Here is a 113823-nt window from a genome sequence, read left to right as displayed (position 1 = left end):
CAGTTGTATCTATGTATAAAGCTATTTGCTTGACATAATATGTCATGAAAAAATAGTTAAGCGATTTCCAAACTTGCTGGTATTTATTAAATTTCTACATTTGGCTATGTTTTCCTCTCCATTCTCTGAAGAAAATGATAACGCTCATGCGGGTTCCATCACTTTAACCGATGACAAAGGGCGATCGCTCGACTGTTATGTAGAGCATCGACTTGAGGTTGATGAGCAAGAATATGTTTTGCTTCTTCCTGTAGACTCACCTGTAGAAATTTTTTCTTGGGAAGGTGACGGTGAGGAAGAAGAAGCGGTTCTGGTAGAAGATGATGCCATTATTGAGCAAATTTTTGCTAATGCCCAAGCTGTGTTATCTGAGCAGAACCTGGTATTGAAAAATACAGCTTATGCTTTGACAGTTGAAGGTGATTTACCGCCAGTTGAAGAATCAGAACTCTTCACCTTAGAAATCGAAGACGAAGGGGAAGATTTAGAGCCAGAACAATTACAACTACTCGCTAGCTTCTATGATGAAGATCAAGAGTATGCAATTTATACACCCCTCGATCCCTTGTTGTTTTTTGCCCGGATAACGAAAACAGGTGAACCTGAATTACTCTCTCCAGAGGAGTTTCGCAAAGTGCAGCCTCTGTTAGAAGAACATCTTTTTAATGAAGTGGAATAAGATTAAAAATTCAAAATGTAACGTTTTCATTTTGAATTTTTTAATTGAAAGTTTTGATTGTAATCAAAATCTAGCTAAACCTTTTACCATGTCCCATTAAATGTGGAAGCAATGAATCATTGACACTAAATTGGGACAATTAGTATTGTTTAAGATTCTGGAAAAAGCAGTTTGGTAGGGATTTTAATTCCATTATCCGTCTTGAAAAGTTTGCCACGGAGGGAAACCCTTCTTACAACTTTCCGCAAAATCCAAAATTGGGATGAGGTGCTGAAAATGGCTTATAGCGACTTTACATTAAGTAAATTTAAAAAGTCATTCAGCATCCACATTGATGAAGAAACTGATTTATGTGCCGACATCGAACCTTTACAGCCAAGCGAGAAACTTATAAATTCTTTAGAAGAAACAGCAGAATTGGCTTTAGCAATTAATACTGAAAAAGCTCGTTCAGAAATGATTATCACTCCGATTTTGTTGGAGGTAAGACGTAGGGCTAGTTATCCAATTAGTTTATTTTCAGGAACAGATTTTAATGTAGATGCTGAAAAAGGTCTAAATGGCTATTGTGATTTTATCATTAGCCGTGCTAAAGAGCAACTAACAATTAATGTACCTGTGGTGGTTATTATTGAAGCAAAAAATGAAAATATTAAAAGTGGATTAGGTCAATGTGCAGCGACAATGTTGGCAGCACAATTGTTTAATCAACAAGAAGGAAATGAAATTAGGAAAATTTATGGCGCGGTAACAACGGGGGATATTTGGAAGTTTTTGAAGTTAGAAGAAAACGATATATTTATTGATTTGAATAATTATTACATTAAAGAGATAGATAAAATTTTAGGGATTTTATCTCAAAGTGTTCAGGGAGATATCCCAGAATCGAGTCCGACTAACTAAACTATATTGGGTTATGCTCATTTGTCTAGAACTACTTAAATTTGACTGTTGACTATGGCCTGGAACAATCTTTTACAGCCTGATTTGATTTTAGAGGGTTCAGTGTTGAACCTAACACCAGATATTATCCAAAAATACGGGCTGAAAGGGCTGGTATTGGATGTAGATGAAACTTTAGTACCTTTTACAGTAGGCATAGCTTCGCTAGAACTACGAGAGTGGGTGGAGCAAATTCGCACGTGTACTGTATTGTGCTTGGTGAGTAACAACCTGAGTGAAGCGCGAATTGGTGGAATTGCGCGATCGCTTAATCTACCTTACTACTTAGGTGCAGCCAAGCCTTCCCGACGCAAAATTAGAGCAGCACTTAGGGGAATGGATCTACCAGTGCATCAAGTGGGGATGGTAGGCGATCGCTTATTTACGGATGTCATCGCAGGTAATCGCCTGGGAATGTTTACCATTCTAGTTGAACCGATTGTCCATGCAGACGAAGCCCTCCGCTCTCATCCCATCCGCAACTTTGAAGTTTGGATATCGGAAATTCTGGGAGCCTCTATTACCCCCAAGAAAAAGAAAATTCACAAAACTTGAGAAAACGTCAGGAAAGTAAATCTAAAGAGATCATTAAGGAATCTGAATGTGATTCAAAAATCGGGGATCATAAGTATTAATAACATGGGGTCAGCCAAAAAAGACCCTAACTCATACTAAGTAAATATACTTCCGTAAAGCGTCAACCTTCACTATAGAGGGATTGGCGCTTTACAATTTGAATTGGGTATTGGGGGCTAGAGATTAGGTATTAGAGACTCAGTACTGCCTATTAGCCATTGGAAATTGGGTATTACCTATTAACTTTAGAAATGCCTCGGCTTATAGTACTGAGTAACCCCATAGTTAACAATTCAAAATTGAAAACATTCTCAGTCCTGGATTTAAACCCCAACACAAACTGAGGCTACGTATAAATATAGGACTATTAAACCCTTTTATTTACGATCAAGCATTGCAATCATTTTATAATGTTATGTAAAAGTGATACTATATTACTTAATTTCACTTAAGTGTTTATTTAAAAATCTTACATGCGACAAAAAAATCCTTTTGTTGTCGGAAAACCAGTACCTCCAGAGCATTTTGTCGGGCGAGCATCAGAAATTGCAGCTGCCTTTGATCAAATTTATAACCACAGCCACTTAGCAATTTGGGGCGGTTCAGGTATGGGCAAAACCTCCTTTTTGCAGAAACTAGAATCACCCCAAGCTTGGGAAGACCACGGAATGGATCCATCCCAAGCGGTAATTGTTCGTTTTAGTTGCGAGAGGATCGCTCCTTTCATACCTGCCAGTTTTTGGGGAGAAATACTGAGCCTTGTCAAAGATAAATTAACAGATGAATCTACATTGCAGGCTGATATTAATACAATTTTGCAAAAAGGAAGTCCGACTAAAGATAGCCTGCGAGAGATATTACGAAAGTTTAAAGCACAAAATAAATATCTTGTGTTGCTAATAGATGACTTCCATGTAGCGCTCGGTACGAACCAAGAATACGGGGAAGATGCGATGCAAAGATTTTTGAGTGAGTGCCGTAATTTGGCTGTTCACTCTGCGGAAGGACAACATCTGTCGATGATTGTTACTTCTCTGAAGCGTCTCAATGAATTAGGCCCAAAGCTCAATCCCAACGCTTCACCGTGGTACAACCATTATCTATTTTTGCGACTCAAGACATTTAATAATAGTGAAATTGACGACATATTTAAGACATTAAGAATACCAGAATTACGGGAAGCAATTAAAGAAATTACAGGCGGACATCCGTCTTTGCTACAAACATCTGGTTTTCTACTTCATGGAGATTTACTCACTGCAAATGCGCCAAGTGTAGATAAATTCGTTAGCGATTTTGAAAGTGTGACACAACAGATTTTTCAACATATTTGGCAAAGGTGTAGTGAAGTAGAACAAACTTTACTGATGCTCATGGCTCTTTCTGCTTTAAAAGGTCGCCTACATAAACAAAAACAATTTGATGTTAGTGGTATTGAATTAATTTTTAGCCAAAGAGAAGCAGAACTAATCAAGCTGGAAGAACAAGGTGTAGTAACTCACACTGTTCAAGAAGAGAAAAACATTTACTCTTTCACTTCATCAACAATGGAGCGTTGGGTAATTCAAGAACTTTGGCAAACTGACGAGAAGTGGTTGCAAGCCCGAGAAAAACTTTTTCTCAATTTGATGAGTCGCCAGCAGAAGGAGAAATTCACTACAGCTATTAAATGGCTATGGAACAATCAAGATAAAATTCCAAAGATTATGGAGTGGTTTGGTAAGTTAGTAGCTGCTTTCCCTAAAGGATTTATATTGCCAGGTAATTAGTACAGACAATTAATATGAATGAAGTAACTAATCGTAGAAATCCTTACATTCTTGGTCGCCCAATACATGAACCCAGCAGCTTTTTTGGTCGTGAAAGTCTATTCAGCTTTATTACAGATAATCTAAGCCAAGGTGTAAAAGTTATCTTGTTGCATGGTCAAAGACGTATTGGTAAATCATCTGTACTTAAACAGATTCCCAATTCCGTTAAGCTTGATAAATTTGTTTTTATCCAATTTGACCTGCAAGATCAAGCTAAGTTAAGTCTAATGGATATTCTGTACAATTTGGCTGACTCAATCACTGAGACACTTAAGGATAAGTCGATACTGCCGCCAAGAGAATCATTCCACCAAGAATCAACATTTGATAAGGATTTTCTCCCAAAAGTTTATCAGAGAATAGACAATAGAAGCTTAGTCTTATTGCTTGATGAGTTCGATGTTGCAAATCATGAAAGTAACGATATTAATACTGTTGAGCAACAACCATTATGTAACTACTTCAAAAAGCTAACGAGAGAGCAAGAGAAAATATTTATCATCCCAGTAATTGGAAGATATCTTAATGATTTACCAAACTTGCTGAGTTTATTTAAGGATGCGCCATCCGAACTAATTGGTTTGCTAGATTATACTAGCGCTAAACGAATGATTGTTAATCCTGCTGAAAGTATTTTGACATATGAATTAGAAGCAATACAGGAAATTATACAACTCTCAGCAGGACATCCATGTTTTACTCAAGTTATTTGCTCGGCTATTTTTGAACAAGCAAGAAAAAATAAGAAATGGAATATTGAACCTACTGATGTGCAATCTATTTTAAAAGAAGCGATTGAAAAAGCTGATTCATTCTTGCACGGTTTATGGGAGGTACTGACCGTCGAAGAAAGAATCATTATGTCAGCTGTATCAGAAGGTCAAGAGATAGCTATTAAGCAACTAAAAAAAGTTCCGGAAGAACCATTAAATTTGCTTAGGAAAAATGACATAAATCAGACAGAACAGCTATCTCAGGCATGGAAAAGACTAATTGAAAGCCGTTATTTATCTGATGACGGACGAAAAGTCACAGTTGAATTAATTCGTTGTTGGTTGCTACAATATCATTCACTAGAAAATGAAATAAAAGGTTTAAGAACAAAGGTTGAAAATACTAATACTGTTAATAACCTGATTGTAGTAGCAAATTTTTGGTCTGAACAAGGAAAACATGAGCTAGCATTACAGCATTACGAGCAGGCCATAAAAATAAATCCTGAAAATTTTAATATTAAAGTGTCTTTGGCTGAACAATATTTACAAGCAAAAGATTTTTCAAAATCTTTAGAACTTTACAAAGAACTTTTTCAAGCGGATTCTCAAGATTATAAGGAAGGATATTTAGATGCGTTGTCAGAATATGGACATAATTTAATAATCACAGAAAAGTTTACCACAGCAAAAGAGCAGTACAAGAAAATTTTAGAAATTGAACCTAATAGAAGATTAGCTAAACAAAAAATTTTAGAAATTGAAACTTTTGAGAAAAATGCCATAAATCCCACATCAAATACAATTAATTCCATAAATAACTCAATAGATAAAAATCACAAAGGTTTAACTTTAAGAAAAATACTTGCAGTAATGACACTTTTAGTTATCGGATCTGTAGGTTTAGCTACTTATCGGTTATCATCTGACTGTCCTCCAGGTAAACAGAAAGAATTTGGTGTTTTATGTATAGAAGATAAGAGTAAAATTAGTAATGGCGATCGCACTTTATTTCCTAATATTAAAAATAGCTTTCGTGACCAAGGAATTAAAGCCTTTAAACAAGAAAAATATGAAGAAGCCATTAAGCTGTTTGGAGAAGCTGTAAAAGCTAACCCTAACGATCCAGAAGTATTAATTTATCATAACAATGCTCGTGCTAAACAAAAAGGAAATTCTTTTACCTTGGCAGTAGCTGTTCCAGCAGATAACAATATTGACGTTGCTAAAGAAATATTACGCGGTGTATCACAAGCACAGGAAGAGTTTAATAAAAACAAAAACAATGGCTTAAATAGTCGATTGCTTGAGATTAAAATTGCCAACGATGCAGGTCAAAAAGAACAAGCCAAGCAAGTAGCTGCGGAGTTGATAAAAGACCCATCAATTTTAGGAATCATTGGTCACTACAGTTCTGACTCTACTAAAGCAGCCTTGGAAGAGTATAACAAAGCAGATATCGCTGTTATCTCTCCAAGTAGCACCAGTACACAATTACTGGGTAGGAAGAATTTCTTTCGGAGTTTGCCTTCTGATGCTGCTGGTGGAAAAAAATTAGCGGAATATGCCTTCAAGACGTTGAAGTTAACAAAAATAGTGATTTTTTCTAATCCTGAGAGTTCATACAGTGACAGCATGAGGGAAGAATTTACAAAGACATTTGAAACTTTGGGAGGTAAGGTGCTTCACAAACCACAAATTAATTTAGCTGATGCCACGCTAGATATGGATTCAAAGGTTAACAAAAGTATTTATAGAGACAAAGCAGAAGCAGCTGTATTAATTCCAGATAGGAAAAATATAAGTATTGCTCTCAAAATTGCTCGGGTAAACCAAGACATAGCTGAGAGATTCAAATCTCAAAATAGAAACAGATCAGCAATGAAGCTTTTAGGTGGAGATACCCTTTACAGCAATGAAATTTTAAGTCAAGGTGGAAATGCAGTAGAAAATTTGATTGTAGTGGTTCCTTGGTTTCGGGAAGCTCCACAAGCAAAAGACTTTGCCGAAAAAGCAAAAAAACAATGGGGAGGAGAAGTGAGTTGGCGAACCGCAACTAGCTATGATGCTACCCAAGCTTTTATTCAAGCTTTATCTTCTAATTCTGAACGGACAACAGTTATCGATAAATTAAAAAATATTAATTTTGTTGTAAATAATAGTAATACTTCTGGAAATATACTTCAATTTAGTCCTGAAGGAGAACGACAAACGGAGCCAATTTTAGTTCAAATACAAGGTGGAAAGTGGATTATGCCAGCACAAAATAATTAACCTAGAAAGTGAGGTAGACTACAGCAATTCGATTTAGATGGTGTAAAATAGAATACATACCTCTAGTAATATACTGTTAATGCTATGGCACACTTGGCATCTCGAAGAAACCCTTATATAATTGGTCGTCCAATAGATGACCCAAAACTACTGTTTGGGCGACAAGATTTGTTTTGTTTTGTTGAAGATAATCTGAGCCAAGATATAAAAGTAACTTTATTGCATGGTCAAAGACGTATCGGCAAGTCGTCTATAATTCGTAATATTCCCAAATCTGTTAAATTAGAAAACTTTGTTTTTATTCCATTCAATTTAGAAGATTATACTGGTGAGAATCTCTCTACAATACTAGCAGAACTAGCTAAAGAAATTATCAAACATCTAGAAATAGATCCAAAAGAAATCAAGCTACCTACTAGTGAAGATTTAGACCAAGATAAATCTATTTTTTACAGTCAATTTTTGACTAAGATTTTTGATGAGTTAGACAGAAAAAAAATAGTTTTTTTGTTAGATGAGTTTGAAGCATTAATTTATAATTCTTCTGCATTAATGCTAAAAAAATTTTTTACTTATTTGAATTCGGTAATTCAAGTAGAAGACAAACTATTTTTGATTATATTTGCAGGTAGACAAGCTGCCAATATGCCGAATTTGCTCAATTATTTTCAGGATGCTTCTACCCGTGAAACCGAAATAGGTTTTTTAAATAAGGATAGTGCTATACAGCTAATTACATATCCGGCTCAAGGAATTTTAGAATATAAGCCAGAAGCGATTCAAGCTATTATTGAACTATCAGCAGGACATCCTTATTTTATTCAAGTCATCTGCTTTGCTATTTTTGTCAGAGCTAGAGAATTAGATGAATGGCATATTAATGTGCAAGATATAGATAATATTGTTGAGAAAGCAATTGAGAATGCAGAAGCGGGATTAGCGTGGTTTTGGGATGGGTTGACTATTCCAGAAAAAGTTGTGTTTTGTGCTGTTGCAGAATCTCAGAAGATAGCTATTGAGAAATCTCAAACGCTTACAGAAAACCCATTTAAACTACTTAACAAATATGGAATAGAGAAAACAGAAGTTCTAAAACAAGCAGTTAAAGAGCTTATTAAGTATAATTTTTTGTATGAGACAGGTAACAAAATCAAAATTGAATTAGTGCGTCGTTGGTTACTGCAACGTCATCCATTACGACAAGAAATTAAGGAGTTAGAAAAATTCAAAGAAGAAGAAAATTATTCCACTTACGAAGTTAAAAAGCAGTTAGCTCCACAGGAAAAGAAACATAATAATCTAGCTACTTATAATACTGCTTTAGCTCCTAATTTTCATAGGTTAAATTTTGATCTAGTTTTAGCTGAAGGATGTTTACATAATCAGGATTACACTACAGTCTTAGAAATTTATAATAGAGCTGATAAAGCAGACCCTTTAGGCAATAAAGAAGGGTTTTTACAAGCGATTGAAAAATATGCAGATGAATTGAAGCAACAACATGATTGGAAACAGGCAAAAGATTTATTTAACAAAATATTAGAAATAGAGCCATTGAAGTTTTATGCAGAAAATAAGAAGCGAGAAATTGAGATTTCTGAAGAAAAAGAAAAGTCTCAGATTATCTTGAACTCTCACCAAAAGAGAGGTTATCCAAAAGGACTCATGTAGTTATAATAGCAGGAGCAATGGCAATTTCTGCTATTTTGGGGATAGGTATTGGTCGTTTTTCCACACCGTGCTTGGCAAGCGAAAATAAAGTATTAGGTATTTTATGTGTAGATGATGCAAGCGTTAATTTTAGTAGCGGCGATCGCACTTTTTTTCCTATTGTAAATAAACCTATCGTGACCAGGTATTGAAAGTTTTAAAAAGGGTGATTATCAAGATGCTGTTAAATTATTTAAACAAAGCAGTAGAAGCCGATCGTACAGATCCAGAAGTATTAGTTTACTATAATAACGCCCTTGCTCGTGACAAGGGAAATTATTTTACCTTGGCAGTAGTTGTCCCCGCAGATAACAATACTAACTTTGCTCAAGAAATATTGCGTGGTGTGGCGCAGGCACAACAAGAGTTTAATAATAAAGATGGCTTAAATGGGAGATTGCTGTCTATTATTATTGCTAATGATGGTAATGGTAAGGAACCAGAAAAAGCAAAACAAGTTGCTGCTGAGTTGGTAAAAACTAACTCTCTATTAGGAGTAATTGGACATAATTATAGTGAGGCAACGAAAGCAGCTTTAACAGAATATGAAAATGTTGGAATATCAGTGATATCTCCTACCAGTAGTAATACTTTATTGCACAAGAGTAATGTTTTCTTCAGGACTGTACCTTCAGATGCAGCAATGGGAGAAAAATTAGCAAAATACGCTATTAATAATTTGAATTTAACAAGAGTAGTAATCTTTAAATCTACGAGTTTCTTTAGTGAAAGTATGACGCAGGAATTTCAAAATAACTTTGAAGAGCTAGGAGGTAAAATTGTTCGTCAAGTTGATTTGACAGAAAGGACATTAAATGCACAAAAGGAAGTTAAGCTAAGTTTAGCTAATCAAGCCCAGGCAGCAATTTTAATTCCAGATAGACAATATACTGATGTTGCTTTAGATATTGCTAAAGCAAATAATAATATAATTAACAGTTCTAAAAATCGAAAAAAACCGGGACTAAAATTATTAGGTGCGAATACTCTTTATAGCGATGAAACCTTAAGTAAAGCTGGTAAGGCAGTAGAAGGTTTAATTGCAGTTGTTCCTTGGTTTAGGGACGCAGCACAAGCAAAACAATACTCTCAAAAAGCTAAAAAATTATGGAAAAGTGACGTCACTTGGCGTACTGCAAGCAGTTATGATGCAACACAAGCTTTGCTTCAAGATTTATCTACTGATTCTAATCGTACAACGATTCTCACAAGTTTAGAAAATGCGAAGTTTTCGGTCAATCAAACTTCAGGATATCCATTCAAATTTAGTTCTGAAGGAGAACGGGAAACTGAGCCAATTTTAGTACAAATAAAAGGTGGGAAGTTTGTTGCAGTACCATAATGAGTTATGATCGCAATTTTGGATTTTGGATTGAAGAAAAAATCTAAAATCTAAAATTAAATGACTCCTAACTCCTAACTTTTTAGATGCCACTCACAATTGTTGTCAAGATCGGTACTTCTAGCCTAACTCAACCAGAAACGGGACAATTAGCACTTTCCACCATCGCTACTTTGGCGGAGACACTTTGCCATTTAAGACACCAAGGACATCGGGTAATTTTGGTTTCTTCTGGTGCTGTGGGGGTGGGTTGTGCGCGATTGGGTTTAACTGAACGTCCCAAAGCGATCGCACTCAAACAGGCAGTAGCAGCAGTTGGACAAGGCAGATTAATTCGGATATACGATGATTTATTTACTACTCTGCAACAAGCGATCGCTCAAGTATTATTGACACGCAGTGATTTAGTACAGCGCAGCCGCTATCTCAACGCCTACAACACCTTTCAAGAACTACTGGGATTGGGAGTGATCCCCATAGTAAATGAAAATGATACCGTAGCCATAGACGAACTAAAATTTGGTGATAATGATACCCTTTCGGCATTAGTTGCCAGCCTAGTAGAAGCAGATTGGCTATTTTTGCTTACTGATGTCGATAAGTTGTACTCAGCCGATCCGCGTTCCGTACCAGATGCGCGACCGATTTCTCTAGTTAGTAGTATTAAAGAATTAGCTCAATTACAAATACAAACAGGTTCCCAAGGTTCCCAGTGGGGTACTGGTGGGATGGTGACAAAAATTTCGGCTGCGAGGATTGCGATCGCTGCGGGAGTCCGTACCGTAATTACCCAAGGGCGATTTCCCCGGAATATCGAAAAAATTATCCAAGGTGAACTGATTGGGACACATTTTGAACCACAACCTGAACCGACTTCGGCGCGTAAACGTTGGATAGCTTACGGACTTGTACCTGCGGGTAAATTGTATTTAGATGAAGGTGCGATCGCGGCAGTTTCTCTAGCGGGTAAATCGTTATTAGCTGCTGGAATTAAGCTAGTAGAAGGAGAGTTTGACACACAAGATGCAGTGCAATTGTGTGACACAAACGGTAACGAAATTGCCAGGGGACTTGTGAATTACAACAGCAATGAACTGCAAAAGATTTGTGGGCGTCATTCACGAGAAATTTCCACAATTTTAGGATATGCCGGTGCAGAAACGGTGATTCATCGGGATAATTTGGTTTTGACTTAGCAAGGTCAAGCTAAGAAACGAAAGCAAAAATTGAGACAAGTAAACCTAGTGACTTCCACAATAGATAATTGTATACTATAATTTTTGTGGAAGCCTGTATACTCTCAGACTAAAAGTTTGGAGCTATACAGCACTTCCCGGTGTTATGAGGTACAATAGCAACAATTAGTAAACCAGTTTTTTAAATGTTGAGGATTCATTAAGTCGAGTGCAACTGAGATTACTGTATCAACCATTTCTGTTGTAGTTGGAGCAAAACTGCGTAAAAAAGATTTGAGTTTTGACCACCATAACTCGATTGGATTAAAATCAGGAGAGTATGAGGATAAACAAATAACTTTCGCACCTACAGCTTCAATCATTGGTACAATTGATGCTAGTTTATGGGCAGGTAAGTTATCCATGACGACTACTGCTCCTGTCCATAAATTAGGCGCTAAAAACTTCTCAATGAATACATCAAATGCTTGGCTATCCATTGAGTTATTCATCGTCATTAACGCCACTACTTTTTTAATACTAATTGCTCCAATTACTGTGACTTTTGCACCTCTATAAAATGGTTTTTGGTCGTAAGCTCTTGTTCCTTGTTGCGAACGCGCATGAGTTCTTGCCAGACCTAATAAAACTCCTGTCTCATCTAGGAATACTAAGTTATCTGGATCTATATCTCTGACCTGTTCCCAATATTCTACTCTTAGTTTTTGAACTCTTTCTGTTGCTGCTTGACTACTCCGCAATGTTTTTTTTTACGATTTAATCCTAATTTTTGTAAGGCACGACACATTGCACTTCGACCTACCCAATTACCAGTTTTGTCTGCAAATAATTCACACAACTCTATCAATGTTGCATCTGGATGTGCTTCAACTAATTCTCTTAACTCTATGTCAGCATTTGTCAGATGACTAAATTGTGGTTTTCCTCGCGGCTTTGGTTGTAAATTTCCTTCAAGTTTTTGTTGTTTTACAAGCTTTTGCACTAAACTCTTTGAGACAGAAAATATGTTAGCTACTTTCCTGATTGAGATATTTTTTTGAATATGTGCTGCAACTATTTTTTCTCGAAGCTCGATAGAGTATGACTTCATTTAAAAGTATTTATATTTTAACCTAGTGTACCTTATAACAGGCGGAAGCGCTGTATATATTTAGCCTATTTGTGTAGGCTAGTAATTTTATACAGTTAATTTAACTAGCTCGATAAATTTATTTAAGCAGCAGATGCAGGAAAATTCTGAAGTTACGTTAAACTGGTTTGAATCTTCTGATGACTCCCAAGACGAGGAATCATACACTATAAATGAGTATGAGATAACAACATCTCCTAATGATTTTAATACTCGAACAATGTATGACTTTATGGAGTCTGGTGCAATTAAGATACCAGCCTTTCAGAGGAACTATGTATGGGATATAAAACGAGCCTCAAAGTTAATTGAAATCGATTATTATTGGTTTACCTATTCCACAAATATTCCTCTATGAAGAGTCAAGAAATAGTTTTCTTGTAATAGATGGACAGCAGAGGCTCATGTCCATTTTTTATTTTATAAAACAAAGATTTCCGAAAAAAGATAAAAGGAATTTTCTAAGGAGAGTTTTTGAAGAAAATGGGAAAATACCTAACAATGTTCTTAATGATGATGAATATTTTACGAGTTTCAATCTACAGTTACCTGTAAATACACCTCAACAACCAAATAAATTAAATAAACTCAATTATTCTACACTTTCTGAATATAAATTTGCATTTGATTTAAGAACTATTAGGAATGTTTTTATTAAACAAAACTTTCCTGAAAATGATGACTCATGTATATACGAAATATTTAATAGGCTTAATTCTGGTGGTATCAATTTGAAGCCTCAAGAAATACGAATGAGCCTTTACTATTCGGACTTTTACACAATGCTATATAAACTAAATACTCTTCCAGAGTGGCGTAAAATCATTGGTGTGAATGAACCAGACTTGAATATGAAAGATATTGAAACCCTGTTGAGAGGATTTGCAATATTAATGGAATGGGAAGGATATCAATCTTCAATGGTTAAGTTTCTTAATGACTTTTCCCGAAAATGTAAGAGAGTAAGTAAAGAACAAATAAATTATCTTGAAACTTTATTTAACTCTTTCTTACTAACCTGTTCAAATTTACCTGAAAAAGCTTTTTATCTAAAGACAACGAAGAAATTTAATATATCTATGTTTGAGGCTGTGTTTTTTGCTCAATGTAGCAGTGCATTTAAAGAACAACGCTTAGTAGAAAGAAAGATAAATCCTGAAAAGCTTGAATCGCTGAAAAATGATGGAGAATTTATAACAGCTATCCAATCTCAAACAACAAGTAAAGAAAATGTCAAAAAAAGGCTAGAAAGGGCAATGAGTATTTTATGTGAGCAAACATTATCTTGAGATCAAATGGGAGAGACTATTGTTGATCGCATATATAAAGATAACTTAGAATTACTAGAATATCTTAACCAACAAAAAGAAATATCTTTTGCTAGTCAATTTGATGCAACTTTTAAAAAATCTCTGTTGTTATCATCAGCAAGCTTTTTTGAGGAAGAGATTTGTAAAATAGTTCAGGCTTTTGTTGAGCGTAAGACTAGCAATGATAAGTGTATAACTTCTTTAGTTAAACGGAAGGTAATTGAAAGACAATATCATACTTACTTTGAATGGGATGGTAAAAACGCAAATAAATTTTTTGCATTGTTTGGGGAGGACTTTAAAAATCAATTAGTACAAAAAATAAAAAAAGAGCCCAAATTGGATATTGCGCTCAAAGCTTTTTTAGAGTTAGGTAATATGAGGAACTGTCTAGTTCATCAGAACTTTGCAAACTATACAATTGATAAGACAGCTAAAGAGGTATATGACTTATATCAAGAGGCTATGATATTTGTGAAATGGCTGTCTGATAATTTCGATAATTCCTAAATTTTAGCAATGTATTTAGTCTTGAGCAGGGGCAAATCTATCATCAGCAGCCGACCGCCTGTTTTTTTCTGCACTTTTCTTTGCATTTATTGTTTTTTGTCAATATGTAAGTTCTATTAATGATGTCATTCACCCATCTTTTCTTATACCATCACACAAGATAGTATCTTTCTCAGGAAAGATGTTTGCGCTCAAGATACATTTAACACTAGAGAAAACCACATTATTCTTTAGAAACTCATGAGTTCCGAGCAACAACACCCAATTATTGATTTGTCTCACGCCAAAGAACCTCCTCGCTCTATCAATCTCGATCAGGATAAAGAAGCAGCTCCCCTTGAGCAGGAAGAAGTTAGCGGACAGATCGAGGATGATCCCATTAAGAATGCTTTTAATCGCCAGGAGGAAAGCCCAGAAAATGTTGGCGATTTTGCTAACGTTCCCGGTGCAAGCAGCTTGCAATTGGATTGATAATTATTGACTTACTTACCTGTTATTGAGTCCAGCACTTCGTCAATAAATTGTTGTAACCGTTCATAGTGTGAACCTTTCCAATAAATGCGATACCTACGGCGGTAAACTACGCAGTCTTGGCAACGCTGGAATTGCTCAATGTGCGTAGCTTGCCGCCGTAGGCATCCCACTTGTTCAATAATGGATTGCTTATCTACTTCGGGATGAGGGACACCTAACGACTCAATCATGTCCTTAATAGAGCAATACGCTTGGGTTAGCGCCAAAAACCTTGAAATGTGTAGGTTGGGGAGCCACTGCGTTGGGCGGCTATGCCGACTTGTAGCACGTGGCGTTTGAGGAACGAAACCCAACATTTTCGGGGCTTTGTTGGGTTGCGCTTTGCTTAACCCAACCTACAATTTTCCTTAACCCAAGCGTATTGCTTAATAAAGGCTTTTTCCTCAAACACATGAGATATTCTTACCTGTTTGTGATGCCGTGGTAAAAAATGATTCAATTCTGCACGGAAGTGAAAATATGCGATCGCCATAGCCACAGATATTTGAATTACCCTACTGGCAACAATTTGTCACAATTGCAAAACTCTATCTATTGTATTGAAAAAATCAATACTTGTAAAAGTGAGGTATATCTACTATAAAATGCCCATTTACCTTAATTGAAACTATAAAGATTATCAAATACTTGCATTTATTATTGAGTTCAGTTACAGTCAAATTAGATGCCTATCATCAAACTCTGACATAAGCTTCAGGAAGTTAAATTAGGTAAGAAGGTAAATAACAAGTTTGTCAATGTTGATTTCAGTGACACTGTTAATAATTGGTCATTAGTTTTCAACATTAACTTATCGTGCATGAAATATGGATCACTAAAGCATTTACCCCTAATTGGGTTGTTTTTATTTTTCCAATTTAATTGAGAATTATTCGCAATATGTATGAATTTATAGATTATTAAAAGCAGATAGGGGAGAAACGTCTTAAACTTATATTGGCTGATTCCGCATCCCTCTTTAGGAATATCTTCTTCAAAAGAAAGACAACAAACTAGATTTTTATATGTAAAAACAGGATTGCTACTAACTAACTATATAAATAACTTTAGCAAAACTTTAAACAAGTATCTTATTGCCAGCTATATTTTTAGTTGTAGTATTGGCTACATTTATATTGTCAGCAAGTTAATCCTTGGTAACTTTCCAAGTAGGTTCGCGTCTATGTAGAAGATTGAATTTATTTGATTTTACTCAAGAAAGCAAGTTCATAAAAACCGAGTTTCAGCAAGTGAAAATTTATAAAATACCAAATAACAATAAAACTAGATACAAAATTAACGTCGCTCATACGGAAAAATCTATCTTGACACTGTTTATCTTTATTGTGGAGAATTTATTAACCGGAAAGACCTCGATCATTAATGATGTTATAAAGTGGCTACCTAGTTTTAATAGGGAAATGAATATTGTTCTTTTTTATCTCCTTTAGCCAAGGATATTGTAGTGAAGAACACAAATGTATTTGGTAATACCTTTTGTCCATAAAATACGCTAATGAGTACAGCGAGATGAATACTTTTTTTTGTTCTGACGATTCACGGCAAGTAGGAGAAGATGTTATTGGTAGCGCCACCAATTATCAAACTTATATTTTAGTTGAATGTCCTTTACCTTGGACATCAGAAGCCCTTAATTCCAAATGGGTGCCTCAGAATTTGAGGATTTTAGTAGAGGAAGTAAAGCGTACTAAACTACCAATTAGATTTCTTTTAATTGCTAATGATTTATCACACAAAGTAAATCAGACCACGCTTCTGATTTATCAAAAACAAGAGGGGCTAAGTAATGGATATCACAAGCAAGAGTTTAAGCTAGAAAATATTGAGCAAGTAGCAGCAGTTGTTGAAAAATGGATATGGGGTATCAGTTCTAATTCTGAGGTAGAAACTAGTACAACTAGAGATATTTTAGTTTGTACCCACGGTAGCCATGATAAGTGTTGCGCGAGATATGGCGCTCCTTTTTACTTCAATGTTACAGCGAAAAAGGCTGATTTGTGCTTGGATAATGTGCGAATTTGGAAATCATCGCATTTTGGCGGACATCGTTTTGCACCAACAATTATAGACTTGCCAGAAGGAAGATATTACGGTCGTATAGATATAGATTCATTTAGATCAATTTTGGCTCGTACTGGTGATATTCAATGCTTAAATAAAGTCTATCGAGGCTGGGGAATTCTGCCTGCTACACTTCAGGTTTTGGAAAGAGAACTAATGCTTTGTAATGGATGGGATTGGTTTAATTACAAAGTTGCAGGCAAAATTTTGGAGCAAAGTTTAGATAATAATACTATTCTGGGTGAGCTAAGTTTTGAACAACCTTCTGGTTCTCTCTATACTTACCAGGCTAAACTTGTGAGAGATGAAACTAAGACTCAACAACTGAAGAGTTCATGCAATGCTACACGAGAGTTGGTAGTTACTAAATATGCTGTAAGTAGTCTTTGGGTTAGTTCTAGCAAGGTGATGAGTTATAGTACTTAAAAGAGGAGAGTTTTTAAACGCAAAGGGGAGGCAGCGCGTTGCGGGGGTTCCCCCCGTTGTAGCGACTGCCGTCACGCAAAGGGAAGCGCAGAGGTACGCGGAGTCTTACTTTATTTAGTATAATGCTGCACAAACTTGTAACAAAATATCTGCGTACCTTTGCGTTTTCCTCTGCGTTTAAATTCCGAATCAAGAAGAAGTCATATTTAAGACTTTTCGTAACAGTACTTGGTCTTCTAATTTGGCTTTTAACCGACCATTTTCAATATCTCGAATCCAGCTTTGGCTTTTACCTGTGAGTTTTGCTAATTCTCTTTGGGAGAGATTCAAATTTTTTCGCGCTTGCAAAATCTGTTCACCTAGTAAATCGTTTGTAGCTTTGGGTTTCCTTTTGGCTTTAGCAGTTCGCCGTTGCTTCTTTTCCGATTCTGAGATTTGTTGTTCCCATTCTGGTGGGAGTTCAAAAGCTAAAATCCGTGCATTCATTAAGAGATTCCACTTACCACGGGGGCCTGTATCTGTGAGGCGAGTTTCAGAACCACCGTCGTTAGTCCAAAATTCTAATGCTTCATCTGGATCTTCGGGAAGATCGATTAATTTCGCCCACAAAGGTTGAATTTCTGGTGGGTAAGTAACTGGATCGAAAAGTGGTTTCATTCCATAGTGATTGAGAATTTCTAAGTCGCTTTCAAAGGTTCGCAACAGACGTTTGCGTTCTTCTCGTTGTCTGGATGCAAGGGCGACTTTTTCTTCACCGTAAGCAATACGCAGCAAGGTAGGAATAGTAATGCGTTGTTCTTTGCCCATTTTGGTTTTAAATAGCAACCACAGCATTAGTCGGACTGCGCCTTCATGTTGCTGCCAAATGCTCATAACTGTGGTTAGTAGTGTTTTAGGGAGACTACCGTATTGATAGAATGCGGTTCGCTCTTTACATGCTTGTTTGTTTAAGAAATATTGCGCCCATACACCTGCTTTGACTTTAAAAGTTAGCCCAATCAGATATTTGCATCCAAGATTGTCTTCTTGAAAGTGGTGCTGAATATCTATTAAGTGCCATAAGCGGCTATTTGTAACAGAGAATCCGTTAATTCGACCTTGTTGCGGCCAATCAATGGAGATAATCAGGGAGCAAGCTTGCTGGACAAGATTTTTCATTAAAGCTAGCTTGGCAGCTTTGCTTAAGTCTTTGCGTTTCTCCATGCCCAAATATTTCTCGATTTGGCGCTCATCGATCGCAAATTCTTGTTCCCAAGGTTGATCTAAGGCTGTAGCGTAAGCTGCAAAATCAGATGTATGCAAGCGGCTCTGATATCAAGCGCCTCAATTGCTGCTATATCTGTGGCTTTGTCGTTAACTTTAAATGGATCTTGGATGTGAAATGCGATCGCACCCTTACCTTGATTTACTTGTCGGCTGTAACTAATGTAGCCGTCTTCGTCGGTTTCCCAATGTAGCGATGTGCGTTGCCCTAGTACATTACACGCTTCCCAAATTGCGATCGCAGAAGCAAATGGATTATTCTTGCCGTTAGAAAATAAGTCTAAACTGCTAGCATCTCTCGGTTCTATTTTGCATCTCCCCTTTTTCGATTGCCAAGGAATCGGAGAATTAGTTGGACAAGCTATTACACATTGCGGTTCTGAATAATAGCCCTCACAATTATTACAAAGACCAGGATCAATCCAGTATTCATTGTCCTCTATTCTGATTGCACCGGTAGGACATTGGGGGCGGCAGTTGTCACATCCAACGCAACTGTTGTTAGGAATTGTATAAGGCATAAGGCTCTTTTCCCACTCTAATCGTTGAGATGTCTGGCTCAGGTCTGCCCTGGATGAGTCCTGTTTATTCATGACTCGCTAACACATTATCTTTCTGGTGAGAATAATCTTTTCTCACCACGCTTACTCCCCACATCCATATTTTTCGCATCCAATTGGAAGCTTTTTAAGGCTTTAAAACCGAACCAAATAAAACTTATTTATTAACTATACATTTCATAAAAATAATGATTAATTTGTTCGTGTCGAGCTTAACAAAAATCTTAAGGTTTATTGAAAGTCTACCTCAATGAACATTTTAACTTTAACCACAAAGTGCTTTTAAAAAACATTTAAGCCTGTTGTAATTGGTTTTCATCTGATTTATTAATGATTTTAATATTTAATGCATGATAATATTCTGCTACCAAGTTTACAGTTCCTTCATAATTAACTTTACTTTCTTTATGTAAAACAATAATCTCTTCTGTCATCATTTATCTAAATATATTAATTAAAGGAAAATCAAAATTTGTTGGCTTTTAAAATACATATTGCATATATAAAAATGTAACTTATAAACATTTATTCTTGTATCAATTACTACTGTTTAGATATATTTATCTAACTAATAGAAAAAATATTTGAAAAAGAATATCATCACTCTTATAGAGATGTTTGTATCTGGTGGAAATAATAATTCTCCATACACAGCAGGAAGTAGCTACTTTAGCCCCCGACAAATAGACAATTATTATCAATAAACTTTATCTATAATTTAAAATCAAAAACAATGTAATTTTGTGTTCAAAGTCATCGAAGTTTGATGACTAAAAAGTAATTTTTGAATATAAACGAATAAAGGATTAGGATAATATGATGATTAATGCACAAACAGATTAAAAGGCAAAATTGCCGAAGGATTATTCATGGCACAGCTAACAGGTTTGACATTTGGCGGTAAAGCTTGGACACCAAAATTCGCTCAAGAAATTGACAAAGATAAATGTATCGGCTGTGGCAGATGTGTTAAAGTCTGCGGGTACAATGTGCTAGGTTTGAAGGCACTCAATGAAGAAGGCGAATTTGTAGAAGACGAAGACGATGAAGAAATTGAACGGAAAGTAATGGCAGTTACTTCTCCAGAAAACTGTATTGGTTGTGAAGCGTGTTCACGGATTTGCCCGAAGAATTGCTACACTCATGTTGAAGTAAGTAATTAGAGCTTTTAGAGTTAGTTCAAATTGTTGTTAATTCAAGGAGGCACTGTTTGTAAAAAGCGAAAATGCGCTAGGCAAGGTAACTTGAGGGGAATACTAAGTATTACTGTAACTAATAAAGAGTTCACAGTAAACAAATCCGTAAATCGTAAGATGTTAGCTATTAACAAAATTAAACTTGCTGCTAATATAGCCTAATCAATATTAGGTCAACAGTGCCCTCTTGGAACAACTAGCTTTTTTGAAAGCGGGGGGCTAACTTTGTGGTATGAGTTGAAATATAATTTGTATTTTTTTGGGGGAAAGATATGGAAAAAATCTGGAATTTTCCCCCATTTTTAATGGCTGCACGTTAGAAAGTTAATAAGTGAAAAGGAAATAGAGAATGGGGAATGGGGAATGGGGAATAGATAAGAATTCCCAATGCCCAATTCCCAATGCCCAATGCCCTATTCCCTATTCCCAGAAAATCACATCTTTAAAGACTGTTTACAAAGCAGGTAGCATGTATGCAACAAGTTCCTGTTTCACTATGGACTCTGGTTGCTGGGATAGTAGTTACAGCAATTAGCATTTGGATCGGTCAAAACCACACTCTCATGCCGATGCAGGCATCGCTACAAGCGCCTTTGGTAGACGGTTTTTTTAACGTCATGTTTACCATTGCGATCGCACTCTTCTTGGTGGTAGAAGGAACTATTCTGATTTTTTTGGTTAAGTTTCGTCGCCGTCGCGGTGATGATACCGATGGTTTACCAATAGAAGGTAACGTTCCCTTAGAAATCTTCTGGACAGCAATTCCAACAGTGATTGTCCTCGGTTTGGGCATCTACAGTGTAGATGTTTTTAACCAAATGGGCGGTTTTGAGCCTGCCGGTCATCCTCATTCAGTCTCTCATGTTGCTAGTATGCCGGGAACTGCTCTTGCAGCTACACTCAGCGATACTGAAACAACAGCTACACCATCAATTGCCCCGACAATTGGGATTGGCGCGTCTCCTCAAACCCTAAACAAACCAGCCGATTTAGTTGTTGATGTCAAAGGCATACAGTATGCCTGGATATTTAATTACCCCGATAGTGGCATTACTTCTGGGGAATTGCACATACCCGTCGGTGCTGATGTCCAACTTAACCTTTCAGCAGAAGATGTAATTCATTCATTTTGGGTTCCAAACTTCCGCTTGAAACAAGATGCACTTCCCGGTATCCCTACCGAACTAAGATTTGTTGCCACCAAGCCAGGTACATATCCCGTAGTTTGTGCTGAGTTGTGCGGTGGTTATCACGGCTCAATGCGGACAGAGGTAATTGTCCACACACCGGAAGCTTATGAGAACTGGCGGACAGAAAACCAGATTGCTCAACAGCAAAACCTCAATCAAGTTGTTGCAATTAATCCAGCCGACTTATCAACATCAGAGTTTCTCGCGCCCCACACCCATGATATGGGAATCAGTGCAGCAACTCTAGAGTCAGTAGTCATGAGTCATTAGTCATTGGTCATTGGTCATTGGTCATTAGTCATTCAAATGACAACGGACAAATGACAAACGACAAAAAGACAAAAGACAAATGACTTATGACAAACGACAAAGGACAAAAATATGACGCAGGTAGAATTTACTCCACCAGAAGGAAAGAAACCGGAAATGGTGGCTGGCCACGCTTCCCATCCGAAGGCGTGGAAATGGCAAGATTATTTTACTTTTAATGTTGACCACAAGGTTATTGGTATTCAATACTTGGTGACGGCGTTTTTCTTCTATCTCATCGGCGGACTGATGGCGATCGCTCTGCGGGTGGAATTAGCAACACCAGATGCAGACGTACTCGACCCCAATCTGTATAACGCTTTCATGACCAATCACGGGACGATTATGATCTTCCTGTGGATTGTCCCTAGCGCTATTGGCGGATTTGGCAACTATTTAGTGCCGTTGATGGTTGGTGCTAGGGATATGGCGTTTCCGAAGCTAAACGCGATCGCCTTTTGGTTAAACCCACCAGCCGGATTACTCATATTAGGTAGTTTCATTTTTGGCGGTTCGCAATCTGGTTGGACAGCTTACCCACCTTTGAGTTTGGTGACAGCGCCAATCGCTCAAACTATGTGGATACTTGCGATCGTCTTGGTGGGAACTTCCTCAATTTTGGGTTCACTGAACTTCGTAATCACCATTTTGATGATGAAGGTTCCGAGCATGAAATGGGATCAAGTACCCCTGTTTTGCTGGGCAATCTTGGCAACCTCTATTCTAGCCTTGCTTTCCACACCTGTATTAGCAGCCGGTTTAGTTCTGCTGTTGTTTGACCTCAACTTTGGTACATCCTTCTTTAAACCAGATGCAGGCGGTAACGTTGTAATTTATCAACACTTATTCTGGTTTTATTCTCACCCAGCAGTATATTTAATGATTCTGCCCATCTTCGGCATCATGTCGGAGGTGATTCCAGTCCACGCCCGCAAGCCAATTTTTGGTTATAAAGCGATCGCTTATTCTAGTGTAGCCATCTGCGTTGTGGGTTTGTTCGTTTGGGTACACCACATGTTCACCAGTGGCACACCCGGCTGGATGCGGATGTTCTTCACCATCTCCACTCTTATAGTTGCAGTTCCCACTGGCGTGAAAATTTTTGCTTGGGTTGCTACCCTCTGGGGTGGTAAGATCCGCTTTACAGGTGCGATGCTTTTCGCCATTGGCTTGTTGTCCATGTTTGTCATGGGCGGCTTAAGTGGTGTGACAATGGGAACAGCACCCTTTGATGTTCACGTCCACGACACATATTATGTTGTCGGACATTTCCATTACGTTCTGTTTGGCGGTTCCGTGTTTGGCATTTACGCGGGTATTTATCACTGGTTCCCCAAAATGACCGGACGAATGTTGAATGAAAGCTTAGGACGGATTCATTTTGCCCTTACTTTCATCGGCACGAATCTCACTTTTTTACCCATGCACGAGTTGGGTTTAAAAGGAATGCCAAGACGAGTGGCAATGTATGACCCTCAATTTATCGACCTCAATCAAATTTGTACCTTCGGTTCAATTGTTTTGGGGATATCGGTAATTCCTTTCGCCATCAACATGATTTACAGTTGGTTGAAAGGGCCTTTGGCTGGTGATAATCCTTGGCAAGCTTTGACTTTAGAATGGACAACTAGCTCACCACCTGCAATTGAAAACTGGGAAGTGTTGCCGGTTGTGACTCATGGCCCTTATGACTACGGGCATGGTCATAGCAATGAAGTACAGCCATCTGCAACGCCGGAAGCTAGTGCTTAGGTAGTAGAGTGAGTATTGCGATCGCACTCAAAGTCACTGAAACTTCTAGTCATTACATTTGAGAACTCGAAACTTCAGCCTCAGAACTCGAAACTTCAAGCTTATAACTCGGAACTTCAGCTTCGGAACTCGAAACTTCAGCCTCAGAACTCGGAACTTCAAGCTTGGAACTCGGAACTTCAAGCTTGGAACTCGAAACTTCAGCCTCAGAACTCGAAACTTCAGCCTCAGAACTCGGAACTTCAGCTTCGGAACTCAAAACTTCAGCTTCAGAACTCGGAACTTCAGCTTCAGAACTCGAAACTCGGAATTTTGAGAATTCTTGAACAAATGAAGAGTTAATACCATTTCACTTTCATGACGATACAAATACGTTGGTAGGGGCATGGCAATGCCATGCCCTTACGAGAAATCTATATGTATCAGTATTTTCGTGAATTGGTATAAGTTAAACAAGGATTTTGGATAAAGAATGGAAATTTTGCTGATTCAGGCTTCATTCTTTATTTAAGCTTCCATCACAGACAAAGTAGATTGTATTGTCAAAAAATCTATGACTATAGCTACAACCACAAGTGAAGATCACAGCGCAGGACACGAAGAACATCCAGATTTAAGAGTTTGGGGACTGTTGACATTCCTCGCCTCTGAATCCCTGATGTTTGGGGGATTTTTTGCAACTTTCTTGTTTTTTCGAGGTATTACACCCGTTTGGCCTCCAGAAGGGAGTGAAGTAGAACTACTTGTACCGACGATTAACACCATTATTCTGGTGTCTAGTAGTTTCGTGATTCACTTCGGTGATAAGGCGATTAAAAAGAATAACCTCAAGGGAATGCAACTGTGGTATGCCATTACTGCAATCATGGGGGCAATTTTCTTGGCTGGTCAAGTTTATGAGTACTCAACATTGGGGTACGGTTTGACTACCAACGTCTTTGCCAACTGCTTTTATATCATGACTGGGTTCCACGGTTTGCACGTTTTTATCGGACTGTTATTGATATTACGTGCATTGTGGCGATCGCGTCTCCCTGGTGAATATTCTGCAACCAATCATACTTTCATCGAAATGACAGAAATTTACTGGCACTTCGTAGACATTATTTGGATTGTTTTATTCACCTTGGTGTACGTTCTTACTTTGTTTTAAATTGGGCATGGGGCATTGGGCATTGGTTATTAATTCTTCCCTCAATTCCCCATTCCCCATTCCCCATTCCCTATTCCCTATTCCCCACTCCCCATTTCCAATTATGCAAGCTAATACAAACAAATTCTCATGGTTCGAGGTTCCAGATGACGTTAAAAATCTCTTAATTTTAGCTGCACAAAATTGGGAGAACACATCAGAATCGGAAAAATATATTCAACAAGCTTTAGCCCAAACTGGTGATAATACAGATGTCTTAGTAGCAGCATATAGATTTTTCTATTATAAGAATAATTATTCTCTTGCATTACAAACAACAGTCAAATTATTAGATAAAATTAAAGAACTAGAAAACTTACCTGATGACTGGGAGCAACTTAAGCCTATATTAGTCAATCGCAAAGAAGACCCACAAATTCGATTGTACTTATATGCTTATGCTGCTTCTGGATTAGTGCTAGCAAATTTGGGAGAAATTGAGCAAGCGAAAGAAATCAGCACCAGAGTCAAACAGATAGACGAAAAGAATGATTTTGGTGCTGGAATTCTCCTGGATATTTTGACACGCCCGGCAGAAGAAGACGATTAATAAGAAAGAGCGGGGAGATAAGGGAGATGAGGGGGATGAGGGAGATGAGGAGGATAACCCAATTCCCAATTCCCAATTCCCAATTCCCAATTCCTAATGCCCAATGCCCAATGCCCTTTTTGTCAAAAATCATGAACAATTGGTTATCTACCAAATCCTATTCCCTATTAGGAGCAAGTACCGATAGTAACTCTATCATCCCTCCTATTAACATACCTACTAAGCTTCCTGTAGGTAATATCCCTAATGTCTCACCGATCATTGTGATCCAATCTTCGCCACTATCAATTTAAAAGTTATGAAAGGTAGGGATTGGCTGCTAACGGGGGACGGTCAGCATCAAGCCTGTAAATCTGTAAGAGCATGGGATTTATTGAGAGAAAATTATCGTCTTTATCGGTTTTTAACCGAGGTCGAAGATGTTCTCAATAATGCAGATGATGAAACTAATTGTCTGCCAGAAATTCGGATGCTCGTAAGGCGCTTGATTGTAAATTCCTACTGGGTGCAAATTCAAAACTTAGAACCTTCACCAAAACGGGAAGCTCTGTTTTACTCCTATATGATGAATTGGGTTTGCCGTTAACAGTGCAAACAGTAACATTTGCACCGGGAACCCGTTCAAACATTCATAATCATGGAACGTGGGGAATAGTGGCGGTGTTAAAAGGCCAGGAAAAAAATACTTTTTGGCGACGCACTAATAGCCCAGAATTTCAGGACAAGATTGAAGAAACGGGAGAGGTAACTCTCTTCCCAGGAGACATTATTAGCTTTACTCCCGATGCAATTCACAGTGTAGAAGCAGTGGGTGATGAACCAACTGTGACTTTTAATATTTATGGCGAAACCGATCCAAATGAGAGGTTTGAGTTTGACTTAGTTAGCCATAAAGCGAGGAATTTTTAATTTCCTCGGTTCGTAGTTGGCGCTTTAGCGCTAAAAAGTAATTAGGAGATAGTTGAATGGCAAAGGTAATTTTCTATAGCAAACCAGGCTGTAAAGGTGGTGTTAAGCAAAAAGTTTTGCTAACAGCTGCCGGTCATGAGGTGATACCACAGAACCTACTAAAAGAAGCTTGGACAGCTGAACGGTTGCGTTCATTTTTTGGCGATCGCCCCGTAGTCGAATGGTTCAATCCTTCCGCTCCCAAGGTAAAATCTGGTGAGGTGGTTCCTGAAAAAGTGGATGAACAAACCGCTTTGGCGCTGATGCTGAAAGAACCACTGCTAATTCGCCGTCCTTTGTTAGAAGTAGGCGAACAACGCGAGGTAGGGTTTGATGTACAAAAGATTGATGCTTGGATTGGCTTACAAGCTGTGGATGAATCCTTGCAAGAAATCAGCGACAAGCTTATGAAGGAGAATTTGCAAGGCTGTTCTCACGGTCACGATCATGGGCATAAACACCATAAAGAAGGTGGCTGTAAGCATTAGTACAGGATTTTTGCATTAAAACCTGAATTCTTGGGTTTGAGATGCAGCAATGCTCTCAAGTCCCAACATACAAAGTTACGCGCTCTAAGGCAGCAGGATTAATTTCATCGGTTCGTAGTTTGCGCTTTAGCGCTAAAGCGCCAACTACGAACAATTAGACTACTACTTAGAACGATATAAATTTGCTTGGGGAATAAAAGAAAAACGTGTCAGCACGTCGTCGATAAATGTAAATCTAGTGGAAGCATCCGTATTTAGGGTAGCGTACACAAAGTCTACAACCTTCTGTTGCTTAAACACTGAAGGTTGTACAAAAGTAGGCTGACCATAAAGCGATATCACCTGTTGCGGGTTCATCCCGATTCGGATACGTTGATAGACAGCCCCACTTTTTGGCATGGCTGGTTCTGCCGGTAATATGATTTGTGTAATTTTGGCTGGAGTTTCCAATCCGACATTCATAGCCTCCACCCGACCATCTGTGAGAATTACATTTACTGGTAGTTGACCATCTTTTACATAAGCGAGTCGCTCAAGCTTGTAAATAGAAATGTCATTGCGTTGCTCAGAGAAAGGCTCGCCCATCGATTTCAGCAACTCTTGACGACTCATCCCAATTTTAATGCCCTGAGCAAAAGGAGGAATATCGTTAGTAGTTATGGTTTTGACTTCGCAAGCAATGCCTGACAGATAACCATCAATCATTGAGACTTTAGTGATAACTGGCTCTTGGCGATAATTCAGAATTTCAATATGCATATCTAAATTGGAAAACACCTTGACATCAGTTGGTTTTCCCATCACCTTTACCACTTCAGCTTGAGTCATACCTTCGTATAACAGACTAGATTTAAGCGATTGACGCTCAATCTTAATATCAGAAAGGATTTTCGGCAAAAAGGACGGTTTATTATTACCTTGAGACTCAGTGTGAACTTGATTGTGTCCAGGGGCGGGAGTTTGAGCCATTAAGGGTGTAGCGGTAGCTGTGAGACTTAATGCCACAACACATAAGTCAAAGCGCAATTTCACTGGGATGATTTCTTGTAATTGCATGATAGTAATTGAATAAAGCTGTAGTTTATTGGGATAAGCACCGCCATATTGTTAATTAACAAGGGGCGTTGACTCAAAGTTTAATTACGCCAAATGAATAAAGCAGATTTAAGCTGTTGTGTATATAAGTTAAATACACAACAGCTAATTTTGAAAGACTTCTAAACCAATGCTTTGGCAAGCTTATTTGTTTGAGGGAGCGGAATCTACCTCATTTAATGGAGCTACAGGGGCAAGATTATTTACATTACCCGTACCAGCGGCTGGGTCTGGATCGGAGAAACTCGCTGGAGCGTTCCTTTCTGTTCCACTAGGATTGATAGTTGTTGGTGCAACGGGGCCAAGTTGTGTTGTACTAGCTGCTGGAATATTGAACAGTGGATCGGGTGGATTCTTCACAACAGGAGCATTTGAAAACTGTCCGTTTTGCCTGATGGGTACTAAGATGATCCTCTGCTTGCCAGGCCTACCTGGATCTGAACTCAGTTGTGGCCCAACAGTAATGGTGGCTTTTGTCTTTAGCGCGATGCTAGTAGTCGGCGTACCGTTAGAATTAAACGACGGTGGACGACTATATACAGAAGCAGCAGTATTGCCACCAAGTGGAGAACCGTCGTCTCTATAACCCCTTACCACTGCACTGCCAACGGTATACCCCAACGCTTCACCAGCTACTGAATCAGAGTAGTAGTGTACACCTCCTTGTCTCCGGGCAAGGGAGGATTCTCTACCCAAGGCAACGAAGTTTTCCACTGGTTCTTCAGGAAAACATGCCGCCCCCACAGCCATAAAGACACCGGCGGAGGTGGAGTGACCAGAGGGGTAAGCTGGATGATAAGGTGTAGGTAGACTTGGATTATCCGCTCGAAAAGCATAATTAGTTACTTGATCCGGGCGGGGACGTAAGTACATGAATTTGTTGTACCACGCCGATAGAAGACCAGCATAGATACCTTCGTTCAGCATGGCGCTACAACGCGCTACCAAGGGTGGACTGTATTTATAAAGTTGAGCTAAATGGTCAAAATAGTCGTTGTAGCTTGAAGCAGGTGGGTCAAAGTTCCAACGACTAATAACTTTAATCGTATTAGGATTGGTACGAGTAGCTGCCAATTGGTTCAATTCCCTTAGTTCATCTGCGGTTTGGGCAGAGGTATTAGAGGGCGGTGGAGGAAGGATAAACCTGTCAAATCTTCTCACGGATTCTGGGGGATCACCCAGTTGGGGGCAGTAGGAGCAACAATCTGCGAATCGTCTAGGATTGTTGGAAACTGGGGATTCGTGAAAGTATCTTTAGGGTTGAAGCGTACATTATCTGGCTGATTGGGAACCTGAGCATGAACTGCTGGAATGGCTGTAAAAACAAGCAGAGACATAGCAGATGCACTCTTAAGAAAGAATGAATTTCTCATTATTGTTAGTAGTATTAAATACTAAATGTGTTCTACAAAATACTGGAGAATAATCTAAAAAGATCGCTCTCAACAAAGATCACTTTGACTACTTGTAAGGTAATTATTAAGCGTATCTAGTCTAGGAAGCCAGGCGGCTAAATGGTTTACCACCATAAAGATGACTTTGACTATCACAAAGCAAAATACAACATTTATTTAACTTTGTTGGATACACTAACCTAAACAGAACTGAAAAATATATATCAGTTGAGCACTTAAGATTTACTTTACAAATGATCTATCAGGAACGATTAATCAGGAACACAAAATGTTGATAGTAACAGCATATTTGTTACCGTGATTTTTTAAAATCTATCTTAAGGTAGATTAAATTATCATCATTTTGTGAAATTTTATTGCGATTTGAATAACGATCGCCCAAAGATAGCGTTAAAGTATATACTTGACTTTACTGTTAAGTTAAGTATCAAAACTTACATAATATGGTAAATATAGTTTAGGAGCCAGAAGTCACAAATCTTCTGGCTCCTAACTTTTTAACGGACGCCAGCAGTTTCTAAAGACAAGTCTTGAAACATGGGTGTGCTGAGGTAACGTTCACCAAAGGAAGGCTGAATCATTACAATTAACCGCCCGGCATTTTCTGGACGTTTACCTACTTGAATAGCAGCGCACAAAGCCGCACCAGAGGATATCCCAGATAATAAGCCTTCTTCTTTTGCCAAACGTCGCCCAAAAGCGATCGCTTGTTCATCGCTGACTCTAATTACTTCATCAACTAATTCTAGGCGGAGAACATCGGGGATAAATCCGGCCCCAATACCTTGAATCTTATGTGGCCCGGCTTCACCACCGGAGAGAACTGGGCTATTGCTGGGTTCAACTGCGATCGCTTTAAAAGTCGGCTTGCGGCTTTTAATGACCTCTGCAATCCCGGTAATCGTCCCACCAGTACCTACGCCAGCAATGACGATATCCACTTCTCCATCTGTATCTGTCCAAATTTCTTCGGCGGTAGTTTCCTGGTGAACTTTAGGATTGGCAGGGTTGCGGAACTGTTGCAGCATAAAAGCATCAGGAGTATTAGCCACAATTTCTTCGGCTTTGCGAATCGCTCCGCGCATTCCTTCCGCGCCTGGTGTCAACTCTAAAGACGCGCCATAAGCTCTCAGCATAGCGCGTCGTTCTTGGCTCATCGTCTCCGGCATTGTCAAAATTAAACGGTAGCCACGCGCTGCTGCTACCATTGCTAGAGCAATTCCTGTATTACCGGAAGTAGGCTCAACTAAAATAGTCTTTCCTGGGGTAATTGACCCAGCTGCTTCTGCTGAAAGTACCATACTTAACCCAATACGGTCTTTCACCGAGGCTGCTGGGTTCATCCCTTCTAATTTGACAACTATCCTTGCTACTACTCCCTCAGCTTGAGGAATCTTGTTTAGTTGAACTAAAGGAGTTCGTCCGATCAGTTCTGTTATATCTTGAGCAATCCGCATTATTTAACTCCTATAAATTCTAAATCTTAGTACAGAGTATTTACTTATAACAAGAAGCTTTTGTGTATTTAATTTGCAGTTTAGTGCCAATGAGTGCATATACTATGTATTCTAACTAAACCACAAAATCTGAAAGTTTAGGAAGAACTTTTATCAGAGGCTCTCATTGATTCTCACTTCAGCAGATGTTTAGCTTGCCATTCTTTTATTTTACCATTTGGAATTGCTGACTATTGTTTCTTAGGCTAAGATCAATTTTTATAATTCTGTATATATGAATAATTTTCATCATAATTTTCTATTTGTTAGGGAGATATAACTTAATTTCAAAATATTTAATGGATTTTCTGAATTTATTAGTTTATCTTTATCAGGAGACATCGATATTTACTTTTGAGTGCAGATTTTGTCCACTAAAAATTGCATTAAAAATAGTTCTAAGCTTTACCTACATTGGTTTTAGGTTGAGTACAAAAACACCAGAACCCCACTTCAAAAACACTAGCACCCCATCTCAAAAACACTAGCACCCATACCCCAATATTTTTTTATAATACTTATCAGACGAGGATTACAGCCGTTGAGTACTATTCTAATGAATTTAATAATCTTAACAGGGCTGGGGTAAACTGTTTTGTGGAGAGGGACTGATATAAATCGTATAGGATTTACGCAGAGATTCCCCTCTACCCCCCAACATTCCTGAGCGAAAGCTGAGTGAACTAGGGGGGACTTCTTAATCTCCCTTTTGAGAGCAAGATGAAACCACATTCCAGAATCTAAGTGTGTTCTTTCTGATTGAATAATCCTACGTTTTGCGAAAATGTTACTAACTTTTCAGTTGTCAGTAGTCAGTGATAATTAGAAAACCAACTGACAGCTAACAATTGTGAAAATTACCGTTTACACATATTTTAATATCAAAACTGTTTGAGATAAACAGCAAAGGATATTTTCTTACTGGGTGCATACTACCTAGCAAGGGAGAGCCAAGATGAAAGCAAAAGTTTTAAATCTCCTTACAGTTTGTGTAATTACTCTAACAATGCTTTCTCCAGGATTAGTAGTATTTGGCATAATTTGGGAGCGACATCTGGACTTAGTAAAATCCCAGAATTTAGCCTACGAAGTTAACAAGACTACTAAAAATGCTCCCACTTTGGCTTCCCAGACAGAGGTTACACATTCCCCTCAGACTAGCATCCAATCCTCTGATCGTAATGTGGTTCATCAAATGCTGACTGTTGCTGAAAAATATAAATTTGCCACGATTTTGCAATGGTTCTTCTTGTTAACCCCTATTTGTGTTGGGTTCGGTATTCTCTTTTATGACAGATATCTTGTACATCGTGCGGCTGTTTTAAAAGAACAAGTTGAAATGTTGGAAAGACTGTGGCAGCAAAGTATAGAACAGTAACCAATTCTCAATTAACTCACTAAAATCAACCAAAACAAAACACCATGTCAGAACAACGCCAGCAATTGTATTTTAACCTGATTGATGAATTGCTCAAATGCCCTAATGGTCAGGAACCAGAAGTTTTAGAATCTAAGCCAGAATTAATTGATTCTGGTTTCGTAGAAACAATGTTACAAGTAGCAACTATGTTTGCCCATGAAGGCAATCAAGATGGCGCTAAATTTTTATTTTTTGTGGCGCGTGAACTAGCTAAAGAATTGGGTTTATACCCAGAAGTTCCGAATACGGAAGTTGAAAATACTGAAGTCGCAAATAAGGAGTAAAAATGTTGTTGACTTCAACAGATGCAGGACAAATTGCTTTAGAACTGCTAATGGCAGATTGGAATATTTCAGAAGAGAATCGAGAGTGGTTCACAATCGCTTAACTCTCGTCTGATTGGTGAGAGTTGGTACACTGTGGAGCTAGGTGTAGAAGGATTTCCCGATAGATGGTTTATCCAAGTATATGACACTGGAGCTTGCGATCCAAACTATACATTTATATCACCAATTCGTGGTTCTGAAGGATTTACAGATTTTGGAAATGTACCGGATATCATAGCAGAGGTATTAGTTTGTGAACGTAATGCTCGATAATGATTAAAAATTTAATATCTATAATTCAAATAAAATGTCATCAACAAAGTACATTTTATTTGAATTCATGATTTTTGATATCAAAGTTTTTGCAGCAAGGCTACTTTGATACTTCATTCAATATAAAGATGCTTTACGCAAACCGGAGGTGATACCAAATAGGTGTACCTCTTTTTTCTGTAATATTTAATATTTTATTTAAACATGATAAGGCGTTTTGTCATCTTTAATTGATAAAATTATGTTATATTAAATAGCGTGATGGACGCTACAGAAATATCAGTTCCAATGATTGCTGAAGATATCTTAGCCAAAGAATTCACCAGAGTCCTCAACCACTACTCACCCAAAAGTTGGGGAATTACTAGATGGGTGTTATGTGAAAGTCATCACCTGTTTTTGGGGACGACCTGCGAGACGCTTGCAATATATAGGAATTTATTGCTCTGCCGAAATGATTTCCTGTGTGCAAGCCCACAAAGAAATTCTCAGAGAAGTTGCAGACAATATGGGTTTAGTCCAAGTAGTCTGCATGAATGCCAAACGATTATTGCGCGATCCGATGTCGAAGGTCAAACATAATAACCCACGTCTATGGTTGGAGTTGCAGTGGGTTGCAAATTAGTTTTTGATCGCATGAATGGAGAGGAGTAAAGGTGTTTGTAGTGAAAACTTTAGTCCTCAAATATTGAAGCACTAAAGTGCTTACTACGAACATATTGACCACTAAAATAGCCAGCACAAAGTATTAACGCAAGTAATGAAAACTGGAATTTTCTGCAATTACGATAATCATCACCAAGATGCTCGTCGTGCCATCTTTGAGCAAGTCGCGCTGATAAAACAGGCAGAAAGTTTAGGTTTTGAGTCAGCCTGGGTGAGTGAGCATCATTTTAGTGAATCCAATCTCAGCCCGTCTATGTTGCTGTTAATGGCACACTTGGCGGGATTGACTTCAACTATCCAATTGGGCACTGCGGCGGTGTTACTGCCATTCCATAACCCAATTCGGGTAGCGGAGGATATCGCCACTCTGGATAACCTGTGCAATGGACGATTATTATTTGGAGTTGCTAAAGGCGGCCCATTCCCGCAACAAAATAAGCATTTTGCGACACTTCCAAGTGAAGCACGTCCTAAGACACTAGAGGCGATCGCACTGATTCACAAGCTGTTATATGAAACTGATGTATCATTTAATGGCAAGTATTATCAATGCGATCGCTTAACCATTTACCCAAAACCATTGCAGAGTCAAGTCCCAGTGTATGTTGCCACTGGTGGCGATGATGGTATCGAGTTTGCTGCTAAACATTCCTTCAGCTTGATGGGTGGGCCGCCATTCTCCCTACACAGATTGAAGGATACTGTTGCTAAATATCGAGCCTTAAATTCTAGCGGTGCAGAAAACTTCGTGCTGGCACGCTTTTTTTATGTTGGCAAAACATTTGATGAAGCAGTGAGTGAGGCATTGCCTTTCATCCGCCAATTTAGCAAGAAAATGACAGCTAATACGGCTGAAGTATTGCAAAATAGTGCGAATCCCAATCAAAAACCATTCGATCGGACAAATATTTGTTTCGACGAAGATTATTTGATTGAGAATTCAATTATCGGTGATGTGGAGACTTGTCGAGACAAAATCAAGAAATTTCAAGACGAATTAAATTTAGGTACGTTAGCACTCAAACCTTCGTCTTCCGATCTGCAAAAAAACCTGGAGAGTTTGACGCGCTACAACCAAGAGGTGCGAAATTATGTCTTCTAAACTTTACCTGCTTCCTCCCGATGATTTACCTCCAAATGAGGTAACTAAAGAGGATGGAATGCTTCAAATGGAGCTAGAACAGTCTACTGGCAGATGCTTTTTTCTAGCTTGCGATCGCATTACGCGAGTACTGTTATCTAATTGTCAGTGGTATATCACAACAAATGCTAGCATTCTAACATTAATTGTTGACTGTCCTGATTTAGTATCTTACTGGCATATAGTCAGCAATATTGCCCAGTTAGGTAATAGATTAGAACGGTTTGCTAGCAACGGTAAAATCCGCGTTTATCCGCCATTTGGCAAGGGGATGCCATTTGAAATCAGCGTAAATGAAATATCAGCTTATCGAGATTGGCTTTGAGGTAAATAGAAACTGGGAATCACACAAAATATAGCTATCTTACACCCTGTACTCCTAAAGTGCAGGGTGTTGCAATTTTTATCAAAGCCAATTCTAAAAATATCAGTGTTACAGAATAAAGCAATTTTTCCTTGTCTTTCTTCTCTTTGTGTCCTCTGCGTCTCTGTGGTTCGTAAAAGAATTAGATATTCGTCAAGCGATAAGAGATTAATGCTGACAAGTTTTTAAGTTTTCAATTAGCCACGCATACCACTTCTCTAACCCAGTACCAGTAGTTGCAGAAACTTGAAAAATCTGAATTTGGGGATTAATTTCTCTAGCATATTCTATGCACTTTTGCACATCAAAATCTACATAAGGCAGCAAATCAATTTTGGTGAGAATCATGATGTTACTAGCACGGAATATATGCGGATATTTTAGTGGCTTATCTTCTCCTTCTGTAACAGAGAGAATTACAACTTTTGCCAGTTCTCCTAAATCAAATAAGGCTGGACAAACCAAATTTCCGACATTTTCAATCATCACAACTGAATTTAGAGGCGGATTCAGTTCTTGTAAACCCCTCTCTATCATTGATGCATCTAAATGACAGCCTGTTCCGGTGTTGATTTGGATGACTTTAGAACCTGTTTCTTTAATTTTTTTGGCATCGTTAGCAGTTTCTTGGTCGCCTTCAATGACACTGATAGATAATTGATTTTTTAAATCATTGATGGTTTGCGTCAAAAGAGTTGTTTTCCCAGCACCGGGAGAACTCATTAAATTTAAGGCGAGAATATTTCGCCCTTTAAACCATCCTCGATTTTGGGCAGCTAGCAGATTATTTTTTGCTAATATATCCTGTTCTAAAGATATTGTTGTGTTGTGTATTTTGGCATGAATTTGAGGCGCTTCTATATGAGTGTCATGACTGTGGGAGTGAGTGATGACAGTTCCATCTGGTAAAGTGTGAGTATGATGATGTTCAGCTTCATCTGTTTCTAAATTTGTGATTTTTATTTCGCCATCATCAGAACAACCGCAGGTTACACACATAATTCCTCTATTTCTATTTCTTTAATTTTCAGTTCTTCACCAGTAATTAAATCTAATTGCACACTACCGCAGTTACAGATACCAAAAGGTTTATCTAAATAAACTTCTGCACCGCATTGGCGACATCTCCCTAAGCCTGGTATTTCTAAAATTTCTAATGTCGCCCCTTCTAAAATAGTGCCTTGAGTGCAAATATCAAAACAAAATCGGATAGCATCGGGCATGATGGCTGAAAGTTTGCCAATTTCTAATAAAACTCGCTGCACTTTTGCACCTTTGGCGTGTTCAGTCACAATTGCCACAATATTTTGCGTAATTCCAAGTTCATGCATACTATAGCAGTCCTAAATCATTCGTGAAAATTACACCTCTTTTTCTTCTTTCCTTTGTGTCCTTTGCGCCCTTTGCGGTTCGTTTCCTAATCTACATTTTTCACAATTGAAATAGGATTGGTATATAAATATATGAAAGATTAACAAATTCGTGGCAATTGGTCGCCTACTAGCATATCAACAATCCTTTCAGCACCAAAAAGTGTTTTTAACAAAACGATACCTGGAGGTGAAGAAAGAACTTCGCCAATAATACAAGCATTTTTACCTGCTGGGTGAGATTTCATAGCAGATAAAACGTTTTCAGCATTCTTTTTTGGAACCACTACAACTAACTTACCTTCATTAGCTAGATACAATGGGTCTAAACCAAGAATTTCGCAAACTCCATTTACTTCTTCACGCACTGGGATAGATTCTTCAAAAAGGCGAATTCCTACATTAGAACTGAGAGCAAATTCATTTAATACTGTGGCTAAACCGCCACGTGTTGCATCTCGCATAGCATGAACTTGTGGACATACATGGAGAATAGTTTCTACTAAACTATGCAACGGCTGACAATCACTTTCAATATTAGTATTTAAAGCTAATTCCCCACGGGCAATTAAAATTGCTGTACCATGATTGCCTATTTCACCATTAATTATTACGGCATCTCCAGGTTTAATATTGTGGGCGGAAATGTTAACTCCTCGTGGGATTATACCAATACCAGCAGTATTAATAAAGAGTTTATCGGCTGCACCACGATGTACAACTTTTGTGTCACCAGTAACAATTTGAATACCCGCTTTTTCTGCGGCTGCTTTCATACTGTTTGCGACACGGCGTAAGGTTTCGACAGGTAATCCTTCTTCTAAAATTACGCTACAAGTTAGATATAAAGGTTTAGCACCACTGACAGCTAAATCATTAACTGTGCCGTTTACGGCTAATTCTCCTATATCACTTCCGGGGAAAAATAACGGGTCTACAACATAAGAATCTGTTGTAAATGCCAGTCTGTCTCCTTGTTGGAGGAGAGGGGTTAGGTTGAAGCTGGCTTGGTCTTCTAGTTGTGAGAGAATTGGGTTATTAAAATTGCTGATAAAAATATCGTCTATTAAATCGCGCATGGCTTTACCACCGCTACCATGTGCGAGAGTGATATGAGTGTCTTGTACTTTAGTTTGGCGGCGGACTTTTTCGATTTTTTGGATTGGGTTTGTGGGGGGGAAATTCATATTAAATTTTTTTTAAACGCAAAGGAACGCAGAGGGAAGCGCGGAGGTACGCTGAGGATTAGTCTGAGGAGAAGCCGCAGGCGGGGAGAGGTTCTTGAGTTATTTTTGGTTTTTGGGTGATTGTTCTTTTGGCTATGGTGGAGAGTCGCCCGTATTTGTAATAGGCTGCACAAGCACCTTCGGAAGATACCATGCAAGTACCGATTGGTGTTTCTGGTGTGCAAGCTGTACCGAATACTTTGCATTCCCAAGGTTTTAAGACTCCTTTGAGAATTTCTCCACATTTACAAGCTTTATGGTCGGCTACTTTGAGATTCGGAATGGTAAATTTAAGTTCGGCATCAAATTGGGCGTATTCAGGTTTAATTTTTAATCCTGAATAGGGGATGTCACCTAAGCCGCGCCAATCAAAACTATCTCGGATGGCGAAAACTTTATTTATGGCTTGCAGGGCTACTGTGTTTCCAGATTTTTGGACAATTCGGTTATATTGATTTTCGACTTCGCAACGATTTTCTATTAGTTGTTGTAATAGCATCCAAATTGATTGGAGAATATCTAAGGGTTCAAATCCTGAGACGACTATCGGCTTATTATATTCTTGGGAAATAAATTGATATGGGTCACTGCCAATTACCATACTGACATGGCCAGGGCCAACAAATCCATCTAGTTGTAAATCGGGATTATCTAATAGTGCTTTGAGGGCGGGAATCACGAGAACGTGATTGCTAAACATACTAAAGTTAGGAATTTTTTCGGCTGCTGCTTGCAAAATGGTAAAGGCAGTGCTGGGGGCTGTGGTTTCAAAGCCTAATGCGAAGAAGACTACTTCTTTGTCGGGGTTATCTTTGGCAATTTGCAGGCTATCTAGGGGAGAGTACACCATACGGATGTCTGCGCCTTGTGCCCTGGCTTGCAGTAAAGTGGTTTTTGAACCGGGAACTCGCATTGCGTCGCCAAAGGTGGCAAAAATGACGTTATGATTTTGGGAGATTGCGATCGCATCATCTAATCTCCCCTTTGGCATCACGCATACTGGACAACCAGGCCCATGAATGAGTTCGATGGTTTGGGGTAATATTTCTTCGATACCGTATTTAAATATGGAATGGGTATGTCCGCCACATACTTCCATGATTTTGATGGGTTTTTCTAGCTGGTGGCTTAATTTAGTGATTTCGCGGAATATGGCTTCTGCTTTTTCAGGTTCGCGGAATTCGTCAACATATTTCATAAGGATTGGGGAATAGTTAATTTCGCTTTTGTGGTAGAGAATTTTTTTTTAACGAACCGCAAAGGACGCAAAGGGCGCGAAGAAAGAAAGATGTTGGAAACTGTTATTTAAGTATTGATTCCTGCTTGTGCTGCTGCTAATTCTTCAAAGAGTTGTAATGTCTCTGCCGCTTCTTGTTCGTTAATTCGATTCATAGCGAAGCCAACATGTACTAATACCCAATCCCCAATACAAGCTTCGGGGGGATGTTGTTCATCTACGATGCAAGCAATATTTACTTCGCGCTTCACACCACCAATGTTAACTAGGGCTAATTTATGGTTAACGTTGGTAATTTCTATAATTTGTCCGGGGATTCCTAAGCACATTTTTTTTAAGATAAACTAACCGCAGAAGCGCGGAGAACACAGAGAGAATTATTTGTGAGTTTTTTCAAAATCAAGACTCATGTATTAATTTTGCGGCTGTAATAACTGCTTGTCCTAGAGATAAACCGCCATCATTAGCTGGAACTAAGCTATGAGTTAGTACTTTTATCCCCAATGTTTCTAATCGTTTGGTAACTTGCTGTAACAATATACAATTTTGAAAGACTCCTCCTGTTAAAGCTACCTGATGAATCGGATTTTCTTGACGAAGGTGCTTAACCATTTCCACAATCGCGTTAGCTAAACCTTTGTGAAATTTAGCAGCTATAACTTGTTTTGGAATCTGCTGCTGTAAGTCATTTAGTAAGGCTTGCCACATGGAAGCGGGTCTATACAGTAAATACTATCTGAAAAGCTAAAACTAAAAGGGTATATTGGCGCTTCTTTATCATTATTTAAGCTGCTAACATCTACTATAGCTTCAAGTGCGATCGCAGCTTGTCCTTCATAGCTACATTCATCTCTATAAATACCGATAGCCGCCGCTACTGCATCAAACAACCGCCCCACTGATGAAGCTGGAGGAGAGTTAATTTTTTTCTCCATAAGTTGATTGAGTAGATTTAGTGGTTTTTTATTTCAGAAATTTTACGATTTCTAAATCAGCGTAATGTTTTCGGCAATCATTCCAAAGGTTAGCAGCTATTAATTGGGCATAAGTATTACGCCAAGGCTGATAAATTGCCTGTTCACCACCAATCATTGCTACTGGTTTAAATGTTGCTAGTCGCTGAAACTTACGATAATCTGCTAAAAGAAATTCTCCGCCCCAAAGTGTACTATCATCACCGTAACCTAAACCATCTAAAGCAATGCCTAATACTGGAGGTGAATCTAAAGGAATCCCATTTTCTGCCATACAAGCGGCAATATGGGCATGATGATGTTGGATTTGATGAATTGGAATTTTATTTGTATCTGCTAGTTCTTTACCAAGTTTGCTTGAGAGATATTCAGGATGTTTATCAATAGCAATTACTTCTGGTTTATGTTCAAATAAATTTAAGTATAAATTCAAAGTCTCTTGATAAGCATTAAAAGCCGCAGCATTTTCTAAATCTCCTAAATTTTGAGATAGAATTGCTTCTTCTTCACGCAATAAGCAAAATGTATTTTTTAACTCACTACCCATTGCTAAAATTTGCGGTACATTATGAAACCCAATCGGTAAACTAATTGGTGCTGGTGCATATCCTCTAGCACGGCGAATTATTTGAATTTTATCACTAATAACTCTCGCAACTGAATCATCTGCCCGATTAATAATTTCTCGATTGTGAAAGAGAAAATAATCTGCAATTGCCCTTAATTTTTCTTTTGCTTCGTCATTATCAATACATTGTGGTTCATCAGCAAGATTACCACTTGTTAAAACAATTGGGCGATTCATCCGCCGCAGAATTAAATGATGTAAAGGCGTATAAGGTAACATAAAACCAAGGGTATTTTGCCCCGATGCTACCGATGGTGCTACTAATTTTTTACCTATTGCTTGTAATAAAACAATTGGTGCAGCAGAACTTGTCAATAATTCTTTTTCTTTGGCGTTGACAGTACAATATTGTTCAATTATTTCAATATCTCGCGCCATTAAAGCAAATGGTTTGTGATAGCGCTTTTTACGCTGACGGAGTTTTTGTACAACGGTTTCCTGAGTTGCATCGCAAGCCAAATGAATACCACCTAACCCTTTAATTGCGACAATCTCGCCTTTTTGCAACAAAGTACAAACGGCATCCACATCATCTAGCATGGAAAACATGGAAGCTGTAACCAATTTACCATCAGCACGTTCTAACCAAGCTGAAGGGCCGCAAACATGACAAGCTACAGGTTGGGCGTGAAAACGGCGGTTTTCAACATCGTGGTATTCCTTTGCACATTCGGGACATATAACAAACGCAGACATACTGGTATTGCATCTGTCGTAAGGAATGGCACGAATAATACTCAAGCGAGGGCCGCAATGAGTACAGTTAGTAAAGGGGTAACGATAAAAGCGGCTAAAAGGGTCAAATATTTCTCGTTGACACTGTGGACAAGTGGCTGCATCAGGGACAATCTCTGTTTTAATGGCATTATTAACGCTACTAGAAATCACAAAATTATCAAATTTAAATTCACCTTTGTAAGGAATTCTAGTTAGCTGATTAATTTTTGCTAGTGGCGGACATTCTGTTTGCAATCTGGCAACAAATTCTGTTAATGCTTCCTCACTACCAGATACCCGAATTAATACACCTTGCCCATCATTACAAACATCTCCATACAAACCGCAAGCTTTAGCAAGACGATATACAGTAGGGCGAAATCCTACTCCCTGAACAGTACCGCGAACTCTAATTTCTTCAGTCGGCATAGAGACTTCCCAATAAAAAACTCTCTTCTCCTCATTCCTCTGTGTTCTCTGTGTCTCTGTGGTTCGTTTATTTCTTGGAAGTCCCACAATTAAACTGCCACAGCAATATTCGGTTATTTCCAGAATCAGCTATTACTGCCGTATTGCCATAAATCTTTATCCCATAACACCAATTTAAACTATCTCGTTTAGGCAATCCAAAATTACGATTTTCACCTTTACTTTGAAAATTTCTTTGTCCCGCCACCCCATCTGCCACTACACTTTGCAGTGATAAAATTGATTCCGGCTTTCTCCATCCTAACAAACGAGAATTAGCTGTATCTGCAACTACTAACCAATCGCCAGCCACCGCCACACCATAAGGCATACTCAAACTACTAGCACTTGGCAAATAAACCCCTTGATTCATTTCCACAAAATCAAAGTTTTTTTGTCCTAAAACCACAGCACAAGGAGTATTATTTTCTGTAGGTATTCCTTGCCAAATCATTACCCGGTGATTACCTGCATCACTGACAACTAGATTTTCTCCCCAAAAGGCGATGTCGTGACACCAACGCATACTCGCTGCGGTTGGAGAATCACCGCCGTTTTCGTTGCGAGATATCATATCTGGTTGTCCCAAAACCAAATCGGCAGGTTGACCATTTTCTGTTGGTAACTGATGCCAAATTAATAGTCTTCGATTACCAGTGTCAGCAATAAATAGCCGTCCTTGATGATAGAAAACACCATAAGGCCAGTGCATTGTACTAGCAGATGCTTGCTGATTACCTCGATTTGGTTCATTATCAATAAAATTAACTTGCCCTAATACCAAATCTGCTGGAACATTATTATCTTCTGGTAAGCTTTTCCAAATCAAAACTCGATGATTCCAAGCATCGGCGACAGCTAACCCTTCGCCGCAAGCACAAATCCCTGTTGGTACGCTTAAGGTTGCCCTTCCCGGTATAGTTTTAGCATTTTGCCCTTCATGATAAAAGTCAGGTTGTCCAATTACCCAATCAGCCGGTTGACTATCTCGCGTGGGTAAATTTTGCCATCCTAATAATCGATGGTGTCCGGTATCTGATACCCATAAAGGGCCAGTTTCTGATAATAAACAAGCACCACGAGGCCCAAACATATTTGTGGCATTAGGCGCTACAGGTATGACTAATTGTTCTGGTTCAATAATGTTACCTAAAATTACCTCTGCACCTTGAGGTGATAGAGGCAAATATTGAGAAATTTCTGTTGCTTCTAGCGGTAATTGTGATATGGGGTTACTTATGATTGGGATATCCATGAACCGCAAATAGACGCTGATATTTATTTAAAAACATTAATCTTGATTAGCGTGTAACAACAGTAACGGTTTTGTATTATGCTTTTTTCAAATTCAGTTAAAATCTCTAATTAACTTCTGTATTAATCAAGCTAAAAAAAATCAAGATAGCCTTTAGAGGATGTTTGAAAAGTCCTATTCTCGGTATTATATAGTTTTAGATCCCCCTAAATCCCCCTTAAAAAGGGAGACTTTGATTCCGGTTCCCCCTTTTTTAAGGCTAGGGGGGATCTAAAAGGGGAGCATCCCAAATGTGTAAAAATATATTTTGTCATTGCGAACGTAATGAAATGAAGCGTTCGCGGAGCGTCTCGTTCGCGTAGCGTTCCGAAGGAAAGAGAAGCAATCGCAGCCGCTAGACTTTGCGATTGCTTCATTCCGCTTTGCTCCATTCGCAATGACTAGTTCTAATTTGGTAAATTTGCAAAATTGGGATGCTCCCTTTAAAAGTGCCTAAATTTACAGCAAAATACTTTTCAAACAACCTTTTAGTAACTTTTAGTACATAGTAAATTTTTGGCATGAGTGCGTGATTTACTGAAAAAAGAAAGCAAACTCGGGTTTGAGAAAGTAAAAGCTTGTTTTACTTGCGGAAAACACTAAAATCAGTAAGTCAAATGACCTTTTGCTTACGGAAAACACCGAAATGAGTAAGCAAACTGGAGTTTGAATAAGTCAAACCTACTTTTGCTTGCGGAAAACACTAAAATGAGTAAGCAAACTGGGGTTTGAATAAGTCAAACCTACTTTTGCTTGCGGAAAACATTAAAATAAGTAAGCAAACTGGGGTTTGAATAAGTCAAATGACCTTTTGAGAAAGTAATATGCCTTTTTACTTTCTCAAAACACTAAAATCAATACTTGAATTATACAAATGAGAAAGCATTCGGGCATTTTGCTTGCACAAAACACTAAAATGAATGCGCGAACTACTTAAATGAAAAAGCAAATTAGCCGTAATTGACTAATCGCCAGGTATATTTGCTGAAATCTTACTTTCGCATGATCATTTTTGTAGTTTCACAAAAACCTTATCGTCTTTAATCTTGACTGGATACGACTGAAGCGAAACATCAGGCACGGTTAAGCATTTACCTGTCTCTAATTTGTACTGGAATCCGTGGGCAGGACAGGTAATAATACCATTTTCAACTTTACCCTTTTCTAAGGGAGATCCTAGATGAGTACAAGCATTACGGTAACATTTAACTGTAACGCCTTGACGATGTAAAATTAGTGAAGTACCAGCAAGTTGTACTGCAACTACACTAAATTCAGGAACTTCATCAAGGGTCGCTACTTTCATCCAAGTACAAGTTATTTTTGCAGAGAATGGACTAATTAAACTAGAATTAGCGTTCTTAACAGCAGGGCTATTATTGACTGCAACAACTTTGGTAATTTCAGGACAATGGTTTTTTATTGCTTGTTCTACTCCCTGAGATAAAGTCAAGGTAGAAGCCGGACAACTGCTGCAAGTCCCGATTAATCTGACTTCTACTGTATCTGGGGGCTTAATTGCCACTAATTCTACATCACCATCATGGCTTTTTAAACCTGGGCGAACTTCTTCAAGGGCTGTCTGAATACGTTGTGAAAGTGGAGGCTTTGGTGGTTTGACTAGTTCGTGATAGAGTAGCACTGCATAAACTAATTCATCTGCAACAGCATGGCGCAAAGCCTGCATTGACTCTTGTTTTAGGCTTTTAATCAAATTAGTCAATGCAGCTTTATGCAAAGCTTCAATTGCTCTTTTTAGACCAACTGCTACACACCGTTGGCTTTCATCCCACTCGGATATTATTGCCTCGAAACGATTAATTTCCTGAATTAATTCTTCAAGATTTGTCATTTATTATTTGTCGTTCGTCATTTGTCATTTGTCATTTGTCATTGGTTGTTTGTCAATGACAATTCACTTCGTTTTAAAATCCTTGAAGAGAAATGGCATAATCATGCCCGTAACTAAGCTAGATAATATGATTGGTAAGTAGAAGGGAATGGGGGCTTGTGCAAGTGACACTAATAGTAAAAAACCTACGGCAATACCAATAGTAGTTTGCTTGAGAAAAAATATTGGATTGCGTATTAGCTTTCCTTTAAAAAATAACTTGGCAGATAACCATCCTAGCTCTAACATATTTTCTCCTAATAATTTGTCAAGAAATTTAAGGCAACAAGCCCTAAAAAGATGGCAGGAATTACACCCGCAGGGGCAAATAATGCACCAAGCATTGCTGAAAGTTGATATCCTATATCTTTTCCAGCTAATATCATTCCACCAATTGCACCACCAACCATAGCTAAGGCGGTTGCTATGATTAACCACACTAATTCTGTTGCTATGTTCAGATCGCCATTTGCTAAACTTGTGAGAAAATTTATCACATTTGGCGTTGTTAAAATGTCTCCCATACTGTTTTTCCTCATTGTTTAAGTAAAGAGTTAAGAGTCAATTTATATCCATAACCAACCAATACGCTTGGGTTTTTGAGACGCGATAAATCGCCGTCTCTACAAGGGTTTTGGTCTATAACTTCTAACCCTTAATTTCTACTTCTACATCTTGTAATGCTTGGACTACTACTTCTGCTTGTGCAACTTGTTGGTATTCCGTAAATATTTCTAAAGCACTTTGATAGTAGATACGGGCTTGCAAAAGATTTTGAGGATTACCAGCTTCTGGTTTTTCAGGGTCGTCTGGTAAGTTGAATAAGGCGTTGGCTTTGTTGGAAATTGTGTTAGCGTACTCTAAAGGTGTATCTTTGATGTTACGCACTTTTAACGCTTCATCATAAGCTGCGATCGCACGTAAGTTATTGTCCACAGGATGGGAACTCACTAAATATTGCAAAGCATTACCTAAATTGTTTTGCAACATCGCATATTCTCTAGGATGGTCAATCAAATTAATATGCTTGAGTGCCACCTCAAATGATTGCACAGCTAACCCTTGACGCAAGTATTCCCGTTCTGATGCTAGGGGCATAGAAAGGTATGCGATCGCAATATTGTTATACAAAATGGCGTATTCTTGGGGGTAATCTTCCCAAGTAAATACCCGCAACGCCTCATGATAAGCCTGGATGCTGTCTGTTATCCGCGCCAAATTGAATGGCACTAACGACTGTAACACCAGCCCAAAATTCATCTGCGTTTCTGCCACTTCCTCTGGAGAAGCTAATTGTTGTAAAATCGGTAATGCTTCTTCATAACCGACTTTCGCTTGCGTCAGCAGTTGGTAATCAGCATCCGGTATTGCTTGTAATGTCCCTGACATACCTACTTGCGCTCTGGCTTTCAGTAGGGGATACTCCTCACCACACATTTCATAAGCCCGGTAATATAAGCCAACTGCATTTCGCAAGTCTTGGGCAGCTTTGGGCTTTTTTTGAAAACCCTGTGCGATCTCAATCAGCATCTGGATTTTTTCTTCTGCTGAAGCTGACTCCGATGCAACAGCTGCTACCGCAGCTTTCACCGCCGAATCTGTAATGCTGGGGGTCATAACTCTGCCGTACTCTAGCCAATTGGGAATTGAGTCCAACACCCATGAATGATCGAAACACGTTTAGGCATTTCATCACGGGCAATACTGATTTACGCAGGCTTCGAGTCCTTTAGGCGGAATTCCCCTTTTTGATTTGAGCTAAGATTAAAGACTAGAAACTAGGGAAAAAACTTAATCCCCTATAGCCAATGTCTTATGCCATGCTCAATACAATACTATAAAACACCCTATTTCTAAAATTCTAGGGGGAAATTGCTAATATTAATGTCAGTTTTAAACACCTAGTTTTTTTTAAATACTTTTTGTATCATCGTCTTATACAATTTCAATATTTTTTATTGAATTGTTGACATACATAATATTTATTGTACTCAAAATAGTCACCACGGGTTAGTCGTTGTGTAAAATATATTCATCAACTATAAAACAAGCTCCTTTGAAAACAGACAGTATCTTTTATCGGATATTCCAGAGTATCCCCAGTACTTTTTTTGAACTGATTAACCAACCACCCCAACTAGCTAGTGCTTACCAATTTTCTTCAGTAGAAGTTAAGCAACTAGCGTTTAGAATCGATGGCGTTTTCCTCCCAAATGCAGCAGAACTACCCATTTATTTTGCCGAAGTGCAATTTCAGCCAGACAAAAAATTATACTCACGTTTATTTACTGAAATCTTTAACTATCTCGACAAAACCGAATTAACTAACAATTGGCGTGGTGTTGTCATCTTCCCCAACCGCAGCGTTGATACTGGAGATACCGAAAGATATACAGAATTACTCAACTCACAACGAGTAACTCGCGTCTATCTCGACGAATTAAGCTCAATTGAGACATCATCAATCGGCATAGAGACAGTTAAACTCATCATCGAACCCGAATCAACGACGACAATAAAAGCTGTAGAGATAGTCAACATTGCCCGACAGCAAATTCTAGATGTCACTACTATTAGGGAAATAATACAATTAATAGAGACGATATTAATCTACAAGTTACCGCGATTGAGCCCGGAGGAGATAGGAAAAATGTTTGGATTAAATGAATTAAGGCAAACTAGATTTTACCAAGATGTTTTTGCAGAAGGTAGACAAGAAGGGAAACAAGAAGGTATACAAGAAGGTCGGCAAGAAGGTATACAAGAAGGTATACAAGAAGGTAGGCAAGAAGCTAAGTTAGAAACGATACCCCAGTTATTAGGGTTTGGTTTAAGTATTGAGCAAATAGCTCAAGCATTAGGTTTGGACGAACAAGTTGTTAGGCAAGCTGCACAACCGAAATCCTAAAATGAAGACAGAAAAAATGTTTGGAGCAAATGAGTTAAAGCAAACTAGATTTTACCAAGATGTTTTTGCAGAAGGTAAGCAAGAAGCTAAGTTAGAAGCGATACCCCAGTTATTAGCGTTGGGTTTAAGTGTTGAGCAGATAGCTCAAGCGTTAGGTTTGGACGAACAAGCTGTTAGGCAAGCTATACAACCAAAATCCTAATACAATAGGGTGCGCGAAGGATTAACAGTGCGTTTAATAGAGACGATATTAATCTATAAGTTGCCACGATTGAGCCAGGAGGAGATAGGAAAATGTTTGAATTAAATGACTTGAGGCAAACTAGATTTTTCCAAGATGTTTTTGAAGAAGGTAAAGAACAAGGTAAGCAAGAAGCTAAAAAAGAAGTTAAGTTAGAAGTAATACCGCACTTATTAGCGTTTGGTTGCAGTATTGAGCAGATAGCTCAAGCGTTAGACTTCGACGAAGAAGTTGTTAGGCAAGCTGCACAACCAAGATCCTAAAACAACTGATATATAGTTGACGGGGCGCAAAGTTTAGTGCCCCTATTTTTGGCTCATTTATTACATGAAAATCTGATGACTTAAAATACTCATCACCTCACACGCATTAACAGTTGACAGGAATTATTAACTATAATAGAGTTTTAATAGCGATAAGTTAAGCAGATTGAGTTTGTTTAACGTCAAAATTTAAAAATAAGATGCAGTGCTTATTTTTACTATTTTGCATTTATTAAATGTGTTGTATGTAACAGACAAAGCTATTGAAAACAATATTGAGACTATTTAATTTATTGTTAATGATTAATTCTTTTTTAATGAAAGTGAATTAGATAAAAAAATATCTTACTATTAAAAAACAAATATTGATAAACAGGTGAGACTTTGCAAGCATTATCACCTACATCATGCATGGGAAACAATACAAAAATACCTAGCCGATGACTAACGTACTATGGCTACAAGGTGGTGCTTGTTCAGGCAACACCATGTCATTTCTCAATGCTGAAGAACCGACAGTCTGCGATTTAATTGCCGACTTTGGTATCAAGGTACTTTGGCATCCCTCCTTGGGATTAGAATTAGGCAAGGACTTACAAAGACTGTTGCGGGATTGCATTTCTGGCAAAATTCCTTTAGATATCTTGGTATTTGAAGGCAGTGTTGTCAACGCCCCCAACGGCACAGGCGAATGGAATCGGTTTGCCGATCGCGCCATGAAAGATTGGTTATTAGACCTGGCCAAAGTTGCTAAATTTATTGTCGCCGTGGGAGACTGTGCAACCTGGGGAGGAATTCCCGCCATGTCACCCAACCCCAGCGAATCGGAAGGTTTGCAATTTCTCAAACGTCAAGAAGGCGGCTTTTTAGGGAAAGACTTTGTGTCTCAAGCTGGATTACCTGTAATCAATATTCCTGGATGTCCCGCCCATCCCGACTGGATTACGCAGATATTAGTTGCGATCGCTACTGGACGCATAGCAGACATTGCTTTCGATGAACTAAATCGTCCTCAAACGTTCTTCAACACCTATACCCAAACAGGTTGTACCCGCAACGTCCACTTTGCTTACAAAGCATCAACCGCCGAATTCGGTCAGCGCAAAGGCTGCCTATTTTATGACTTGGGTTGTCGCGGCCCCATGACTCATTCTTCTTGCAACCGCATCTTATGGAACCGCGTTTCATCTAAAACTCGCGTCGGGATGCCATGTTTAGGTTGCACAGAACCAGAATTTCCCTTCTTTGACCTCAAACCCGGAACCGTATTTAAAACCCAAACAGTGATGGGAGTTCCCAAAGAATTACCGCCAGGGGTGAACAAAAAAGATTACGCCTTACTCACAATGGTTGCAAAAGATGCAGCACCACCTTGGGCAGAAGAAGACTTTTTTACAGTTTAGTCATTGCTCATTAGTCATTAGTCATTAGTCCTTTGTGATTTGACCAATGACTATAACTTTTCATACTCCCCTAAACGAGAAATCAAGTATTTTGACCATTTTGCAGGGGGGCGAGTGAATAATTACCAATGATAAATGACCAATGACAAAGGACAAATCACAAATGACAAAGGACAAATGAAAAATGACAATTCAATCATTAGATATATCGCCCGTCGGTAGAGTTGAAGGCGATTTAGATGTCCGAGTCGATATTGAAAATGGAAGAGTAGTCAACGCCTGGACACACGCTGAATTATTTCGCGGATTTGAAGTTATCCTACGCGGTAAAGATCCTCAAGCCGGATTAATAGTTACACCTCGCATTTGCGGTATTTGCGGCGGTTCTCATCTGACTTGTGCATCTTGGGCATTAGATACAGCTTGGGAAACAGAAGTTCCCCGTAATGCGATTTTGGGGAGAAATCTTGGTCAAATTGTTGAGACACTTCAAAGCATCCCCCGCTATTTTTATGGTTTGTTTGCCGTTGATTTAACAAATAGAAAATACCGCAATAGTCGCTTTTATGAGGAAGCTACCAAACGCTTTGCTGCCTTTACAGGCAAATCTTACGAACTAGGCATAACAATTTCCGCTAAACCCGTAGAAATTTATGCACTATTAGGCGGACAATGGCCACATTCTAGCTACATGGTTCCTGGTGGCGTGATGTGCGCCCCAACTTTAACAGACATTACCCGCGCTTGGGCAATTCTCGAATATTTCCGCACCAATTGGTTAGAACCAGTGTGGTTAGGTTGTTCATTAGAACGCTATGAACAAATCCAAACTTATGATGACTTCAGAGATTGGTTAGATGAAGACCGAAATCATCGAGATTCCGACTTAGGTTTTTATTGGCGCATGGGTTTAGACATCGGTTTGGATAGATATGGCGCTGGTGTTGGTAAATATGTCACTTGGGGATATTTAGCCCATGAAGATAAATACCAAAAGCCGACTATCGAAGGACGAAATGCGGCGATGATTATGAAAAGTGGTGTGTACGACAGCTTCGCAGACACTCACGTTTTAATGGATCAGTCATTTATCCGCGAGAATACAACTCACTCTTGGTACGATGAAGGGACAGAGAATATTCATCCTAGCGATCGCACCACTAAACCCACTGCAATCAATACCAAAGACTTCGATAACGCCTACTCTTGGTCGAGTGCAGTCCTTCACAAAGACTTCGGACGCTTGGAAACTGGCCCTTTAGCGCGGCAATTAGTAGCTGGTGGTAAACATGGCGAATCTTGGCAACACTACGACGGATTTATCCTCGATGTCTTCAAACGAATGGGTGGTGCTAGTATTCATGTGCGTCAGCTAGCAAGAGTTCACGAACTTGTCAAGTTATATCGTCAAGCTGAACACTGTTTACGCGAATTCAAATTAAACGACCCTTGGTATATCAAACCCACAGAAAAAGATGGACGCGGTTGGGGTGCAACGGAAGCAGCGCGGGGTTCCTTATCTCACTGGGTAGAAGTGGAGGGCGGTAAAATTAAGAATTACCAAGTTATTGCCCCAGGTACTTGGAATATTGGCCCTCGTGACGGTGAAGGAATGCGCGGCCCCATTGAAGAAGCGTTAATTGGCACACCCATTTACGATTCTAGCGATCCGGTGGAAGTTGGTCATGTGGCGCGATCGTTTGATTCATGTTTAGTGTGTACAGTTCACGCCCATGATGCTAAGACTGGTGAAGAGTTGGCGCGTTTTCGGACTGCTTAATTCTCAAAATATCAGATCATCTACCACAACCCACATTGAGTGCTGCTTAATGGCACTGCAAAACTTGAACAGCAGTCAACTTTAGATCAGCAAATACAAGCGAAGCGATCGCACTATCTCCTAGATACACCTTCTCCTCATAAAAACCCTCTACCCATTCCAGAACTGTCACTCGCTGTTGTAGCGGATCAACAATCCAATACTCAGCGATACCCCGTGCGGCATACTCAGATCGCTTATAGCGATAATCACGACTACTCTGATTTGGACTTACCACTTCAACCACTAATAAAGGCGGTGGCATCTCTGGCATTACCGTAGATCGTTTAGCCCCCTCCATCGCCGTCGCCAACTCTTCAGAAAACACCACTAAATCAGGAACGCGCACCCGTGAGCCAGTAGTCATAATTTCCGTTTTCATCGACAGCCGATAAGCAGGAATACCCAGTTGCACAAAGCAGACAAGGATAAACATGGCAATTCGTCGATTTATCTCACTCTCAGCCGTCATCAGAAGCAATTCTCCATCTTCAAACTCATAGAGAGCATCTGTACCATCGTCATAATTAAAGAACTCCTCAAGAGTCATATTCCCAGATGCAGCTTTATCTAATGTGATTGCCATAATCACCTTACCTTCTGGTAAAAACATCATTAGCTTACTATTATCACAATATCTCTAGGACTTACCCGTTTAATTTAATTATCAGGTGCGTTAGTCATAAGCTCACTTTACAACTTACTGGATTAGCTATATACCTACGCTAAGGTATAGCCAGTCGTAGATATCGCTTCACAGATTATATTTATTACTAAGATTTTGGTTCAATCTGAAATTCAAGTTTGGAACGGTAGAAACACACATCAAACTCTAGGAAAAAGTTTGTTTGTCCAAAAATTAAGGGTACATTCGCTCTTCTCACCCAAGCAAATACCAGTTGAACTGGCCTAAAGTTACCGATCTCAACGTTTGCAAAGAATGGCATTGCTGTCAGATTGCTCAGGTTGCCTGCTAATTGAATAATCGCCCTGCTATCATCCCAAACCCCACCTAACTCAATACCAATTTCATAGGGTAGAACATTTACAGATTGCACCACTGTCCACCAGTCCAAGAGCTTCAACCGCTCTATCACCTAGACAAAGACGCAGTGGAATCCGTGGCAAACTGTCAAACTCATTTTGAGAAGTATCAATAGTCGAGTATTTGAATCGCATCTGGTCATATTTGATCTGTCTGTTTCAATGCCTGCATAAGAATTTCACCTGCACCAAACGAATTGTAGGAAGTGGGCAAATCATAGGTTTTAAACGGCTCTAGAGGCGAAATATCTTCGTTAGTATCCAATTCTTGTGCCAAAATGCGGATTAGCTTAAGTTTTTCTGATACAGACAGTTTGCGGACAGCAGGAAGTAGCTCACTGAGTGTCATGTTTCGCGCTCCATTTATCCAACCAGGCTCACTTATAGCTTACTAGATCCGTTATCCAACTGAGCGTAGGCGTAGCCAGCCGTAGGCATCGCTAGAAATTACAGCTTCTCATGCTTTACAAGCAGCTGCGTTACCTTTGCATCACCGAGATCCTTTTGACAGAATGTTGATTGCACAGGCTCAGATAGAAAAAATGACGCTTGTGAGTGCCGATTCGATGTTTAATAAGTACGATATTTCCCTACTTTGGGCAGCCAAATATTAATGTCTACGGCTGGCTACGCCTATGTATTTGTTATTTCGGCGATCGCATTTGTTATTTCAGCGTACTCATTTGTTATTTCAGCGTACTCATTTGTTATTTCGGCGTTCGCATTTGTTGATTCGGCGTTCGCATTTGTTGATTCGGCGTTCGCTACTGTTTATTGCGTTCATCTCCAAACAACGGACTGACTTAGATAATCTAGATTCTGAGGATAGGGAAAGAGTCTATGAGAACTAGGCGATCGCTTTCAAAAGCTATAATGTCTATTACAATCTCTCAATCCTAAAAAATACTAAAGGATTGCCATTCACGATTTTTTCCTCCACCTTTCTCATTCCAATCCTTTCTGTTAGTTTTTGTGATTCAAGGTTTGGGCGATCGCAGCTTGCTAAAAGATACTGATAGTTAAGTTTATTAAAACAATAGTACAGTATCTTGGTTGCCGCTTCGGTAGCATAGCCTTTTTTGGTTGCTTCAGGCAGCAAAGCATAAATTAGTTGGGGCTGTTCTTCATCAAAAAAATTCCACAAACCAACAAATCCAATGATTTCTTGCTCATTTTTGGTTTCAATAAACCATAAACCAAGTTTTTTGTCTTCAAAACTATTCTGGCTCTGTATCACCATCAGGGCTATTTCATTCTAAAAAATTGCTTAAGTGTGTCTAACCCAAATGAACATAATCGTTGAGCTTGTGCCATATTTTCAAACATTTGACTTCGATATAAATTCAGAGTGAAATTACGAGCGATAGCAAAAATCTGGGGTAAAGGTTTAGTACGAATTCTAGAAGCGTCTTCTCCTTGAGTTACATCTCGAACATAATGAACTTTATTTTCAACACCCCAATATCCCCGGATGCGCTCGCTAAACTCTTGGGCTGTCGTACTTAAGGAAGATATGTAATAACGTGTTTCATTTTGGACTTCAATATGATTGTGCCTGATAGTCTGACGTTCTGATTGGACTCGGATGATAGTTTTCAGACCAGGCCAGAATGTAATATCATTTGGCGACTGACAAATACTAACTCTACGTTTTTCGATTCGACCATGACCTTTATTAATTAGTGAAACAGTAGAGTCTGGTATAAAATTTGTTTTAACATCTTTAAACAGAGTTGGTTGGTTGCCTTTAAGAGCAGCAATGTAATCATTACCAGTTTCGATTATCAATTCACAAGTTTTTTTTGGGTATTAATCGCATCAAAAGCGAAAACTACCCCTTGAAGAGCTAATTTTTGAATCAAAATTGGTAGAGCTTTAATTTCATTGGTTTTAGCATCTACTTCCCACGGCTCTAAAATCAAACCACGCTCGACAATATAGGTGCTAACTAACATTATTGCCGGATGAGAATCGGAATTTGGATTATCTTCTTCGATTTGATACGAACCTTTGATGACTTTGCCATCTAACCCTATGGTTTCTCCGCAGACTGGTTGTATATTAAAGAACTTAGCAAGACACGCTCCATATTCCTCGTAATTAACCTGTAACAAGGCACGACGTAAGGTGCTATACGAGGGTAATCTATTTTTCGCAGGTTTTAATAGTTCTATCAATTCTTCTTGGTAGCTTGCAATCCAATCTCCGATTGCTAAAAATCCTTTATTCCCCGCTGCGATGCCTACGGCGGGCTGCGCCTACGCAAGGGTAAATAATGCTAGGCACAATGGCAACGTATGACGTTGCCCAGCTCGGCGGCGGGGGTCTTGAAGCTCAAGAAAAGCTTCAATTATTGCTGGTTGGCTCACGGTACTAGATGTATTTCATTTTTAGTGCTGCATTGTACCATACAGCCTTTATGTTTAGAATGAAATAGCCCTGGTATCACCATCTCTTCAACCTGTTGCAATGGAAAAATTTTGTCATCGCACAGATACTTTCTAACGTATGAGTCGATGAGAATAGCGTGTAGTGTGTTCAGCCCACTTTCCAAAATTGGTTTTAACAACAGCCTCTGAGTTTCAAGTATTAAAGTCATTGGTTTAGACCTCACTGCACTCCAGAATTTTTGAGAACAGAAATATTACTTATAGTCTAGTGAACCATAATCTGGAGATATAATTTGTTATTTCGGCGATGCCTGCGGCGGGCTACGCCAACGCATTTGCTATTTCGGCGATCGCCCCACCAACTCTTTTACCCTGGTAAAAATGTCGCAATAAACTTTTCAACTCCTTTAGGGTCTTGCATCAGTTGCTCATTGAGTTGCTTGGCCTGCTCACCTGGGTAAACTTCTTCTATGCCATCAACCACAGCTTGCAATGCATCCCGAACTACTTCTTCTGGAGGTACTTTAGGCGAACAGGAAAAGACTTACCCATGCCAATATCGATCGCTCCTGGTAACACAGCTAACACCAGCGTTTTCTGAGCCGCCAACTCTGCCCGAACCGCCTGAGTCAATGACAAAACTGCTGCTTTAGAAGCGCCATAGCTGCCATTAAAAGGAAGATTTACCCGCGCCACCATTGAAACCATATTAGCGATCGCTCCACCTCCATTTTGTTTCAAGATGGGAAGCAAAAGCACGGCACATAATCAACGTCCCAAAATAATTAACTTCCATTTCTGCCCTAGCGGAAGACAAATCAGGTGCAGACAATCAATCCCTGGTTCAAGCCCACACCAGCATTGTTAATCAGCAAGTTGACATCTTGACAATTTAGTGCAGCTTGGCGAACAGATTCTTCATCAGTAATTTCTAACTGAATCGGGATAATTCGCTGCGGATCAGTTGCAACCAGTTCAGCTAAAGCATCCACCTTGCGAGCGCCAGCATAAATTTTGGCTACACCTTGCGCTCTTAATCCCTCTACGAAGTACTTACCTAGACCTCCATTTGCGCCAGTTACCAAAGCGATTGCCACCTAAAACTTCCATGCTTTTCCTTTATACCGGCGAAATAAGAATTACTCTAATCCAAAAATATACTTATACTTACTTTTTGGGAAGTACTTACTTTTTTGTAAGTTCGCATAATATATGTCAGAAAAGCAAACTGAAGGCACGTCATTTGTGCAAATAACGCTAAAAATATTAGGTGGCAAATGGAAGATTTTAATTCTCTGGCACTTGAAAGATGAAGCCAAACGATACAGCCAATTGAAACAATTGATTCCTGAGATTACTGAAAAAATGTTGATTCAACAACTTCGTGAACTAGAAAATGATGGAATTGTTAACCGAAAAGTGTACTCAGATATACCTTTGAAAGTGCAATATTCTTTTACAGATTATGGCAGAACTCTTATACCTGTCTTAAAAGCTCTTTGCGACTGGGGACAAGAACATCTAAAACGAGTTATTAGGGAATAGAAATTAGGAAGTGGAGCAGAGATTTTCTAATGCCCTATTCCCAATGTCCTATTCCCAATGCCTTATATTCAAAACTCGTAGCGTAACACACTAAAACTTATAGAAATAGTGGGTTAGGCTTGCGTTAATGCATTTGCATAAAACAGCAATTTACACGGTAAGCTTGTGTCTGATTTAGCGCTACATAATTATCTCCCTCGCGTTCCCGATGCAGCATTGCAAGAATACATAGAATGGTGTGTTTTAGAACAGGCAAAAGCCGCAGAATGTAACTTTACTCCTGATAGAAGTAAGTTAGATAATTTGCCACCAGAAGACTATGTTCCTAAACTTGTCGAGCAGTTCATGAAAGTTAAACCAGACCCAATTAAAGCTGGTTTGGTAGCTGCGATCGCAGGCAAAGAAGCTGACAAACACGCTTTATCTGGTTTAGCGATCGCTGCTGATTTTGTATCTCTTTATGTCAAGTATTTAATTCCTAAAGAGGGAAGTACTAAAGAACAGGCTGAAGAGATATTAACTAAAGTGTCACAAGATCAGTATGAGAAACTGACTGAAGTTGCCAAGAAACATGGTGTAGCTTTATAGTTTCCTGCTGATAATTTGGTTTTCAGAGGCTTTGTCTGTATTATTAGTCAGAGCCTCTGTTTTAGTCACTACTGATTACGTAAATCAGAAACTTTACTTACTAATTGTTGAATAGCGATCGCCTCACCAGTAATCTCACAACTACATAGCTACTGTGGTATTGCTAGAATATACTTACTATAATTCTGTAACTTTATGCCCGCTAGGGACTTCTACCATAATGCTGTAAAAGCAGCCCTTGTCAAAGACGGTTGGATAATTACAGCTGACCCTTACATCATCAATTATGAAAATACTAAACTATTTGCTGATCTAGCGGCTGAAAGAACACTTGCAGCTGAACGCAACGGAAGTAAAATTATTGTTGAAATTAAAAGCTTCCTGGGTAAATCGCCAATAAATGACTTTGAAAATGCTTTAGGTCAATATATTCTTTATCGTAATCTGATTAAGGTTACAGAACCTCAATATCAACTTTATTTAGCAATCAAGCAAAGCACTTATGAAAACTTTTTCCAGCTAAAAGCGATTAAACTAGTAGTTCAGCAAAATCAACTCTTATTAATAGTTGTAGATGTAGAAAGTGAGGTAATAGTTCAATGGATAAACTAAGTCACTATAGAAATATAATTAAAAATATTCTCATAGAATATGACCGCCTCTGCAATAGCTCACCTGATGACGACGTAGAGAGCCTTTTATCACTCGATAATGAACGCGATCAATATCTATGGTTCCAGGTTGGCTGGCAAAAAAATCGTCGAATCAAAGGCATTACTGTACATATTCGGATTAAGAATAACAAAATTTGGATCGAAGAAGATTGGACTGAAGAAGGTATCGCCACCGAATTATTAAACGTAGGGGTTCCTCAAAGTGATATTGTGTTAGCTTCCATCCTCCAAGCGATCGCGCTTTAACTGAATTTGCAACCGCTTAAACAATTAAATCTCATCCCATGCTCACTATTATCGGTTGCGGCAATCTCAATCGCAGTGACGACGCAGTAGGCGTAATCATTGCCCAACGCTTACAAAAATATCTAGCTGAAAACCCTCATCCTCATGTGCGTGTGTATGACTGTGGCACCGCAGGGATGGAAGTAATGTTTCAAGCTAGAGGTAGTAAGCAATTAATAATTATTGATGCAAGTTCAACTGGTTCTGAACCAGGTGCTGTGTTTAAAGTTCCAGGAAAAGAACTGGAAGCAATGCCCGAACCTAGTTATAACTTGCACGATTTTCGCTGGGATAATGCTTTAGCCGCCGGACGGAAAATCTTTCAAAATGACTTTCCTGAAGATGTCACAGTTTATTTAATTGAGGCTGCAAATCTTGCTTTGGGACTAGATTTAAGTCCTGTTGTCAAAGATTCTGCTGATTTGGTTTTTGAAGAGGTAGCTGCACTTATCAGCCAGAATATCAACTTTTAATTAACAATCCCAAATCCAAAATCCAAAATCCAAAATCGAATCATGCCCAATCCCGATAAACAGAAAGTTCATCTACCCTCATTTCAAAAGGTATGCCTTGACTCTCTGGCGGACAAACACGGATTTTAGCACTGCTAACAATTCCATGTAGTAATGTTCCCATTGGCACAATTTTTTGTAAAACACGCCAATTAATAACTTGATCGGGACATTCAATTACCAATGTCAGAGCATTGGCGTGGGTTGTGACATACCACCGACAATCAGATAGAAGATTTTGAATGGTGCGATCGCAAGCGTCATAAAAATATCTGCTAATAGAATACTCTAGCTGTTGCCGCAGTATAATATCCGCAGATGTCGGTTGCATAGGATGTGAGTCATCACCATTGAAGTAATACATCTTTCTAGCCATATCTCTTTAGCTTCCTGCTTATATTCCAATCACCATTCCATAAAGTACATCTTTATTTGTTTCTAATAATTCTTGGGTTTCGTCATCATAATACGCACCAATTCCACTACACTGAATTCCCAAATAATTACTAGTTAAATAAAGCCTTTGTCCGAGAAAACCAGCTATTTGCATAGCAGTTTGATAGTTTAAATAATCTGACACAAAAAATAAAGTTACAGCGCCATCTCTAGCAATAGCCTGATTAATACATAAGTAACCTGTCTTATCGCTAAAGTTACCCGCTTTAACCAGATACGTACCTTTATATAACCCAGGTGTCATTCCTTCTACTCGATGCACTACTGAGTAAATTTCTATTTGCTCATAATTTTCTGTCGGTATTGACTGCTGAAGTTGTTGTACTACATATAAATAATCTTCTTGAGAAATAGACTCTTTCCGGAAACGTCTAATAGAACGTCTATCCCAAATTGTTTGATAAAATTGATCCCGTTCAAAATCAAATTGAGGATACTCTAATTGCTGCTGACGACTCTTTTGTAGAGCAGTTGCTTGATAAGCATCTTCAATAAATTGATTGGATTCAAAATAATCAGTACCAGAGACAAAAGGAATTTTCAACCTTAAGCGTCTGATGTTCTTGTCTTGTACTTCTCCTGACACCGCACAAGCCGTGATAAACTCCTTATTCTCAAAACCCAAATCTGAATTGAGCGCAAGTTTATCAAAGTCGAAAATTAGTTGTATATCTCGGTTGTGGAGAAAAGCTGAAGCCGCAACTGCACCTAAATGGTGTCCGCTATCTAAGAAGCAATACCTTATGCTTCTATTTTGATATTTCCAGCTAGACCTATAATAAACACAACTAATTAAAAAGATGAATCCGTTGATACATTTACCCGGTATAATATAATTCTCTAACCCATCATCAATTAATTCATAGATGAGAGTTAGACAATTATTCTCAACTTCTAAATGGTATATACCATTTATCATTCCCTCAATCCCGCGAACCTGTACGTAAACTTCCGTAGGATACAGAGCGCCTGCTGATGGATTCACCCGCAATTTATAGGGGCCATCTTTATATACTTTTTCTAGTGTTATTGCACTGGTTAAAGAGATAAAAGAATGAACAGGATTATTGAGATTTAATTTCACTCTCCGATAAAACTTGGGATAAACTTTAAATGCAGATGGCTGGGTTGAAGCGTCTACATAATTTGGATCAAGTTGTACCGATAAGTAAGAATGCTTGGTAGCATCATGATAAGCTTTGCCCGATATCTGACTGAATGGCATTTTTAAGTATCCTTAAAACTTCTACGTTGCTAGCAAAATCTATCGCTTTATAATCGTCTAAGTTTTTTAAATATAAATTAGGATGATGTTGTAAAAGTAACTTGACGACTTCTGCCTTTCCGGCTGAAGCTGCGTACATTAAAACAGTTGCACCATTATCATTTTGGTTGTCAATATTAATGTTGTTCGCAAGTAGTAAATTAATTAAATCGTAGTGATTACCAAAACAAGCAAACCACAAAGCATTATTGCGATCGCTATTTCGAACATTGATATCCGCACCTGCATCAATTAATTCTTTGACAACCGTAGCAACTCCTTCTCTTGTAGCTTTCATCAAAGCTGTATCGCCATTTTCACCAGGCTGATTTAAATCGCTGGAATCATAGCCTTTTTCTATTAACCATTGGGTTGTTGCTTCACTCAAATTATGGCTGTTGGTTCGATTCATAAGTATTCCTTTGCTAGCTTAATTTGTACTAATTTTGACTTTTCACGTTATGTGGAAAAGCGCACGAAAGACCTAACCCCCTTCCCGCATCGGGAAGGGAGAAAATTCAAAGTCTCTTTCTTTTTAGGAGAGAGATTTAGAGAGAGGCTTTCCAGATCCCGTGAAAAGTCAGGTGCTAATTTACTAATATAAATTTGCTTGGTAAATAGAATGGTGAGCATTGCCCACCATTTTTGCAGAAATGTTATTTAAATTATTTTCACTTACATATATGCTATCAACTTTATAAGTTTAAATTCTGAATCATTTATAAAGATCAATAGATATTCTTATTAAAAAAGCTTGAAAAGTAATTTAAAAGCAGTAACTATTACAGTTGTATTTCATAATATAGATTAATAACAGATATGTCATAAAGATGGCTCTAGTTCGCTGCCTTCTTCAAGAAGCCAGCGAACTGAGAAGGAAGGACGTGTATTTTTAAATTTACTGGCAATGATAAGAATATAAAATATTGTCTACATCTTCGATGGTAAGACTTTGTTTGTCAGCTAAAGTTTTCAATCTATGGGTAATATCTTCAAGCTGAGACAAATTAAAAGAAAGTCCTAGTTCATTAGCTCGGTGATTAACCGCCTGTTTTCCAGCCAATTTATGATTAATTAAAATTGAGCGCGTCACACCAAAACTCCGGGGATTAATAGCCTCATAAGTCTTGGAGTTATTAAGCATAGCCTTAGTATGAATGCCAGCTTTATGGCTAAAAGCACTTTCACCAAAAACACAGTGGTTAAAAGGAATAGAAATTCCCACTTTTCTTGCAACTAATTCATGCAAGTAACCAAGTTGATCCAAACGATATTTAGATTTGATCTGTTCTGGATTTGTAGCATATAATCTAGCGATAAATCCAGCTAATGAGGTAATACCATTGCGTTCACCAATACCCAGAACACAAGTATTAATATGAGTTGCTCCCGCTTCCAGTGCTGTATAACTGTTAGCATTTGCACATTCTGTATCATTATGACCATGAAACTCAATATCTAAATTGGTGAACTGGCGCAAAGTCTTCACTAATTCAAATATTTGCATCGGAGTAATAATTCCTACCGTATCGGCAATTCCTATACGTTTGACAACTCCTAATTTCTCAATCGCCGAGTAAATTGTAATTAAATCTTCTGTGGAAGTGCGTGACGAATCCTCAGCAGAAAATCGTAACTCAATATCGGGAGCTTGCTGATGAATAAAAGTTAAAACTTCAGATGCTAAATCAATAATTTGATTAATATTTTTACCATGACTAAACTGACGCATCAAAGAAGAACTACCTATAGTTAAATTAATTCCAGCTACACCTGTTGATAGAGCAATTTTGGCATCTTCTAAGTGACAACGGATGTGAGTTAATATTTTGGATGGCAAGGCTAACTGAGCCAATCGTTTGCAATCTCGTCTAGATTGAGGTGAAGCAATTGGCGACGTTAACTCGATATATTCTACTCCAAATGCAGCAAGAGCCTCAGCGATTTCGACTTTATCATCTGAAGAGAAATTGGCTTTGACGAATTGTTCGCCTTCACGGAGAGTGCTTTCTACAATTGCAAATTCAGATAGCGACACTGATTTATCCTTTGTGCTAATTATTACTAATAATGCTTACTTGTTAGTTTTTATATCAACAGACTTGCATAATCTAGAAATAATTGCTTTGGCTGATTCTTGGGGACTGACTATAGTATCAATTATAAGAGAGCGATCGCTTGTATCCATCCCTTCTAAAATCTGTTTCGTGGAAACCGGATCATAGTTTTGACTCTCTTCCACAAATATTTTTAGTTTCTCGCGCAATTCTACATCTGTAACAACTTGTTTTTTTGCAATTTCTAAAATTTCTTGTTCTTCTTTAGGAGTAAAATAAGCAGACGCCTCTGGTACTCCCAAACTAGCAAAATTAGTCAGTGTTTCTGGGACAATTTGCCGATTATCTTCTAACTCTTGATTAACAATCTGGTCAAAAGAATCATGGCGTTTCAAAAGCCTTTCTATACGCACCGTATTTGGTGCAGTCAACATCGCAAACTTAGCACTTTTTAAAGTCGTAGCTGCATAGCGAACCTCATTTTCACCACGCAAACCATCAAAAACTAACATAGAGTTGACTTGTTCGGGATTAACGTGCAACGAAGCTAAAATGTGACCCATTCCACCAGGAAAGTATTCTCGATAAAGGCGAGTATAAGTTAGGCGTTTAATCCGGCAATGTGGTTGTACGAGTTTCTCTTGCATTTTTAACATCGGCGCAATTATTACGCGTTCGGTTAAAACACGACGATTAGGTAAAAGTGTGAAATCCAAGCCTTCTTCAGCCAAAGTTTTTGTGATTGTGCTTTTTCCCACTCCAGTCATACCCACTATAATTAGTAAAGGAAAACTTGTTATTGGCAACCAGTCTTTAGGTGCAGGAAACCCTACGCCTACACCTGGACTTAAGTGTTCAAAAAATAAATTTGCTCTTGTTGTATTAATTATCTGCTGCACAATATAAACCTCTTTTGTTAGCTTATTAAAATTAAGTTTTAACTAAAATACTCAAGGATTTTTTCGTTTTAAAAACGATACTCTACTTTTCTGGCAAGCCTCTTTAAAGCTTACTCTAATCCTCAATACGACTATTTTTTAGTTAGTATAAATACAAAAATATTCTCTAGCCCTCAGTATTTATACAGAAAATATATCAGATTTAATTAATAATCTTATTCTTGATAACACCTATTGATATTATTTTTTTAAATTGTTTTATCCGGAGTTGCATAGCACATGACTATGCTTCCTTGTAACATTCATTTTATAGAGATATAGCCGTTAGGTAATGAGAAGCATTTCCAAATTATTAAGATATTTTAAAAATGAACAGTTTTAATATTAAAAGTTGCTACTTTACTAAAGTATAAATAGCTAACATTGGCAAGCAAAACATGGAAATTAGCGCTCGTAATTCTCTTAAAGGTATTGTAAAAAAAGTTTTACCTGGGACAGTCAATACTGAGATAACTTTAGAGATAGCACCAGGGGTAGAGCTAGTGTCAATCATTACAAAATCATCAGCAGAAAAGCTAGGACTTGTAGAAGGTAAGGAAGCTTATGCTGTGATTAAATCATCAGATGTGATAGTTGCTGTTGAGTGAAAAATAGGCAATTTGGCTTTACTTGCAAGCCACTCTATTTCTGATATCAAATTGCATTCATATCTATAGATTAGTGGCCTCACTCCTAGAATTAGTTATCAAAGGAGTGAGGTAAATGTATTTTCTTTGGTAGCTAAAGGCAGTAACCAAAGTAAGAGTTTAAACGAGATACGCTTCTTGATGAGTCTTAATTGTGCAATTAGAACGAGGATAAGTTACACAAAGTAAAGCGTATCCTTTAGAAACCTGATCGTCATCCAGGAAGTTTTGATCGTCTTGATTAACTTCACCTTCGACAACTTTACCAACACAGCTAGAGCAAGAGCCTGCATGACATGAAAAGGGCAACTCAATCCCATTTTCTTCTGCTGCTTCTAAGATGGTGGTTTCTTCGTCAACTTCAATTGTGGTGTCGAGGTCTTCTTTTTTGTTGATTAATCTAACTTGGTAGGAAGCCATTTTCAGATTCTCCTCAAACGTTATACAGTTGGTCTAATTTCCGAATTTTTTGAGCAACCTATCCTACTTTTTGCTTCCCTTCTTATTACAGAGATGCTAAGTTTAATCAGCTTCTTTATAGAGGTAAGGGATGCAAGGCGAACTAGAATCTACCTCAAGGGCATTGAAATGCGAAGTGCGTCTATGGGAAGCCTCTACAACTGACTTAGCGCTAACGGAATGATGTTAGCTGCAAGGTACACCAGTAGGCGTACCGTCGTCTGTTTTGAAAGACTTTCCACAACCGCAGGTATCAGTTGCATTGGGGTTGATGAATTTAAAACCGCTTTCCATCACTCCCTCAACGAAGTCAACGATAACTCCGTCTAATAACGGCGCACTTTTGGCATCAACGTAAACTAGCACTTTGCCTTGGTGACTTACCAAATCATCTGGTTGGGGTTTGCTAGTAATATCGATCGCATATTCATAGCCACTGCAACCACCATCTTTTACCGAGATGCGGACACCTTTAGTTGCGCCATCAGCGTCGGGTGCTGAACCTTTCAGGAATGCTCGCAGATGAAATTCTGCTTTTTCTGATAAAATAACGGCCATGAAGTCTCCTGATTTGTAGCGATTAGTTGTTTTGATTTCAGGTGTAGGTTGTCATCTGACTCTGGCAATTTTGGATTTTAGATTTTAGATTTTAGATTTATCCTTCAATCCAAAATTCAAAATCTAAAATTGAATGACTAATGACTATTGACTGTGGGTTCCATCGAATTGGATTGCGCGTGTCTCCAAGGCGCACTATTGCCGCATACTGGACAAGAGCGATCGCGGTGAGAACGGCGTTTAGCAAATTCCATCCGATTTAGGTCGATTGTCAGCAATTGCGATAATAGAGGCTGACTAAACCCGGTGATTAGTTTGATCGCTTCCAGCGCCGTTAGACAAGCTAGTGTCCCAGAAACAGCGCCTAGAACTGAAAAGCCGCGCTGATCCCAATCAGGCTTTTCTGGAAACAGACAAGATAAACAAGGAGTCACACCAGGAATAATCGTTGTCAGGTAAGCCTCCATCCCATTCATTGCGGCTTCTACCATTGGCTTACGCGATCGCACACAGGCTTCATTTAACAAATTGCGCTCTGTAAAATTGTGGGCGCAATCAAGAGCCATATCAGCAGATTGCACTAACGAATCTACATTTTCCGGGGTGATGTAATCATGAACAATTTCCACTTGGACATCAGGATTAATCGCATCCAGAGTTTCTTTAGCTTTGAATACCCTTGGCTTACCTACCCAATCATCAGTCATGAGAACCTGACGATTCATATCATCTAGCCGCAAGTCACCACCCCGGACTAGGATTAGCCGCCCAACGCCCGCTACTGCTAAGTAAAGCGCCGCCGTACCGCCTAATCCCCCCACACCTGTAACCAAAACTGTCGCTGACTTCAGGCGTTTCTGTGCTGTTTCGCCAAAATTTGGAAGCATCATTTGGCGACGATAGCGTTCTAATTCGGTAGGCGTTAGGTTAACCAATTTATACCTCCTAATCAGAAGTGATTTCTGTCAGTGTGACTACATTTTTCGGCTTGTCGTTAAACACTTTGAACAGCTTTTGTTCATAAGCTGTCGATTCGGTAAATAACTGATAAGCTTTTTGCAAAGCCAAAGAATATTGATTTAATTTCTCTTCTTGACTCAAGTCAGGAGAATTATCATCAATTTCCTGAATATGTTGAGAAAACTTTTTCAGAATATGTAGACGATGCACATTCACAACTTCTAAGTCGTAGGACATATTAAAGAATTGAAAAAATTCTTCTGCATCTACGAGCTTCTTGAATTCATCAATTGTTCCAGTCATTTCGCATTCTCCAATTGTTTCAGATGTTGCTTGAGTTCATCTAACTGGCGATAGATTTCATAAGTCGCGGCTGCAACATCCATTAGTTGTTTGTAATCTGTTGGCAGTCCTTCAGCTAAATCATGCAGATCCATTTTCATTTGACCTGCTTTGCTGTTGAGCCGTCTGATTTGTCCTTGTAGTTCCTCAATTGTCATTTGTCATTCGTCCTTTGTCTGTTATCATTAGCCATTTGTCTTTTACTAATGACCAATGACCAATGACTAATGACCAATTAAATTTTGCCAACTTCAGGAAAGCGCTTCGCCAAATCAAGGCCTTTTTTGACGTAGTTCTCTCCCTCTTCGGCTAATTTCTCTACTGAGTCAAAGCCAAAGCGTTGAGCATCTCGCAGGGTTTTCACAGTTAGCAAAAGACGACCTGAAAAAACTAGCGCCCAGCCAAATCCTTCATGACTCAAATCAACTACAACCTGAGATATCAAACCTGTTTCTTGTTCAATACCAGCAGCTACAGCCCGAAAAAATGCCATAATCCGGGCTTGAGTTACCGCATCAACTTCGCCTTCAACGGATATTTCCCGTTTTTTTTGTTTGGTGACAATAAAGGGTTTGAGAATCAACTCATCCGACCAAGTACGATAAACTCCATAGCTGTCTTGACCACGGATTTGGTTGATTAATACCTTAAGAAAAGGTGAGTTCAAGACTTCAGTTGTAGCGGTTCCGTTAACACTATTATTTGCGGTCATACTGTTGCTTCGTCTTCAATTTCATCAGCAAAGTTTGTAGTTTTTGGCTGTAAAGCTTTACGCAACCAAGGTGGAGGATTACCTTTGAGGGTTTTCACTAGCTTATTTAGCACTTCACTAATTTCTTCTTCTTCCGATCGCGCCTTCACTGGGGTGACACCTTTCTTGATTAACCGAGCGGCGGCACTACCACCAATTGCTGTTACGTAAATAATCGTACAGTCGTCTATTGCCTCAAGTTTTGGGGTGATTTTGTCTTCATTCCCATCTTCTTTGAGTTCACCTTCAAAGGTGAGGGTTTCTACGAAGTGATATCCCTCATCGGTAATTTCGTAAACATCAATCATTTTTGCCCATCCAAAGTGGGCGTTAATATGAACTCGGTCGCTCGTCGTGAAGGCTATTTTCATTGTAATTCTCCTCTCTAAAGTTTTGAATTTTGAATTGATAAGAAGGAATCCAGGAGTCAGGAGTCAGAATTCAGGAGTAAGAATTAAATCTGCATATTTAGTGGTTTTCCCTATGGAAATGCCAAATGCAAACCATCAGTGGCAGGTTTTACTCTTTCTGAAACGCATTCTGAATTCTGAATTCTGACTCCTGAATTCTTGAAGAAGAATTCAAAACTCAGCGCTCACAATTCCGAACTCTTGGAACTGCTTAACTCTCGCTTCTTCTGCCTCTAAAAACAGGTTGCCGATGCCAAATAAAAGCTCCATCGTGCCTCGATAGCCAACTTTAGTAAATTGACCATTACCTAAACGGTCATAAATGGGCAATCCTAGACGATAAAGAGGGATTGAGAGGCGTTTTGCGATCGCACCCACATTTGAGTTACCAATCAGCAAATCTGAACCACCAGCTAAACTCTCAAAGTCTTCTAAGTCGCCGATGGTGATGCTTTTAACTGGGAGCTTTTCTAAGAGGTGCGATCGCGTGGTTGTCACCACAGCATGAATTTGACTACCCATCGATTGCAAAAAATGCACCGTTGACCACAACAAATCTGGTTCCAGCGCTAAGGAAACTCGTTTTGCACCGAAGTAAAAATGGGTGTCCAACATCGCATCTTGCAACTGACGGCGTTGGCGGCGGTATTTTTCGGGTACGCTGTTACCGCTCAGAATCGCCAATGCTTGGATAAATTCATCTACTGGTTCCAATCCCGTCAGTTCGCCAAACACTTCGTAAGGTGTGCCAAAGCGTTCTTCCAGAATCTTGGCAGCCCCCCGCATACTTTCGCCCAATGCCAGGGTAAAGGCAGAACTACCTACTTCTCGTAGCTGTTTTAAGGTAGTCCCACTGACTGTAACTGCACTATAATTATCCTCTAAATGTCCATCTAGAGAAGCGCCAAGGTCAGGTACAAAGATCGGTACTAATCCAAAGGATGTGATTATCTCTTTGATTTCCTGTACATCCCCTGGTGTGAAGGCAGAACCCGCCAAAATCGTGACTTGTTCAGTTCTGAGTCCACCCGCGCGAGGAATTTCTTTAACTATGCTTTCAACAGCTACGGCAAAGCCATCTTGCAACGCACCTTTAAAATCTGGGGTAGGTGCAAAAACGATCGCTAAATCATTCAATTCGGGATGGCGATCGCGGATTTCCTTAAGAAACCCTTCAATATCATCGCCTCTAGTTTCCGTTAACCCAGTACTACATAAACCAATAATTTCTGGGTTAGCCTTTTCCACCAGAGTCAGAATTGCTTGCTCCACATTCTCTTCACCACCCAAGATAGTAGTGACTTCCGTCATCGCCGTCGTAGCAAGGGGAATCGCTTCTCGGAAATGCCGCACCAGGACAACTTTAGCGAAAGCAGTACAACCTTGGGAACCGTGGAATAAGGGCATCGTCCCTTTTAATCCCAAAAAGGCTAAGGTTGCGCCCAAAGCTTGACTTTGCTTGAGGGGATTAACTGTCAGTGCTTTATCGGAAACAGTAACGATCGCCATTAAACTACCTCCTCACTTGGAAGCTCTTTACTCTGCGTTCTCTGCGCCTCTGCGGTTGAAAAATGATTTTTTTGAACCACAGAGGACGCAGAGGGCACAGAGAGGAAAAGATGAGAATTTGGTGTTGTTACCATTAAACTTCCTCCTCTTCTTCCCAAGGAGCGGGTTTGCGTATTTGTTCCCAAATCGGGCTATACAGAGCTTCGTACAGTTCCCGCGCCATCTCAATCATTCCCACATAACCTGCATAAGGATGGTGACGTTCTTGGTTGATATCAAGGAAAGGAATTCGAGCTTTCAAAGCTGTGTATTGGTTACGTCCACCAGCAATCAGCATATCTGCGCGAGTGTCTTTAACCAGTTGTAACAATTCTTGAGCGTTGCCTTTCTCCAGCATGATGCCATCGTTGCCGATCAACTTCTTGATCTTGGCTTTATCTTCTTCAGTACTTTTGCGAGTACTGGTAGCAACAACTTCAATGCCTAAGTCCCTAGCAGCCGAAATAATCGACCAACTCTTAACACCACCTGTATATAATACAACCCGCTTACCTTTGAGTCGAGCGCGATAGGGAGCCAGTGCCAAATCTAAAGCAGCCGTTTCTTCTGCAATCAGCTTTTCTGTCCGCTCCTGTAAATCAGCGTCGCCTAATTTAGCAGCGATATTTCGCAGACAGCGATTCATATCATCGATGCCGTAGAAAGACTCTTCAATGTAGGGGATGTTGTAACGCTCCTCCATCTTTCTCGCCATATTCAGCAACGCTCGTGAGCAGATCATGACGTTGAGCTTGGCGCGGTGGGCGTAGCGAATTTCATCGTAGCGAGCATCGCCCGTAATTTTAGACAGAATACGAATGCCTAATTTTTCTAGCAGTGGTGTTACTCCCCACATTTCCCCGGCGATGTTGTATTCACCGATTAAGTTAATATCATAAGGCGTTGTATGTTCCGGTTCTGCTGTTCCGACAACATATTCTAATAAAGCTTCACCACCGAAACGGTTGCCGAGATTTTTACTGCCAATGAATCCTGGGGCAATGACGGGAACAACAGGAATACCAATTTTCTCAGCCGCCGCTTTGCAGACAGCATCCATATCATCGCCAATTAAGGCTGTAACGCAAGTGGCGTAGACGAATACTGCTGCGGGTTGGTAGCGCTCTTTGAGTTCCAGAATCGCTTTGTAGAGCTTCTTTTCGCCACCAAAGATAACATCATTTTCACCCAAGTCAGTCGTAAAGCCCATTTTGTAGAGTTGAGGGCCAGACGACAGACTACCACGACTGCCCCAGGAATTACCAGCACAGGCGATCGGCCCGTGGACTAGATGCGCTGCATCTGCGATCGGCACTAGAGAAATCATTGCACCATCAAAGGCACAGCCCCCTTGAGCCGCGCCAGGTTGTGCCTGTTGAGCGCATGATTTGTTTTTCTTTTCTGCTTGTTTGTGCTGATTATGCTCGCATCCTGTCTCAGTCAGCAGTTCGTTGATTTTACCTTGGGTGCTTTTCATGTCTCTTCTCTTAATTGTTAATTGTCCTTTGTCATTTGTCATTTGGATAACTAACAACTAATGACTAATGACCAATGACTAATGACCAATGACCAATGACTAACAAATGTATCTTGTGACATCCTCTCCACAAACATCAGCGAGGTAAGATAGAGCGCGAAAACGCAATCCTACAAATTCGTCATATAAAGGATTGAGTTTACATAGTGGTGGAATATCAATAGTCTTCCCAAATAATTTAATTTGTCGCTCAAAGGGACAACAACAAGGAATTGTTTGGCAAATTAGATGAGCGAAGCGATTATTTTTAATCTGAATTCCATCTACTACACGGCGTAACGGATTAAGAAGATTGTGGAACCACCCTGGTTTTTTCTGATTAGGTGGATGGTAATTAGGATGAGGATGAGTGTGAGTATGTTCGTGAGTGTGATTGATGGTTTCCATCTATATATACCTTGGGTAAATGCTATCAAGAAAAAGGGAAGTTGGGGATTGGGAATTGGGCATTGGGCATTGGGTTTAGATATTTCCCCATTCCCTACTCCCTACTCCCTACTCCCCTTCTTTACCCTTAATTAACACGTTGTGTTTCTACGCAATTTCTAACGAATCAAATCGTAGGAAATATCTGTCTTAGAAGGAATGTTGGTGTTGCGATCGATTTCTTCAAACAGGGTGTTTACAGTCCAGTTGAGGAGGTTGATTATACCTTGATAACCGATGGTGGTGTAGCGGTGTAAGTGGTGACGATCTATGATAGGATAGCCAATTCTCACTAAGGGAGTCTTGGTGTCGCGCCACAGGTACTTACCGTAGCTGTTACCGATGAGCAAGTCTACGGGTTCGGTGAACAGCAGTGAACGCATGTGCCACAAGTCCTTACCAGGCCAAACAGTTGCATGTTGACCAAAGGGGCTAGAAGCAAGCAATTCTTTCATTTCTGCTTCAAATATTTCGTTGCTGTTGTGAACCAAGATATGCACAGGTTCAGCACCCATTTCTAGCATAAAGCCAACTACGCAGTATACTAAATCTGGTTCGCCGTAGATAGCGAAGCGCTTGCCGTGAAGCCATGAGTGAGAGTCAGTCATGGCATCAACTGCACGACCGCGTTCGATTTCCAATTCTTGAGGAATGGGAATACCGCTCAATTCGCTGAGTTTCATCAAGAACTCATCAGTACCCTTGATGCCCCAAGGACGGGAAACTGAGGTTGGTTGCTTCCACTCTTTTTCAATGTATTCGCGGGTTTTGATGGTAGAGTGTGCTTGCAGAGCGATCGTTGCTTTCGCGTTGATTGAATCTGCTGCATCTTCTAACTTTGTACCACCTGGGTACATATCGAATTCACCTGTGTTTGGTGAATCGAGGTAGTCGCTGTTGTCGGCTAAAATTGTGTAGTCAAAGCCGAACAAAGAAGCAATCCGCTTGATTTCGCGGTTGTTGCCTACGTAGGTGTCAAAACCTGGGATGAAGTTGATTTTACCATTGCTGGTTTCTTTCTTCTGACCTGCGGTCACGTTAGAAAGAATTCCCTTCATCATGTTGTCGTAACCAGTGATGTGGGAACCGACAAAGCTAGGAGTGTGAGCGTAGGGAACTGGGAAATCTTTAGGAACTGAACCAGCTTCTTTGGCGTTGTTGATGAAAGACTGTAAGTCATCACCAATTACTTCTGCCATACAAGTTGTGCAGACAGCAATCATCTTAGGCTTGTACAGTTGGTAAGAGTTCGCCAAACCGTCAATCATGTTTTGCAGACCACCAAACACGGCTGCATCTTCAGTCATTGAAGAAGACACAGTAGAGAATGGTTCTTTGTAGTGACGGGTTAAGTGGGCGCGGAAGTAAGCAACGCAACCTTGAGCACCTTGAACGAAAGGTAGAGTACCTTCAAAACCAACAGCAGCAAAGATTGCTCCCAATGGTTGACAAGCTTTAGCAGGGTTAACGGTTAAAGCTTCACGAGCGAAGTTCTTTTCACGATAATCCCAACCCTTTGTCCACTCTGCAACTCGTGTTACTTCTTCGGCTTCGTGACCATTTTCAAACTGCTTTTTGTTTTCAAATAGCTGTTTGTACTCTGGTTGGTGGAATAACTCGACGTGATCTTGAATTTTTTCTGGATTCTGAGGCATTTCTGGATCTCCAAGGTTACTGAATTCTTTACTAATTGAGGTGGGAGTAGGGAGTGGGAATATGATTCAAAATTCAAAATGCAAAAATCAAAATAAATTTTTAATCTTTCAATTTTGAATTTTGTATTCCCAACTCCCCCCTGGGGCTTTAGCCCCAGGTTATCCTTACTTATCTGACTCTCCCATTTCCCTAAACGGCAGCCTTAGCCTTAGCTTCAGCCTTCTTAGCCTGAGCTTTTTCATTCCAAGGAGCGCCAATGAATCCCCAGGTTGGGCTGTTGAGTGCCAAGTCCATGTCGCGTGCGAAGATGGCAAAGCCGTCATAACCGTGATAAGGGCCGGAGTAATCCTTTTTGTGGTTTAATTCTTTTCAACAGCCTAATGTTTGCAGTAAACAGTGTCAGCGATAAGCATTGTTCGTTGATAACACATTTATTTTTAGCCTAAATATAGGCTAAAAACACAGCGATGCATAATCAGGTTCAGGACTCATATCATGTCCGCTAAATTACCCATAAGAAAAGAACCCCACCCCTTAATCCCCTCCCCGCTTGCGGGGAGGGGAGACAAAGCGTAGCTTTGGCGGGGTGAGGTTCTTCGGGTTTAATAAGCAATCAAGCGGATATGATATTACGCATCATCTAAATGTTGTCCTGAACCAAGGTGATTAAAAAATCGCCCGTTTTTTTGCTCATCTCTGCAAGCACAGCAGCAAAAAGAACACATGAAAACGAAAGTACTACTGGAATTAGAGAAAGTTAATCTGCGTTTGAAGTCTGCAAAGGCAAAGGTGACAATTAGAGAATCGAATGGAAGTCTGCAATTACGGGCGACGTTACCAATTAAGCCGGGAGACAAAGATAGTAATGGTACTGGGAGAAAACAATACAATATCAGCTTGAATATTCCCTCTAACTTGGATGGACTCAAGACGGCTGAGGAAGAAGCCTATGAGTTAGGGAAGTTAATCGCTCGGAAAACTTTTGAGTGGAATGATAAATATTTAGGAAATGAAGCGATTAAAAAAGAATTTAAGACTATAGGAGAATTACTCGAACAATTTGAAGAAGAGTATTTTAGGACTCATAAACGAACTACCAAAAGCGAACATACTTTTTTTTATTACTTTTCCCGAACTAAACGATTTACGAATCCTCAAGATTTAGCTACTGCTGCCAATCTGATAAGTTCCATTGAACAAATCGATAAGGAATGGGCTAAATATAATGCAGCTAGAGCTATATCGGCATTTTGCATGACATTTAAAATCGAAATCGATTTATCTAAGTATTCCAAAATGCCTGAGAATAACTCCCGCACTATCCCTACAGATGCGGAAATAGCTGATGGAATTCTAAAATTTGAAGATTATTTGCATAACAGAGGTAATCAAGTAAATCAAAATGTTCAAGATAGCTGGCAACTCTGGCGCTGGACGTATGGAATGTTAGCAGTTTTTGGTTTACGCCCACGGGAACTTTTTATTAATCCTGATATTGATTGGTGGTTGAGTCAAGAAAATGTAGATTTGACATGGAAGGTTCATAAGGATTCTAAGACTGGTGAGAGACAAGCATTACCATTACATCGGCAATGGATTGAAGATTTTGATTTGAGAAATCCTAGATATGTAGAGATGTTGGGGAGTGCGATCGCTAAAAAAGATAACACCAATCATGCTGAGATAACAGCGTTGACACAGCGAATAAGTTGGTGGTTTCGCAAAATAGGATTGGATTTTAAACCTTATGATTTACGTCACGCTTGGGCAATCCGGGCGCATATTTTAGGGATACCAATTAAAGCTGCGGCGGATAATTTGGGGCATAGTGTGCAGGTTCACACGCAAACTTATCAGCGTTGGTTTTCACTAGATATGAGGAAGTTGGCGATTAATCAAGCTTTGAGTAAGAGAAATGAAGTTGAGTTGATTAGGGAGGATAACGCTAATTTGAAGATGGAGAATGACAAATTGAGATTGGAGATTGAGAAGTTGAAAATGGAAATGGTTTATAAACAAAGTTAAATTTAATGGTAAATCATAGCATCTTTATATAATTTGCTATGATTTATGGGTGAAAAATCATCAAAATAAACCCATTAAGATATTTATGTCGGCTACTGACATTGGAACACTGATTGTTAAGTCACCTGAAACTTTAGGGGGTCGTCCTCGCATTGCTGGTACTAGAGTTTCTGTTCAACGCATCACAGCTTGGTACAAACTTGGACTGAATGCAGAAGAAATTGCAGAACGCATGGGAAATGTAAATCTTGTTCAGGTTTATGCTGCTTTAACTTATTATCACGCTAATCGAGAGGAAATTGAGGCGTATATCTCTGCTGAAAAAGCAGATTACAAGCGGTTAGCTACAGAAATGGGGCAAGCAATATGAGTCCAATTCGATTATTTATTGATGAAGACTCAATGGATCAGCGATTTATCAAAGCATTGAGAGCAAGGGGAGTTTCAAAAGTGTTAGATAAGCATTATTAAAATACATTAATTAAATTTAAGTGGTTTAGCAGGAAAACGTTGATTTTCGGCATCTGGTGCTTGAATTTTAAAGATTGTTCCGTCAGACAAGGTACTAATTTCTTCTCCATTCTCTCGAACACGAGTATTGCTAAATACCTGAATGTTGGTATCAAGTCTAAGGATCTGTTCTATTGTCTCCACATGAACACCCGTAAATAGTCGGCTTCTGCCGTCTGGAAGGTCTAAATACCTTCCTATATAAGTTATATTTCTCCATGCAAAAGTATCTTTTGTTACCCTTTCTTGCTCAAAAGTTTGTATTACTGTATCTAAGAAACGTTGAAGCCCAAGATTTCTTGGAAATCGATATAAAGTTCTTTCTTGCTCATCTTGTCTATCCAATTTAAATTTTTCTACTAGCAAATTTTCATAAAATCGTAAAGTATTGTCTAAGCCAGCAAAGCTAAGAACATGAGTGTAATGCAAAAGTATTGAATTCTCTCTTTCAGGTATAAAAATGTCAGAAATTGGAGGATCTGCAATAAATGTGAACGGTGGCATACTTTTGCCTCCCGTCGGAAAGTACGAAACAATCGCAAATTTGCCTGTAGCAGTTTCTGGATAGCCTTTCGATTGCTCCAGTGCCTTAGTCATGGCACTTTCGATATTCTGTGGCTGAGTCGTTCCTTTTGATTCATAAATATATCTTTCATCATTTAGGTTAAATCCCAAAAAGTCAGGAGTCTTTTTTGAAAGCTTTTTATTTTGAGGTATTTGAGTAATAGTTTCCCATTTAATCTGAAATGATTGAGCCATAAACAAAGAGGATATTGCAACTCCTAAATCTTCAGAAATACGTTTTTTAAAATCTGAAGAGCCTTGATCAACAATTATTAATCCATTAACAGATGTAGTTGAATTATTAAAAAAATAAACTACTGTACTAAGGTAGAGCGAAAGATCATAACCAAATCGGTTTCCATTTTGCCCTAACAACATTAATGCATGGGCAAATGTTATAGCATCAAACTCAAAAACACATATATTTTGCTCAACTTCCTGGAGTTGACTGTTTGTAGAGTAGATTTGCTGCAATACCTCATAATCAATCGTTGAGGCATCAAAATAGACAAATGTTCTGAGCATTATTTTGTGCTTCCATGTGAGTTTGACATGATATACAGCACTTCCCGGTGTTATGAGGTACAATAGCAACAATTAGTAAACCAGTTTTTTAAATGTTGAGGATTCATTAAGTCGAGTGCAACTGAGATTACTGTATCAACCATTTCTGTTGTAGTTGGAGCAAAACTGCGTAAAAAAGATTTGAGTTGTGACCACCATAACTCGATTGGATTAAAATCAGGAGAGTATGAGGATAAACAAATAACTTTCGCACCTACAGCTTCAATCATTGGTACAATTGATGCTAGTTTATGGGCAGGTAAGTTATCCATGACGACTACTGCTCCTGTCCATAAATTAGGCGCTAAAAACTTCTCAATGAATACATCAAATGCTTGGCTATCCATTGAGTTATTCATCGTCATTAACGCCACTACTTTTTTAATACTAATTGCTCCAATTACTGTGACTTTTGCACCTCTATAAAATGGTTTTTGGTCGTAAGCTCTTGTTCCTTGTTGCGAACGCGCATGAGTTCTTGCCAGACCTAATAAAACTCCTGTCTCATCTAGGAATACTAAGTTATCTGGATCTATATCTCTGACCTGTTCCCAATATTCTACTCTTAGTTTTTGAACTCTTTCTGTTGCTGCTTGACTACTCCGCAATGTTTTTTTTTACGATTTAATCCTAATTTTTGTAAGGCACGACACATTGCACTTCGACCTACCCAATTACCAGTTTTGTCTGCAAATAATTCACACAACTCTATCAATGTTGCATCTGGATGTGCTTCAACTAATTCTCTTAACTCTATGTCAGCATTTGTCAGATGACTAAATTGTGGTTTTCCTCGCGGCTTTGGTTGTAAATTTCCTTCAAGTTTTTGTTGTTTTACAAGCTTTTGCACTAAACTCTTTGAGACAGAAAATATGTTAGCTACTTTCCTGATTGAGATATTTTTTTGAATATGTGCTGCAACTATTTTTTCTCGAAGCTCGATAGAGTATGACTTCATTTAAAAGTATTTATATTTTAACCTAGTGTACCTTATAACAGGCGGAAGCGCTGTATTAAGTCAATCTTGATTTTTGTAGACTAAAAGCAAAATCATTAAGGTAATTGCAGTTTTGCTTGATACGAGTTTAGTCTTAAGAGAGAACTTGCTCTCCATCATAACTAGATTTTCTTTATACTGAGTATTCGTAATTATGCTGTAATTGTTATCGGATTGTTCCAGCTTTCAACAATGTGATAAAATTTGTGGAAAGATAGAAATATTGATTCATTTCCAGGATGACAATTATGAACGCCGTAGAGCTATTTCCTACCCTGCGAAATTTAACTCGTGCAGATAAACTCAAAGTCATGCAGTTTCTAGTTTCAGAATTATCTAAGGATGAAGAACCATCATTAGAGCAAGGAGCAACTTACCCTATTTGGTCGCCACTTAATTCCCACGCAGCTGCACATCAACTTTCTCAACTGCTAGAGTCAGACGAGTAAATGCACAATGGTTAATCCTCAAAGATTTTCCTTTACAGAGGGATACGATACATTTGGTGTTCCTGATGCGCTGCCAAAGCTACCATTAATATTAACCTATCGTAACTCATCAGTAGACGTTTCTGGTTTGTTAGATACTGGAGCAAGCGTTAGCGTTCTGCCATATAGTATTGGTATTCAACTAGGCGCTATTTGGGAAGAACAGACAATTTCTGTAACGTTGGCTGGTAATTTGGCTCCCATTGAAGCAAGAGGTTTGCTTGTATCTGCTCAGATTGGATCGTTTGAGCCTGTTCGGTTAGTTTTTGCGTGGAGTTTGTCTAATGATGTACCTTTGTTGCTAGGACGTATGAACTTCTTTTTGGAGTTTGATGTGTGTTTCTATCGTTCACAACTAGTATTTGATGTGTATCCACAGTCGTAATGCGATCGCATCCCCAATGTAGTATGCGTTATCGCAAATCACAATGCACCTTCATCATATCAGTAGGCGATCGCATTCCTCGCGTATGGTGCGTTATTGCATTGATTGACAATGCTTCGGTATTATAAAGGTATTAAGTTCTGGTTCTGTCCATGTCTGCAAGAGACATTTTTCACGAAGCTGTCAAAGGAGGACTTGAAAAAGAAGGGTGGATCATCACGCAAGATCCGCTAGTAGTTAAGTTTGCCAAAGATAAAATGTCAATCGATTTAGGTGCAGAAAAAATATTACCAGCCGAGCGAGGAACTGAAAAAACTGCTGTTGAGATCAAAAGTTTTTTAGGGGATTCAGAACTGTTTGAGTACCATGCAGCTTTGGAGCAATTTCTCAATTATCGATTGGCTTTGCGAATTAGGGAGCCTGAACGAGTTTTGTTTTTAGCAGTTCCAGTCTCAACCTATCGCTCACTATTTAGCCGAGACTTTGGCTAAAGTTCAGTACAAGAGTATCAAGTTAAGTTAATAGTTTACGATCCAAAGGTTGAGGTGATTGTACAATGGCAAAGCTAGACCAATATCGTGAATATATTCAGAAGTTACTAACGAAGTATGGCAGTTACAAATCTTCAGAGGAAGATGTTGAAATTCAACTGATATTCGATACTGCACGAGATCATTATCAGATTTTAGAGATTGGTTGGGATGGATATGACCGAATTTATAATTGTGTGATACATCTTGATATCAAAGATGAAAAGATATGGATTCAACGTAATATGACAGATATCCAAATTGCTGAAGACTTGACTGAGATGGGAGTACCTAAAGAGGATATTGTTTTGGGACTACAGCCATTTTATCAACGTCAATATACGCAATATGGCGTAGCGTGAATTTGTATAATAAGTGATGATAGCAAAACCTCTGTTTAAGATCACCCCTCCCAATGCATACATCGTCACAAAGCTGATTTACTCAAAAACAACGCCGCGATAAATTTCTGCCATCGATAATTCAACCCCAACTGAATCTAAAGAAATAGATACCTCTAAACCGCTAAAATCACTGAGCAACCAACCTTCGGCTTGTTTACTGTAGCGTTCCACAAAAGGTTCATCTTGCTCGACTAATAAATATTCGCTAAAACTCGGAATTGATCGATACATCCGAAATTTACTTTGGCGATCGCAATCTGCGGTGGAAGGGGATAGAACTTCAACAATCAGCGTGGGATTCAATACTTCATCTAGACGTTCAGCATTTAATATAAGAAGCCTGTTTGTGAGTAATCATCACAAACCAGGCTTGACTTTGTTTTAGCCTTCTAATTAAGCTTGCTCCCAAAGCTGACGTACATAATCAGGTAGCCAGCTAGCAATTTCCTGAATCCGTTCTTCGGAAAGTTCGTCTTTGGTGGCAGAAAACACTGCTTTAACCGCTTGCTCTCTGTCTACAGTTCCCGGCTTCCCACCTTCATTAGCAACTCGGAACAGGAAGCGATCGGAATCGATCTTAAAGATACCAGGGCCTTGCCAGGGTGGACGAACCCGGCTTAAAAATCCCACAATTGGATTGGTATCTTTCCACAAATCAGCTACTTCAAACTGGAGTGCTTTCTCATCTGTAGGCACAGCTTCTGTATGCAGTTCTGCTGCGACGCGATCGCTAGCTTCTGTTGTCATCAAGTCGCGCATAACGCGATACACAACTTCGGTAAAGTCTCTTGTGTCATACAAATCTGCAAATCCGCTTCGAACCATGACTTTTTCCAGAAATGAGCGATGTTCGTCTGCGATCGCAGTTCGAGTATCTTCAATCTCTGTTGGGTCAATTTCTGGAATATTTGTTCTAAAACTTTGATCGGGCATTGTTTTTTCTTGTGGTTATTAATTTTGAGTCTTTATGCTTACTTTATGTAAGGTCGCACAAATCAAAAACCCCTAGCATCATCCAGAAGTTTGAGATGGTATCTATTCAAAAGTTAGAAATTTCTTTGATCTGCTCATAGCTGTAAAGTCATGGTTGAGGAGAGCAATACTTCTGATGTTTGTGCCCGTCTGTGTCGAAAACCAGTCAAAATAAATGAGTTGGTATAAAATCAGCCTAAACAAAGATGCTAGAAACAAAAAACATCGAAATTAACACTTGCCATGTCAAAGTACCTAACAATGGTTTAGAAATTGATGCTTACTTAGCTCAACCAGCACAAAACGGAACCTTTGGCACGGTTATAGTTTTTCCAGAAATTTTTGGAATCAATAGTAATATTCGAGATATCACCGAATTAATCGCTAAACAAGGTTATGTAGCGATCGCCCCGGCGATGTATCAACGTACTGCTCCCGGTTTTGAGGCTGACTTTAGCCCAGAAGATGCTGGCTTTAGTCCAGAAGCATATCAGCTGGGGTTGGAATATTATCAACAAGTTAAGTATCACGAGATTTTAAGCGATATTCAAGCTGCCATTACCTACCTCAAAACTTTACCCAATGTCAAAGATAATTCGATTGGTGTCATTGGTTTCTGTTTTGGTGGTCATGTTGCTTACATAGCTGCAACTTTACCCGATATCAAAGCCACAGCTTCGTTTTATGGTGGTGGAATTACCACTTCTAGTTATGGTGAAGAGACTCCAACCATTAATCGTACCTCGGAAATTAAAGGTACTATTTATGCATTTTTTGGTACAAGAGATACATTAATTTCCCAGGAAGAAAATGAGCAAATAGAAGCAGAATTAAAGAAACATCAAATCAATCATCGTGTATTTCGATACGATGCCGGACATGGATTCTTTGCCGGATTTTTCAAAGATAAGTACCCATTTTTAGAGCAGCACCCAAGTTATAACCCAGAAGCTGCTCCTGATGCTTGGCAATATGTTCTAGAATTGTTTGAAAATAACTTGTAATATAGTTACAAGCTATTAAAAATGTTTGTAGTCGGGACTTCAGTCCTCATTTTATAAAACCTTTTGGGCATAGCTGCGCTAACCGCGTAGCGTCTCGTAGAGAGGACTAAAGTCCTCACTACAAAACAAAATTATAAGAGTGCGATACTGTTGGCTTTAAACTTTTGAGTTTTTAAGTAGTAATTGGCAACCACATAAAAACGGGTTTGGACTTTCTGTGCGATTGTCTGCAAGCACTTCAATGGTTAGCTTGCTGTTGTAAATCAATTTGTCATAATTCATTAATGCATTCCACTTGATTTTGTCAGTTGGGAAGCCTAGCTGTGAAGTACCATCAGCGATTAACTCTTGCCATTTTTGAATCTCTGGATCTTGCGATTTGCAGTAATCGAGAATGGCAATTAATGCACCAGGTTTGGTAACTCGTAGGATCTCCTCAAGAGCGCGGACTGGATCGTTAAGGACACAGAGGGTAAATCCTGATGCTGCTGCATCAAAGCTATTATCAGGAAAATCCAGATTGCAAAGATCCGATACCTTAAAGGTGATGTCTGCGGATACGTGCTTTTTACGTGCTTCATCCATCATCTTATGAGAAAGATCAACACCAACGACACTTACCCCTTCAGGGTAAGCTGAAAGATTAAGACCTGTTCCTACCGCAGCATCTAGTACGGTTTGTCCTGACTGAAGCTGCAAGGAAGCAATTAACGGTTCGCGCTCAATGTGCCAGTAACGCTTCATAATTGCGTCATAATCCACCGCCCCGCGATCGTAGGTTTCGATCACCTGATTTATCTGCATAGGTTCCTTAACAAATATAACTACTGGTTTTAATTACCCATCTGTATGTACAATATGATGCTGATTTAAAACTGACTACCGTAATAATAGCTAGATAATTTGGCAGTTCCAAATTAGAATTAAGTTAAACCGCTTCATCAACCTTTAGCCGGAGAGGAACCTGAATGATAAACTCGGTTCCTTCTCCAGGATTTGAGAAGCACTCCAGTTTGCCGCCATGTTTTTCTGTAATAATTTGGTAGCTAATAGACATACCCATTCCGGTTCCTTTGCCAATGGGTTTTGTGGTGAAAAAAGGATCGAATATTCGTTGCTGAAATTCTTGGGAAATTCCGACTCCGTTATCAGCGATCGCTATTTCTAACCACTTTGAGTTCACTACTGATGTGCGAATCTTAATTCGACTGGGATTGTCCTTTATCTCCTGATAGGTACACTTGGTATTATTCTCTTCTAACGCATCAATTGCATTTACTAAAATATTCATAAATACCTGGTTCATTTGTCCGGCATAGCATTCTACTAGAGGTATAGTGCCGTAGTCTTTTATCACCTCAATTTCCGGTTGTTCTGGTTTAGCTTTAAGACGGTGTTGCAAAATCATTAAAGTACTGTCGATGCCTTCATGAATATCAACACTTTTAAATTCTGCTTCATCGATACGGGAGAAGTTTCGTAGCGACAGTACAATTTGGCGAATGCGATCAGTGCCAACTTTCATGGAAGACAACATTTTTGGCAAATCTTCCCGCAAAAACTCCAGATCCATTTCTTCGGCAGTGGTTTGAATTTCAACAGCAGGGTTAGCATTATACTGCTGATATAATTGCACAAGTACTAATAAATCTTGGGTATATTCTTGCACATGGACGAGGTTGCCATGAATAAAGTTGACTGGATTATTAATTTCGTGTGCGACTCCAGCAACTAGTTGCCCCAGACTTGACATTTTTTCACTTTGAATAACTTGAGATTGAGTACGCTGCAATTCTTCTAATGCATTTTTGAGTTCAGTAGTCCGTTCTTCTACCCGATCTTCTAGTTCTTCTTTGCTTTTCTCTAGGGCAGTAAACGATTCGTTCAATTGCCCTGCCATGTGGTTGAAAGAGTTGGACAGGGTATTAAGTTCTTGAATGTTGCTAGTTTCTACTGTCTGACCTAAATTACCAGATGCCATTGCCTCACTTGCCCGATTCAGGCGGAGAATGGGGCGTATGATCCAATGGGAGGTAAATACGCCCATTACCGAGGCAACAACTAATGCACTCAAACAAAGCGCGATCGTGATGCCCGTGTTGGCATTAATCTGCGCCATAAATGCGTTTTCTGGCACACTCACTACCATCAGCCAATTCAAGCCATACTTGTCACGCCAAGGTACAACATCGACAAAATACTGTTTTCCTTCCACCTCAACACGAAAATCTATATCTTGATTGATAGATTCAAACCCGAAGGTTTGGAGGCGTCTGGCGATATTCTGTATTACTGGATCAGAACTGTCGATCGCTTGCAATCGCCGGATATTTTGATTAACAATGACAAAAGGCTTCTCTGTACCAGAACTGGCGATTAATGTGCCATCCCGTTCTAAAAGAAACACCCGCCCTGATTGACTAATATCTAAACTGCGTAAAAAATCGCCGAGTTTCAGCAGGTGAATGTCTGTTGCAATCATTCCCAGCAAGCGATTTTGTGCATCATAAATTGGACGACTGGCAGAGGCAGCAATGTAGGGGGCTGTTGGAAAATTTGCAGTATAAATCTTTGCCCAGATGGGTTTACCAGCAGCTATGGTTTGGGTATACCAAACTTCGCTAAAATTGTTCCAAGTAAAACGATTATTAACTTGAGTCCGATTACCGTGATTATCCGTGGCGTAGTTGGTATTATTATTAGGAAGGTTGGCAGTCCAATCATCAATGGTGATTGTCTTGCCATCATAACGAGCAGCACCCAGCCCCTCACCTGTGGTTAGTCCAATACCAATATAAGTCAGGTCATACGCCTGCATTTGATCCCAGAAATACTTGCCAAGGGTTTGGCGATCGCGCACATCTAATATTCCCCTGCGGATAGCATCTGCATTAATCTGATTAAGTGTTTGCGGAATGGCAAGGTAAGACTTGAGGTGTTCATCTACTACCTCACTGGTACGATCTATTAACTGTTCTGCCAAGTCGTTAACTGCTCTTTGGCCATTTTTAAAGGACAAATAACCAACTAAACTGACTGCTGCAAAAATTTGGATCAGGAAGGGAACAACAAGAACAATCTGTAATGGGAACGCTTTACCTTTGCTGAAATAATGAGTCTTCATTGCTGGAAACTGGAAGTTGATCCTAATTTGAATTACTTCTATAGTTCCCAAGATGCCAACAGACTAACTTTTATTTAAATTTTTTTATCAAATCAAAGGTAGCTTTATGGTAAGTTGTCGCAAAATCTAACCCACCATCTTATCAAATATGCTAAACTTTGCACATAAATTGAACCTCAACACTGCCAGCCCAATCTCACGGCTAAATATTATGTTGGATTAGTTGTTGAAGAAGAATTCAGAACTCAGAATGGGCTAAACCTTAGCTATCCGCTAACAGGAGTCAGAATAAATCAGTCAGGGATTCAGACCCGCGACTGATAGCGTAGCGATAGAGAGGAACGAGCGTCGCGTCTTGAAGACCACCAAACTTTCAATTTGATGGGGGTCTTAAACCCGATTATTCAGACGCTCTCTACGAGACGCTAAAAGCGTAGCTTGCTTCCCTGTAAGGGTACGCGGACTCGCTCTAAGCGAAGCATCCCGAAGGGTATACGCCGCGCTATCTGCCAGTCATACAGAAAACATTGCTGAATTCTGACTCCTGACTCCTGAATTCTGTTCGATAAAGTATTCAAAATTGATTGACGATCGCAGTTACAAGCATAGTGCATACATATTGCTTGTCATTTGCAGGCTTGTTGATTTATTTAAACCACAATTAGAAAAATCTTTTCAAATTAACCGGATTATATTCATGTTTTCAGAAAAGTAGCTCATATACGTGCCTTCGGGTTTCACTGAACTGTATTGAGCTATAAAGGAAATTTTTATGACAACCCAAGTTTTTCGCGGCATTACCTACACTGAACAAGTCATTCAAGAGAGTAATCAAAGAGTTTCCGGTACTGCTAATCCAGACTGGTTTATTGTAGAAGGCAACAACAATGTTGTGAATACACGAGATGGCAATGATGTTGTTTTACTAGCAAGGCAAATAGACTCAATCTACCTCTCTACTACTTTTAATGGGGAAGTATTGCAAACTAGTCCTCTATCCTCTAATCCTGATGGGATTAGTGCGATCGTTGATGCTGGAGCAGGAGATGATTATGTCAGTTTGGGATCTGGTAATTACAAAATTAATTTAGGCAGTGGAAATAACTTTTTAGACGATTACGGTGGGAACTATTTATATGATGCTGATGGTACTAATATTATTGGCTTAGGGGCAATTCCAAAAGTGATTGCCTCAGCCGGAGCAGGCGACGATATTTTCTATTTAAGTGGATTTGCTAACCGAACCATTGATGCAGGAAAAGGTAACAACTTAATTCTTTTGGGAAGCGGAGATGCCAACATTAAAACAGGCTCAGGAAATGATGTTATAACTAGTGAACTTTCAATCGCAACTTATATTTTTTTCGCTACTGGTTTGCCATTGTATAACCAAACTATAAATGCTGGAGATGGTGACAATCAGATTGCTGTCGCTCCCTATGGCGAAACCACGGTTAAAACTGGCTGTGGCGAGGATTTTATTCTTGCTTATGGAATCCCTGGCTCAAGTGATACAAAGATTTTTACAGGTAATGGCAATGATACAATTATTACAATTGATACAAACAGCACTATTAAGTCTGGATCAGGTGATGATTTAATTTTTGCTGGTTCAGGTGATGATACTATTTTTGTGGGAAATGGGAATGATTTAGTAAATCTGCGAGGAGAAACAGTTTCTCTGCCTAATCCTTTAAGTACGGATACAAACCTGTTTGGTTCATCTGTTGAGGTAATAGGCGGAGGAAATGATAAAGTCTACTTGGGTCAAGGAACAGATACAGTAATTCTGGGAAGTAGTGGCTTTGCAACTATTTATGGCTTTGATTGCAACGATCGCTTAGATGTCATCGGCTTAAATGCTAGCTTTACCCGGATAGGACATGACACGCTGATTAATTCATTTGGTACTTCTTTGGGAGTTCTCAAAGGATATACAGGTTCAGTGCATTTAGCGTAATTAAGAACGCGATCGCCATAACTGCATAAACAAAGCTTATGCACTAAAAACTTGAAACCTAAATCCCCCTCAACCTTTAAGAAGCTGGGGGATTTTTTTGTATGTAATATTATGTAACGTATTCATGCGATCGCCTTTATTTTTCTAATGCCCATGATTGATATAACTCTACAATCGGTGTACTTCATCCTGATTAAAATGAAAATCGCCATAATCTAAGTACACCTATCATAGACATTACTAAATTTGCTTTTTAAAATGTAGTTCCATTTAAATTTTTAAATTGGAGTAAAATATGCAGCAATTCAAAGTTACATCAGATAGTTTAAATATACGTTCAGCACCTATTGTTGACGATACCAATCGAATTGGGGTTCTTGCAAAATCACAAATTGTATCTAAAATTGAAAGTTTTGATGATAACAAGTGGCTTAAAGTTGCAACTATTCTTGAAGGAAAAATTTTAGAAGGTTTTGTATCTCAAAAATTTCTTAGTCCAATCACAACCTTTTCTATCAATACTCTTATTAAAATTGGTGGAGTTCCTATTCAACAAGCAGAGAGAGAATCTGCCATTTTTTATGAAGCAGGTATGAGTATTAATGCTGATGGTGCGCCTAATGCTTATCACCCAGCAGATACAGGAATTGATTTTTTGGCAAATGCTGGAAATCCAGGTAACTGGTGGGCAATAGTTGTCAATAAAGATGGTAATCCGCTTATTCAAGGCAGCACCGATCCATATCCTGGATACTATATTTCTACAACTGCGTTATTCGATTCTGGATTTGTTCAACAAGATCCACGCAGATATGTTGATTCAAGCAAGATATCATATATTGTTCTTCCGGGAAACAGTGATTTGAAAAAGGTTACAGGCGTTAAATTAGGAGATTTTGCAGTTGTTTATAACAGTAATAACGAAAAACTTGCTTTTGCAATTTATGCTGACATTGGCCCTAAAAACCAAATAGGGGAGGGTTCAATAGCTCTGTCTCAGGCTCTTGGGAACGATCCATTGGTGCGTTCAAGAGTCAGGCGAGGAATTCCCAAAGACATTGTTTATGTTGTTTTCCCAGGTTCTGGGAATAGACAACCAAGAATAACTTCAGACATAGAAGCTGAAACTAAACGGCTTTTTGAAATATGGGGTGGGATAGAACGGATAAAGTCACTATAAAAGTGTACCTTATGCAAATTAAGTGCGATCGCACCGAATAATTTAGTTGCAGTAGAGACGTAGCAGTGCTACGTCTCTTTTTCTCCGAGCCATGATCTACACCTTGTAATACAGTACGGCTAATATTCTTTACCTTAAAGAACTTGCGTATTGATCAACCTGAGAGAATTCCGGCAAATCTACAATAGCTTTTGTTACATAAGGATAATTATGGCAGATTGCGCGAATTACTTAAATGAGTAAGCAAACTGGGGTTTGAGTAAGTAAAAGCTGCTTTTGCTTGCGGAAAACACCAAAATGAGTAAGCAAACTGGAGTTTGAGTAAGTAAAAGCTGCTTTTGCTTGCGGAAAACACCAAAATGAGTAAGCAAACTGGAGTTTGAGTAAGTAAAAGCTGCTTTTGCTTGCGGAAAACACCAAAATGAGTAAGCAAACTGGGGTTTGAATAAGTAAAAGCTGCTTTTGCTAACTAAATTTGACTTTATCTATATTTCTGGGCTGTAATGACCAGTTATGATTATCCTCATGACAGTGCGATCGCAAAACATAGGGGTGATCCCAGTTTTTATTTAGCAACTAAAGAATAACCGTCATTGCGAGGAGGAACGACGAAGCAATCGCATGGTTTTTGTTCTTAGTACGAGATTTTACGATTGCTTCACTCCACTTCGTTGCGTTCGCAATGACATCCAAAAAAGTGGGATGCTCCCAAAACATAGTGCCTAAAGGGAGCAATCTAAACAACTCCTAGAAATTGCTAAAACATAACTAAAGCTCGGTTCAGCTAAAACCGAGCATTTATTAAGATTTTATTTGATGATCGTCATGACGCTTAGAAGATGTTTTAAAAGTCCCAAAAGTTAGAATTTTGCAGTTTTACAGTGGGTTAAATACAACGCCAAATTAAAGTTTTAGCTATGTACTAAAATGCAATGCTTTCCTAACAATGAGAGCAAAAACCCTTTTAAAACATCATCTTAGACAAGCGCAATTTAATCAAGCAAAGAAATTTTACTTGCGAGTTAGGTTAAGCAGTTCTTTAGGAGAAGCAAGTAAATCAATAGCCACAAAGTAAATTTGACCTTGAGGATCAAGTAAAAATCGCCAAGCAATGTTCATCCCAACATTACCTCCAAACCAAGGAGTTTCGACCGTACCAGTAATTTTATGCTGTGTATAACCATCTTCGATAGTTTCCGAAACGCCTTTGCTTGGCTTCATCACCAACCCTTGTCCTTCATCTCGTAGGTAGGAAGTGATCGCTTCTCGGCCAACAATTGGTTTTTGGAAGGGTGGTTGTAGCGCACCGCTATCAGCAAATAAAGCAACAGCAGCTTCAAAGTTATCTGCATTCATAGCTTCAATGTATTTCAGCACTGTTGGTTCTGTAACTCCCTCAATAGTAAATTGGGGACTTAGGGATGCACGCGGGAACTTAAAGTTTATGACTTCTCCTTGTTTGTTATCAGCCAGAGACGGATCGAACCCCATATTTACTACAGTATTGCGTAGTACAGTAATTTGCTGACTCTGATCGATTCTCTGCACAGCTTCTAGCACTGTTTTAACTTGAGGTGACATTTGATAGCCAGCTGGCATAGGAGCGACGATACCCTGTTTCATCCACTCACCTAACTGCCACCAGAATCCCAACTTAGCATTGACACCAAAGTACGCATAAGAACGGCTGATGGGAGTGTCAGCATTACTCGCTAAATCTCTCATTAACTGCGTTTGTTGTTCATGAGACATCTGCTTAATATCGTTGAATATACCTTCCATTAATTGCAGATTGGCTTTTCCGGGAGCAGCTGGAGTAATTGTACGACCTAGTTCAGCGTAGGCATACCAAAGAAATGCTAATTGATCGTCAATGTTGAGTTCAGCAAACATTGCTGTAGTGGCTGGAACAGCGTCTGCCACTTGAGTGCTAGAGAAAATATTGCGTGCAGACTCGATAGTATAACTCATGCTTCTTACCTTAAAGATTTACCTATTCAGTAGTTACTTTCGGCTACATTTTGCAGCTTGGAGGATAAATCTAGGGGATTTTTCTTGGGTTGACACAATTATCCCTAGATATCTAAATCCGAATTATTATCATTCACTATGGCATCATAGCTGACAAACGTTAACACAAGACTAAGATTTATAAAATTTATCTGATGAATATCATTGAGTAAAATGTATATTTACTTAGTTATTTTTCAATTTCTAGTCAAATAAAAGTATTTTCTGAAAAAGGCATCTTTCTAAAGTAAGATATTTGCCTCTATAGCATCCATCTATGTAAATAAATATATCTGATTTTTGAATTTTTCGGTAATAAAATAAAATTTTGCAATCGCTTAAATTAGTTATTTTAATTACTGTATATGTTGCAGGCTTAAGGAATGCCTCTGGTTCAATCTTTTTGCTGCCGACTTTGGCTTGAACTATGATCTGACAGTCACGCTTATCAAATCTTCAATTCTACCTAGACTGTATTAAATAATTGATCATACCTAAAATTATTAAGTGAGCCGGGTAGAACATATAAAACCATTTAGCTCGTGAACCTTGTCTACCATTGAATTGAAAAACAATAAATCCTGCAAGAATTGCCCAACTTTGAGAGATATTAAACACAGATAGGATTATTAACATAAAAAAGTTAAAGCTGCACCAGTAGAGCAACCATACTATGGGCTTGAGTTTATCTGTTAGGGACATCAAGAAAATTACTCCAATCCCATACGCTCCATATTCAACGCGCAGGCTCTCGGCAACTGCTGCACATAATCCAATAATTATTAATTGCTGCCATAATTGCGGGTAACGCTTTACTAAGCGCAACATCACAAGTCCAAGAAAAAGCATGAAGAGAATATTAAATGACAATCTCTGAAAAACAACACTATAAAATGGTTGGGATATAATTGCTGTAATTAATAGTCTCCTCCCATAGCGGTATACATTTTGGGTGTGTTTTTCGCCTTCAGCTAAAAGCCATGCAAACAGCGGAAAGCTCAATCGCCCTAATAAGTGTAAGATTACTATGTCTGGCATTAGCAAATAGCACACATGATCCATAACCATGAATACTGCTGCTAAGATTTTAATGCTGAAAGCTGAAATTTTAATCACAACACTACAGTTACCTTGGATTCTTAATATAAAATCCCTAGAATTTTATTTCTTTAATATAATAGTTATTCAAAATCCTAGCAATTTGATAACATTAACACAGAGGGCAATGTCTACGACGGGCTATTCTGTGATGTCCTCTTTAGCAGAGACTACAAAAAGACTATGGCAAAGCGTAAAAAAAGCAATCTCCAGTGGATTAAAGAAACGCTTGAATTAAAGCCTGACCATCGCTGGGAATCTCCATCAGGCTACAAAATATTTGTTGCCAATCGCGGGGCTGTCCGTCTCAATGTTCCCCAGGATTGGGTTTTTGAGCCACAAGAAAAATCCTTCAAGTTCCTTGATAAAAAACCCCCCAACGATGATTGTTGTCTAGAAGTATCTTTCAACCATTTGCCACCCAATGATTGGAGCAAGTTTCCGCTAAAATCTACCTTGAAGAAAGTTCTGGAAAACGACAGCCGCAACATCATTGCTAAGGGAGAAATTATTACCGTCAAGCGCCAAACCGCCAAAATTGTCTGGACAGAGATGAAGTTTATTGACATTCAGGAAGAACCACGGGAAGCTTTTTCGCGCACTTGCATTGCTTTGGGGTCGAATATTCAGTGCTTGATTACATTCGATTATTGGGTAGATCAAGCAGAACAATTAATACCCGTTTGGGATGAAGCGATCCGTAGTCTCACGCTAGGGTTGTATATCCGTGACCCCATGACTGGTTTGGCTTTTCCAGACTGAAGCTCAAGAATGATTGCTCAAGCTTCCTTGGGCGTTGCATATTTGGGAAATGAATTGAGATTTTTGAACAAAGCTAAAAGTAAATTCTTTGCTTATTTGCGCTTTGCGTGTTAATAACGTACCTTTTCGAGGAAGCAAACTACGCGGAGCGTCTTGTAGAGAAGCGGGGCATAGCCCGTTAAAAATCATCTCTCATTGAGATGATGTCAAAAAGAAGATTTTTGAGCATTTGCATACTACAAAAGCCGTTGGTAAGGGAACAGGATTAGCGATCGCTCATCAGATTGTAGTCGAAAAACATGGTGGAGCGATCGCTGTTAATTCAACTTTAGGTGAGGCAACTGAGTTTTTGATTACGCTTACAGTAAAAGGGGGATGAGGAGATAAGGGGACTTGAGTGAGAACTTGCAACGAGTCTTTCTCTTCGTACTTTTCCCCATACCCAATCCCTTTATGCTAAATTTGGAGCGAATTGCAGAGAAAATTGATCAAATTCAAGTTAAGGGACTTGCAAGAAAATAAAATACCAGCCATTCTAGAAGAGAAGAAGCGGTGAACTGTCCGCGCCTAGTTTAAATATCTAGAATGGGAATCCCTCAATTCATGCTCACCGACACCATCAAATCGACCTTTAAAGATGCAGCACAGAAACTGACTAGCAATCGCAAACGAGATTTCATGGCAAAAGTTACCGAAGATTACTTCGATAGTTCAGCACGCATTGCAGAAACCGTTATGGGATGGAATCGCCAGAGTGTGCAACTCGGCTTGCATGAAAGGCGGACGGGGATAGTCTGTGTAGAGAATTATCAGGCAAGGGGACGACACAATAGTATTGAGGTATTGCCCAACTTAGAAGCAGATATTCGTTCATTGGTGGATGCTCAAGCTCAAGCCGACCCTAAATTTCAATCGACCTTTCTGTATGCCCGCATTAGTGCCAGAGCAGTAAGAGAAGCATTAGTAAGTGTTCATGGCTATAACGAGAGCGAATTGCCATCTCGTCAAACTTGTGGAGAAATTCTCAATCGCTTAGGGTATCGCCTAAAAAAACACAAAAAACGAAACCCTTGAAAAAGATTCCGCAAACTGATGCCATTTTCGAGAATGTGTTCCGGGAGAATCAGGCATCAGATGAAAACCCCAAATCGTTGCGAGTGTCTATAGATACTAAAGCTAAGGTGAAGATTGGCAACCTTTCTAGAGGCGGTAAAGCTCGGACAATGGAGGCGAAAGCTGCTGATGACCACGATACACAGTGGTCATCAGTCTTAGTTCCCTTTGGCATTCTCAATACACATAATGACCAGCTATCGATTTACTTGGGTCAGTCGGCGGAAACCAGTGATTTTATCGTCGATTGTTTAACCGCTTGGTGGCATGAGAATCAACACAATTACCTGGAACTTGATGAGTGGGTGATTGATCTTGATGGCGGTGCCGCTACTCGCAGTAACCGCACACAATTTATCAAACGCATGGTTGAGTTGTCTTGTGCAATTAATTTAAAAATTCGACTGATTTATTATCCCCCTTACCATAGCAAGTACAATCCAATAGAGCGGTGTTGGGCTGCCTTGGAGAACTATTGGAATGGTGCGATTTTAGATTCTGTTGCCGCCGCAGCACAATGGGCCGCCAATATGACTTGGAAAGGAATTGCTCCCATTGTACATCTGGTTCAAACCACATATCACAAAGGAATCAAGGTTCTCTCGCAAGAGTTAGAACAATACCAACCCCAATGGCAGCGTTCTGAAACATTACCCAAATGGGATATTACTATTGTCCCTGTTTAGCTGGTACTTTATTTTCTTGCAAGTCCCTAAGGGCAGTTTGGATAGTATTTTGCCAATATATACTTGCATAAATCTATAAAAAACTAAATGACATATCTATTATTTTTCGTGTCCATTGGATTAGCCACTGCACTAACTTTGGTGGCTAAACGGCTACAACAAGGTAAAAACGATTATGCAGTAGCTCAACAGAGATTAAAGGAAATAGATCAGCGATTACAAGAAGTAGATCGGAAATATGGAGGACTCATATCCAGAGAAGATACTGCCAGAGAACTAGATACGCAAATCACCGTCCTGACAGATCGAATTAAACAACTTGACAAACAGGCAGAAATAGAAGAGCGAGAACTATCTGTCAAAATCTTAGGACTTAAGGCACAACTTCAAGGACTTGAAGAGCAAGAAATTTTTGAAGCTTTCGGGTTTTACGAATCTAAGTATGATTTTCACGAGGCTGAAGAGTACAAGCAACGCTTGGACAAGATTCGTGCCCAGCAGAAACAAATGATTAAGGATAAGCAAGCTGCTATCTGTCATACGCAATGGTCGGTTGGCGGTAGCGTGAAAGAAGGCAAAAAAATGACCGATAATTTTCTCAAATTGGTTCTTCGCGCTTTCAATGGCGAATGTGATGCCTCTGTAGCAAAAGTCAAGTACAGCAACGTCAAAAACAATGGAGAATCGCATTAGAAAAACCTATGAAGACTTGAATAAGCTGTCTCAAACTACACACTGTGAGGTTGCACCACGGTACTTAGATATCAAATTAGAAGAACTTTGGTTAACCCACGAATATCAAGAGAAAAAATATCAGGAACAGGAAGAACAGCGTACTATTCGTGAACAAATGCGTGAAGAGGAAAAAGCATTACGCGATCTTGAGAAAGCTAAACAGGAGGCTGAACGTGAGGAGCGTCGTTATGAAGAGGCGCTGGAAAAAGCTCGTACAGATATAGAATCAGCGACCGGAAAGGTTCAGCAGAAACTCTTTAGCCAAATCGAAGAGTTACAAAAGCGGCTTGCAGAGGCAGAAGCAAATAAGGAAAGGGCTATCTCTCAAGCTCAACTGACTAAATCTGGACACATCTACATCATTTCAAACATTGGTTCCTTTGGTGAAGATGTCTATAAGATCGGTATGACACGCAGGCTTGAACCAATGGAGCGAGTTAAAGAGCTAAGTGATGCTTCTGTTCCTTTCCCTTTTGATGTTCACGCTATGATCTTTTGTGAAAATGCTCCAGAGCTTGAATCTCGCTTACACAGATATTTCCACGCTAGAAGAATGAACAAAGAGAATAAGAGAAAAGAGTTTTTCCGAGTTTCGCTAGAAGAAATAGTCAAAGTTGTACGAGAAACAGACGTAGAACTTAAAATCTGTCGGTCGGAGATAACTTTTACGAAAGTTGCTGAGGCTGTTGATTACCGAAAGACTCTAGCTCAAGAACGTGAGCGTCAACAGAATAGAGCAACGTCAGCAATCTAACAATAGACACATAAGCGAATTAACCTCAAAGCTTTAGAAATCAAGGATTAAAACCTACAAGAAGTACTTGAAAAGCTTGGTTAGAAAATTTACCGCATTTGTTCAACAGACTGGTTTCGTAACAAAGCTGTTCAAGTTCGTCTGTTGATAGAAAAAATTAAACAACTACAACGAAATAAATAGCTAAAAGGTTCGTCTGCGATCGCTTTTCGATATATTTTGATCCATTTTGCCATTAAATTAAAAATTGAAATTGACTATAAAGGGGATGAATAAAAATTTACATTTTTACTGTAGGAATACTCCGTAAGGTGTATATTTACACTCAGTTCACATTAAAATATATACTTGTATAGATAAGCTTTAATGATGCCGATTAGATAGTATGGAGTCGCTGCAATGTCAATTGATGAAGTTGAAAACCAACAACATAATGGTCTAGTTCAACCCGCTACAAACTTAGTAGAAAAGCTAGTAAAGGCAAAAGACAAGAAAAAATCTAAAAAATCCAAACGGATGTTTGATGGTAGCACAGAAGCTTTTGCCAAGAAAATTCCCAAAAAGACTTTTGAAACTGAACTAGAGCAACTCCAGATTGAGCTAGTCAAAATGCAATACTGGATTAAGCACACTGGCTATCGGGTTGTCGTCATATTTGAAGGGCGCGATGCTGCCGGTAAAGGAGGAGTAATTAAACGCATTGCCGATCCACTCAATCCTCGTGGCTGTCGTGTCGTTGCTCTGGGAACCCCCTCCGATCGCGAGAAAACTCAGTGGTATTTTCAGCGTTACGTGCAACATCTTCCCACAGCCGGCGAAATTGTCCTTTTCGATCGCAGTTGGTACAACCGAGCCGGAGTTGAACGGGTGATGGGCTTTTGTACTGAAGCAGAATATGAAGAATTCATGCAATCTTGCCCGGAATTTGAACGAATGCTGGTGCGATCGGGCATTGTTTTAATCAAATACTGGTTCTCTGTCAGCGATGATGAACAAGAAAAACGCTTTCTTTCTCGCAGTCACGATCCAGCAAGGCGCTGGAAACTCAGCCCAATGGATTTGGAATCACGCGATCGCTGGGTAGAATATTCCAAAGCCAAAGATACCATGTTTGCTTACACGAATATTCCCGAAGCCCCCTGGTTTACCATTGAAGCAGATGATAAAAGACGGGCGCGGCTCAACTGCATTCATCATTTGTTGAGCAAAGTTCCTTACGAAGACATGACACCTCCTCCCTTAGACCTTCCATCTAGACCTGTGGCTGAAGATTATGTTCGCGCCCCCCGCAATGAGCAATTTTTTGTCCCTCAAGTGTATTAAGCAACATCATTGTTGTGTTGCAACTTCTCGCTAATGATTAAATATAGGGAGAAGTCGAAAGGTATGTGGAATTTTATCTATGGGTCTTGCATAAACACCGACTCTTGTAGAGAATCAGAATTTTGATAATAAATTCTTCTTGCGACACTTTTTAAGTTAGACCTAATGACTAACACAGATCATACAATCATGTTTCCATTCCTGAGTGAGCATACTCACCCTAATATGGTTGCTTCTGGCAATTATCGAGAGGATGATGACATACATTATTCCTATTGGCAAGCCTCAAACACTTTGCAGGCTGCGTTTTTTGCCCTTTACATAAGTACACTAATTTTAAGTGAGTCATTAACTTTTGAAGCATTAGTTGAAGTCAAAAAAATCAAATATGAGTGCCGTCAAAGTATGAAGCTATGCAAGCGATTTCTGACTCTAATGGAGTTTCCAAATCAGTTTGACAGTTTACCAAACGATATACAAAATAGGCTCACAGAACTAGCTGATCATTTGAGCCGACGTGAGCGTTGCTATTTGAAGCCATACACCTAATTATTATGTGCTTAAATTTCGTTGACGCATGATTGCGATGTCTACGACGGGCTGCGCCTACGCACCATCTCGTAAATCAGTTTTATTAACACGCAATCATCGGGATTTAGGCAAAGTACCCGGATTCTTAATTGAGGATTGGACGGTTTAATGCGTAGGCGCAGCCCTTGTAGACATCGCTTAATTTGTTGTCGAGTTAGGGCGATACCGAACAGCCCGCCGTAGATATCGCTTAGGTGTTAAATCAAACACAATAATACTGCAATATCAGTCATTAACAAAGATAGTCAAGCCGTTCATTTATGTCACTTCTTACCGCAATGAAACCAAAAGTTTACATTGAAACCTCCATTCCCAGTTTTTATTACGAGGCACGTACTGAACCTGATATGGTGGCACGGCGGGACTGGACACGGGAATGGTGGAGCCATGCAAGTGACAACTATGTGCTTGTAACTAGTCTTGCAGTGTTGGATGAACTCAATTGAGGTAACTTTCCTGGAAAGAGCGAGGCAATAAAACTGATTAGTGGCTTGTTATTTGTCCCGATTGAATCTGTGGTTGCTGAGATCGTTAAAGTGTATATTCAGCAACATCTGATGCCCAGCGATCCGCTTGGAGATGCACTACATCTTGCCCTGGCTTCGTATCATAAATGTGATTTTCTATTGACTTGGAATTGTCGCCACTTGGCAAATGCCAACAAGTTTGGGCATATTCGACGGCTAAACGTTATGCTGGGGTTATACGTTCCAACACTAGTTACGCCATTAGAGTTAATAGGAGCGCAAAATGACGAAGAATGATGAAGCAATCAACCAAATACGTAAAATTCGCCACATAATATCTCAGGAAAATGGACATAATCCTGATAAATTGGTGAATTACTACATTGAACTTCAGAAGCAATATCCCCATCTTATTCATTACAAAGAGCAGCATACAAAAGTTTTAGAATCCTCACTACAACAAGGTTTTGAAGCCGAACCATAGAAGCGATCGCTAATCAAGTTTTCAAATCTATCACCGTAGGATGATTGAGAATGTTACTGCGATGTCTACGACGGGCTATTGAGTGATCGCACTATCTCGTAAATTAGTTTTATTAACGCGCAATCATCGGGATTTTAGCAAAGTAGCCGGATTGTTAATAGAAGATTGGACAGTTTAATGCGTAGGCGCAGCCCGTCGTAGACATCGCATCCCCTCATCACGCGATCGCCACCGGTTCATGGCGGGTACGCGATCGCAACCTGGTTGCCGAAGAATGCGTAGGCGTAAAAGCTTCGCTTAACGCGTAACGTCTCCAAGAGCTGCCCGTCGTAGACATAACACCAACGGTCTACTTTTTGTGCATCTCAGTACAGAATCCCTCAAAAGGAAAGGCTTAGTACAATTCTAGACAATGCAAACTTGGATTATTGAGTAATTTTTGAATTACCTCTACGCCAGAACGAAGTAGAGATTCAACTTGTTTTGTTGGTGCATTTCCGCAACGTAGCTATACAACTTTAGGCGGAGAACCGTACAAGCGGCTAAGTCTACATCTTGAGTTACGATGCAAAAGTCATTAGTTTTAGCAAATTCCCATATTTCAGTATCAGTCTTCACTTCCAGCCCATGAAACTGAACGTGACTGGAATCAGGGAAAACGTCTGCTAATTGAGTTACCAGCTTGCGACTCAAATTTTGATCAAAAAGCAGCTTCAAACACCACCTACCGTATCCCTGGGGGGAAGCAAGCTATGCGTAGCGTTTTGTAGAGAAGCAACTAAACGATGTTCACGATCAGCAGCAAACTCTAGACTTGCCCTAATATCTTCTTCTGTTAATTCAGGGAAATCGTCTAATATCTCTCCATGAGACATACCAGCTGCTAACCAGCCGAGAACATCGTACACGGTGATTCGCATCCTTCTAATACAAGGCTTACCACCTCGCTTGTCCGGTTCAATTGTAATAATGTCGTGATAGCTCATGGTGATTATAAACTACATAGAATCTTTCTAAGTCTAAAACAGCTTCACATCTCGGTGCAACGAAGTGTAGTGTTACTGCGATCGCACTATCCCGTAAATTAGTTTCACTAACGCGCAACCATCGGGATTTGGGCTAAGTACTGAGGATTGGACGGTTGAATGCGACACCGAACAGCCCGTCGTAGACATCGCCTAGTTTATTGTCGAGTCAGGGCGATCGCAACAATGGTCTACTTCTTGTCTATCTCACAGATAATCTTTAAAGGCTATCGCTCATAAAAGCAATTAAATCATTTTTAATTAGGCTTGAGGGAGTTGCTACCCCCTACTCTAATTTACAATTTCAGGTGTGACAGTTCTCTAACGCTAGTTGGTAGAATTAAGGAAATACCAACCTAGATGCAACTTATGATCAGAACCATCGAAGGCATTTATCAGGATGGGCAAATTCAGCTAACTGAGCTACCGCAAGATATTAGCGATCGCTCCCAAGTTCTCGTAACCTTTCTCAATCCTAGCAAAATCGATCCAACTAAACTACGCCAATTGATTGATCAGTTAGAGACAATTGCAGGTATTGGACAAGGCTTTGAGGAACTCAACGCTGGTCAAACTCGCCCTATTGGGGATTTCGTTCAAGAAATGCAGCAAAAGTATGGCATTTCAAGTTGAGATTACCCCAATTGCGGAAGCTCAGATTGAGCAAGCATATCGCTGGTATCGAGAGCAAAATCCTGAATTTGCGGATCGCTGGTTTCGAGGATTGATGAATGCGATTGCTACGCTACAAGAGAAGCCTCAACGCTGTACCTTAGCAGTCGAACATGAGATTTTCCCAGAAGAAGTACGCCAACTCCTTTATGGGAAAGTCAAAAATGTATATCGAGTGCTTTTTGCAATTCGAGATACCACAGTTTATGTGTTGTATGTGCGTCATACTGCTCAAGCACCACTGACAATAAATGACCTAGACGAGCTAGAAGGTGGAGTTTAGGATTTCAAGGCGATCGCAACAACACTCTACTTCTTTTACTGCGATCGCACTATCTCGTAAATTAGTTTTATTAACGCGCAATCATCGGGATTTCAGCAAGATACCCGGATTGTTAATTGAGGAGTGGACGGTTTAATGCGTAGGCGTAGCCCGTCGCAGACATCGCAACAACGCTCTACTTGTCGTCAAAAATTTTGTAAATAGCAAGATATTGGTAATATAAAAAAATTACTGGTAGCATCAAAAAGCCCAAAAACCTTAATTTAACCTAGTTGCTAATACTGATATATATCTAGAAAAAATCAGTATAATTAAGTGATCAAAAAGCCTACTTTTTGGGTATTATCTTTATAAAGATGCATTTGCTAAACGATACTGAAATACCAAAAATTGATAGAACTTCAAAAGCAACTAAATTTTATAGTTGACGCAGCTTTTATATAAATGCCACTTTTTTTAGCTCTAGTATCTTTATAACTCTCAGTAGTCAACAAAATATTATGAATTCAGTTAAAGTTGGCGATTTTTTTGCATCTCCAAATACAGGAGTGATAGGAGAATTAATTACTATTTTAAATAATGAATATGAATTACAAATAAATAGTCAAGTATTTAGACTAAATCAGTCACAGTTTAACAAACTGATACAAGTTCCAGACATTATACTTCAATTATTGAACCGCCCACAAGAAATATCGTTAGCAACTAATAAGCAACTTGTAAACTCTTTTCTTGATGCAGCTAAGGTGTTGTACTTTGATGGAAAGATGGAATATACAGTGCTTGAAGAATGGCGAGAGAAGCTTGGATTTACATTTTCTAATGAAATTTCTTCAGTAACGAATTATGGCGACTCATTAGAGTATGGCGGTCTATATCTGGGTGGGGATTGGAGAGATGATTACGATCCACGTTACTAAATTTTGACCTTAAATTTGTTTTTAACTTCATAATGCATACTACACCAGACAGGTGATTACTTCTAATGATAGAAGAAGTTACTTGCCATAAGTTAGGTAGTTAGTGCTATTGCTCCTGCGAACTGAGGTTATCGCATCTCCCCCATCGCCCTATCCACGATCGCCTAACTTGCCTCCTCTTCAAAGCGATCGCACCATTTAATCTAAAAAATCGTTATTAAAAATAGTCTTTCATTTTACAGTTATTATTTAAGCAAAATGCCAGCAAATCCTAAAAACCAGACTCCATAAGAGTTATACTGTCTGAAGCATAAAAACAGATTGTTCCTAAATAACCGTGCAACTTGCATTTAGGCTAGAAATAGGCTCTTTATTCTCCCGCCGCGAAAAAACCTTGCATTATATGATGTTGAGGAGCGATCGCTAGGTTCGGAGTAATCCCAAGAGTGCATTTGACGGAAAGGAAGACCCATCTTTTGGAAGACGTACTTCTCTTTCACACCAGAAGCTACCAAATCAGGCTTCAGCGCTTTGATAAATTCCTCGAATTCGTAAGCGGTAACGTCGTCATAAACGATGGTGCCGTTTTCGATGTAGCCAGCAGTACGTTTGTAGTCATCGTTATGAGCGAACTCATAACCAGTACCTATCATCTTCATGCCCAAGTCTAGGAAAGCTGGGACAACGTGGCGAGGACGTAGACCACCAACCATGATGGCGACAGTCTTACCTTCCAAGCGGGGGCGATACTTAGCAACTACCGCATCCATTGTTGGCTGATACTTGGCGATAACTTTCTCAGCGTTTGCTTGGATTGTTTCGTCAAACTTGGAAGCGATTTCCCGTAAAGATTCAGCAATCTTGGTGGGGCCGAAGAAGTTGTATTCTAACCAGGGTATACCGTAAGCTTCTTCCATGTGACGGCTGATGTAGTTCATCGACCGGTAACAGTGGATGAGGTTCATCTTCACATTGGGGGTCATCAACATTTCGTTGAGGGTGCCATCACCTGACCACTGAGCGACTACGCGCAAGCCGATTTCTTCTAACAGGATGCGGCTAGCCCAAGCATCTCCACCGATGTTGTAGTCACCGATAACGGCTACGTCATAAGGGGTATCTTCAAACTTGAGTGTACCGTCTTTCTTGGCTTGGTCGGATTTGGTGAAAACCCAGTCACGAATCATGTCGTTAGCAATGTGGTGTCCCAAAGATTGGGAAACACCCCGGAAGCCTTCGCAACGCACAGGTACAACTGGCTTGCCAATTTCTTTCGATGTCTTCCGAGCAACAGCTTCGATGTCATCCCCAATTAGACCGATGGGGCATTCTGATTGAATGGAAACACCACGGTTGAGGGGGAAAAGTACATCAATTTCTTGGATGAGCTTGGTAAGTTTCTTGTCTCCACCAAAAACGATATCTCTTTCTTGGAAGTCAGAGGTGAAGTCCATGGTACCAAAGGAGTCAATACCTGTGGTGCCGATGTAGTAGTTACGACGACCAGCCCAAGAATAATAACCGCAACCAATAGGCCCGTGGCTGATGTGGATCATGTCCTTAATAGGACCCCAAACCACACCTTTAGAACCGGCGTAAGCACAACCACGAGCGGTCATTACCCCAGGAAGGGATTTAACGTTAGACTTAACGCCGCAGTCAGACTTACCTTCTTCGTATACATTTAAGTGCTTTTCCCGTTTTTTCTTAGCTTTGTCGGGGTAAGCTTCTAGAACTTCTTTAATTAGTTCTTTTCTTTCTTCGATGATGTTTTGATTTTCTGGAGGTGTCATATTTAGCCTCTGTGACTCGTAAGGATCGGGACATAGGGGGACTAGGAGTCCCCTCTAAGATTAGGGGGGAGATGGAAGGGAGAGGATAAAAGGGAAGATATGAAACTCTTCCTTTTTCCTTGTGCTAAAGCGTTATTTATTAGCAGCGAATTATACTACAGGAGCTTCAGCAGCACTCTTACCAACTAGCATTGCAGTGTTTTCGTCGCTTTCGAGGATACCGAATTCAATCAACAATTCTTCTAGTTCTTCCATTTCGATGGGTGTAGGAATATCTAGCTTCTTGTTGTTGATGATCTTTGTAGCCAATGTGCGGTATTCGTTAGCTTGGTTACTTTCTGGTGCGTACTCGTTAACAGTCATCCGGCGCAATTCTGCGTGTTGAACGATGTTGTCACGGGGTACGAAGTGAAGCATTTGGGTGTTCAACCGTTTTGCCAAGGTTTCGATTAGTTCGATTTCTCGGTCTGTGTTACGGCTATTACAAATCAAACCACCCAAACGCACGCCACCGGTGTGAGCATACTTAAGAACACCACGAGCGATGTTGTTAGCAGCATACATCGCCATCATTTCACCTGATGTTACGATGTAGATTTCTTGTGCCTTGCCTTCACGGATAGGCATTGCGAAACCACCGCACACAACGTCACCTAATACGTCGTAAGATACGAAGTCTAGGTTTTGGTAAGCACCATTTTCTTCTAAGAAGTTGATGGCGGTGATAATACCACGACCGGCGCAACCTACACCGGGTTCTGGCCCACCAGATTCTACGCAACGAACGTCACGGAAACCGGTTAACATTACTTCTTCGAGTTCGATATCTTCTACTGCACCACGTTCTGCTGCGAGGTGAAGAACGGTTGTTTGAGCTTTGCTGTGCAGCATCAAACGGGTGGAGTCAGCTTTAGGGTCGCAACCGACGATGAGGATGCGTTGACCCATTTCTGCCATAGCTGCTAAGGTGTTTTGGGAAGTGGTAGATTTACCAATACCACCCTTACCGTAGAAAGCTATCTGTCTAATCTTTTCTTCTGTCATGATTCGTGTTTCCCTGCAATTGGTTGGTTGATGGGTCTGTGCGTTTGTCAGTTGCGTTCACGCCAGTTGAGCGACAGTAGTGAGCGCGTGTAGAGCATCGTTGGTACAGTTGGCATAAATGCCTGCTGGGGGCGATCGCTCCACAGCCAAAATTATTGACAGTAAGTTCATCGATCTTCCTCGTTAAAATTTTTTTCTTTTGGTTTTTTGTCCTTTGTCCTTTGTCATTTGTTTTGACAAAGAACAAAGAAAAATACGCAATTTACAAATACGTCATAATGTGTTTCAGCTTGCAAGATTCCATAGGACTTGATGTTGTTATTTGTCAACAATCAATGCATAAGTCTCTATTACTTGTTCAAAATAGCGCCCTTCATTTTTGTGACGCGTTCTAGTGCAGCTTTGGTGTCATCTGCTGACACGCCACGCACAGCCATTGCTTCACCGAGATGACTTGGCCGATCGCATCGAAGTGTGGTTGCTGTAGGTTCATTCCTGCGTGGGTTTTGTCCATTGGACGACCGCCGTATTGCTTTGGCCCTTCAAATATTTGAGCTAAGAAAGCAACTAGATGATTGCGTTGCTTTGCCATGTCTGTACCAGCAAAAATGGGATTGAGGAGGCTGTCGGCGGCAATGCGTTTGTGGAGTTCATCTACTACTTGTTCAATAGCTGGTTGTCCACCAATGTTGTCGTACAATGTACTCATATCCTGTTCCTTTGAAGCGAGTTGGATGATGAAATTTGCAAGTAGGCGCTTAATCTTTTTGCCTATATGCTGTTAGCCGTCATAGCTAATTTAGCTATTGGTTGTCGGTAGGATTGAAGCATTGATGTGGAGACAATTATATGGTTCAAATCCTACTTTTTGTTCCTGGCTGAATGCATATTAGGGCGTATTTGTAGAATACGTTAAGTCCTACAGCAATTCCTAAACTGCTTCGACTACAAGGCTCTTGCTGACACGATCTTGTAATCTGGCTTCGATCGCAATTTTTAGAGTTGCTGTACTACTAGAACAGGAACCGCAAGCACCTTGCAGTACAACTTTAACGCGATCGCCTTCTACATCATAGAGTTCTACATCTCCCCCGTCTGCAATGAGTACGGGTCTGACTTCTTCATCAAGAACCTTTTGAATTAGAGCAATCTTTTGGACGTTTGTTAGCGCTCGTTCCTTAGATGTAACAATTTCTGTGGCAACTTTTACGCCGTAATTGTTGAGAGCAGGTGAGGCGTATTCCTGTTGAACTGATCTAATAATATCATCAATGTTCGCCAGACAGGAACCGCATCCGCCACCAGCTTTTACATAATTTGTTACTTGTTCGGCATCCGTGAGGTGATTTTCTAGAATCACGCGACGAATTTTAGATTCGCTGATGCCAAAGCAACTGCAAACTAATGCACCTTCATCATCATCATCGTGGGTAGCGAGAGGAATGCCACGATAATTGTAGATAGCGGCTTCTAGGGCTTCTTGTCCCATGACAGAGCAATGCATCTTTGCTTCTGGCAAACCACCAAGGTAATCTGCAATGTCTTTATTGGACACTTTCAGAGCTTCATCTAAGGTTAAACCTTTGACCATTTCAGTTAATGCACTAGAAGATGCGATCGCACTAGTACAACCAAAGGTTTGAAAGCGAGCATCTAGAATCTTATCAGATTCTACTTCCACTTTCAGGTGCAATCTCAGAGCATCGCCGCAAGCAATACTACCGATTTCGCCCGTTGCAACCTTAACTCCAGCTTCGCCCGTTTCTTCAATTTCTCCCTGATTCTTGGGATCGTAAAACAGTTCTAATACTTTATCGGTGTAGTCCCACATAATGAATTTTAGATTTTAGATTTTGGATTTTAGATTGGGGGATTGGTACTGGGTACTGGGGATTGGGAAAATTCTTCCCTAGTCCCTAGTCACCAGTCCCTAATCCCCAGTCCCTATTCCCTAATTAACGATGCGCTAGTGCTTGTTCTTGTCCTTGCAACCAACTTGAATCATCATTTTTGAAGGGTGAGAGGGCGCGTAAACGTTCTACAATAGCGGGCATTACCTCTATTACTCGATCGATTTCTGCTTCTGTGGTGTAGCGACAAAGACTGAAGCGAATTGAACCGTGCAAAGTTGTGTAGGGTAAGCCCATTGCCCGCAGGACGTGGGAAGGTTCCAGAGAACCGGAGGTGCAAGCAGAACCGGATGATGCACAGATACCGTATTTGTTTAATAACAGTAGAATTGCTTCACCTTCGATGTACTTGAAGCCGATATTTGTGGTGTTAGGCAATCTCTGCGTAACGTCCCCGTTGACTACACAATCGGGAATTGTAGCAAGTAAAGTTTGTTCCAGGCGATCGCGCAGCTTCTTTCTTTTGCGATCGCTTCTTCTAAGTGTAGCAGTTCTAGTTCCGCAGCTTTGCCCAAGGCGATAATTGCTGGAACATTTTCTGTTCCCGCCCTACGTCCGCGTTCTTGGTGTCCCCCAAGAATAAAAGGACGGAACCGAACTCCGCGCCGGATATATAAAGCACCAATTCCTTTTGGCCCGTGCAGCTTGTGACCAGACAAGGTTAACATATCGATGGTGCTAGTCTTCATGTTCAGAAGGATTTTTCCCACTGCTTGCACCGCATCTACATGGAAGATAGCGCCATATTCTTTGACGCGCAACCCAATTTGTTCAATCGGGAAAATCGTCCCAGTTTCGTTATTAGCATACATAATTGTCACCAGGGCGGTGTTACCCGTCAAGGAAGCTTCTAGTTCATCTAGATCCAGCTGCCCTTGATTATTTACTGATAGATAGGTAACACTATAACCTTGGGTTTCTAATTGTTTGCAGACATTGAGTACTGCTGGATGTTCAACTTGGGTGGTGATGATGTGTCGCTTTTCTGGTTGCGCTAGCAGTGCGGCTCGAATCGCGGCGTTATCTCCCTCAGTTCCACAACTTGTGTAGACAATTTCAGACTCATCGGCTCCCAGGATGGCTGCAAGTTGTTCTCTTGCTGTTCTCACTGCTTTACCGACTTGCCCACCAAAGGTATGCATACTGGAGGGATTGCCGTAATAATCTGTGAGGTAAGGTAGCATTACCTCTATAACTTCTGGGTCTACCTTAGTGGTGGCATTATTATCGAGATAGATGCAGTTATTTTGCATTGTTGTCTTCAATTAGGAATTAAGAATTACGAATTATTTAAGCTTCTGCACCCATTGTTTGGGATTGGCGCTTTTGCAACTGTTCTGAGTATTTCTGAGAATAGCTTTGAAACCAAAGTTCCCAGTAATCTTGTTTATTTGTTAATTTAGCGACTACGCGGTTGTAATTAGCAAACCAGCCTTCCCAATAATCGCTAGGCTGCTTAACGCAACCGTTGCAGGTGGGACAACCAGCTTTGCACTGAGGGACGGTATGAATGCTACCAACACAATTTGTACAAAGTTCAGGGTCAATCCAGTGCTGTCCATCAACCACTTTAATTGCATTTGTGGGACATACCGTTAGACAGAGATTGCAGGAAATACACTGGCTAGTAAGAATTTGGTAAGCCATGATTTATTCTCCTTTTGGGAATGGGGGATTGGGCATTGAGGATTGGGTTTAGGGGAGGGCATTGAGGATAATTCTTATCCCATGCCCCATGCCCTATGCCCCATGCCCTATTAGTTATTCCCTAATTCCTTAACGTATTGCTCGTAGAACTCCAAAGCAACCTTTTCAATTACGTCGTAAGCTTCAACAGTCTTGATTCCAGCTTCTTGCAATTTTTCTTGAGGACAGTTACCAATCTTGGAGACTAAAACTGCTTTGCAATCTGCGATCGCTTTCATAATATGCTCAAAAGAAGCTTCTTCGCCGTATCCACCTTGGCAGTATTGGTCAATTTTGCGGTGACTGACAAAGCGAACTTCGTCCCCACCCACTTCGTAAATTTGGAATTCTTTAGCATGACCGAAGTGTTGGTTAACCAATCCGCCGCCTTTGGTTGCTACTGCAACTAAGATTTTAGGACTGTTGGCAATTTTCTTACCAGCTAGCGCTTTATCTTTGGCTACTTTAAGTTCTTCTTTAAACTTCTCAATCCCTTCGTGAACGGTAGCGCGTTGTTCCATGTCATATTCGGGAGCCATTTCCAAGAATTTCTCTTTGGAAAATTCTTGGCTGCGGTCTTCTCCTAATAATCCTACTGCATCGGCACGGCACTGGCGACAGTGACGCATCATTTTCATGTTACCGGAGCAGTTGTCTTGAACTTCTTTAAGTTCTTTGGGTGTGGGGCCACGTTGACCAGTTAAACCGAAGTGTGTGCCATGTTCTGGTGCAGAAATCAATGGCATGATGTTGTGCAAGAATGCACCTTTCTCACGAATGACTCGATTCACTTCGACTAAGTGATGGTCATTAATTCCGGGAATCATCACGGAGTTGACTTTGCACAAGATGTCAGCATCTTTCAGGGCTTGCAATCCTTCCATCTGTCTTTCGTGGAGGATTTTTGCACCTTCAAGTCCTCTGTAACGCTTACGTCTGTAGTGAACCCAAGGATAAATCAATGCACCGATCTCTGGATCTACCATGTTAATGGTGATCGTAACGTGATCTATATTTAATTGTTTAATGCGATCGATGTAGTCTGGCAGCATTAAACCATTGGTTGATAAGCAAAGCTTGATATCTGGTGCTTGCTCTGCAATCAACTCAAATGTGCGGAAAGTTTTTTCTGGGTTCGCCAATGGGTCGCCAGGGCCGGCAATTCCCACAACTGTCATTTGGGGAATCTTACCACCAATGACCAAAGCTTTGTGTGCTGCTTCTTCTGGTGTTAGCAATTCGCTAACTACTCCAGGGCGGCTTTCGTTAGCGCAATCATATTTGCGGTTGCAATAGTTGCATTGAATGTTGCAAGCTGGTGCAACTGCAACGTGCATCCGGGCATAGTGGTGATGAGCGTCTTCGCTGTAGCAGGGATGTTTAGCAATTCGTTCTTGGAGCTTTTCGTCCCTTTCCACGGTGGTGCTGGTGGTGCTGTCACAGCCGCAACCACCTGATTTTGCTTGGGTTGGCGATTCCGTAGCGTTGGAGTTGAGGAGTCGTGTAGACGGTGATGTCATTGAGTTTCGCAAAAGGTCGGTGGACTTGGCTGCCACTGTGGGAGATGTTGCTGCTCTTTCATGCCCAGAATTGAAGTCGCGTCTTCCACACTTCCTGCAAACCCTTGGGTGAGGGCGACTTGTTTTCAAGTAAGGCAGGCGATAGATATCTGATGTTCGGCTGGTGTGTGTCAACGTTCGGTTCTTGGGTAGAATTGTGCTTACAGCCGCGACTTCTCTTCACTTCAGGCATGGTGCTATGTCATCCCTCCACTCACCCTTCGCTTCGTTTCAGAGCGTTAGGTGATTGGCGATATAAGATTTATAGCAGCCGTCTCCCAGCCAGATGTTGCGTCTCTCTAGGATAGAATTTATTGGATTTATTACTTTTGTACTCAAATACTAAAAACCCTAATTCTTCAAGCATTACAAGAATTAAAAAAGTTTTTTTCAGGTAGGGGTTCTAGTCTTTTTTGGTTGGGGTTCTAGTGTTTATAGATAGGGGTTCAGGATTTCTTTGTACTCAGCCAAAACCCAATCCCAGTAAGGAATTTAATCTACTTATAACTGGGTTTGGGCTATTTAAATGTGTACTCAGGTTGCCCTCAAGTTCCGTCAAAAGCAAGAGATACCAAGGGTTTGAGGGTGAAAAACTGGAGTAATCTATATTGTTTTACTCCAGAAACGTGCGAAATTCAATTCTGTATCTAACATATCATTTTTTTGAGGGTAAAAATGCACTTCATATTTTTTTAATTTTTGCTTTGACAATCATATTCAATTGTGGTTGTAAGTCTTGTGTGATAAGCGATGTGAGGTAATGAAAATAGGCGTGTTGTCTGCATATCATTTTCAAAAAACTTAACTTTTAACTCTTTTTTTTCATTCCCACAATGAGGAGATGGGTAGGAAACTGTCGGATTTTGTGTTTAAGAGAAACAACAAACTATAATCTAACATGATTGTGCGATCGCAATGAATTTTCTGAATTGCTCATTACAAACCTTAGCAAAAACCTCACCCCCGAAGCAGCTACAATCAAGCCAAGCGTGAAAAAATCTGAGTTTATGATAGCTATCCCCAACAACCGCCAAAAATGACCGTTGAGGAATATCTGGAATGGGAACCTCAGCAAGACCTTCGCTACGAATATGCAAATGGCGAAGTATTTGCCATGACAGGCGGTACAATTCCCCATAATGACATTGCACTAAATCTCTACAGACCTTTGTACCCTCATTTGCGTTCCAGAGGTTGTCGAGCGAATGTGTCAGACGTGAAAGTGCAACTCACTCCTCAGAGTCGCTACTATTATCCTGATGTTATTGTCAGTTGCGACCCTGAAGACCTTAATGCCCGCAAATTTATTCAACATCCCAAGCTGATTGCTGAAGTTCTTTCGCCAAGTACAAGTGCTAAAGATCGGGATGAAAAATTTACTTATTATTTGACAATCCCCAGTTTGCAAGAATATATCTTGATTGACTCGGAAAAAATCTCCGTTGAGCGTTACTGTCGGGGAGAGGGTAGGATGTGGCTTTACTATCCTTACACGGCTGGAGATATCGTCACTCTATCGAGCATTGAATTTGAGTGTCCGATTGAACTGTTGTATGAAGGTGTTCTATTTAACACTGAAGAATAAACAGAATGTTCCGTGTTAACTTTTAAAGAGCGATGTCTACGACGGGCTGCGCCTACGCACCTTAAGCAACTGCATAACCTGTGTAAGGTCTTAACTCTGGTGGACGAAAGCCAAGCACGATATGTTCTTTAGGAATTCCAGCCCGTTCTAAATCGGCAGCAATGCCTTCTTCCGTGCCATCTCGTTGAATCCAGATTTTGCCATCAATCAAGTCAATATGAACCAGACAGCCGTGAATGCGGCGATCGCCATCCCAACCTATATCCATCCACAAATAGCGAGTCTCTTTCAGAGAGGCTGCGCCAACGCGGCTTCGATCAGACACCACTTCTGATTGAATATCGGCATAGGAATAACTCAAGGAAGCATACTCACTAAGAATAGTTTCAATCACCTGGCTATAGTGGTCTAACTTGGTATAATCCATTGTTTAATGACCTCCTGTTTTGGAGCAAAGGTAATCAGCTTTAAACGATGATTTCTCAGTAACAGTTTGCCGATCGGTTCTTCAAACAAATCATCAAAAATTCTGTTAGGTACTGCAAGATATAACATTCGCTCTGGCTCTAACTCAATTAATATATCCTGATATAAAATATACTGACCTAACGCTTTTTCTAAATCATCAACATCTGATTTTTCTGTAAAACTTTTAATTACAACTGCAATTTTAGATTCTGCTTTTTGTACCGCCAGCAGTTGTCTAGCACCTAAATCAACATACAAATCTTTTTTACCAAACTTCAGGGTCAGTGGGTCATGAGTAATTATCCATTTGTCTTTAATCAAAGCATTTTTGACATTATTGTGATAGATGTCTCTAGCTGGCATACAGGTGTAGTTTTAGACTGATATTTCTATTTTAGGAAATCGCTACACTAGATTTATCAGGAAAAACAGGCTGTCTGAGTTCATTCAGCAAAATATGGTAGCAGGAGGAATGTGATGAAAGCAGTGGTTATCCGTCGGTATGGCGCGGCTGAGGTGTTGCAGTATGAAGAGGTAGAACAGCCGAAAATTGAGCCAACACAGTTACTTGTGAAAGTTCGTGCTAGTAGCGTTAATCCCATTGATTGGAAAATTCGCCAAGGAATGTTGAGTTTGATTACCGGCAGCAATTTTCCGAAGATTTTGGGGTTTGATGTGGCGGGAGATGTGGTAGCCGTTGGCTCTGGTGTCACTCATTTTAAACCAGGAGATGCTATCTATGGCAGTACTAGTTTCCCTGGAGGAGGTTATGCCGAATTTGCAGCTGTTCCAGAAAATGTGGTGGCTCTCAAACCAACGAATCTATCTTATGAAGAAGCTGGGGCTGTTCCTTTAGCAGCGCTCACGGCTCTGCAAGCGCTGCGAAATGAGGGAAATATTCAAACAGGACAAAGTGTTTTGATTAATGGTGCTGCGGGCGGTGTAGGGATTTTTGCAGTGCAAATTGCTAAAGCTTTAGGGGCAGTGGTGACGGGAGTTTGCAGTACCAAAAACTTGGATTTGGTGAAATCTCTGGGTTCTGACCGCGTGATTGATTATACGCAGCAAGATTTCACCCAAGATATAGCGCAGTATGACATTATCTTTGATGCAGTGGGTAAACGATCGCTCTCACAAACCAAAAAAGTCCTCAAACCCAACGGAATTTATATCACCACGCTACCAAGTCCCGAAGTCTTCTTAGAGAGCCTTTTAACAGCATTCCTTCCCGTTCAAAAAGCGAAATTTATCCTGGAAAAACCCAACACTCAGGATTTGGTTTATCTGAAAGAATTGATTGAAGCGGGTAAAATTCGTGTGGTGATTGATCGCACATATCCCTTACAAGAACTAGCGGCGGCTCATATTTATAGTGAAACTGGGCGTGCAGTGGGTAAAATTGCGATCGCGCAGCCGGCCGTAGACATCGCAGTTAGCAATTGATTGTAAGTCAAGCTCTGCAAGTCAGCTGAAATGCTGTTTCTCAAACTTTCGCTATCTCTGGAGTTATATTTTAGTTCAAAAGACATCTCCAGAAATTAAATATGCATTATCTAAAAATGCATTATCTAAAACCCTTAGACATCTCCAGAAATTAATTATACGTTACCTGAAACCCTTGTAGAGACGTAGCACTACTATGTCTCTACACCATTTTTACCAGATGTCTAAAAGGCAGACTTGCATATATTGATTCATGAGCCTTAACAGTCAACTGACTAAAAAAGCAGCACAAATGGCTTATGAGGTAAGTAGTTGATTTAGCTAAAACAGAAGAGCATCCCAAATTTTCTTTGCAAATTTGGTACTATTTGACCTCTATAAACGATATTATGTTGTCCAAGTCAGCTCCAACGTAATTATAATCACCAGCACTAAACTCACGGCATAGACCACCACTTTCAGTTTGGCAAACACGTACCACTGTACCCGGTGGTACACTTAATGAGCTAATAGCGTCATTCCCTACAATACTTAAGTTCCCTTTGATTGCTTCGTATACTCCTGGAGTTGCAGGAAAAGACTGGGAAACTCCAGTTAAATTCGGGTCTTTGTAGACCCTAACCTGTTGTGAAGGTGTAGAAGAGAGTCTGACCTCTATAAACGATATTATGTTATCCAAGTCAGCTCCGACGTAATTATGATCACCAGCGTTATACTCACGGCATAAACCACCAGTTTCATGTTGGCAAACACGTACTACCGTACCCGGTGGTACACTTAGTGAGCTAATAGCGTCATTCCCTACAATACTTAAGTTCCCTTTGATTGCTTCGTATACTCCTTGAGTTGCAGGAAAAGACTGGGAAACTCCAGTTAAATTCGGGTCTTTGTAGACCCTAACCTGTTGTGAGGGTGTAGAAGAGAGTCTGACCTCTATAAACGATATTATGTTATCCAAGTCAGCTCCGACGTAATTATGATCACCAGCGTTATACTCACGGCATAAACCACCAGTTTCATGTTGGCAAACACGTACTACCGTACCCGGTGGTACACTTAGTGAGCTAATAGCGTCATTCCCTACAATACTTAAGTTCCCTTTGATTGCTTCGTATACTCCTGAAGTTGTAGGAAAAGACTGGGAAACTCCAGTCAAATTTGGGTCTTTGTAGACCTTAACCTGTTGTGAAGGCGTGTAGGAGAGCTTGTAGATAGTGCCACTGTAATCATCAGAAATTAACAAATTACCTTGCTGATCGACTACCATATCCACAGGTCGCCCCCAGACTTCTTGCGTTTCTGGAATTAGCCAACCATTGACTAAATCCATCTCATCTCCTGGGGTCTTTGTCGTACTGTTCCAGGGAAAGTAAGATATTTTGTAGCCCGTTTTCTTCTGCCGATTCCATGAACCATGCAACGCCGTCACTACTCCACTTGAGTACAGGCTGGGAAAGTTGGTATTTTGTAAGAATGTTAATCCCAAAGGAGCGGAATGGGCTTGAATACCCTTGGTAATCTTATCCAATGCATTGCAATTAACATTTCCATCAGCATTGTACTGATAGTCGCGATCAAATGGCATATTGTTGAGGCCATTTGGCGTGTCTGGATTGGGGTTGCAGAATGGCCAACCGTAGTTACCGCCATCTCGGACTCGTGTGAACTCCTCTGGTGGGTGGTTGTCTACATAAGAGGGAATAATTTTACCGTAATTACCACTGCTATCATTGAAGGGATAAGCAATCTGGTCTCGATTATTAACGACTACCCAAAAGTCATTCGTACCAGGTACGAATGCTAATCCTTCGGCATTACGTAAACCTTGGGCAAAAAGCCGCTGATTGGTTCCATCAGCGTTGTAGACGTAAATCGCACCACGCTTTGGGTTACTGACAGTATCTTGTTTGCAGGCATTGCACGTAGAGGCGATGGACACGTATAGTTTGTGGTTGGCATCAAGTGCGATATTTTTCAGTTCGTGACCATAAGATCCTTTAAGTTCTGATGTACTGCTGTCTGGTAAACCAATTACAACGATTTGGCGATTTTTGGCGACTATATCTCCAGAGTTGTAGATGAAGCGGTTAATTTGATGAGTCTCAGCAATATAAATGTATGTGGTGTTACCAATCTTATGAAACACAATGTCGTGTGGTTTGCGTAAACCCGTCACGAAGTCAGAAATAATTGGGTCTTTGCTGCCATTGGGTCGGACAATTAACACTTTACCGGTACTTGGCTGTGATACGAGAAGATCCCCATTGGGAGCAACTGCCATAAAGCGGGCTTTGTCAATGCGAGCATAAACAGAGGCGGAAAAATTGGGCGGCACTTTTAAGTAACGGCTAATATTAAAAGG

118 protein-coding genes and 15 pseudogenes (1 of these 133 running past the window's edge) are annotated in these 113823 nt (G+C 39.8%); 64 read left to right on the top strand and 69 right to left on the bottom strand.

All coding sequences use genetic code 11. From position 1 onward, the window contains the following. Nucleotides 1-106: 106 nt before the first annotated feature. The 9 genes from ANSO36C_RS13465 (at nt 107) to proB (ending at nt 11243) form a co-directional block, all read left to right on the top strand. Entirely contained in the window at nt 107-679 is a 573-nt protein-coding gene (locus ANSO36C_RS13465; protein WP_251959943.1) for a DUF3727 domain-containing protein, read from the top strand. A 276-nt stretch (nt 680-955) separates the two neighbouring features. After that, nucleotides 956-1582 (top strand): hypothetical protein, encoded by a 627-nt coding sequence (locus tag ANSO36C_RS13460; protein ID WP_251959942.1) that lies wholly within the window; start codon nt 956-958, stop codon nt 1580-1582. 54 nt (nt 1583-1636) lie between these two features. Continuing rightward, nucleotides 1637-2176 carry a YqeG family HAD IIIA-type phosphatase gene (locus ANSO36C_RS13455; RefSeq protein WP_251959941.1) on the top strand — a complete coding sequence of 180 codons (540 nt, stop codon included), beginning with the start codon at nt 1637-1639 and terminating at the stop codon, nt 2174-2176. A 494-nt stretch (nt 2177-2670) separates the two neighbouring features. Then, entirely contained in the window at nt 2671-3966 is a 1296-nt protein-coding gene (locus ANSO36C_RS13450; RefSeq protein ID WP_251959940.1) for an ATP-binding protein, read from the top strand. A gap of 14 nt (nt 3967-3980) precedes the next feature. Continuing rightward, nucleotides 3981-6995, top strand: a complete 3015-nt coding sequence (locus ANSO36C_RS13445) for an ABC transporter substrate-binding protein (protein ID WP_251959939.1) — start codon at nt 3981-3983, stop codon at nt 6993-6995. An 84-nt stretch (nt 6996-7079) separates the two neighbouring features. Next, a complete protein-coding gene (locus tag ANSO36C_RS13440) occupies nt 7080-8666 on the top strand; it encodes an ATP-binding protein (protein WP_251959938.1) in 1587 nt (528 codons plus the stop codon). Between the two features lie 17 nt (nt 8667-8683). Continuing rightward, the gene (locus ANSO36C_RS13435; protein WP_251959937.1) at nt 8684-8857 is read left to right on the top strand and encodes a hypothetical protein; all 174 of its coding nucleotides are present in this window, start codon (nt 8684-8686) and stop codon (nt 8855-8857) included. Next, nucleotides 8854-10047, top strand: coding sequence for an ABC transporter substrate-binding protein (locus tag ANSO36C_RS13430; RefSeq protein WP_251959936.1), 1194 nt, complete (start codon nt 8854-8856; stop codon nt 10045-10047). The genes ANSO36C_RS13435 and ANSO36C_RS13430 overlap by 4 nt, the downstream gene beginning before the upstream one ends. 86 nt (nt 10048-10133) lie before the next feature. Continuing rightward, a complete protein-coding gene (gene proB / locus ANSO36C_RS13425; RefSeq protein ID WP_251959935.1) occupies nt 10134-11243 on the top strand; it encodes a glutamate 5-kinase in 1110 nt (369 codons plus the stop codon). A gap of 143 nt (nt 11244-11386) precedes the next feature. Here proB and ANSO36C_RS13420 read toward each other — a convergent pair whose 3' ends face one another. After that, entirely contained in the window at nt 11387-11983 is a 597-nt protein-coding gene (locus ANSO36C_RS13420) for an IS630 family transposase (RefSeq protein ID WP_251959934.1), read from the bottom strand. After that, a complete protein-coding gene (locus tag ANSO36C_RS13415) occupies nt 11941-12333 on the bottom strand; it encodes a helix-turn-helix domain-containing protein (protein WP_251955951.1) in 393 nt (130 codons plus the stop codon). Before ANSO36C_RS13415 ends, ANSO36C_RS13420 begins: the two co-directional genes overlap by 43 nt. 347 nt (nt 12334-12680) lie before the next feature. On the opposite strand from ANSO36C_RS13415, the gene ANSO36C_RS13410 reads away from it, so the two are divergent. The 3 genes from ANSO36C_RS13410 to ANSO36C_RS13400 all read left to right on the top strand — a co-directional run bounded on the left by ANSO36C_RS13410 (nt 12681) and on the right by ANSO36C_RS13400 (nt 14663). Continuing rightward, on the top strand, nt 12681-13661 hold the full coding sequence (locus tag ANSO36C_RS13410) for a DUF262 domain-containing protein (protein WP_251959933.1): 981 nt from the start codon (nt 12681-12683) through the stop codon (nt 13659-13661). Between the two features lie 6 nt (nt 13662-13667). Continuing rightward, nucleotides 13668-14192 (top strand): HEPN domain-containing protein, encoded by a 525-nt coding sequence (locus ANSO36C_RS13405; protein ID WP_251959932.1) that lies wholly within the window; start codon nt 13668-13670, stop codon nt 14190-14192. Nucleotides 14193-14432: 240 nt separating this feature from the next. Next, entirely contained in the window at nt 14433-14663 is a 231-nt protein-coding gene (locus ANSO36C_RS13400; protein ID WP_251959931.1) for a hypothetical protein, read from the top strand. 11 nt (nt 14664-14674) lie between these two features. Here the strand turns inward: ANSO36C_RS13400 and ANSO36C_RS13395 are convergent, their stop codons facing one another. Both ANSO36C_RS13395 and ANSO36C_RS13390 read right to left on the bottom strand, forming a co-directional pair. Beyond that, entirely contained in the window at nt 14675-15022 is a 348-nt protein-coding gene (locus tag ANSO36C_RS13395; protein ID WP_251959930.1) for a Mut7-C ubiquitin/RNAse domain-containing protein, read from the bottom strand. Between the two features lie 29 nt (nt 15023-15051). Then, a complete protein-coding gene (locus ANSO36C_RS13390) occupies nt 15052-15198 on the bottom strand; it encodes a ubiquitin family protein (RefSeq protein WP_251959929.1) in 147 nt (48 codons plus the stop codon). Between the two features lie 1037 nt (nt 15199-16235). Between ANSO36C_RS13390 and ANSO36C_RS13385 the strand changes: the two genes are divergently transcribed. Continuing rightward, complete coding sequence (locus tag ANSO36C_RS13385) at nt 16236-17213, top strand: sucrase ferredoxin (protein ID WP_251959928.1); 978 nt, start codon at nt 16236-16238, stop codon at nt 17211-17213. Nucleotides 17214-17402: 189 nt separating this feature from the next. On the opposite strand, the pseudogene ANSO36C_RS13380 reads toward ANSO36C_RS13385, so the two are convergent. Together ANSO36C_RS13380 and ANSO36C_RS13375 are read right to left on the bottom strand one after the other, a co-directional pair. After that, a pseudogene (locus ANSO36C_RS13380) lies at nt 17403-18997 on the bottom strand (helix-turn-helix domain-containing protein). A 332-nt stretch (nt 18998-19329) separates the two neighbouring features. Beyond that, entirely contained in the window at nt 19330-19473 is a 144-nt protein-coding gene (locus ANSO36C_RS13375) for a hypothetical protein (protein WP_251959927.1), read from the bottom strand. Between the two features lie 432 nt (nt 19474-19905). On the opposite strand from ANSO36C_RS13375, the gene fdxB reads away from it, so the two are divergent. From fdxB to ctaD, 3 genes are all read left to right on the top strand, one after another. Then, the gene (fdxB, locus tag ANSO36C_RS13370; protein WP_251959926.1) at nt 19906-20199 is read left to right on the top strand and encodes a ferredoxin III, nif-specific; all 294 of its coding nucleotides are present in this window, start codon (nt 19906-19908) and stop codon (nt 20197-20199) included. Between the two features lie 506 nt (nt 20200-20705). Then, a complete protein-coding gene (locus tag ANSO36C_RS13365) occupies nt 20706-21692 on the top strand; it encodes a cytochrome c oxidase subunit II (RefSeq protein ID WP_251959925.1) in 987 nt (328 codons plus the stop codon). 111 nt (nt 21693-21803) lie between these two features. Beyond that, the gene (gene ctaD / locus ANSO36C_RS13360) at nt 21804-23483 is read left to right on the top strand and encodes a cytochrome c oxidase subunit I (protein WP_251959924.1); all 1680 of its coding nucleotides are present in this window, start codon (nt 21804-21806) and stop codon (nt 23481-23483) included. Between the two features lie 52 nt (nt 23484-23535). Here the strand turns inward: ctaD and ANSO36C_RS13355 are convergent, their stop codons facing one another. Next, nucleotides 23536-23742 carry a hypothetical protein gene (locus ANSO36C_RS13355; RefSeq protein ID WP_251959923.1) on the bottom strand — a complete coding sequence of 69 codons (207 nt, stop codon included), beginning with the start codon at nt 23740-23742 and terminating at the stop codon, nt 23536-23538. 294 nt (nt 23743-24036) lie between these two features. Between ANSO36C_RS13355 and ANSO36C_RS13350 the strand changes: the two genes are divergently transcribed. The 4 genes and pseudogenes from ANSO36C_RS13350 (at nt 24037) to ANSO36C_RS13335 (ending at nt 26661) form a co-directional block, all read left to right on the top strand. Next, nucleotides 24037-24636, top strand: a complete 600-nt coding sequence (locus tag ANSO36C_RS13350; RefSeq protein ID WP_251959922.1) for a cytochrome c oxidase subunit 3 — start codon at nt 24037-24039, stop codon at nt 24634-24636. Between the two features lie 103 nt (nt 24637-24739). After that, nucleotides 24740-25225, top strand: coding sequence for a hypothetical protein (locus ANSO36C_RS13345; RefSeq protein WP_251959921.1), 486 nt, complete (start codon nt 24740-24742; stop codon nt 25223-25225). 298 nt (nt 25226-25523) lie between these two features. Then, nucleotides 25524-26134: pseudogene (locus ANSO36C_RS13340) on the top strand (cupin). Nucleotides 26135-26190: 56 nt separating this feature from the next. Continuing rightward, nucleotides 26191-26661 (top strand): ArsC/Spx/MgsR family protein, encoded by a 471-nt coding sequence (locus ANSO36C_RS13335; RefSeq protein WP_251959920.1) that lies wholly within the window; start codon nt 26191-26193, stop codon nt 26659-26661. Nucleotides 26662-26823: 162 nt separating this feature from the next. On the opposite strand, the gene ANSO36C_RS13330 is transcribed toward ANSO36C_RS13335, so the two are convergent. The 4 genes from ANSO36C_RS13330 to cysK form a co-directional block, all read right to left on the bottom strand. Next, on the bottom strand, nt 26824-27717 hold the full coding sequence (locus ANSO36C_RS13330; RefSeq protein ID WP_251959919.1) for a hypothetical protein: 894 nt from the start codon (nt 27715-27717) through the stop codon (nt 26824-26826). Nucleotides 27718-27900: 183 nt separating this feature from the next. Continuing rightward, on the bottom strand, nt 27901-28917 hold the full coding sequence (locus tag ANSO36C_RS13325) for a vanadium-dependent haloperoxidase (RefSeq protein ID WP_251959918.1): 1017 nt from the start codon (nt 28915-28917) through the stop codon (nt 27901-27903). Then, on the bottom strand, nt 28914-29093 hold the full coding sequence (locus ANSO36C_RS13320) for a hypothetical protein (RefSeq protein WP_251959917.1): 180 nt from the start codon (nt 29091-29093) through the stop codon (nt 28914-28916). The genes ANSO36C_RS13325 and ANSO36C_RS13320 overlap by 4 nt, the downstream gene beginning before the upstream one ends. Before the next feature lie 575 nt (nt 29094-29668). Continuing rightward, on the bottom strand, nt 29669-30628 hold the full coding sequence (cysK, locus tag ANSO36C_RS13315; protein ID WP_251959916.1) for a cysteine synthase A: 960 nt from the start codon (nt 30626-30628) through the stop codon (nt 29669-29671). Nucleotides 30629-31622: 994 nt separating this feature from the next. Here cysK and ANSO36C_RS13310 point away from each other — a divergent pair. The 6 genes and pseudogenes from ANSO36C_RS13310 to ANSO36C_RS13285 all read left to right on the top strand — a co-directional run bounded on the left by ANSO36C_RS13310 (nt 31623) and on the right by ANSO36C_RS13285 (nt 34818). Then, a complete protein-coding gene (locus tag ANSO36C_RS13310; protein WP_251959915.1) occupies nt 31623-32045 on the top strand; it encodes a hypothetical protein in 423 nt (140 codons plus the stop codon). A gap of 44 nt (nt 32046-32089) precedes the next feature. Further along, nucleotides 32090-32371, top strand: a complete 282-nt coding sequence (locus ANSO36C_RS13305) for a hypothetical protein (RefSeq protein WP_174710804.1) — start codon at nt 32090-32092, stop codon at nt 32369-32371. A 2-nt stretch (nt 32372-32373) separates the two neighbouring features. Continuing rightward, a pseudogene (locus tag ANSO36C_RS13300) lies at nt 32374-32686 on the top strand (hypothetical protein). 288 nt (nt 32687-32974) lie between these two features. Further along, nucleotides 32975-33311: pseudogene (locus tag ANSO36C_RS13295) on the top strand (hypothetical protein). Nucleotides 33312-33446: 135 nt separating this feature from the next. Further along, nucleotides 33447-34454 carry an LLM class flavin-dependent oxidoreductase gene (locus ANSO36C_RS13290; RefSeq protein WP_251959914.1) on the top strand — a complete coding sequence of 336 codons (1008 nt, stop codon included), beginning with the start codon at nt 33447-33449 and terminating at the stop codon, nt 34452-34454. Then, nucleotides 34444-34818 (top strand): hypothetical protein, encoded by a 375-nt coding sequence (locus tag ANSO36C_RS13285; RefSeq protein ID WP_251959913.1) that lies wholly within the window; start codon nt 34444-34446, stop codon nt 34816-34818. The genes ANSO36C_RS13290 and ANSO36C_RS13285 overlap by 11 nt, the downstream gene beginning before the upstream one ends. Nucleotides 34819-35025: 207 nt before the next feature. Here ANSO36C_RS13285 and hypB read toward each other — a convergent pair whose 3' ends face one another. The 11 genes and pseudogenes from hypB to ANSO36C_RS13230 form a co-directional block, all read right to left on the bottom strand. Beyond that, nucleotides 35026-35856, bottom strand: a complete 831-nt coding sequence (hypB, locus tag ANSO36C_RS13280) for a hydrogenase nickel incorporation protein HypB (protein WP_251959912.1) — start codon at nt 35854-35856, stop codon at nt 35026-35028. Next, the gene (gene hypA, locus ANSO36C_RS13275) at nt 35847-36188 is read right to left on the bottom strand and encodes a hydrogenase maturation nickel metallochaperone HypA (protein WP_251959911.1); all 342 of its coding nucleotides are present in this window, start codon (nt 36186-36188) and stop codon (nt 35847-35849) included. The genes hypB and hypA overlap by 10 nt, the downstream gene beginning before the upstream one ends. A 140-nt stretch (nt 36189-36328) precedes the next feature. Continuing rightward, a complete protein-coding gene (gene hypE, locus ANSO36C_RS13270) occupies nt 36329-37414 on the bottom strand; it encodes a hydrogenase expression/formation protein HypE (RefSeq protein WP_323374582.1) in 1086 nt (361 codons plus the stop codon). 58 nt (nt 37415-37472) lie between these two features. Then, nucleotides 37473-38651, bottom strand: coding sequence for a hydrogenase formation protein HypD (gene hypD / locus ANSO36C_RS13265; RefSeq protein WP_251959910.1), 1179 nt, complete (start codon nt 38649-38651; stop codon nt 37473-37475). A 107-nt stretch (nt 38652-38758) separates the two neighbouring features. Further along, complete coding sequence (locus ANSO36C_RS13260) at nt 38759-39019, bottom strand: HypC/HybG/HupF family hydrogenase formation chaperone (RefSeq protein WP_251959909.1); 261 nt, start codon at nt 39017-39019, stop codon at nt 38759-38761. Nucleotides 39020-39089: 70 nt separating this feature from the next. Next, nucleotides 39090-41438: pseudogene (gene hypF, locus ANSO36C_RS13255) on the bottom strand (carbamoyltransferase HypF). 67 nt (nt 41439-41505) lie between these two features. Then, a complete protein-coding gene (locus tag ANSO36C_RS13250) occupies nt 41506-42732 on the bottom strand; it encodes an NHL repeat-containing protein (RefSeq protein ID WP_251959908.1) in 1227 nt (408 codons plus the stop codon). Between the two features lie 1045 nt (nt 42733-43777). Further along, entirely contained in the window at nt 43778-44623 is an 846-nt protein-coding gene (locus ANSO36C_RS13245; protein ID WP_251959907.1) for a NifU family protein, read from the bottom strand. A gap of 63 nt (nt 44624-44686) precedes the next feature. Then, on the bottom strand, nt 44687-44911 hold the full coding sequence (locus tag ANSO36C_RS13240; RefSeq protein ID WP_251959906.1) for a hypothetical protein: 225 nt from the start codon (nt 44909-44911) through the stop codon (nt 44687-44689). 8 nt (nt 44912-44919) lie between these two features. After that, entirely contained in the window at nt 44920-45186 is a 267-nt protein-coding gene (locus tag ANSO36C_RS13235; protein WP_251959905.1) for a hypothetical protein, read from the bottom strand. Nucleotides 45187-45310: 124 nt separating this feature from the next. Next, the gene (locus ANSO36C_RS13230; RefSeq protein ID WP_251960324.1) at nt 45311-46279 is read right to left on the bottom strand and encodes a hypothetical protein; all 969 of its coding nucleotides are present in this window, start codon (nt 46277-46279) and stop codon (nt 45311-45313) included. Between the two features lie 439 nt (nt 46280-46718). On the opposite strand from ANSO36C_RS13230, the gene ANSO36C_RS13225 reads away from it, so the two are divergent. The 5 genes from ANSO36C_RS13225 (at nt 46719) to ANSO36C_RS13205 (ending at nt 51257) form a co-directional block, all read left to right on the top strand. Next, nucleotides 46719-47570, top strand: a complete 852-nt coding sequence (locus tag ANSO36C_RS13225; RefSeq protein WP_251959904.1) for an Rpn family recombination-promoting nuclease/putative transposase — start codon at nt 46719-46721, stop codon at nt 47568-47570. A 1-nt stretch (nt 47571) separates the two neighbouring features. Then, nucleotides 47572-47772 (top strand): hypothetical protein, encoded by a 201-nt coding sequence (locus ANSO36C_RS13220; RefSeq protein ID WP_251959903.1) that lies wholly within the window; start codon nt 47572-47574, stop codon nt 47770-47772. Nucleotides 47773-47864: 92 nt separating this feature from the next. Beyond that, on the top strand, nt 47865-48074 hold the full coding sequence (locus tag ANSO36C_RS13215; protein ID WP_251959902.1) for a hypothetical protein: 210 nt from the start codon (nt 47865-47867) through the stop codon (nt 48072-48074). Nucleotides 48075-48514: 440 nt separating this feature from the next. Next, the gene (locus ANSO36C_RS13210; protein WP_251959901.1) at nt 48515-49477 is read left to right on the top strand and encodes a hydrogenase small subunit; all 963 of its coding nucleotides are present in this window, start codon (nt 48515-48517) and stop codon (nt 49475-49477) included. A 184-nt stretch (nt 49478-49661) separates the two neighbouring features. Further along, on the top strand, nt 49662-51257 hold the full coding sequence (locus ANSO36C_RS13205) for a nickel-dependent hydrogenase large subunit (protein ID WP_251959900.1): 1596 nt from the start codon (nt 49662-49664) through the stop codon (nt 51255-51257). Nucleotides 51258-51303: 46 nt separating this feature from the next. On the opposite strand, the gene ANSO36C_RS13200 is transcribed toward ANSO36C_RS13205, so the two are convergent. The 3 genes from ANSO36C_RS13200 to ANSO36C_RS13190 form a co-directional block, all read right to left on the bottom strand. Continuing rightward, nucleotides 51304-51912, bottom strand: a complete 609-nt coding sequence (locus ANSO36C_RS13200; RefSeq protein ID WP_410174697.1) for a Uma2 family endonuclease — start codon at nt 51910-51912, stop codon at nt 51304-51306. A 157-nt stretch (nt 51913-52069) separates the two neighbouring features. After that, the gene (locus tag ANSO36C_RS13195; protein ID WP_251959899.1) at nt 52070-52372 is read right to left on the bottom strand and encodes a hypothetical protein; all 303 of its coding nucleotides are present in this window, start codon (nt 52370-52372) and stop codon (nt 52070-52072) included. A gap of 107 nt (nt 52373-52479) precedes the next feature. Further along, entirely contained in the window at nt 52480-52689 is a 210-nt protein-coding gene (locus ANSO36C_RS13190; RefSeq protein ID WP_251959898.1) for a hypothetical protein, read from the bottom strand. An 88-nt stretch (nt 52690-52777) separates the two neighbouring features. Between ANSO36C_RS13190 and ANSO36C_RS13185 the strand changes: the two are divergent. Then, nucleotides 52778-52954 (top strand): annotated as a pseudogene (locus ANSO36C_RS13185) (type II toxin-antitoxin system VapC family toxin); the annotation flags it as partial. Between the two features lie 21 nt (nt 52955-52975). Next, on the top strand, nt 52976-53191 hold the full coding sequence (locus tag ANSO36C_RS13180) for a hypothetical protein (protein WP_251959897.1): 216 nt from the start codon (nt 52976-52978) through the stop codon (nt 53189-53191). Nucleotides 53192-53220: 29 nt separating this feature from the next. On the opposite strand, the gene ANSO36C_RS13175 is transcribed toward ANSO36C_RS13180, so the two are convergent. The 5 genes and pseudogenes from ANSO36C_RS13175 to ANSO36C_RS13155 form a co-directional block, all read right to left on the bottom strand. Further along, a complete protein-coding gene (locus ANSO36C_RS13175; RefSeq protein WP_251959896.1) occupies nt 53221-53580 on the bottom strand; it encodes a GNAT family N-acetyltransferase in 360 nt (119 codons plus the stop codon). Between the two features lie 5 nt (nt 53581-53585). Continuing rightward, nucleotides 53586-54538 (bottom strand): annotated as a pseudogene (locus ANSO36C_RS13170) (ISAs1 family transposase). Nucleotides 54539-54705: 167 nt separating this feature from the next. Continuing rightward, nucleotides 54706-54939, bottom strand: a complete 234-nt coding sequence (locus ANSO36C_RS13165; RefSeq protein WP_251959895.1) for a hypothetical protein — start codon at nt 54937-54939, stop codon at nt 54706-54708. A 295-nt stretch (nt 54940-55234) separates the two neighbouring features. Further along, on the bottom strand, nt 55235-55471 hold the full coding sequence (locus tag ANSO36C_RS13160) for an SDR family NAD(P)-dependent oxidoreductase (RefSeq protein ID WP_251959894.1): 237 nt from the start codon (nt 55469-55471) through the stop codon (nt 55235-55237). Between the two features lie 77 nt (nt 55472-55548). After that, nucleotides 55549-55827: an SDR family NAD(P)-dependent oxidoreductase gene (locus tag ANSO36C_RS13155; protein WP_251959893.1), complete on the bottom strand. Its 279-nt coding sequence runs from the start codon at nt 55825-55827 to the stop codon at nt 55549-55551. A 115-nt stretch (nt 55828-55942) separates the two neighbouring features. Here ANSO36C_RS13155 and ANSO36C_RS13150 point away from each other — a divergent pair, with 115 nt between their 5' ends. The 5 genes and pseudogenes from ANSO36C_RS13150 (at nt 55943) to ANSO36C_RS13130 (ending at nt 58295) form a co-directional block, all read left to right on the top strand. Continuing rightward, nucleotides 55943-56275, top strand: a complete 333-nt coding sequence (locus ANSO36C_RS13150) for a winged helix-turn-helix transcriptional regulator (protein WP_251959892.1) — start codon at nt 55943-55945, stop codon at nt 56273-56275. A 165-nt stretch (nt 56276-56440) separates the two neighbouring features. Next, nucleotides 56441-56863: a hypothetical protein gene (locus ANSO36C_RS13145; protein ID WP_251959891.1), complete on the top strand. Its 423-nt coding sequence runs from the start codon at nt 56441-56443 to the stop codon at nt 56861-56863. Between the two features lie 195 nt (nt 56864-57058). Further along, nucleotides 57059-57475: a XisH family protein gene (locus ANSO36C_RS13140; RefSeq protein ID WP_251959890.1), complete on the top strand. Its 417-nt coding sequence runs from the start codon at nt 57059-57061 to the stop codon at nt 57473-57475. Then, nucleotides 57463-57803 (top strand): annotated as a pseudogene (locus ANSO36C_RS13135) (element excision factor XisI family protein). Before ANSO36C_RS13140 ends, ANSO36C_RS13135 begins: the two are co-directional and overlap by 13 nt. An 18-nt stretch (nt 57804-57821) precedes the next feature. After that, nucleotides 57822-58295 (top strand): hydrogenase maturation protease, encoded by a 474-nt coding sequence (locus tag ANSO36C_RS13130; protein ID WP_251959889.1) that lies wholly within the window; start codon nt 57822-57824, stop codon nt 58293-58295. Between the two features lie 40 nt (nt 58296-58335). On the opposite strand, the gene ANSO36C_RS13125 is transcribed toward ANSO36C_RS13130, so the two are convergent. From ANSO36C_RS13125 to ANSO36C_RS13105, 5 genes are all read right to left on the bottom strand, one after another. Further along, a complete protein-coding gene (locus ANSO36C_RS13125; protein WP_251959888.1) occupies nt 58336-58710 on the bottom strand; it encodes a hypothetical protein in 375 nt (124 codons plus the stop codon). Between the two features lie 18 nt (nt 58711-58728). Next, nucleotides 58729-60015, bottom strand: coding sequence for a nitroreductase family protein (locus tag ANSO36C_RS13120; protein WP_251959887.1), 1287 nt, complete (start codon nt 60013-60015; stop codon nt 58729-58731). Continuing rightward, nucleotides 59978-60466, bottom strand: coding sequence for an ankyrin repeat domain-containing protein (locus ANSO36C_RS13115; RefSeq protein WP_251959886.1), 489 nt, complete (start codon nt 60464-60466; stop codon nt 59978-59980). Before ANSO36C_RS13115 ends, ANSO36C_RS13120 begins: the two co-directional genes overlap by 38 nt. Before the next feature lie 486 nt (nt 60467-60952). Then, entirely contained in the window at nt 60953-62092 is a 1140-nt protein-coding gene (lysS, locus tag ANSO36C_RS13110) for a homocitrate synthase (RefSeq protein WP_251959885.1), read from the bottom strand. Nucleotides 62093-62128: 36 nt separating this feature from the next. After that, the gene (locus ANSO36C_RS13105; protein ID WP_251959884.1) at nt 62129-63010 is read right to left on the bottom strand and encodes an AAA family ATPase; all 882 of its coding nucleotides are present in this window, start codon (nt 63008-63010) and stop codon (nt 62129-62131) included. 437 nt (nt 63011-63447) lie between these two features. On the opposite strand from ANSO36C_RS13105, the gene ANSO36C_RS13100 reads away from it, so the two are divergent. Beyond that, complete coding sequence (locus ANSO36C_RS13100; protein ID WP_251959883.1) at nt 63448-63657, top strand: TOBE domain-containing protein; 210 nt, start codon at nt 63448-63450, stop codon at nt 63655-63657. A gap of 159 nt (nt 63658-63816) precedes the next feature. Here the strand turns inward: ANSO36C_RS13100 and ANSO36C_RS13095 are convergent, their stop codons facing one another. The 12 genes and pseudogenes from ANSO36C_RS13095 to ANSO36C_RS34865 form a co-directional block, all read right to left on the bottom strand. Beyond that, nucleotides 63817-64116 (bottom strand): 2Fe-2S iron-sulfur cluster-binding protein, encoded by a 300-nt coding sequence (locus ANSO36C_RS13095; RefSeq protein WP_229553977.1) that lies wholly within the window; start codon nt 64114-64116, stop codon nt 63817-63819. 225 nt (nt 64117-64341) lie between these two features. Continuing rightward, entirely contained in the window at nt 64342-64713 is a 372-nt protein-coding gene (locus ANSO36C_RS13090; RefSeq protein WP_196519596.1) for a HesB/IscA family protein, read from the bottom strand. A gap of 137 nt (nt 64714-64850) precedes the next feature. After that, nucleotides 64851-65648, bottom strand: coding sequence for a HesA/MoeB/ThiF family protein (locus ANSO36C_RS13085; RefSeq protein WP_251959882.1), 798 nt, complete (start codon nt 65646-65648; stop codon nt 64851-64853). A 10-nt stretch (nt 65649-65658) separates the two neighbouring features. Continuing rightward, nucleotides 65659-65976 (bottom strand): nitrogenase-stabilizing/protective protein NifW, encoded by a 318-nt coding sequence (nifW, locus tag ANSO36C_RS13080; RefSeq protein WP_251959881.1) that lies wholly within the window; start codon nt 65974-65976, stop codon nt 65659-65661. After that, entirely contained in the window at nt 65973-66173 is a 201-nt protein-coding gene (locus ANSO36C_RS13075; protein ID WP_229548975.1) for a CCE_0567 family metalloprotein, read from the bottom strand. The genes nifW and ANSO36C_RS13075 overlap by 4 nt, the downstream gene beginning before the upstream one ends. 77 nt (nt 66174-66250) lie before the next feature. Then, a complete protein-coding gene (locus tag ANSO36C_RS13070) occupies nt 66251-66727 on the bottom strand; it encodes a NifX-associated nitrogen fixation protein (RefSeq protein ID WP_251959880.1) in 477 nt (158 codons plus the stop codon). Beyond that, nucleotides 66724-67137, bottom strand: a complete 414-nt coding sequence (gene nifX / locus ANSO36C_RS13065) for a nitrogen fixation protein NifX (protein WP_251959879.1) — start codon at nt 67135-67137, stop codon at nt 66724-66726. The genes ANSO36C_RS13070 and nifX overlap by 4 nt, the downstream gene beginning before the upstream one ends. 210 nt (nt 67138-67347) lie before the next feature. Continuing rightward, nucleotides 67348-68685, bottom strand: a complete 1338-nt coding sequence (gene nifN / locus ANSO36C_RS13060; protein ID WP_251959878.1) for a nitrogenase iron-molybdenum cofactor biosynthesis protein NifN — start codon at nt 68683-68685, stop codon at nt 67348-67350. A gap of 133 nt (nt 68686-68818) precedes the next feature. Then, nucleotides 68819-70201 carry a nitrogenase iron-molybdenum cofactor biosynthesis protein NifE gene (nifE, locus tag ANSO36C_RS13055; protein ID WP_251959877.1) on the bottom strand — a complete coding sequence of 461 codons (1383 nt, stop codon included), beginning with the start codon at nt 70199-70201 and terminating at the stop codon, nt 68819-68821. Nucleotides 70202-70300: 99 nt separating this feature from the next. Then, nucleotides 70301-70648 carry a Mo-dependent nitrogenase C-terminal domain-containing protein gene (locus ANSO36C_RS13050; protein WP_251959876.1) on the bottom strand — a complete coding sequence of 116 codons (348 nt, stop codon included), beginning with the start codon at nt 70646-70648 and terminating at the stop codon, nt 70301-70303. A 158-nt stretch (nt 70649-70806) separates the two neighbouring features. Beyond that, nucleotides 70807-72342 carry a nitrogenase molybdenum-iron protein subunit beta gene (nifK, locus tag ANSO36C_RS13045; RefSeq protein WP_251959875.1) on the bottom strand — a complete coding sequence of 512 codons (1536 nt, stop codon included), beginning with the start codon at nt 72340-72342 and terminating at the stop codon, nt 70807-70809. A 190-nt stretch (nt 72343-72532) separates the two neighbouring features. Next, nucleotides 72533-72700 (bottom strand): annotated as a pseudogene (locus tag ANSO36C_RS34865) (nitrogenase molybdenum-iron protein alpha chain); the annotation flags it as partial. Between the two features lie 324 nt (nt 72701-73024). Between ANSO36C_RS34865 and ANSO36C_RS13040 the strand changes: the two are divergent. Beyond that, nucleotides 73025-74368 (top strand): annotated as a pseudogene (locus tag ANSO36C_RS13040) (site-specific integrase); the annotation flags it as partial. Nucleotides 74369-74453: 85 nt separating this feature from the next. Then, a complete protein-coding gene (locus ANSO36C_RS13035) occupies nt 74454-74738 on the top strand; it encodes a DUF433 domain-containing protein (RefSeq protein WP_251959873.1) in 285 nt (94 codons plus the stop codon). Nucleotides 74739-74845: 107 nt separating this feature from the next. On the opposite strand, the gene ANSO36C_RS13030 is transcribed toward ANSO36C_RS13035, so the two are convergent. Genes ANSO36C_RS13030 through ANSO36C_RS13020 form a run of 3 tightly spaced genes read right to left on the bottom strand, consistent with a single transcriptional unit; the run spans nt 74846 to nt 76964 of the window. Beyond that, nucleotides 74846-75967: a hypothetical protein gene (locus ANSO36C_RS13030; protein ID WP_251959872.1), complete on the bottom strand. Its 1122-nt coding sequence runs from the start codon at nt 75965-75967 to the stop codon at nt 74846-74848. 50 nt (nt 75968-76017) lie between these two features. Beyond that, a complete protein-coding gene (locus tag ANSO36C_RS13025) occupies nt 76018-76614 on the bottom strand; it encodes an IS630 family transposase (RefSeq protein ID WP_251955950.1) in 597 nt (198 codons plus the stop codon). Then, nucleotides 76572-76964 (bottom strand): helix-turn-helix domain-containing protein, encoded by a 393-nt coding sequence (locus ANSO36C_RS13020; protein WP_251955951.1) that lies wholly within the window; start codon nt 76962-76964, stop codon nt 76572-76574. Before ANSO36C_RS13020 ends, ANSO36C_RS13025 begins: the two co-directional genes overlap by 43 nt. Nucleotides 76965-77251: 287 nt before the next feature. Between ANSO36C_RS13020 and ANSO36C_RS13015 the strand changes: the two genes are divergently transcribed. The 4 genes and pseudogenes from ANSO36C_RS13015 (at nt 77252) to ANSO36C_RS13000 (ending at nt 78768) form a co-directional block, all read left to right on the top strand. Beyond that, the gene (locus tag ANSO36C_RS13015; protein ID WP_251959871.1) at nt 77252-77452 is read left to right on the top strand and encodes a hypothetical protein; all 201 of its coding nucleotides are present in this window, start codon (nt 77252-77254) and stop codon (nt 77450-77452) included. Between the two features lie 7 nt (nt 77453-77459). Then, complete coding sequence (locus ANSO36C_RS13010) at nt 77460-77876, top strand: retroviral-like aspartic protease family protein (RefSeq protein WP_251959870.1); 417 nt, start codon at nt 77460-77462, stop codon at nt 77874-77876. 152 nt (nt 77877-78028) lie between these two features. Next, nucleotides 78029-78445 (top strand): annotated as a pseudogene (locus ANSO36C_RS13005) (XisH family protein). After that, complete coding sequence (locus ANSO36C_RS13000; protein WP_251959869.1) at nt 78433-78768, top strand: XisI protein; 336 nt, start codon at nt 78433-78435, stop codon at nt 78766-78768. The pseudogene ANSO36C_RS13005 and the gene ANSO36C_RS13000 overlap by 13 nt, the downstream one beginning before the upstream one ends. A gap of 78 nt (nt 78769-78846) precedes the next feature. Here ANSO36C_RS13000 and ANSO36C_RS12995 read toward each other — a convergent pair. Together ANSO36C_RS12995 and ANSO36C_RS12990 are read right to left on the bottom strand one after the other, a co-directional pair. After that, nucleotides 78847-79140, bottom strand: a pseudogene (locus tag ANSO36C_RS12995) (Uma2 family endonuclease); the annotation flags it as partial. A 63-nt stretch (nt 79141-79203) separates the two neighbouring features. Continuing rightward, complete coding sequence (locus tag ANSO36C_RS12990) at nt 79204-79743, bottom strand: DUF2267 domain-containing protein (RefSeq protein ID WP_251959867.1); 540 nt, start codon at nt 79741-79743, stop codon at nt 79204-79206. Nucleotides 79744-79988: 245 nt separating this feature from the next. Between ANSO36C_RS12990 and ANSO36C_RS12985 the strand changes: the two genes are divergently transcribed. After that, a complete protein-coding gene (locus tag ANSO36C_RS12985) occupies nt 79989-80786 on the top strand; it encodes a dienelactone hydrolase family protein (protein ID WP_251959866.1) in 798 nt (265 codons plus the stop codon). A 156-nt stretch (nt 80787-80942) separates the two neighbouring features. Here ANSO36C_RS12985 and ANSO36C_RS12980 read toward each other — a convergent pair whose 3' ends face one another. From ANSO36C_RS12980 to ANSO36C_RS12970, 3 genes are all read right to left on the bottom strand, one after another. Next, on the bottom strand, nt 80943-81590 hold the full coding sequence (locus ANSO36C_RS12980; protein ID WP_251959865.1) for a class I SAM-dependent methyltransferase: 648 nt from the start codon (nt 81588-81590) through the stop codon (nt 80943-80945). Nucleotides 81591-81714: 124 nt separating this feature from the next. Further along, nucleotides 81715-83910, bottom strand: coding sequence for a sensor histidine kinase (locus ANSO36C_RS12975; RefSeq protein WP_251959864.1), 2196 nt, complete (start codon nt 83908-83910; stop codon nt 81715-81717). A 425-nt stretch (nt 83911-84335) separates the two neighbouring features. Continuing rightward, nucleotides 84336-84524: a hypothetical protein gene (locus ANSO36C_RS12970; RefSeq protein ID WP_251959863.1), complete on the bottom strand. Its 189-nt coding sequence runs from the start codon at nt 84522-84524 to the stop codon at nt 84336-84338. 158 nt (nt 84525-84682) lie between these two features. Between ANSO36C_RS12970 and ANSO36C_RS12965 the strand changes: the two genes are divergently transcribed. Both ANSO36C_RS12965 and ANSO36C_RS12960 read left to right on the top strand, forming a co-directional pair. Beyond that, on the top strand, nt 84683-85870 hold the full coding sequence (locus ANSO36C_RS12965) for a calcium-binding protein (protein ID WP_251959862.1): 1188 nt from the start codon (nt 84683-84685) through the stop codon (nt 85868-85870). Between the two features lie 295 nt (nt 85871-86165). Then, the gene (locus tag ANSO36C_RS12960) at nt 86166-87050 is read left to right on the top strand and encodes a glycoside hydrolase family 75 protein (RefSeq protein WP_251959861.1); all 885 of its coding nucleotides are present in this window, start codon (nt 86166-86168) and stop codon (nt 87048-87050) included. Between the two features lie 1011 nt (nt 87051-88061). Here ANSO36C_RS12960 and ANSO36C_RS12955 read toward each other — a convergent pair. Together ANSO36C_RS12955 and ANSO36C_RS12950 are read right to left on the bottom strand one after the other, a co-directional pair. After that, nucleotides 88062-89021 carry an orange carotenoid protein N-terminal domain-containing protein gene (locus ANSO36C_RS12955; RefSeq protein WP_251959860.1) on the bottom strand — a complete coding sequence of 320 codons (960 nt, stop codon included), beginning with the start codon at nt 89019-89021 and terminating at the stop codon, nt 88062-88064. Nucleotides 89022-89522: 501 nt separating this feature from the next. Next, nucleotides 89523-90176, bottom strand: a complete 654-nt coding sequence (locus ANSO36C_RS12950; protein WP_251959859.1) for a TraX family protein — start codon at nt 90174-90176, stop codon at nt 89523-89525. 165 nt (nt 90177-90341) lie between these two features. Between ANSO36C_RS12950 and ANSO36C_RS12945 the strand changes: the two genes are divergently transcribed. The 10 genes and pseudogenes from ANSO36C_RS12945 (at nt 90342) to ANSO36C_RS12895 (ending at nt 97073) form a co-directional block, all read left to right on the top strand. Beyond that, nucleotides 90342-90920 (top strand): hypothetical protein, encoded by a 579-nt coding sequence (locus ANSO36C_RS12945; protein ID WP_251959858.1) that lies wholly within the window; start codon nt 90342-90344, stop codon nt 90918-90920. Nucleotides 90921-91149: 229 nt separating this feature from the next. Continuing rightward, complete coding sequence (locus tag ANSO36C_RS12940) at nt 91150-91299, top strand: ATP-binding protein (RefSeq protein WP_251959857.1); 150 nt, start codon at nt 91150-91152, stop codon at nt 91297-91299. Between the two features lie 206 nt (nt 91300-91505). Continuing rightward, a pseudogene (locus tag ANSO36C_RS34860) lies at nt 91506-92719 on the top strand (ISAzo13 family transposase). Nucleotides 92720-92827: 108 nt separating this feature from the next. After that, nucleotides 92828-93412 carry a DUF4041 domain-containing protein gene (locus tag ANSO36C_RS12925; protein ID WP_251959856.1) on the top strand — a complete coding sequence of 195 codons (585 nt, stop codon included), beginning with the start codon at nt 92828-92830 and terminating at the stop codon, nt 93410-93412. Beyond that, the gene (locus ANSO36C_RS12920; protein ID WP_251959855.1) at nt 93396-94208 is read left to right on the top strand and encodes a DUF4041 domain-containing protein; all 813 of its coding nucleotides are present in this window, start codon (nt 93396-93398) and stop codon (nt 94206-94208) included. Before ANSO36C_RS12925 ends, ANSO36C_RS12920 begins: the two co-directional genes overlap by 17 nt. A 399-nt stretch (nt 94209-94607) precedes the next feature. Next, nucleotides 94608-95531 carry a polyphosphate kinase 2 gene (gene ppk2 / locus ANSO36C_RS12915; protein ID WP_251959854.1) on the top strand — a complete coding sequence of 308 codons (924 nt, stop codon included), beginning with the start codon at nt 94608-94610 and terminating at the stop codon, nt 95529-95531. Between the two features lie 165 nt (nt 95532-95696). Then, entirely contained in the window at nt 95697-96080 is a 384-nt protein-coding gene (locus ANSO36C_RS12910) for a hypothetical protein (protein ID WP_251959853.1), read from the top strand. Nucleotides 96081-96400: 320 nt separating this feature from the next. After that, complete coding sequence (locus ANSO36C_RS12905; protein WP_251959852.1) at nt 96401-96568, top strand: PIN domain-containing protein; 168 nt, start codon at nt 96401-96403, stop codon at nt 96566-96568. A 69-nt stretch (nt 96569-96637) separates the two neighbouring features. Continuing rightward, nucleotides 96638-96886 carry a PIN domain-containing protein gene (locus ANSO36C_RS12900; RefSeq protein ID WP_251959851.1) on the top strand — a complete coding sequence of 83 codons (249 nt, stop codon included), beginning with the start codon at nt 96638-96640 and terminating at the stop codon, nt 96884-96886. Then, on the top strand, nt 96873-97073 hold the full coding sequence (locus ANSO36C_RS12895) for a hypothetical protein (RefSeq protein WP_251959850.1): 201 nt from the start codon (nt 96873-96875) through the stop codon (nt 97071-97073). Before ANSO36C_RS12900 ends, ANSO36C_RS12895 begins: the two co-directional genes overlap by 14 nt. A gap of 450 nt (nt 97074-97523) precedes the next feature. Here ANSO36C_RS12895 and ANSO36C_RS12890 read toward each other — a convergent pair whose 3' ends face one another. Together ANSO36C_RS12890 and ANSO36C_RS12885 are read right to left on the bottom strand one after the other, a co-directional pair. Then, the gene (locus ANSO36C_RS12890; RefSeq protein WP_251959849.1) at nt 97524-97790 is read right to left on the bottom strand and encodes a DUF5615 family PIN-like protein; all 267 of its coding nucleotides are present in this window, start codon (nt 97788-97790) and stop codon (nt 97524-97526) included. Beyond that, a complete protein-coding gene (locus ANSO36C_RS12885) occupies nt 97787-98059 on the bottom strand; it encodes a DUF433 domain-containing protein (protein WP_251959848.1) in 273 nt (90 codons plus the stop codon). The genes ANSO36C_RS12890 and ANSO36C_RS12885 overlap by 4 nt, the downstream gene beginning before the upstream one ends. Before the next feature lie 408 nt (nt 98060-98467). On the opposite strand from ANSO36C_RS12885, the gene ANSO36C_RS12880 reads away from it, so the two are divergent. From ANSO36C_RS12880 to ANSO36C_RS12865, 4 genes are all read left to right on the top strand, one after another. Continuing rightward, nucleotides 98468-98731 (top strand): hypothetical protein, encoded by a 264-nt coding sequence (locus ANSO36C_RS12880; protein WP_251959847.1) that lies wholly within the window; start codon nt 98468-98470, stop codon nt 98729-98731. Continuing rightward, nucleotides 98715-99053, top strand: coding sequence for a type II toxin-antitoxin system RelE/ParE family toxin (locus tag ANSO36C_RS12875; RefSeq protein ID WP_251959846.1), 339 nt, complete (start codon nt 98715-98717; stop codon nt 99051-99053). The genes ANSO36C_RS12880 and ANSO36C_RS12875 overlap by 17 nt, the downstream gene beginning before the upstream one ends. Continuing rightward, on the top strand, nt 99043-99189 hold the full coding sequence (locus ANSO36C_RS12870) for a PIN domain-containing protein (RefSeq protein WP_251959845.1): 147 nt from the start codon (nt 99043-99045) through the stop codon (nt 99187-99189). Before ANSO36C_RS12875 ends, ANSO36C_RS12870 begins: the two co-directional genes overlap by 11 nt. Before the next feature lie 364 nt (nt 99190-99553). Next, nucleotides 99554-99973, top strand: coding sequence for a hypothetical protein (locus tag ANSO36C_RS12865; RefSeq protein WP_251959844.1), 420 nt, complete (start codon nt 99554-99556; stop codon nt 99971-99973). A gap of 350 nt (nt 99974-100323) precedes the next feature. Here ANSO36C_RS12865 and nifD read toward each other — a convergent pair whose 3' ends face one another. The 7 genes and pseudogenes from nifD to nifB form a co-directional block, all read right to left on the bottom strand. Beyond that, on the bottom strand, nt 100324-101766 hold the full coding sequence (nifD, locus tag ANSO36C_RS12860; RefSeq protein ID WP_251959843.1) for a nitrogenase molybdenum-iron protein alpha chain: 1443 nt from the start codon (nt 101764-101766) through the stop codon (nt 100324-100326). A gap of 150 nt (nt 101767-101916) precedes the next feature. Beyond that, complete coding sequence (gene nifH / locus ANSO36C_RS12855; RefSeq protein ID WP_251959842.1) at nt 101917-102810, bottom strand: nitrogenase iron protein; 894 nt, start codon at nt 102808-102810, stop codon at nt 101917-101919. A 350-nt stretch (nt 102811-103160) separates the two neighbouring features. Further along, nucleotides 103161-103519 (bottom strand): annotated as a pseudogene (locus ANSO36C_RS12850) (globin domain-containing protein). A gap of 222 nt (nt 103520-103741) precedes the next feature. Then, nucleotides 103742-104641 (bottom strand): Fe-S cluster assembly protein NifU, encoded by a 900-nt coding sequence (gene nifU, locus ANSO36C_RS12845; RefSeq protein ID WP_094349931.1) that lies wholly within the window; start codon nt 104639-104641, stop codon nt 103742-103744. A gap of 124 nt (nt 104642-104765) precedes the next feature. Continuing rightward, nucleotides 104766-105973 (bottom strand): annotated as a pseudogene (nifS, locus tag ANSO36C_RS12840) (cysteine desulfurase NifS). Between the two features lie 37 nt (nt 105974-106010). Further along, nucleotides 106011-106367, bottom strand: a complete 357-nt coding sequence (locus ANSO36C_RS12835) for a 4Fe-4S binding protein (RefSeq protein WP_251959841.1) — start codon at nt 106365-106367, stop codon at nt 106011-106013. A 110-nt stretch (nt 106368-106477) separates the two neighbouring features. Continuing rightward, nucleotides 106478-107926 (bottom strand): nitrogenase cofactor biosynthesis protein NifB, encoded by a 1449-nt coding sequence (gene nifB, locus ANSO36C_RS12830; RefSeq protein WP_251960322.1) that lies wholly within the window; start codon nt 107924-107926, stop codon nt 106478-106480. Nucleotides 107927-109001: 1075 nt separating this feature from the next. On the opposite strand from nifB, the gene ANSO36C_RS12825 reads away from it, so the two are divergent. Then, on the top strand, nt 109002-109550 hold the full coding sequence (locus ANSO36C_RS12825; protein WP_251959840.1) for a Uma2 family endonuclease: 549 nt from the start codon (nt 109002-109004) through the stop codon (nt 109548-109550). A gap of 61 nt (nt 109551-109611) precedes the next feature. On the opposite strand, the gene ANSO36C_RS12820 is transcribed toward ANSO36C_RS12825, so the two are convergent. Together ANSO36C_RS12820 and ANSO36C_RS12815 are read right to left on the bottom strand one after the other, a co-directional pair. Then, on the bottom strand, nt 109612-109977 hold the full coding sequence (locus ANSO36C_RS12820; RefSeq protein WP_251959839.1) for a XisI protein: 366 nt from the start codon (nt 109975-109977) through the stop codon (nt 109612-109614). Beyond that, nucleotides 109959-110339 carry an element excision factor XisH family protein gene (locus ANSO36C_RS12815; RefSeq protein WP_267145371.1) on the bottom strand — a complete coding sequence of 127 codons (381 nt, stop codon included), beginning with the start codon at nt 110337-110339 and terminating at the stop codon, nt 109959-109961. The genes ANSO36C_RS12820 and ANSO36C_RS12815 overlap by 19 nt, the downstream gene beginning before the upstream one ends. Before the next feature lie 156 nt (nt 110340-110495). Here ANSO36C_RS12815 and ANSO36C_RS12810 point away from each other — a divergent pair, with 156 nt between their 5' ends. Further along, entirely contained in the window at nt 110496-111461 is a 966-nt protein-coding gene (locus tag ANSO36C_RS12810; protein WP_251959837.1) for an NAD(P)-dependent alcohol dehydrogenase, read from the top strand. Between the two features lie 364 nt (nt 111462-111825). On the opposite strand, the gene ANSO36C_RS12805 is transcribed toward ANSO36C_RS12810, so the two are convergent. Then, nucleotides 111826-113823: the 3' portion of a PQQ-dependent sugar dehydrogenase gene (locus ANSO36C_RS12805; RefSeq protein ID WP_251959836.1), read on the bottom strand. It continues 156 nt past the right edge of the window; only the last 1998 of its 2154 coding nucleotides appear in the window; the start codon falls outside the window, past its right edge — the gene reads right to left on this strand; it ends in the stop codon at nt 111826-111828.

Origin of the sequence: Nostoc cf. commune SO-36, assembly GCF_023734775.1 — a bacterium.
In the GTDB taxonomy this organism is placed as follows: Bacteria; Cyanobacteriota; Cyanobacteriia; order Cyanobacteriales; family Nostocaceae; genus Nostoc; species Nostoc commune_A.
This window is presented reverse-complemented; position numbering and strand designations above follow the sequence as displayed.

What these genes read in the sequence shown, in the direction of transcription:
- ANSO36C_RS13465 (WP_251959943.1), top strand. Translation starts at nt 107, where the DNA reads ATGTTTTCCTCTCCATTCTCTGAAGAAAATGATAACGCTCATGCGGGT.
- ANSO36C_RS13460 (WP_251959942.1), top strand. Translation starts at nt 956, where the DNA reads ATGGCTTATAGCGACTTTACATTAAGTAAATTTAAAAAGTCATTCAGC.
- ANSO36C_RS13455 (WP_251959941.1), top strand. Translation starts at nt 1,637, where the DNA reads ATGGCCTGGAACAATCTTTTACAGCCTGATTTGATTTTAGAGGGTTCA.
- ANSO36C_RS13450 (WP_251959940.1), top strand. Translation starts at nt 2,671, where the DNA reads ATGCGACAAAAAAATCCTTTTGTTGTCGGAAAACCAGTACCTCCAGAG.
- ANSO36C_RS13445 (WP_251959939.1), top strand. Translation starts at nt 3,981, where the DNA reads ATGAATGAAGTAACTAATCGTAGAAATCCTTACATTCTTGGTCGCCCA.
- ANSO36C_RS13440 (WP_251959938.1), top strand. Translation starts at nt 7,080, where the DNA reads ATGGCACACTTGGCATCTCGAAGAAACCCTTATATAATTGGTCGTCCA.
- ANSO36C_RS13435 (WP_251959937.1), top strand. Translation starts at nt 8,684, where the DNA reads ATGGCAATTTCTGCTATTTTGGGGATAGGTATTGGTCGTTTTTCCACA.
- proB (WP_251959935.1), top strand. Translation starts at nt 10,134, where the DNA reads ATGCCACTCACAATTGTTGTCAAGATCGGTACTTCTAGCCTAACTCAA.
- ANSO36C_RS13415 (WP_251955951.1), bottom strand. Translation starts at nt 12,333, where the DNA reads ATGAAGTCATACTCTATCGAGCTTCGAGAAAAAATAGTTGCAGCACAT.
- ANSO36C_RS13405 (WP_251959932.1), top strand. Translation starts at nt 13,668, where the DNA reads ATGGGAGAGACTATTGTTGATCGCATATATAAAGATAACTTAGAATTA.
- ANSO36C_RS13400 (WP_251959931.1), top strand. Translation starts at nt 14,433, where the DNA reads ATGAGTTCCGAGCAACAACACCCAATTATTGATTTGTCTCACGCCAAA.
- ANSO36C_RS13395 (WP_251959930.1), bottom strand. Translation starts at nt 15,022, where the DNA reads ATGTTGGGTTTCGTTCCTCAAACGCCACGTGCTACAAGTCGGCATAGC.
- ANSO36C_RS13390 (WP_251959929.1), bottom strand. Translation starts at nt 15,198, where the DNA reads ATGGCGATCGCATATTTTCACTTCCGTGCAGAATTGAATCATTTTTTA.
- ANSO36C_RS13385 (WP_251959928.1), top strand. Translation starts at nt 16,236, where the DNA reads ATGAATACTTTTTTTTGTTCTGACGATTCACGGCAAGTAGGAGAAGAT.
- ANSO36C_RS13375 (WP_251959927.1), bottom strand. Translation starts at nt 19,473, where the DNA reads ATGATGACAGAAGAGATTATTGTTTTACATAAAGAAAGTAAAGTTAAT.
- fdxB (WP_251959926.1), top strand. Translation starts at nt 19,906, where the DNA reads ATGGCACAGCTAACAGGTTTGACATTTGGCGGTAAAGCTTGGACACCA.
- ANSO36C_RS13365 (WP_251959925.1), top strand. Translation starts at nt 20,706, where the DNA reads ATGCAACAAGTTCCTGTTTCACTATGGACTCTGGTTGCTGGGATAGTA.
- ctaD (WP_251959924.1), top strand. Translation starts at nt 21,804, where the DNA reads ATGACGCAGGTAGAATTTACTCCACCAGAAGGAAAGAAACCGGAAATG.
- ANSO36C_RS13350 (WP_251959922.1), top strand. Translation starts at nt 24,037, where the DNA reads ATGACTATAGCTACAACCACAAGTGAAGATCACAGCGCAGGACACGAA.
- ANSO36C_RS13345 (WP_251959921.1), top strand. Translation starts at nt 24,740, where the DNA reads ATGCAAGCTAATACAAACAAATTCTCATGGTTCGAGGTTCCAGATGAC.
- ANSO36C_RS13335 (WP_251959920.1), top strand. Translation starts at nt 26,191, where the DNA reads ATGGCAAAGGTAATTTTCTATAGCAAACCAGGCTGTAAAGGTGGTGTT.
- ANSO36C_RS13330 (WP_251959919.1), bottom strand. Translation starts at nt 27,717, where the DNA reads ATGCAATTACAAGAAATCATCCCAGTGAAATTGCGCTTTGACTTATGT.
- ANSO36C_RS13320 (WP_251959917.1), bottom strand. Translation starts at nt 29,093, where the DNA reads ATGTCTCTGCTTGTTTTTACAGCCATTCCAGCAGTTCATGCTCAGGTT.
- cysK (WP_251959916.1), bottom strand. Translation starts at nt 30,628, where the DNA reads ATGCGGATTGCTCAAGATATAACAGAACTGATCGGACGAACTCCTTTA.
- ANSO36C_RS13310 (WP_251959915.1), top strand. Translation starts at nt 31,623, where the DNA reads ATGAAAGCAAAAGTTTTAAATCTCCTTACAGTTTGTGTAATTACTCTA.
- ANSO36C_RS13305 (WP_174710804.1), top strand. Translation starts at nt 32,090, where the DNA reads ATGTCAGAACAACGCCAGCAATTGTATTTTAACCTGATTGATGAATTG.
- ANSO36C_RS13290 (WP_251959914.1), top strand. Translation starts at nt 33,447, where the DNA reads ATGAAAACTGGAATTTTCTGCAATTACGATAATCATCACCAAGATGCT.
- ANSO36C_RS13285 (WP_251959913.1), top strand. Translation starts at nt 34,444, where the DNA reads ATGTCTTCTAAACTTTACCTGCTTCCTCCCGATGATTTACCTCCAAAT.
- hypB (WP_251959912.1), bottom strand. Translation starts at nt 35,856, where the DNA reads ATGTGTGTAACCTGCGGTTGTTCTGATGATGGCGAAATAAAAATCACA.
- hypA (WP_251959911.1), bottom strand. Translation starts at nt 36,188, where the DNA reads ATGCATGAACTTGGAATTACGCAAAATATTGTGGCAATTGTGACTGAA.
- hypE (WP_323374582.1), bottom strand. Translation starts at nt 37,414, where the DNA reads ATGAATTTCCCCCCCACAAACCCAATCCAAAAAATCGAAAAAGTCCGC.
- hypD (WP_251959910.1), bottom strand. Translation starts at nt 38,651, where the DNA reads ATGAAATATGTTGACGAATTCCGCGAACCTGAAAAAGCAGAAGCCATA.
- ANSO36C_RS13260 (WP_251959909.1), bottom strand. Translation starts at nt 39,019, where the DNA reads ATGTGCTTAGGAATCCCCGGACAAATTATAGAAATTACCAACGTTAAC.
- ANSO36C_RS13250 (WP_251959908.1), bottom strand. Translation starts at nt 42,732, where the DNA reads ATGGATATCCCAATCATAAGTAACCCCATATCACAATTACCGCTAGAA.
- ANSO36C_RS13245 (WP_251959907.1), bottom strand. Translation starts at nt 44,623, where the DNA reads ATGACAAATCTTGAAGAATTAATTCAGGAAATTAATCGTTTCGAGGCA.
- ANSO36C_RS13240 (WP_251959906.1), bottom strand. Translation starts at nt 44,911, where the DNA reads ATGTTAGAGCTAGGATGGTTATCTGCCAAGTTATTTTTTAAAGGAAAG.
- ANSO36C_RS13235 (WP_251959905.1), bottom strand. Translation starts at nt 45,186, where the DNA reads ATGGGAGACATTTTAACAACGCCAAATGTGATAAATTTTCTCACAAGT.
- ANSO36C_RS13230 (WP_251960324.1), bottom strand. Translation starts at nt 46,279, where the DNA reads ATGACCCCCAGCATTACAGATTCGGCGGTGAAAGCTGCGGTAGCAGCT.
- ANSO36C_RS13220 (WP_251959903.1), top strand. Translation starts at nt 47,572, where the DNA reads ATGAAGACAGAAAAAATGTTTGGAGCAAATGAGTTAAAGCAAACTAGA.
- ANSO36C_RS13215 (WP_251959902.1), top strand. Translation starts at nt 47,865, where the DNA reads ATGTTTGAATTAAATGACTTGAGGCAAACTAGATTTTTCCAAGATGTT.
- ANSO36C_RS13210 (WP_251959901.1), top strand. Translation starts at nt 48,515, where the DNA reads ATGACTAACGTACTATGGCTACAAGGTGGTGCTTGTTCAGGCAACACC.
- ANSO36C_RS13205 (WP_251959900.1), top strand. Translation starts at nt 49,662, where the DNA reads ATGACAATTCAATCATTAGATATATCGCCCGTCGGTAGAGTTGAAGGC.
- ANSO36C_RS13200 (WP_410174697.1), bottom strand. Translation starts at nt 51,912, where the DNA reads ATGATGTTTTTACCAGAAGGTAAGGTGATTATGGCAATCACATTAGAT.
- ANSO36C_RS13190 (WP_251959898.1), bottom strand. Translation starts at nt 52,689, where the DNA reads ATGACACTCAGTGAGCTACTTCCTGCTGTCCGCAAACTGTCTGTATCA.
- ANSO36C_RS13180 (WP_251959897.1), top strand. Translation starts at nt 52,976, where the DNA reads ATGTATTTGTTATTTCGGCGATCGCATTTGTTATTTCAGCGTACTCAT.
- ANSO36C_RS13175 (WP_251959896.1), bottom strand. Translation starts at nt 53,580, where the DNA reads ATGGTGATACAGAGCCAGAATAGTTTTGAAGACAAAAAACTTGGTTTA.
- ANSO36C_RS13165 (WP_251959895.1), bottom strand. Translation starts at nt 54,939, where the DNA reads ATGACTTTAATACTTGAAACTCAGAGGCTGTTGTTAAAACCAATTTTG.
- ANSO36C_RS13150 (WP_251959892.1), top strand. Translation starts at nt 55,943, where the DNA reads ATGTCAGAAAAGCAAACTGAAGGCACGTCATTTGTGCAAATAACGCTA.
- ANSO36C_RS13140 (WP_251959890.1), top strand. Translation starts at nt 57,059, where the DNA reads ATGCCCGCTAGGGACTTCTACCATAATGCTGTAAAAGCAGCCCTTGTC.
- ANSO36C_RS13130 (WP_251959889.1), top strand. Translation starts at nt 57,822, where the DNA reads ATGCTCACTATTATCGGTTGCGGCAATCTCAATCGCAGTGACGACGCA.
- ANSO36C_RS13125 (WP_251959888.1), bottom strand. Translation starts at nt 58,710, where the DNA reads ATGGCTAGAAAGATGTATTACTTCAATGGTGATGACTCACATCCTATG.
- ANSO36C_RS13120 (WP_251959887.1), bottom strand. Translation starts at nt 60,015, where the DNA reads ATGCCATTCAGTCAGATATCGGGCAAAGCTTATCATGATGCTACCAAG.
- ANSO36C_RS13115 (WP_251959886.1), bottom strand. Translation starts at nt 60,466, where the DNA reads ATGAATCGAACCAACAGCCATAATTTGAGTGAAGCAACAACCCAATGG.
- ANSO36C_RS13100 (WP_251959883.1), top strand. Translation starts at nt 63,448, where the DNA reads ATGGAAATTAGCGCTCGTAATTCTCTTAAAGGTATTGTAAAAAAAGTT.
- ANSO36C_RS13095 (WP_229553977.1), bottom strand. Translation starts at nt 64,116, where the DNA reads ATGGCTTCCTACCAAGTTAGATTAATCAACAAAAAAGAAGACCTCGAC.
- ANSO36C_RS13090 (WP_196519596.1), bottom strand. Translation starts at nt 64,713, where the DNA reads ATGGCCGTTATTTTATCAGAAAAAGCAGAATTTCATCTGCGAGCATTC.
- nifW (WP_251959881.1), bottom strand. Translation starts at nt 65,976, where the DNA reads ATGACTGGAACAATTGATGAATTCAAGAAGCTCGTAGATGCAGAAGAA.
- ANSO36C_RS13075 (WP_229548975.1), bottom strand. Translation starts at nt 66,173, where the DNA reads ATGACAATTGAGGAACTACAAGGACAAATCAGACGGCTCAACAGCAAA.
- ANSO36C_RS13070 (WP_251959880.1), bottom strand. Translation starts at nt 66,727, where the DNA reads ATGACCGCAAATAATAGTGTTAACGGAACCGCTACAACTGAAGTCTTG.
- nifX (WP_251959879.1), bottom strand. Translation starts at nt 67,137, where the DNA reads ATGAAAATAGCCTTCACGACGAGCGACCGAGTTCATATTAACGCCCAC.
- nifN (WP_251959878.1), bottom strand. Translation starts at nt 68,685, where the DNA reads ATGGCGATCGTTACTGTTTCCGATAAAGCACTGACAGTTAATCCCCTC.
- nifE (WP_251959877.1), bottom strand. Translation starts at nt 70,201, where the DNA reads ATGAAAAGCACCCAAGGTAAAATCAACGAACTGCTGACTGAGACAGGA.
- ANSO36C_RS13050 (WP_251959876.1), bottom strand. Translation starts at nt 70,648, where the DNA reads ATGGAAACCATCAATCACACTCACGAACATACTCACACTCATCCTCAT.
- nifK (WP_251959875.1), bottom strand. Translation starts at nt 72,342, where the DNA reads ATGCCTCAGAATCCAGAAAAAATTCAAGATCACGTCGAGTTATTCCAC.
- ANSO36C_RS13035 (WP_251959873.1), top strand. Translation starts at nt 74,454, where the DNA reads ATGTCGGCTACTGACATTGGAACACTGATTGTTAAGTCACCTGAAACT.
- ANSO36C_RS13030 (WP_251959872.1), bottom strand. Translation starts at nt 75,967, where the DNA reads ATGCTCAGAACATTTGTCTATTTTGATGCCTCAACGATTGATTATGAG.
- ANSO36C_RS13020 (WP_251955951.1), bottom strand. Translation starts at nt 76,964, where the DNA reads ATGAAGTCATACTCTATCGAGCTTCGAGAAAAAATAGTTGCAGCACAT.
- ANSO36C_RS13015 (WP_251959871.1), top strand. Translation starts at nt 77,252, where the DNA reads ATGAACGCCGTAGAGCTATTTCCTACCCTGCGAAATTTAACTCGTGCA.
- ANSO36C_RS13010 (WP_251959870.1), top strand. Translation starts at nt 77,460, where the DNA reads ATGGTTAATCCTCAAAGATTTTCCTTTACAGAGGGATACGATACATTT.
- ANSO36C_RS13000 (WP_251959869.1), top strand. Translation starts at nt 78,433, where the DNA reads ATGGCAAAGCTAGACCAATATCGTGAATATATTCAGAAGTTACTAACG.
- ANSO36C_RS12990 (WP_251959867.1), bottom strand. Translation starts at nt 79,743, where the DNA reads ATGCCCGATCAAAGTTTTAGAACAAATATTCCAGAAATTGACCCAACA.
- ANSO36C_RS12985 (WP_251959866.1), top strand. Translation starts at nt 79,989, where the DNA reads ATGCTAGAAACAAAAAACATCGAAATTAACACTTGCCATGTCAAAGTA.
- ANSO36C_RS12980 (WP_251959865.1), bottom strand. Translation starts at nt 81,590, where the DNA reads ATGCAGATAAATCAGGTGATCGAAACCTACGATCGCGGGGCGGTGGAT.
- ANSO36C_RS12975 (WP_251959864.1), bottom strand. Translation starts at nt 83,910, where the DNA reads ATGAAGACTCATTATTTCAGCAAAGGTAAAGCGTTCCCATTACAGATT.
- ANSO36C_RS12970 (WP_251959863.1), bottom strand. Translation starts at nt 84,524, where the DNA reads ATGCACTATGCTTGTAACTGCGATCGTCAATCAATTTTGAATACTTTA.
- ANSO36C_RS12965 (WP_251959862.1), top strand. Translation starts at nt 84,683, where the DNA reads ATGACAACCCAAGTTTTTCGCGGCATTACCTACACTGAACAAGTCATT.
- ANSO36C_RS12960 (WP_251959861.1), top strand. Translation starts at nt 86,166, where the DNA reads ATGCAGCAATTCAAAGTTACATCAGATAGTTTAAATATACGTTCAGCA.
- ANSO36C_RS12955 (WP_251959860.1), bottom strand. Translation starts at nt 89,021, where the DNA reads ATGAGTTATACTATCGAGTCTGCACGCAATATTTTCTCTAGCACTCAA.
- ANSO36C_RS12945 (WP_251959858.1), top strand. Translation starts at nt 90,342, where the DNA reads ATGGCAAAGCGTAAAAAAAGCAATCTCCAGTGGATTAAAGAAACGCTT.
- ANSO36C_RS12920 (WP_251959855.1), top strand. Translation starts at nt 93,396, where the DNA reads ATGGAGAATCGCATTAGAAAAACCTATGAAGACTTGAATAAGCTGTCT.
- ppk2 (WP_251959854.1), top strand. Translation starts at nt 94,608, where the DNA reads ATGTCAATTGATGAAGTTGAAAACCAACAACATAATGGTCTAGTTCAA.
- ANSO36C_RS12910 (WP_251959853.1), top strand. Translation starts at nt 95,697, where the DNA reads ATGACTAACACAGATCATACAATCATGTTTCCATTCCTGAGTGAGCAT.
- ANSO36C_RS12905 (WP_251959852.1), top strand. Translation starts at nt 96,401, where the DNA reads ATGAAACCAAAAGTTTACATTGAAACCTCCATTCCCAGTTTTTATTAC.
- ANSO36C_RS12895 (WP_251959850.1), top strand. Translation starts at nt 96,873, where the DNA reads ATGACGAAGAATGATGAAGCAATCAACCAAATACGTAAAATTCGCCAC.
- ANSO36C_RS12885 (WP_251959848.1), bottom strand. Translation starts at nt 98,059, where the DNA reads ATGAGCTATCACGACATTATTACAATTGAACCGGACAAGCGAGGTGGT.
- ANSO36C_RS12880 (WP_251959847.1), top strand. Translation starts at nt 98,468, where the DNA reads ATGATCAGAACCATCGAAGGCATTTATCAGGATGGGCAAATTCAGCTA.
- ANSO36C_RS12875 (WP_251959846.1), top strand. Translation starts at nt 98,715, where the DNA reads ATGGCATTTCAAGTTGAGATTACCCCAATTGCGGAAGCTCAGATTGAG.
- ANSO36C_RS12865 (WP_251959844.1), top strand. Translation starts at nt 99,554, where the DNA reads ATGAATTCAGTTAAAGTTGGCGATTTTTTTGCATCTCCAAATACAGGA.
- nifD (WP_251959843.1), bottom strand. Translation starts at nt 101,766, where the DNA reads ATGACACCTCCAGAAAATCAAAACATCATCGAAGAAAGAAAAGAACTA.
- nifH (WP_251959842.1), bottom strand. Translation starts at nt 102,810, where the DNA reads ATGACAGAAGAAAAGATTAGACAGATAGCTTTCTACGGTAAGGGTGGT.
- nifU (WP_094349931.1), bottom strand. Translation starts at nt 104,641, where the DNA reads ATGTGGGACTACACCGATAAAGTATTAGAACTGTTTTACGATCCCAAG.
- ANSO36C_RS12835 (WP_251959841.1), bottom strand. Translation starts at nt 106,367, where the DNA reads ATGGCTTACCAAATTCTTACTAGCCAGTGTATTTCCTGCAATCTCTGT.
- nifB (WP_251960322.1), bottom strand. Translation starts at nt 107,926, where the DNA reads ATGACATCACCGTCTACACGACTCCTCAACTCCAACGCTACGGAATCG.
- ANSO36C_RS12825 (WP_251959840.1), top strand. Translation starts at nt 109,002, where the DNA reads ATGACCGTTGAGGAATATCTGGAATGGGAACCTCAGCAAGACCTTCGC.
- ANSO36C_RS12820 (WP_251959839.1), bottom strand. Translation starts at nt 109,977, where the DNA reads ATGGATTATACCAAGTTAGACCACTATAGCCAGGTGATTGAAACTATT.
- ANSO36C_RS12810 (WP_251959837.1), top strand. Translation starts at nt 110,496, where the DNA reads ATGAAAGCAGTGGTTATCCGTCGGTATGGCGCGGCTGAGGTGTTGCAG.